At 59.1% G+C, this 112,732-nt stretch carries 111 protein-coding genes, 6 tRNA genes and 3 rRNA genes (2 of these 120 cut by a window edge); 35 read left to right on the top strand and 85 right to left on the bottom strand.

Features of this window, described 5'->3' with window-relative positions:
- Positions 1 to 1,268, bottom strand: the 5' portion of a protein-coding gene (locus AC3ISG_RS02800; RefSeq protein ID WP_489298459.1) for a glutamate-5-semialdehyde dehydrogenase. It extends 7 nt beyond the left edge of the window; the window shows 1,268 of its 1,275 coding nt (coding positions 1–1,268); its start codon is at positions 1,266 to 1,268; its stop codon lies beyond the left edge, outside the window.
- 689 nt (positions 1,269 to 1,957) lie between these two features.
- Between AC3ISG_RS02800 and AC3ISG_RS02795 the strand changes: the two genes are divergently transcribed.
- Together AC3ISG_RS02795 and AC3ISG_RS02790 are read left to right on the top strand one after the other, a co-directional pair.
- Entirely contained in the window at positions 1,958 to 2,641 is a 684-nt protein-coding gene (locus AC3ISG_RS02795) for a DNA-3-methyladenine glycosylase (RefSeq protein ID WP_489298458.1), read from the top strand.
- 4 nt (positions 2,642 to 2,645) lie between these two features.
- Complete coding sequence (locus tag AC3ISG_RS02790) at positions 2,646 to 3,962, top strand: bifunctional DedA family/phosphatase PAP2 family protein (RefSeq protein WP_122624003.1); 1,317 nt, start codon at positions 2,646 to 2,648, stop codon at positions 3,960 to 3,962.
- A 63-nt stretch (positions 3,963 to 4,025) separates the two neighbouring features.
- Here AC3ISG_RS02790 and AC3ISG_RS02785 read toward each other — a convergent pair whose 3' ends face one another.
- From AC3ISG_RS02785 to AC3ISG_RS02775, 3 genes are read right to left on the bottom strand one after another with little or no spacing between them, the layout of a single operon-like run.
- Positions 4,026 to 4,616, bottom strand: a complete 591-nt coding sequence (locus tag AC3ISG_RS02785) for an LON peptidase substrate-binding domain-containing protein (RefSeq protein ID WP_122536881.1) — start codon at positions 4,614 to 4,616, stop codon at positions 4,026 to 4,028.
- Positions 4,617 to 4,626: 10 nt separating this feature from the next.
- A complete protein-coding gene (locus AC3ISG_RS02780) occupies positions 4,627 to 5,337 on the bottom strand; it encodes an LrgB family protein (RefSeq protein WP_489299444.1) in 711 nt (236 codons plus the stop codon).
- Positions 5,338 to 5,339: 2 nt separating this feature from the next.
- Positions 5,340 to 5,702: a CidA/LrgA family protein gene (locus tag AC3ISG_RS02775; protein ID WP_108121576.1), complete on the bottom strand. Its 363-nt coding sequence runs from the start codon at positions 5,700 to 5,702 to the stop codon at positions 5,340 to 5,342.
- A gap of 196 nt (positions 5,703 to 5,898) precedes the next feature.
- Here AC3ISG_RS02775 and AC3ISG_RS02770 point away from each other — a divergent pair, with 196 nt between their 5' ends.
- The 3 genes from AC3ISG_RS02770 (at position 5,899) to AC3ISG_RS02760 (ending at position 8,986) form a co-directional block, all read left to right on the top strand.
- Positions 5,899 to 6,354 carry a MaoC family dehydratase gene (locus tag AC3ISG_RS02770; RefSeq protein WP_122536879.1) on the top strand — a complete coding sequence of 152 codons (456 nt, stop codon included), beginning with the start codon at positions 5,899 to 5,901 and terminating at the stop codon, positions 6,352 to 6,354.
- Between the two features lie 172 nt (positions 6,355 to 6,526).
- Complete coding sequence (locus AC3ISG_RS02765) at positions 6,527 to 8,221, top strand: C13 family peptidase (RefSeq protein WP_122624000.1); 1,695 nt, start codon at positions 6,527 to 6,529, stop codon at positions 8,219 to 8,221.
- A gap of 123 nt (positions 8,222 to 8,344) precedes the next feature.
- On the top strand, positions 8,345 to 8,986 hold the full coding sequence (locus AC3ISG_RS02760; protein WP_122536877.1) for an oxidoreductase: 642 nt from the start codon (positions 8,345 to 8,347) through the stop codon (positions 8,984 to 8,986).
- A 377-nt stretch (positions 8,987 to 9,363) separates the two neighbouring features.
- Here AC3ISG_RS02760 and AC3ISG_RS02755 read toward each other — a convergent pair whose 3' ends face one another.
- The 4 genes from AC3ISG_RS02755 to AC3ISG_RS02740 form a co-directional block, all read right to left on the bottom strand.
- The gene (locus AC3ISG_RS02755; RefSeq protein WP_122536988.1) at positions 9,364 to 9,651 is read right to left on the bottom strand and encodes a YceK/YidQ family lipoprotein; all 288 of its coding nucleotides are present in this window, start codon (positions 9,649 to 9,651) and stop codon (positions 9,364 to 9,366) included.
- Entirely contained in the window at positions 9,644 to 10,273 is a 630-nt protein-coding gene (ubiX, locus tag AC3ISG_RS02750) for a flavin prenyltransferase UbiX (protein ID WP_074892728.1), read from the bottom strand. Before ubiX ends, AC3ISG_RS02755 begins: the two co-directional genes overlap by 8 nt.
- Positions 10,270 to 11,619 (bottom strand): UDP-N-acetylmuramate:L-alanyl-gamma-D-glutamyl-meso-diaminopimelate ligase, encoded by a 1,350-nt coding sequence (gene mpl, locus AC3ISG_RS02745; protein WP_122536876.1) that lies wholly within the window; start codon positions 11,617 to 11,619, stop codon positions 10,270 to 10,272. The genes ubiX and mpl overlap by 4 nt, the downstream gene beginning before the upstream one ends.
- Before the next feature lie 508 nt (positions 11,620 to 12,127).
- Positions 12,128 to 14,038 (bottom strand): sigma-54-dependent Fis family transcriptional regulator, encoded by a 1,911-nt coding sequence (locus AC3ISG_RS02740; RefSeq protein ID WP_489298457.1) that lies wholly within the window; start codon positions 14,036 to 14,038, stop codon positions 12,128 to 12,130.
- A 313-nt stretch (positions 14,039 to 14,351) separates the two neighbouring features.
- Here AC3ISG_RS02740 and exaC point away from each other — a divergent pair, with 313 nt between their 5' ends.
- The 9 genes from exaC (at position 14,352) to AC3ISG_RS02695 (ending at position 22,976) form a co-directional block, all read left to right on the top strand.
- On the top strand, positions 14,352 to 15,872 hold the full coding sequence (gene exaC / locus AC3ISG_RS02735) for an acetaldehyde dehydrogenase ExaC (protein ID WP_065988391.1): 1,521 nt from the start codon (positions 14,352 to 14,354) through the stop codon (positions 15,870 to 15,872).
- 253 nt (positions 15,873 to 16,125) lie between these two features.
- Positions 16,126 to 16,773 carry a DedA family protein gene (locus AC3ISG_RS02730; RefSeq protein ID WP_489298456.1) on the top strand — a complete coding sequence of 216 codons (648 nt, stop codon included), beginning with the start codon at positions 16,126 to 16,128 and terminating at the stop codon, positions 16,771 to 16,773.
- A gap of 4 nt (positions 16,774 to 16,777) precedes the next feature.
- A complete protein-coding gene (locus tag AC3ISG_RS02725) occupies positions 16,778 to 17,596 on the top strand; it encodes a M90 family metallopeptidase (RefSeq protein ID WP_489298455.1) in 819 nt (272 codons plus the stop codon).
- Positions 17,597 to 17,702: 106 nt separating this feature from the next.
- A complete protein-coding gene (gene ppa / locus AC3ISG_RS02720) occupies positions 17,703 to 18,230 on the top strand; it encodes an inorganic diphosphatase (RefSeq protein WP_037017915.1) in 528 nt (175 codons plus the stop codon).
- Between the two features lie 442 nt (positions 18,231 to 18,672).
- Positions 18,673 to 19,404, top strand: coding sequence for a S24 family peptidase (locus tag AC3ISG_RS02715; RefSeq protein ID WP_489298454.1), 732 nt, complete (start codon positions 18,673 to 18,675; stop codon positions 19,402 to 19,404).
- Between the two features lie 360 nt (positions 19,405 to 19,764).
- Positions 19,765 to 20,274: a TIR domain-containing protein gene (locus AC3ISG_RS02710; RefSeq protein ID WP_489298453.1), complete on the top strand. Its 510-nt coding sequence runs from the start codon at positions 19,765 to 19,767 to the stop codon at positions 20,272 to 20,274.
- Positions 20,274 to 21,125, top strand: a complete 852-nt coding sequence (locus AC3ISG_RS02705; protein ID WP_489298452.1) for a macro domain-containing protein — start codon at positions 20,274 to 20,276, stop codon at positions 21,123 to 21,125. Before AC3ISG_RS02710 ends, AC3ISG_RS02705 begins: the two co-directional genes overlap by 1 nt.
- Positions 21,122 to 21,562: an HIT family protein gene (locus AC3ISG_RS02700; protein WP_489298451.1), complete on the top strand. Its 441-nt coding sequence runs from the start codon at positions 21,122 to 21,124 to the stop codon at positions 21,560 to 21,562. The genes AC3ISG_RS02705 and AC3ISG_RS02700 overlap by 4 nt, the downstream gene beginning before the upstream one ends.
- 502 nt (positions 21,563 to 22,064) lie before the next feature.
- Positions 22,065 to 22,976, top strand: coding sequence for a restriction endonuclease (locus tag AC3ISG_RS02695; RefSeq protein ID WP_489298450.1), 912 nt, complete (start codon positions 22,065 to 22,067; stop codon positions 22,974 to 22,976).
- 89 nt (positions 22,977 to 23,065) lie between these two features.
- On the opposite strand, the gene AC3ISG_RS02690 is transcribed toward AC3ISG_RS02695, so the two are convergent.
- The 7 genes from AC3ISG_RS02690 to AC3ISG_RS02660 form a co-directional block, all read right to left on the bottom strand.
- Positions 23,066 to 24,121 carry an ADP-ribosylglycohydrolase family protein gene (locus AC3ISG_RS02690; protein ID WP_489298449.1) on the bottom strand — a complete coding sequence of 352 codons (1,056 nt, stop codon included), beginning with the start codon at positions 24,119 to 24,121 and terminating at the stop codon, positions 23,066 to 23,068.
- A gap of 129 nt (positions 24,122 to 24,250) precedes the next feature.
- Positions 24,251 to 24,913 (bottom strand): DUF6933 domain-containing protein, encoded by a 663-nt coding sequence (locus AC3ISG_RS02685; protein WP_489298448.1) that lies wholly within the window; start codon positions 24,911 to 24,913, stop codon positions 24,251 to 24,253.
- Between the two features lie 193 nt (positions 24,914 to 25,106).
- The gene (locus AC3ISG_RS02680) at positions 25,107 to 25,724 is read right to left on the bottom strand and encodes a LysE family translocator (protein ID WP_489298447.1); all 618 of its coding nucleotides are present in this window, start codon (positions 25,722 to 25,724) and stop codon (positions 25,107 to 25,109) included.
- Between the two features lie 159 nt (positions 25,725 to 25,883).
- Positions 25,884 to 26,765 carry a LysR family transcriptional regulator gene (locus AC3ISG_RS02675; protein WP_489298446.1) on the bottom strand — a complete coding sequence of 294 codons (882 nt, stop codon included), beginning with the start codon at positions 26,763 to 26,765 and terminating at the stop codon, positions 25,884 to 25,886.
- Between the two features lie 58 nt (positions 26,766 to 26,823).
- Complete coding sequence (locus tag AC3ISG_RS02670; RefSeq protein WP_489298445.1) at positions 26,824 to 27,576, bottom strand: maleate cis-trans isomerase family protein; 753 nt, start codon at positions 27,574 to 27,576, stop codon at positions 26,824 to 26,826.
- A 341-nt stretch (positions 27,577 to 27,917) separates the two neighbouring features.
- On the bottom strand, positions 27,918 to 29,303 hold the full coding sequence (locus AC3ISG_RS02665; RefSeq protein ID WP_489298444.1) for an MFS transporter: 1,386 nt from the start codon (positions 29,301 to 29,303) through the stop codon (positions 27,918 to 27,920).
- A 133-nt stretch (positions 29,304 to 29,436) separates the two neighbouring features.
- Positions 29,437 to 30,378, bottom strand: coding sequence for a LysR family transcriptional regulator (locus AC3ISG_RS02660; RefSeq protein WP_122536861.1), 942 nt, complete (start codon positions 30,376 to 30,378; stop codon positions 29,437 to 29,439).
- 121 nt (positions 30,379 to 30,499) lie between these two features.
- On the opposite strand from AC3ISG_RS02660, the gene AC3ISG_RS02655 reads away from it, so the two are divergent.
- Positions 30,500 to 31,675, top strand: coding sequence for a fumarylacetoacetate hydrolase family protein (locus AC3ISG_RS02655; protein ID WP_489298443.1), 1,176 nt, complete (start codon positions 30,500 to 30,502; stop codon positions 31,673 to 31,675).
- A gap of 48 nt (positions 31,676 to 31,723) precedes the next feature.
- Positions 31,724 to 33,508 carry an IlvD/Edd family dehydratase gene (locus tag AC3ISG_RS02650; RefSeq protein ID WP_122536859.1) on the top strand — a complete coding sequence of 595 codons (1,785 nt, stop codon included), beginning with the start codon at positions 31,724 to 31,726 and terminating at the stop codon, positions 33,506 to 33,508.
- 176 nt (positions 33,509 to 33,684) lie between these two features.
- Here the strand turns inward: AC3ISG_RS02650 and AC3ISG_RS02645 are convergent, their stop codons facing one another.
- The gene (locus AC3ISG_RS02645; protein ID WP_489298442.1) at positions 33,685 to 34,590 is read right to left on the bottom strand and encodes a LysR family transcriptional regulator; all 906 of its coding nucleotides are present in this window, start codon (positions 34,588 to 34,590) and stop codon (positions 33,685 to 33,687) included.
- A gap of 115 nt (positions 34,591 to 34,705) precedes the next feature.
- On the opposite strand from AC3ISG_RS02645, the gene AC3ISG_RS02640 reads away from it, so the two are divergent.
- The 6 genes from AC3ISG_RS02640 (at position 34,706) to AC3ISG_RS02615 (ending at position 42,866) form a co-directional block, all read left to right on the top strand.
- Entirely contained in the window at positions 34,706 to 35,713 is a 1,008-nt protein-coding gene (locus AC3ISG_RS02640; protein ID WP_489298441.1) for a zinc-binding alcohol dehydrogenase family protein, read from the top strand.
- Between the two features lie 69 nt (positions 35,714 to 35,782).
- The gene (locus AC3ISG_RS02635; protein WP_489299443.1) at positions 35,783 to 36,952 is read left to right on the top strand and encodes an L-dopachrome tautomerase-related protein; all 1,170 of its coding nucleotides are present in this window, start codon (positions 35,783 to 35,785) and stop codon (positions 36,950 to 36,952) included.
- Positions 36,953 to 37,231: 279 nt separating this feature from the next.
- On the top strand, positions 37,232 to 37,474 hold the full coding sequence (locus AC3ISG_RS02630) for an exodeoxyribonuclease VII small subunit (RefSeq protein WP_062384761.1): 243 nt from the start codon (positions 37,232 to 37,234) through the stop codon (positions 37,472 to 37,474).
- Entirely contained in the window at positions 37,471 to 38,358 is an 888-nt protein-coding gene (gene ispA, locus AC3ISG_RS02625; protein ID WP_489298440.1) for a (2E,6E)-farnesyl diphosphate synthase, read from the top strand. Before AC3ISG_RS02630 ends, ispA begins: the two co-directional genes overlap by 4 nt.
- 159 nt (positions 38,359 to 38,517) lie before the next feature.
- On the top strand, positions 38,518 to 40,407 hold the full coding sequence (dxs, locus tag AC3ISG_RS02620) for a 1-deoxy-D-xylulose-5-phosphate synthase (protein WP_489298439.1): 1,890 nt from the start codon (positions 38,518 to 38,520) through the stop codon (positions 40,405 to 40,407).
- Positions 40,408 to 40,982: 575 nt separating this feature from the next.
- A complete protein-coding gene (locus AC3ISG_RS02615; RefSeq protein WP_489298438.1) occupies positions 40,983 to 42,866 on the top strand; it encodes a TonB-dependent receptor domain-containing protein in 1,884 nt (627 codons plus the stop codon).
- 17 nt (positions 42,867 to 42,883) lie between these two features.
- Here the strand turns inward: AC3ISG_RS02615 and AC3ISG_RS02610 are convergent, their stop codons facing one another.
- From AC3ISG_RS02610 to nrdR, 11 genes are all read right to left on the bottom strand, one after another.
- On the bottom strand, positions 42,884 to 43,681 hold the full coding sequence (locus AC3ISG_RS02610; protein WP_489298437.1) for a cobalamin-binding protein: 798 nt from the start codon (positions 43,679 to 43,681) through the stop codon (positions 42,884 to 42,886).
- Positions 43,682 to 43,727: 46 nt separating this feature from the next.
- The gene (ribA, locus tag AC3ISG_RS02605) at positions 43,728 to 44,345 is read right to left on the bottom strand and encodes a GTP cyclohydrolase II (protein WP_163022095.1); all 618 of its coding nucleotides are present in this window, start codon (positions 44,343 to 44,345) and stop codon (positions 43,728 to 43,730) included.
- 106 nt (positions 44,346 to 44,451) lie between these two features.
- Positions 44,452 to 45,198 (bottom strand): substrate-binding periplasmic protein, encoded by a 747-nt coding sequence (locus AC3ISG_RS02600; RefSeq protein ID WP_489298436.1) that lies wholly within the window; start codon positions 45,196 to 45,198, stop codon positions 44,452 to 44,454.
- Positions 45,199 to 45,254: 56 nt separating this feature from the next.
- Complete coding sequence (locus AC3ISG_RS02595; protein ID WP_346627625.1) at positions 45,255 to 45,764, bottom strand: phosphatidylglycerophosphatase A family protein; 510 nt, start codon at positions 45,762 to 45,764, stop codon at positions 45,255 to 45,257.
- A complete protein-coding gene (gene thiL / locus AC3ISG_RS02590) occupies positions 45,761 to 46,726 on the bottom strand; it encodes a thiamine-phosphate kinase (protein ID WP_489298435.1) in 966 nt (321 codons plus the stop codon). Before thiL ends, AC3ISG_RS02595 begins: the two co-directional genes overlap by 4 nt.
- A gap of 37 nt (positions 46,727 to 46,763) precedes the next feature.
- Positions 46,764 to 47,264 carry a transcription antitermination factor NusB gene (gene nusB / locus AC3ISG_RS02585; protein ID WP_065988429.1) on the bottom strand — a complete coding sequence of 167 codons (501 nt, stop codon included), beginning with the start codon at positions 47,262 to 47,264 and terminating at the stop codon, positions 46,764 to 46,766.
- Entirely contained in the window at positions 47,261 to 47,737 is a 477-nt protein-coding gene (ribH, locus tag AC3ISG_RS02580) for a 6,7-dimethyl-8-ribityllumazine synthase (protein WP_037017809.1), read from the bottom strand. The genes nusB and ribH overlap by 4 nt, the downstream gene beginning before the upstream one ends.
- 147 nt (positions 47,738 to 47,884) lie before the next feature.
- Positions 47,885 to 48,976 carry a bifunctional 3,4-dihydroxy-2-butanone-4-phosphate synthase/GTP cyclohydrolase II gene (ribBA, locus tag AC3ISG_RS02575; protein WP_192173801.1) on the bottom strand — a complete coding sequence of 364 codons (1,092 nt, stop codon included), beginning with the start codon at positions 48,974 to 48,976 and terminating at the stop codon, positions 47,885 to 47,887.
- A 17-nt stretch (positions 48,977 to 48,993) separates the two neighbouring features.
- Entirely contained in the window at positions 48,994 to 49,665 is a 672-nt protein-coding gene (locus AC3ISG_RS02570) for a riboflavin synthase (RefSeq protein WP_122536846.1), read from the bottom strand.
- Positions 49,666 to 49,711: 46 nt separating this feature from the next.
- The gene (ribD, locus tag AC3ISG_RS02565) at positions 49,712 to 50,851 is read right to left on the bottom strand and encodes a bifunctional diaminohydroxyphosphoribosylaminopyrimidine deaminase/5-amino-6-(5-phosphoribosylamino)uracil reductase RibD (RefSeq protein WP_489298434.1); all 1,140 of its coding nucleotides are present in this window, start codon (positions 50,849 to 50,851) and stop codon (positions 49,712 to 49,714) included.
- A 2-nt stretch (positions 50,852 to 50,853) separates the two neighbouring features.
- Positions 50,854 to 51,318 carry a transcriptional regulator NrdR gene (gene nrdR / locus AC3ISG_RS02560; protein WP_065988433.1) on the bottom strand — a complete coding sequence of 155 codons (465 nt, stop codon included), beginning with the start codon at positions 51,316 to 51,318 and terminating at the stop codon, positions 50,854 to 50,856.
- Between the two features lie 174 nt (positions 51,319 to 51,492).
- On the opposite strand from nrdR, the gene AC3ISG_RS02555 reads away from it, so the two are divergent.
- The 3 genes from AC3ISG_RS02555 to trxA all read left to right on the top strand — a co-directional run bounded on the left by AC3ISG_RS02555 (position 51,493) and on the right by trxA (position 53,574).
- Positions 51,493 to 51,945 (top strand): hypothetical protein, encoded by a 453-nt coding sequence (locus AC3ISG_RS02555; RefSeq protein ID WP_489298433.1) that lies wholly within the window; start codon positions 51,493 to 51,495, stop codon positions 51,943 to 51,945.
- Positions 51,942 to 52,598, top strand: coding sequence for a class I SAM-dependent methyltransferase (locus tag AC3ISG_RS02550; protein ID WP_205486565.1), 657 nt, complete (start codon positions 51,942 to 51,944; stop codon positions 52,596 to 52,598). The genes AC3ISG_RS02555 and AC3ISG_RS02550 overlap by 4 nt, the downstream gene beginning before the upstream one ends.
- Before the next feature lie 103 nt (positions 52,599 to 52,701).
- Entirely contained in the window at positions 52,702 to 53,574 is an 873-nt protein-coding gene (gene trxA / locus AC3ISG_RS02545; protein ID WP_122536842.1) for a thioredoxin, read from the top strand.
- Positions 53,575 to 53,623: 49 nt separating this feature from the next.
- Here the strand turns inward: trxA and AC3ISG_RS02540 are convergent, their stop codons facing one another.
- A complete protein-coding gene (locus AC3ISG_RS02540; RefSeq protein ID WP_272631541.1) occupies positions 53,624 to 53,977 on the bottom strand; it encodes a hypothetical protein in 354 nt (117 codons plus the stop codon).
- A gap of 173 nt (positions 53,978 to 54,150) precedes the next feature.
- Here AC3ISG_RS02540 and AC3ISG_RS02535 point away from each other — a divergent pair, with 173 nt between their 5' ends.
- The 5 genes from AC3ISG_RS02535 (at position 54,151) to AC3ISG_RS02515 (ending at position 58,266) form a co-directional block, all read left to right on the top strand.
- Positions 54,151 to 54,729: a DUF2796 domain-containing protein gene (locus AC3ISG_RS02535; RefSeq protein WP_272631543.1), complete on the top strand. Its 579-nt coding sequence runs from the start codon at positions 54,151 to 54,153 to the stop codon at positions 54,727 to 54,729.
- Positions 54,730 to 54,791: 62 nt separating this feature from the next.
- Positions 54,792 to 55,502 carry an ABC transporter ATP-binding protein gene (locus tag AC3ISG_RS02530; RefSeq protein ID WP_489298432.1) on the top strand — a complete coding sequence of 237 codons (711 nt, stop codon included), beginning with the start codon at positions 54,792 to 54,794 and terminating at the stop codon, positions 55,500 to 55,502.
- A gap of 1 nt (position 55,503) precedes the next feature.
- Entirely contained in the window at positions 55,504 to 56,769 is a 1,266-nt protein-coding gene (locus tag AC3ISG_RS02525) for an ABC transporter permease (RefSeq protein ID WP_108121501.1), read from the top strand.
- A gap of 25 nt (positions 56,770 to 56,794) precedes the next feature.
- Positions 56,795 to 57,304, top strand: a complete 510-nt coding sequence (locus AC3ISG_RS02520; RefSeq protein ID WP_420793037.1) for a DUF3299 domain-containing protein — start codon at positions 56,795 to 56,797, stop codon at positions 57,302 to 57,304.
- Between the two features lie 275 nt (positions 57,305 to 57,579).
- Complete coding sequence (locus AC3ISG_RS02515) at positions 57,580 to 58,266, top strand: OmpW/AlkL family protein (RefSeq protein WP_122536836.1); 687 nt, start codon at positions 57,580 to 57,582, stop codon at positions 58,264 to 58,266.
- An 82-nt stretch (positions 58,267 to 58,348) separates the two neighbouring features.
- On the opposite strand, the gene AC3ISG_RS02510 is transcribed toward AC3ISG_RS02515, so the two are convergent.
- Positions 58,349 to 59,278, bottom strand: a complete 930-nt coding sequence (locus AC3ISG_RS02510) for an NAD-dependent epimerase/dehydratase family protein (protein ID WP_489298431.1) — start codon at positions 59,276 to 59,278, stop codon at positions 58,349 to 58,351.
- Positions 59,271 to 60,155 carry a sugar nucleotide-binding protein gene (locus tag AC3ISG_RS02505; RefSeq protein ID WP_122624068.1) on the bottom strand — a complete coding sequence of 295 codons (885 nt, stop codon included), beginning with the start codon at positions 60,153 to 60,155 and terminating at the stop codon, positions 59,271 to 59,273. The genes AC3ISG_RS02510 and AC3ISG_RS02505 overlap by 8 nt, the downstream gene beginning before the upstream one ends.
- A 191-nt stretch (positions 60,156 to 60,346) precedes the next feature.
- Here AC3ISG_RS02505 and AC3ISG_RS02500 point away from each other — a divergent pair, with 191 nt between their 5' ends.
- Positions 60,347 to 64,660, top strand: a complete 4,314-nt coding sequence (locus tag AC3ISG_RS02500; protein ID WP_489298430.1) for a DEAD/DEAH box helicase — start codon at positions 60,347 to 60,349, stop codon at positions 64,658 to 64,660.
- 51 nt (positions 64,661 to 64,711) lie between these two features.
- On the opposite strand, the gene AC3ISG_RS02495 is transcribed toward AC3ISG_RS02500, so the two are convergent.
- Positions 64,712 to 66,865 carry a mechanosensitive ion channel family protein gene (locus AC3ISG_RS02495; protein ID WP_122536832.1) on the bottom strand — a complete coding sequence of 718 codons (2,154 nt, stop codon included), beginning with the start codon at positions 66,863 to 66,865 and terminating at the stop codon, positions 64,712 to 64,714.
- 217 nt (positions 66,866 to 67,082) lie between these two features.
- Here AC3ISG_RS02495 and AC3ISG_RS02490 point away from each other — a divergent pair, with 217 nt between their 5' ends.
- Genes AC3ISG_RS02490 through AC3ISG_RS02480 form a run of 3 tightly spaced genes read left to right on the top strand, consistent with a single transcriptional unit; the run spans position 67,083 to position 70,602 of the window.
- A complete protein-coding gene (locus AC3ISG_RS02490; RefSeq protein ID WP_489298429.1) occupies positions 67,083 to 69,437 on the top strand; it encodes an FdhF/YdeP family oxidoreductase in 2,355 nt (784 codons plus the stop codon).
- A gap of 57 nt (positions 69,438 to 69,494) precedes the next feature.
- Positions 69,495 to 70,073: a TetR/AcrR family transcriptional regulator gene (locus AC3ISG_RS02485; RefSeq protein WP_489298428.1), complete on the top strand. Its 579-nt coding sequence runs from the start codon at positions 69,495 to 69,497 to the stop codon at positions 70,071 to 70,073.
- Between the two features lie 49 nt (positions 70,074 to 70,122).
- Positions 70,123 to 70,602 (top strand): nuclear transport factor 2 family protein, encoded by a 480-nt coding sequence (locus AC3ISG_RS02480; RefSeq protein WP_122623964.1) that lies wholly within the window; start codon positions 70,123 to 70,125, stop codon positions 70,600 to 70,602.
- 91 nt (positions 70,603 to 70,693) lie between these two features.
- On the opposite strand, the gene AC3ISG_RS02475 is transcribed toward AC3ISG_RS02480, so the two are convergent.
- A complete protein-coding gene (locus tag AC3ISG_RS02475) occupies positions 70,694 to 71,233 on the bottom strand; it encodes a single-stranded DNA-binding protein (RefSeq protein WP_122536829.1) in 540 nt (179 codons plus the stop codon).
- Positions 71,234 to 71,242: 9 nt separating this feature from the next.
- Positions 71,243 to 72,637, bottom strand: coding sequence for an MFS transporter (locus tag AC3ISG_RS02470; protein WP_489298427.1), 1,395 nt, complete (start codon positions 72,635 to 72,637; stop codon positions 71,243 to 71,245).
- Positions 72,638 to 72,826: 189 nt separating this feature from the next.
- Here AC3ISG_RS02470 and uvrA point away from each other — a divergent pair, with 189 nt between their 5' ends.
- Positions 72,827 to 75,661, top strand: a complete 2,835-nt coding sequence (gene uvrA, locus AC3ISG_RS02465; RefSeq protein WP_489298426.1) for an excinuclease ABC subunit UvrA — start codon at positions 72,827 to 72,829, stop codon at positions 75,659 to 75,661.
- Between the two features lie 73 nt (positions 75,662 to 75,734).
- Here uvrA and bfr read toward each other — a convergent pair whose 3' ends face one another.
- The 52 genes from bfr to AC3ISG_RS02205 form a co-directional block, all read right to left on the bottom strand.
- Positions 75,735 to 76,199: a bacterioferritin gene (gene bfr, locus AC3ISG_RS02460; protein ID WP_122623962.1), complete on the bottom strand. Its 465-nt coding sequence runs from the start codon at positions 76,197 to 76,199 to the stop codon at positions 75,735 to 75,737.
- A gap of 252 nt (positions 76,200 to 76,451) precedes the next feature.
- Positions 76,452 to 76,838, bottom strand: a complete 387-nt coding sequence (gene rplQ / locus AC3ISG_RS02455; protein WP_074891753.1) for a 50S ribosomal protein L17 — start codon at positions 76,836 to 76,838, stop codon at positions 76,452 to 76,454.
- A gap of 42 nt (positions 76,839 to 76,880) precedes the next feature.
- Entirely contained in the window at positions 76,881 to 77,882 is a 1,002-nt protein-coding gene (locus AC3ISG_RS02450) for a DNA-directed RNA polymerase subunit alpha (protein ID WP_007970428.1), read from the bottom strand.
- Positions 77,883 to 77,904: 22 nt separating this feature from the next.
- The gene (gene rpsD, locus AC3ISG_RS02445; RefSeq protein WP_037017742.1) at positions 77,905 to 78,525 is read right to left on the bottom strand and encodes a 30S ribosomal protein S4; all 621 of its coding nucleotides are present in this window, start codon (positions 78,523 to 78,525) and stop codon (positions 77,905 to 77,907) included.
- A gap of 18 nt (positions 78,526 to 78,543) precedes the next feature.
- Entirely contained in the window at positions 78,544 to 78,933 is a 390-nt protein-coding gene (gene rpsK / locus AC3ISG_RS02440) for a 30S ribosomal protein S11 (RefSeq protein ID WP_002555466.1), read from the bottom strand.
- A 30-nt stretch (positions 78,934 to 78,963) separates the two neighbouring features.
- Complete coding sequence (gene rpsM, locus AC3ISG_RS02435) at positions 78,964 to 79,320, bottom strand: 30S ribosomal protein S13 (protein WP_037017739.1); 357 nt, start codon at positions 79,318 to 79,320, stop codon at positions 78,964 to 78,966.
- A gap of 131 nt (positions 79,321 to 79,451) precedes the next feature.
- A complete protein-coding gene (gene rpmJ, locus AC3ISG_RS02430; RefSeq protein ID WP_002555468.1) occupies positions 79,452 to 79,568 on the bottom strand; it encodes a 50S ribosomal protein L36 in 117 nt (38 codons plus the stop codon).
- Between the two features lie 28 nt (positions 79,569 to 79,596).
- Complete coding sequence (gene secY, locus AC3ISG_RS02425; protein ID WP_065988454.1) at positions 79,597 to 80,928, bottom strand: preprotein translocase subunit SecY; 1,332 nt, start codon at positions 80,926 to 80,928, stop codon at positions 79,597 to 79,599.
- Positions 80,929 to 81,360: a 50S ribosomal protein L15 gene (rplO, locus tag AC3ISG_RS02420; RefSeq protein ID WP_037017733.1), complete on the bottom strand. Its 432-nt coding sequence runs from the start codon at positions 81,358 to 81,360 to the stop codon at positions 80,929 to 80,931.
- A gap of 3 nt (positions 81,361 to 81,363) precedes the next feature.
- A complete protein-coding gene (rpmD, locus tag AC3ISG_RS02415; protein ID WP_028621547.1) occupies positions 81,364 to 81,540 on the bottom strand; it encodes a 50S ribosomal protein L30 in 177 nt (58 codons plus the stop codon).
- A gap of 2 nt (positions 81,541 to 81,542) precedes the next feature.
- A complete protein-coding gene (gene rpsE / locus AC3ISG_RS02410; protein WP_037017729.1) occupies positions 81,543 to 82,043 on the bottom strand; it encodes a 30S ribosomal protein S5 in 501 nt (166 codons plus the stop codon).
- 3 nt (positions 82,044 to 82,046) lie between these two features.
- The gene (rplR, locus tag AC3ISG_RS02405; RefSeq protein ID WP_037017727.1) at positions 82,047 to 82,397 is read right to left on the bottom strand and encodes a 50S ribosomal protein L18; all 351 of its coding nucleotides are present in this window, start codon (positions 82,395 to 82,397) and stop codon (positions 82,047 to 82,049) included.
- 10 nt (positions 82,398 to 82,407) lie between these two features.
- Positions 82,408 to 82,941 carry a 50S ribosomal protein L6 gene (gene rplF / locus AC3ISG_RS02400; RefSeq protein ID WP_122536825.1) on the bottom strand — a complete coding sequence of 178 codons (534 nt, stop codon included), beginning with the start codon at positions 82,939 to 82,941 and terminating at the stop codon, positions 82,408 to 82,410.
- 12 nt (positions 82,942 to 82,953) lie between these two features.
- Positions 82,954 to 83,346, bottom strand: a complete 393-nt coding sequence (gene rpsH, locus AC3ISG_RS02395; RefSeq protein WP_037017722.1) for a 30S ribosomal protein S8 — start codon at positions 83,344 to 83,346, stop codon at positions 82,954 to 82,956.
- A 214-nt stretch (positions 83,347 to 83,560) separates the two neighbouring features.
- Positions 83,561 to 83,866 carry a 30S ribosomal protein S14 gene (gene rpsN / locus AC3ISG_RS02390; RefSeq protein ID WP_003186042.1) on the bottom strand — a complete coding sequence of 102 codons (306 nt, stop codon included), beginning with the start codon at positions 83,864 to 83,866 and terminating at the stop codon, positions 83,561 to 83,563.
- 13 nt (positions 83,867 to 83,879) lie between these two features.
- Positions 83,880 to 84,419: a 50S ribosomal protein L5 gene (gene rplE, locus AC3ISG_RS02385; protein WP_037017720.1), complete on the bottom strand. Its 540-nt coding sequence runs from the start codon at positions 84,417 to 84,419 to the stop codon at positions 83,880 to 83,882.
- 20 nt (positions 84,420 to 84,439) lie between these two features.
- Positions 84,440 to 84,754, bottom strand: a complete 315-nt coding sequence (rplX, locus tag AC3ISG_RS02380; RefSeq protein WP_002555478.1) for a 50S ribosomal protein L24 — start codon at positions 84,752 to 84,754, stop codon at positions 84,440 to 84,442.
- Between the two features lie 11 nt (positions 84,755 to 84,765).
- The gene (rplN, locus tag AC3ISG_RS02375; protein WP_002555479.1) at positions 84,766 to 85,134 is read right to left on the bottom strand and encodes a 50S ribosomal protein L14; all 369 of its coding nucleotides are present in this window, start codon (positions 85,132 to 85,134) and stop codon (positions 84,766 to 84,768) included.
- Positions 85,135 to 85,157: 23 nt separating this feature from the next.
- A complete protein-coding gene (gene rpsQ, locus AC3ISG_RS02370) occupies positions 85,158 to 85,424 on the bottom strand; it encodes a 30S ribosomal protein S17 (RefSeq protein ID WP_003194644.1) in 267 nt (88 codons plus the stop codon).
- 2 nt (positions 85,425 to 85,426) lie between these two features.
- Positions 85,427 to 85,618 carry a 50S ribosomal protein L29 gene (rpmC, locus tag AC3ISG_RS02365; RefSeq protein WP_002555481.1) on the bottom strand — a complete coding sequence of 64 codons (192 nt, stop codon included), beginning with the start codon at positions 85,616 to 85,618 and terminating at the stop codon, positions 85,427 to 85,429.
- Positions 85,618 to 86,031 carry a 50S ribosomal protein L16 gene (gene rplP, locus AC3ISG_RS02360; RefSeq protein ID WP_003186052.1) on the bottom strand — a complete coding sequence of 138 codons (414 nt, stop codon included), beginning with the start codon at positions 86,029 to 86,031 and terminating at the stop codon, positions 85,618 to 85,620. Before rplP ends, rpmC begins: the two co-directional genes overlap by 1 nt.
- Before the next feature lie 12 nt (positions 86,032 to 86,043).
- A complete protein-coding gene (rpsC, locus tag AC3ISG_RS02355; protein ID WP_003176422.1) occupies positions 86,044 to 86,730 on the bottom strand; it encodes a 30S ribosomal protein S3 in 687 nt (228 codons plus the stop codon).
- A gap of 13 nt (positions 86,731 to 86,743) precedes the next feature.
- Positions 86,744 to 87,076 carry a 50S ribosomal protein L22 gene (gene rplV / locus AC3ISG_RS02350; protein ID WP_003210077.1) on the bottom strand — a complete coding sequence of 111 codons (333 nt, stop codon included), beginning with the start codon at positions 87,074 to 87,076 and terminating at the stop codon, positions 86,744 to 86,746.
- Between the two features lie 13 nt (positions 87,077 to 87,089).
- The gene (gene rpsS / locus AC3ISG_RS02345) at positions 87,090 to 87,365 is read right to left on the bottom strand and encodes a 30S ribosomal protein S19 (protein WP_002555486.1); all 276 of its coding nucleotides are present in this window, start codon (positions 87,363 to 87,365) and stop codon (positions 87,090 to 87,092) included.
- 16 nt (positions 87,366 to 87,381) lie between these two features.
- The gene (rplB, locus tag AC3ISG_RS02340) at positions 87,382 to 88,206 is read right to left on the bottom strand and encodes a 50S ribosomal protein L2 (protein WP_003176423.1); all 825 of its coding nucleotides are present in this window, start codon (positions 88,204 to 88,206) and stop codon (positions 87,382 to 87,384) included.
- 14 nt (positions 88,207 to 88,220) lie between these two features.
- Positions 88,221 to 88,520, bottom strand: a complete 300-nt coding sequence (gene rplW / locus AC3ISG_RS02335) for a 50S ribosomal protein L23 (protein ID WP_065988457.1) — start codon at positions 88,518 to 88,520, stop codon at positions 88,221 to 88,223.
- Positions 88,517 to 89,119 (bottom strand): 50S ribosomal protein L4, encoded by a 603-nt coding sequence (gene rplD, locus AC3ISG_RS02330; protein ID WP_037017717.1) that lies wholly within the window; start codon positions 89,117 to 89,119, stop codon positions 88,517 to 88,519. The genes rplW and rplD overlap by 4 nt, the downstream gene beginning before the upstream one ends.
- Positions 89,120 to 89,131: 12 nt before the next feature.
- Positions 89,132 to 89,767 carry a 50S ribosomal protein L3 gene (gene rplC, locus AC3ISG_RS02325; RefSeq protein ID WP_065988459.1) on the bottom strand — a complete coding sequence of 212 codons (636 nt, stop codon included), beginning with the start codon at positions 89,765 to 89,767 and terminating at the stop codon, positions 89,132 to 89,134.
- Positions 89,768 to 89,848: 81 nt separating this feature from the next.
- Positions 89,849 to 90,160: a 30S ribosomal protein S10 gene (gene rpsJ / locus AC3ISG_RS02320; protein ID WP_003186070.1), complete on the bottom strand. Its 312-nt coding sequence runs from the start codon at positions 90,158 to 90,160 to the stop codon at positions 89,849 to 89,851.
- Between the two features lie 140 nt (positions 90,161 to 90,300).
- Positions 90,301 to 91,494 carry an elongation factor Tu gene (gene tuf, locus AC3ISG_RS02315; protein ID WP_133775997.1) on the bottom strand — a complete coding sequence of 398 codons (1,194 nt, stop codon included), beginning with the start codon at positions 91,492 to 91,494 and terminating at the stop codon, positions 90,301 to 90,303.
- 31 nt (positions 91,495 to 91,525) lie between these two features.
- Positions 91,526 to 93,631 carry an elongation factor G gene (gene fusA / locus AC3ISG_RS02310; RefSeq protein WP_122536824.1) on the bottom strand — a complete coding sequence of 702 codons (2,106 nt, stop codon included), beginning with the start codon at positions 93,629 to 93,631 and terminating at the stop codon, positions 91,526 to 91,528.
- A 30-nt stretch (positions 93,632 to 93,661) separates the two neighbouring features.
- Complete coding sequence (gene rpsG, locus AC3ISG_RS02305) at positions 93,662 to 94,132, bottom strand: 30S ribosomal protein S7 (protein ID WP_002555493.1); 471 nt, start codon at positions 94,130 to 94,132, stop codon at positions 93,662 to 93,664.
- A 116-nt stretch (positions 94,133 to 94,248) separates the two neighbouring features.
- Positions 94,249 to 94,620 carry a 30S ribosomal protein S12 gene (gene rpsL / locus AC3ISG_RS02300; RefSeq protein ID WP_002555494.1) on the bottom strand — a complete coding sequence of 124 codons (372 nt, stop codon included), beginning with the start codon at positions 94,618 to 94,620 and terminating at the stop codon, positions 94,249 to 94,251.
- A gap of 202 nt (positions 94,621 to 94,822) precedes the next feature.
- Positions 94,823 to 99,022 (bottom strand): DNA-directed RNA polymerase subunit beta', encoded by a 4,200-nt coding sequence (gene rpoC, locus AC3ISG_RS02295; protein ID WP_108121483.1) that lies wholly within the window; start codon positions 99,020 to 99,022, stop codon positions 94,823 to 94,825.
- A gap of 63 nt (positions 99,023 to 99,085) precedes the next feature.
- Positions 99,086 to 103,159, bottom strand: a complete 4,074-nt coding sequence (gene rpoB / locus AC3ISG_RS02290) for a DNA-directed RNA polymerase subunit beta (protein ID WP_074891745.1) — start codon at positions 103,157 to 103,159, stop codon at positions 99,086 to 99,088.
- Positions 103,160 to 103,380: 221 nt separating this feature from the next.
- Positions 103,381 to 103,746, bottom strand: coding sequence for a 50S ribosomal protein L7/L12 (gene rplL, locus AC3ISG_RS02285; RefSeq protein WP_019409897.1), 366 nt, complete (start codon positions 103,744 to 103,746; stop codon positions 103,381 to 103,383).
- Between the two features lie 78 nt (positions 103,747 to 103,824).
- Positions 103,825 to 104,325: a 50S ribosomal protein L10 gene (gene rplJ, locus AC3ISG_RS02280; RefSeq protein WP_489298425.1), complete on the bottom strand. Its 501-nt coding sequence runs from the start codon at positions 104,323 to 104,325 to the stop codon at positions 103,825 to 103,827.
- Between the two features lie 197 nt (positions 104,326 to 104,522).
- A complete protein-coding gene (gene rplA, locus AC3ISG_RS02275) occupies positions 104,523 to 105,218 on the bottom strand; it encodes a 50S ribosomal protein L1 (protein ID WP_122536823.1) in 696 nt (231 codons plus the stop codon).
- Positions 105,219 to 105,650 (bottom strand): 50S ribosomal protein L11, encoded by a 432-nt coding sequence (rplK, locus tag AC3ISG_RS02270; RefSeq protein WP_037017696.1) that lies wholly within the window; start codon positions 105,648 to 105,650, stop codon positions 105,219 to 105,221.
- A 119-nt stretch (positions 105,651 to 105,769) separates the two neighbouring features.
- Entirely contained in the window at positions 105,770 to 106,303 is a 534-nt protein-coding gene (nusG, locus tag AC3ISG_RS02265; RefSeq protein WP_003317113.1) for a transcription termination/antitermination protein NusG, read from the bottom strand.
- A gap of 9 nt (positions 106,304 to 106,312) precedes the next feature.
- Positions 106,313 to 106,681, bottom strand: a complete 369-nt coding sequence (gene secE, locus AC3ISG_RS02260; RefSeq protein ID WP_122536821.1) for a preprotein translocase subunit SecE — start codon at positions 106,679 to 106,681, stop codon at positions 106,313 to 106,315.
- Between the two features lie 44 nt (positions 106,682 to 106,725).
- Positions 106,726 to 106,801 (bottom strand) — tRNA-Trp (locus AC3ISG_RS02255).
- A 175-nt stretch (positions 106,802 to 106,976) separates the two neighbouring features.
- Positions 106,977 to 107,052: transfer RNA gene (locus AC3ISG_RS02250), tRNA-Thr, on the bottom strand.
- Between the two features lie 26 nt (positions 107,053 to 107,078).
- Positions 107,079 to 107,152: transfer RNA gene (locus AC3ISG_RS02245), tRNA-Gly, on the bottom strand.
- 27 nt (positions 107,153 to 107,179) lie between these two features.
- Positions 107,180 to 107,264, bottom strand: a tRNA-Tyr gene (locus AC3ISG_RS02240).
- Between the two features lie 147 nt (positions 107,265 to 107,411).
- Positions 107,412 to 107,843 (bottom strand): hypothetical protein, encoded by a 432-nt coding sequence (locus tag AC3ISG_RS02235; protein ID WP_489299442.1) that lies wholly within the window; start codon positions 107,841 to 107,843, stop codon positions 107,412 to 107,414.
- A 60-nt stretch (positions 107,844 to 107,903) separates the two neighbouring features.
- The gene (gene birA, locus AC3ISG_RS02230) at positions 107,904 to 108,860 is read right to left on the bottom strand and encodes a bifunctional biotin--[acetyl-CoA-carboxylase] ligase/biotin operon repressor BirA (RefSeq protein WP_489298424.1); all 957 of its coding nucleotides are present in this window, start codon (positions 108,858 to 108,860) and stop codon (positions 107,904 to 107,906) included.
- A 187-nt stretch (positions 108,861 to 109,047) separates the two neighbouring features.
- Positions 109,048 to 109,163 (bottom strand): 5S ribosomal RNA (gene rrf / locus AC3ISG_RS02225).
- Positions 109,164 to 109,309: 146 nt separating this feature from the next.
- Positions 109,310 to 112,200: ribosomal RNA gene (locus AC3ISG_RS02220) — 23S ribosomal RNA — on the bottom strand.
- Positions 112,201 to 112,433: 233 nt separating this feature from the next.
- A tRNA-Ala gene (locus AC3ISG_RS02215) sits at positions 112,434 to 112,509 on the bottom strand.
- 10 nt (positions 112,510 to 112,519) lie between these two features.
- A tRNA-Ile gene (locus AC3ISG_RS02210) sits at positions 112,520 to 112,596 on the bottom strand.
- A gap of 121 nt (positions 112,597 to 112,717) precedes the next feature.
- Positions 112,718 to 112,732: ribosomal RNA gene (locus AC3ISG_RS02205) — 16S ribosomal RNA — on the bottom strand; it runs 1,522 nt beyond the window's last position.
- The 16S, 23S and 5S rRNA genes sit together here with 2 tRNA genes alongside, the layout of an rRNA operon.

The following is a 112,732-nucleotide window of genomic DNA, read 5'->3' as shown; positions in this document are numbered from 1 at the left end:
GGCCCCTGCCCGCGTAACTGTGTGCCATCGCCGACAACGATGTATTTCTCGCAGGTCAGGCCCTCAAGCCCCACGGGACCGCGCGCGTGAATCTTGTCGGTGGAAATGCCGATTTCCGCGCCCAGGCCATATTCGAAACCGTCGGCAAAGCTGGTGGGCGCGTTGACCATCACCGAACTCGAGTCGACTTCAGCCATGAAGCGGCGAGTCTGGGCTTGCGAGTCGGAGATGATGGCGTCGCTGTGATGCGAGCCGTAATGATTGATGTGTTCGATGGCCTGATCCAGACCGGTCACGATGCGGATCGAAAGGATCGGCGCAAGGTACTCGGTGTGCCAGTCTTCTTCGGTAGCCGGCAAGACGTCGATCAGGTCGCGGGTGCGCTCGCAACCGCGCAGTTCGACGCCTTTTTCGCGGAACTGGGCGGCCATGGGCGGCAGGAAATCTGCGGCAATGGTTTGGTCGACCAGCAGGGTTTCCATCGCGCCGCAGATGCCATAACGGTAGGTCTTGGCGTTGAAGCTGATGCGCTGGGCAGCGGCCAGGTCGGCGTGGGCACTGACGTAGACGTGGCAGATGCCGTCCAGGTGTTTGATGACCGGGACTCTGGCGTCGCGACTGACGCGTTCGATCAGGCCTTTGCCGCCACGGGGAACGATGACGTCCACGTACTCCGGCATGGTGATCAACGCACCCACGGCGGCGCGGTCGGTGGTTTCGACGACTTGCACGACGGCGGCAGGCAAGCCGGCTTCGTGGAGGCCGCGCTGGATGCAGGCGGCGATGGCGCGGTTGGAATGTATGGCTTCGGAGCCGCCACGCAGGATGGTGGCGTTACCGGATTTGAGGCAGAGGCTAGCGGCGTCGATGGTTACGTTGGGGCGCGACTCATAGATGATGCCGACGACCCCCAGTGGCACGCGCATTTTGCCGACCTGAATGCCGGAGGGCTGGAAGTTCATGTCGCGCAGGGTGCCGATGGGGTCAGGCAGGCTGGCGACCTGGCGCAGGCCGGCGATCATGCTGTCGATGCGGGCCGGGGTCAGGGAGAGGCGTTCGAGCAGAGCGGGTTCGAGTCCATTGGCGCGGCCGGCAGCGAGGTCTTGTTCGTTGGCGGCGGTCAGCTCGGCACGGGAAGCGTCCAGCGCGGCAGCGGTGGCTGCGAGGGCGCGGTTCTTCTGTGCGGTGCTGGCACGGCCGATCACGCGGGAGGCTTCGCGGGCGGCGCGACCCAGGCGGGTCATGTAGTCAAGAACGGACTCAGTCATGGTCTCGGATGGCTTGGCAAATGGGAAAGCGGCGGATTATAGCTGTCGGGCGTGCTGAACGACAGCGGCGACGGGCGGATGGTCGGAATAAGGGAGTTTTCTTCTTTTTAATGGTCCGCAGCGGTTGGGTGTATATCCGTTATCTCGGGTGCCGCAGATTATGGTTCCGCCCTTACGGCGGGTCACTTTTGGCAAGAGCGCCCCAAAAGTTACCAAAAACGCTTTGCTCCTGGTTGGGCCCGACTTCGTCGGGTTCCTTCACTCCGGTCTCGCTCCGTGGGCCCGCGCCGAACGGACATCCATGTCCTGACGGCGCTCTCGCCGCATCCATGCGGCTCGGCCCACTGCGCGAGACCTGCGTTCAGCCTGCACCCAAGTCGCGATTGGCGGTGTCTGGACGCTTCGTGTACGGAGATCAAAAGCACATCAAAAGCAGATCAAGGGCTTCCCGGCTGAAGCCGGTCCTACAGTCGAGGCGATTCCAGAGGGTGTACGCGGTGCTTTTAGTGGGACCGGCTTTAGCCGGGAAGGCGTCCGTGTGGGCGCTGACATTGGTAGGAGACTGATTTATGCACAACGCTTCACCGTAAATTAATCTGTCCCCGACTTCGCGGCCGCTCTCACCCATTCAGCTCCAATTAAGGCCGATGTTGATATGATCGCGGTCCATTCTCTGACTGCCGTTGTTTATGCCTGACCAATCGCCACGCGCTCTGCCGGACAGTTTTTTTAATCGCGATGCACAAACCCTCGCCCGGGATTTGCTCGGCAAGGTGATCCGTCACAAGGTCGGAGATTTGTGGTTGTCGGCGCGGATTATCGAGACGGAGGCGTATTACGTGGCTGAAAAGGGCAGTCATTCGTCCCTCGGCTATACGGAAAAACGTAAGGCTTTGTTTCTGGAAGGCGGGCACATTTATATGTATTACGCCCGCGGCGGTGATTCGCTGAACTTCAGTGCGGAGGGCCCGGGCAACGCCGTGTTGATCAAATCGGCCTATCCGTGGGTCGATGCGGTGTCCGATGAGAACGCCCTCGCCCGCATGCTGCTCAACAATCCCGACGCCAGCGGAAACGTGCGCACGCCCGAGCGACTGTGTGCCGGGCAGACGTTGCTGTGCAAAGCGCTGGGCCTGAAAGTGCCGATGTGGGATGCCAAGCGTTTTGATGAAGAACAGCTTTTTGTCGAGGACGTGGGTCAGCGGCCTCCGCGGATTATTCAAACGACGCGTCTCGGCATTCCCGCCGGACGCGACGAGCACCTGATGTACCGGTTCGTTGACGCCGCCTATGCCCGTTTCTGCACACGGAACCCGGTCAGACGCGGGCAAGTCGAAGGACGCGACTATATTTTCATCGAGCAAGGAAACTGAACCCATGGGCGCGTGGCTCGATAGCATCACCTCTTGGCTAAGCGCCAATCCCTCTTGGCTCGGTGCGGCGATTTTCATCGTCGCGTTCATCGAGTGCCTGGCCATCGCCGGCATCGTCGTCCCCGGCACCGTTGTGCTGTTCGCCATCGCCGCACTGGCTGGCAGCGGCATACTCCCGCTGAGTGAGGCGCTGCTGCTGGGGTTCCTCGGCGGGATACTGGGCGACCTGGTGTCGTACTTTCTGGGTCGACGGTTTCATCAGAGGATTCGTCAACTGCCGGGCCTGCGTAATCACCCGGAATGGATCGGCGGCGCCGAGACCTACTTCCAGCGCTACGGCATCGCCAGCCTGTTGGTCGGCCGCTTTATCGGACCGCTGCGCCCGATGCTGCCGATGGTGGCCGGGATGTGCGACATGCCGTTCGTGCGCTTTGCGGGCGTCAGCCTGATCGCCGCCGCCGGTTGGTCCGTGGCCTACATTCTGCCGGGCTGGGCGACCGGCGCTGCCATTCGGCTGCCGCTGCCGGAAAACTTCTGGCCCCAGGCTGCCGTGGTGGGCGGCGGGCTGGCGATCCTGCTGGGCATCAGCGTGCAGAGCAGCCTGCGGCAAAAGTCCTACGCGACCAAAGTTATCGCCCTGACATGCTTCGTGCTGCTGGCAAGTGTGTTTCTGGGTTGGCCATATCTGGCCGATTTCGATCAGGGCATCATGACCGTGGTCCAGGCCAGCCGAAGCGCTGCAGCGGAGAACTTCGTGGTCATGGTGACGGGCCTGGGGGATTTCCGGACTCAGTTCTGCGCGGCCGCCCTGCTGACCATCCTGCTCGTGGCCACGCGGCAATGGCGCCATGCGATCTTCGTGATAGGCACCACCCTTGGCGCGGCGCTGATCAATCAAAGCATGAAATACACCTTCGCCCGCGCACGACCGGAGGTACTGACCGAGGCCCTGGGGACTTACAGCATGCCGAGCGGGCATGCGTCTGCCTCGTTTGCGCTGTTCATGTCGCTGGCGGTGCTTGCCGGTCGGGGTCAACCCGTACGGCTGCGGCTGACGTGGCTGCTGCTGGGCGGGATTCCGGCGCTGGCGATCGCCATGTCACGGGTGTATCTGGGCGTGCATTGGCCAACGGATATCACGGCGGGAATGCTGCTGGCGTTTTTCACCTGTGCGGCGAGCCTTGCTTTCGTGCAGAACAAAAAGCCGCTGGAGGCCCTGCCGATCAAGGTGTGGTGGCTGGTGCTGCCGGCGATGGTGGCGCTGTTCGGCGGGTTCGGGCTGCACTCGTTCCCGCACGGTTTGATCCGCTATCAGTACTGAAGCAACTTAGGCGCGACCCGGTGGTTAACGATCCGGGCCGCGCCAACGCGATCAAAAACGCAATCAGGCCTGCATGTCGCCCTGCATCTCGTCGAGCAGGTCCTGAATCGCGTCGAGCCGCTGTTCAGCGTCTTCGATCTCCAGCAACTCGATCTTGTCTTCTTCAGTGAAAGGCAACAGGTAGGCCAGTTGATTGGCCAGCGAATGCTGACCGCTGGCGGTGAGCCCCATGTTCAGCGCGGCCACCATCGGGTGCTCGGCCAACGCGGCGAGTAACGCGACCAAATCGTCGTCCTCCTCCTGCAGCGGCTGTTCCTGAGGATCGTCGAGCCACTCGACATCGCCGACCAGCAGGTTATCGCGCTGGGTGCTGAAGTCCTTTACCCGAAAACGTCGGGCGCCCACCACGCGAATGCCGAGCAGGCCGTTGTCCTGCTTCTGGAAATCGGTGACCCGCGCTTCGCAGCCGATCATCGAAAAGCCATCCGGTACGTCGCCTGTCTCACTGCCTTCAGTGATGCAGACCACGCCAAAACCTTCGCCCTGCTTCATGCAGCGGCCAATCATGTCGAGGTAGCGCGCCTCGAAAATCTGCAGATCAAGCACGCAGCCCGGGAACAGCACGGCGTTCAGTGGAAACAGCGGCAACGACATAAACCCATCCTCAAGCAACCAGAGACACCGCCAACGGCAGGAACAAGGCCGTGGCGACACCCATCAAACTCATCGCCAGCGCCGCGAAGGCGCCGCATTCCTCACTTTCCTGCAGGGCAGCCGACGTACCCACCGCGTGGGCCGTCAGCCCCAGGGCCATGCCCCTGGCTTCCGGGCTATTAACCCCCGCCAGAGTCAGCAGACCGGGGCCGAATATGCCGCCGATCACCCCGGTTATCAACACAAACACCGCAGCCAGCGCCGCCACACCACCAATTTGCTCGGCCACCAGCATGGCGATCGGCGAGGTTACAGACTTGGGCGCCATGGTCATCAGGATCATGTGATCGGCGCCGAGCACCCAACCCAGCCCGACGCACAGCCCTGTCGCCAGCACGCCACCCACCACCAGCGTAGTCAATACCGGCCAGAACAGCTGCCGGATGCGCCGCAGATTCAGATAAAGCGGCACGGCCAGCGCGACCGTCGCCGGGCCCAACAGAATGCTGAGGATCTCGGTGCTTTTGCGGTACTCCACGTAGGACAGCCCGCAGCCCACCAGCACGCCAATGACCACCAGCATCGATATGAGCACCGGTTGCAAAAATACCCAGCGGGTTTTCTCGTAGCCGGCCAGCACCAGTTGATAGGCGCCCAATGTAATGGCGATGCCGAGCAAGGGATGATGAATCACCGAGAGCCAGGCGCCATGCCAGTCCAGACTCATGATGGCTCCCGGCGACTGGCCTGACGGTCGATGAGTTTCTGCATCAGCCAGCCGGCGAAGGTCAGCGAGACCATCAGGGAAATCACCAGCGAGCCGACGATCGCCCAGAAGTCCTCGGCGATCTGGTCGGCGTACACCATCACACCCACGGCGGGCGGCACCAACAGCAGCGGCAGGTATCGCAGCAGACTGCTGGCGGCCAGGCTGATGGGTTCGCTGACTTCGCCCCGGGTCATCAGGTAAATCATCAGCAGCACCAGCCCGATGATCGGGCCGGGCAGGATCGAGAGAAACAGGTGATTGAGCGCGGTTCCGATCAGTTGGAACAGCACAAGCCAGGTCAGGCCTCTTAGCAACATAGAAAACTCCAGCAGATTCGCGGCGACATTATAGGCACGCCACCCGCGCTGCCTATGGGGTGGTATTCGCCACTTGAGGGGACGTTGACCCGCGCAGGCGGGCGTGCTGATCTTCAATGCCAAGCAATAACAGCGCCGACGCCACCGCGCCGGTGAAGATCGCGCGCCAGAACAATCACCCACAAGGAGAGTAGCGATGCCCCACGTACCCGTTGCAGCACTCAAAAGCTATGAAGGCAAGGACCTGGGATGTTCCGACTGGCTGACCATCGATCAGGCGCGTATCAATCTGTTTGCTGAAGCGACCGGCGACTTTCAATTCATCCACGTCGATCCGGTCAAAGCAGCCCAAACCCCGTTCGGATCGACCATCGCCCATGGCTTTCTGTCGCTGTCGCTGATCCCCAAGCTGATGGAGTCCTTGATGGTGGTGCCCGAAGGCATGCAGATGGCGATCAACTACGGCCTGGACAGCGTGCGATTCATTCAGCCGGTAAAAGTGGATTCGCGCGTTCGTCTAAAAGTCACGCTGGCGCAGGTCACCGAAAAGAAGCCCGGCCAATGGCTGCTCAAAGCCACGGCAACGCTTGAAATCGAAGGCCAGGACAAGCCCGCGTTCGTGGCTGAACCGCTTTCGCTGTGCTTCGTATAACCCCCGCCGCCTCTTCATAAAGCTTCCGCAAACCGTCCCGAAACATGAAACAGTCGTAACAGACTGTTTCATGAGCGTTCCTCGCTGCGGCATACTCGCTGCGGCTGTGTGAGCGACTCGATACACGTACGCGATCAGATCACGCCGAAACATCTTTTTTTCGGGATTTACCATGCGCGCGTTTGCTCCTTTGGCCCTGACCTTCCTTCTTACCGCTTGCGGCGACGGCGAATCGCTGTTGCCCCCTGACGCTCGCCTGCCCGACGGCGGACGCTATCGCGGCGACGTGATCAACGGCGTGTTGCAGGGCAAAGGCCGGATCGATTACCCCAATGGCAGCTGGTACGCCGGGGAATTCAAGAGCGGGCAGTGGAACGGCCAGGGCGAGTGGCACGCCAGCAACGGTGACGTGTACCGCGGCGGTTTTCAGGACGGGCTTTTCCACGGTCAGGGCTCGCTGACGACCAGCGCTGGCAGCTACGTCGGCGGCTACAAGCTGGGGCGGCGCGACGGCGAAGGCACGCTGAAAGAGCACGGCATGAGTTATCGCGGCGAGTTCAAGGCCGATCTGTATGACGGCGCCGGTCATCTGGAACTGGACGACGGCAGCGAGTACCAGGGCCAGTTCGCCCACGGCAAACCCAATGGGGAAGGCCAGCGCAACGATTCGGCGGGCAACCAGTTCAGCGGCAAGTTTGTCGACGGCCAGCTTGAAGGCACGGGCAATTTCAACAGCGCCGATGGCGATCAGTACGTCGGCGGCTTCCATAACAACCAACTCAATGGTCGCGGTCGCTACGAAAACGCCGATGGCGATGTCTGGTCGGGGCAGTTCAAGGACGGCGCGTTCACGGGCAAGGGCGAGTTGATCGGCACCGACGGCACGCGCTATCAGGGCGAGTTCAAAAACTGGCGCTTCTCGGGCGCAGGCAGCCTAAAGCTGCCGGACGGGAGCATGTACATCGGGCAGTTCGAGAACGACAACTACCAAGGCAGCGGCGTGCTGACCACCGCGGACGGCGAAGTCCAGAGCGGCACGTGGTCCAACGGCCAGCGGGTGCGCGACGCCGCCGGCAAGCTGCTGCCGGATCCGCTGGAAATCGGCTTGCTCGCCCAGGGCGCCCTCGTCGAGAAAGCCCTCGCCGCCGTGCCCGCCTCCACGCCGGCCATCGAGCTCTACAGCCTCGTCGTCGGTGGTGATGGCAAACAGAGCGTTTTCCTGCGCGAGGCCGATTACGTCAACAAGCTGCTCGCGACGCGCTTCGGTGCGTTCGGCCAGATCACGCTGGTCAACCACCGCGACCACATGGGCGATCGCCCGCTGGCGACGCGCGAGACCATCAGCCGCGCCGTGCAAACGCTGGCCAAGCGCAGTGGCCCGGAAGATTTGATCTTCATTTACCTGACCAGCCACGGCACCCATGAACACGAGCTGGTGCTGGATCAGCCGCGTCTGGAGCTGTCCGACCTGCCCGCCAATGAAATGGCCGGCGTGCTGGCGCCGCTGAAGAATCGCGACAAGGTGGTGGTGATTTCCGCCTGCTATTCAGGCGGGTTCATTCCGGCGATCAAGGACGAGCGGACGATGGTGATCACTGCCTCACGTGAGGATAGGGTTTCCTTTGGCTGTTCCGAGGAGGCGGATTTCACCTACTTCGGCGAGGCGCTGTTCGGCAAGGCGCTGGTGGAAACCGACGATCTGGTGCAGGCGTTCAACGAAGCGCGCGACATCGTCGCCCAGCGCGAGACGGACGAAAGCTTCGAAGCCTCCGAGCCGCAGATGTGGGCGCCGAAAGGCGTGGTCGCCCATTGGCGGCAGTTGCGTAAAAGTCAGGCGGAGCGCGCGCTGAATACCGTTCGACGCTGAGGGATCAGGTGGAAACGCGGGGTCGAATGAACATTTCATGTGTTTTTGTGAAACCCTCCCGCTCCGCCCGCAGTCTGTTCCGGTACAGCGCCTATGCTTGTGGCGTATCAAGGGAGAAAGATCATGTACTTGACGCCTCAGCACATTTTGCTTGCCGGAGCTACCGGATTGACTGGCGAGCACTTGCTCGACCGCCTGCTCAACGAACCCACTGTCACCCGCGTTCTCGCCCCCAGCCGTCGTCCTCTGGCTGAACATCCGCGCCTGGAAAACCCCGTAGGCGATCTTCAAAGCTTGCTGCCCGCACTTGAAGGCCCCATCGACATCGCCTTCTGCTGCCTGGGCACCACCATTAAACAGGCTGGCTCGCAGGAGGCGTTCCGGGCCGTCGATCTGGACATGGTCGTGGCGTTCGGCAAACGTGCCCGCGAGTTGGGCGCGCGCCACCTGCTGGTGATCAGCGCCGTGAACGCCGATCCGCAATCGAGCATCTTTTACAGCCGCGTCAAAGGCGAGATGGAAGAAGCCCTGAAGCTTCAGGGCTGGCCGCAACTGACCATCGCCCAGCCGTCATTGTTGATTGGCGAGCGGCAGGATCAACGGTTCGTGGAGCAACTGGCCGCGCCGATTGCCAAGCTGATTCCCGGCAAATACGGCGGCATCGAAGCCTGCAACCTCGCCCGCGCGCTATGGCGTCTGGCGCTGGAAGAGCAGGACGGCGTGCGGGTGGTTGAGTCGGATGATTTGCGGCGGTTGGGGAAATAACGCTGATCGCGCGATCTTCCTGCATGCGCGGAATTGCTGCTGGAGAGAGCTTACTGTGGGAGTGAGATTGCTCGCGAAGAGGCCGAGACATCCGCTAAATCTTTAGCGCCTGAAACTCCGCCTTCGCGAGCAAGCTCGCTCCCACATGGAATGCGTTCAGCCCCGACACCGCATCACATTGTGGGAGTGAGCTTGCTCGCGGAGAGGCCATCACATCCGACGAATCTCCGACAGAACATAGACCGTTTTCGCGAGCAAGCTCGCTCCCACATGGATGCGTTCAGCCCCGACACCGCATCACATTGTGGGAGTGAGCTTGCTCACGAAGAGGCCATCACTGCCAATCAATCCGTCACAGCAGGTATCCGGTAGCGGAATTACATCCCGCCCGTAGCCTGAAACCCCACACCCAGCGCGGTCAAAATCGACAGCGGCAGCAGCAGCGTGTCGAGCAGCGCGCTGCCGGGCAGGTCGAGCATCGGGTATTTCGGCGCCTCGGTGCCGAAGCGATCCTTCTCGCAGCATCCGCCTTCGATGGCGTACAGATCCAGTCGCGTGCCGGCGTAAACCACCGGCGCGCCGGGCTGATTGGCATCAAGAGTACGCACGGTGGAGCAGCCCGTCGTCAGCAACAGGCCGAGGGCAATGACAACCAGCTTATTCATCAGCGCCAAAATGATGCTCGCCCCAACGCGGCAGCATGTCCTGCGGGACGTTGAGCAGATTAAGAATCCGCGCCACGACGAAATCCACCAGATCGTCGATCGTCTGCGGCTGGTGATAAAAACCAGGCGACGCCGGCAGAATCACCGCGCCCATGTTCGACAGCTTGAGCATGTTCTCCAGATGGATGCTGGAAAACGGGGCCTCGCGGGGCACCAGAATCAGCTGTCGACGCTCCTTCAACGTTACGTCTGCGGCACGCTCGATCAGGTTGTTGCAGGCGCCCGTGGCGATTGCCGACAAGGTGCCGGTCGAACACGGCACCACCACCATCGCACTCGGCGAGCCTGAACCGGACGCCACCGGCGACATCCAGTCTTCCTTGCCGTACACCCGAATCTGGCCTGCGGTCGCGCCGGTGTATTCGTTGAGAAACGCCTGCATCATCTGCGGTTTGGGCGGCAGATTGACGTCGGTTTCGGTGGCCATTACCAACTGCGCGGCTTTGGAAATGAGGAAATGCACTTCGCGGTCTTCGCGCACCAGGCAGTCCAGCAGGCGCAGGCCGTATTGCGCGCCGGACGCGCCGGTCATCGCCAGGGTGATGCGTTCCGGGCCGCTCATTGCAGCGCCTCGGCGAGTTTACCGTGCAGGCCGCCGAAGCCGCCGTTGCTCATGATCACCACGTGGGTGCCGGGCTCAGCCTGATTTTTCACAAGCTCGATGATGCCGTCGAGGCTGTCGCATACCAAAGAGGGAATGGTGCACTCCGCAGCGGTCGCCGCCAGATCCCAACCCAGGTTGGCCGGTGCATACCAGACCACCTGATCGGCCTGCACCACGCTTTCCGGCAGACCGTCGCGGTGGGCGCCGAGCTTCATGGAGTTGGAGCGGGGCTCGACGATGGCGATGATTGGCGCATCGCCGACCTTCTTGCGCAGACCGTCCAGCGTGGTGGCGATGGCGGTCGGGTGGTGGGCGAAGTCATCGTAAATGGTGATGCCGCGCACTTCGGCGACCTTTTCCATGCGCCGCTTCACGCTCTTGAACGCACTCAGCGCTTCGACGCCTTGCTGCGGCACGACGCCAACGTGGCGGGCGGCGGCGAGGGTGGCCAAGGCATTCGCCACGTTGTGCTGACCGGTCATGCCCCAGTCAACGACGCCTTGGACCGCACCTTCAAACAGCACTTCGAACCTCGAGCCGTCTTCGCTGAGCAGGTTCGCTTGCCATTGACCGCCCTCGCCCGTGGTTTGCACCGGCGTCCAGCAGCCCATTTGAATCACGCGCTCAAGCGCGGGCTCGGTGGTCGGGTGAATGACCAGGCCTTCGCTCGGGATGGTGCGCACGAGGTGGTGGAACTGACGTTCGATGGCCGGGAGATCCGGGAAGATGTCGGCGTGATCGAATTCCAGGTTATTGAGGATGGCGGTGCGCGGGCCGTAGTGGACGAACTTGGAGCGCTTGTCGAAGAAGGCGCTGTCGTATTCATCCGCCTCGACGACGAAAAACGGCGTATCGCCCAGGCGCGCCGAGACATCGAAGTTCTGCGGCACGCCACCGATCAGGAAGCCAGGGGCCATGCCAGCGTGTTCCAGCACCCAGGCGAGCATGCTGCTGGTGGTGGTTTTGCCATGGGTGCCTGCCACGGCGAGTACCCAGCGACCGCGAAGAACGTGATCGGCCAGCCATTGCGGCCCGGAAACATAGGGCAGGCCCTTGTTCAGGACATATTCGACCGCGGGATTGCCGCGCGACATGGCGTTGCCGACCACCACCAGATCCGGCGCCGGTTCGAGGTGCGAAGGGTCGTAACCCTGCATCAACTGAATGCCCTGCGCTTCGAGCTGCGTGCTCATCGGCGGGTAGACGTTGGCATCGGAGCCCGTGACTTTATGGCCCAGATCCTTGGCGAGCACCGCCAGCGAACCCATGAACGTGCCGCAGATACCCAGAATATGAATGTGCATGACCGACCTCTTAGAACATGGGCCGCAGGTTAGCGTAGAAGGCAGTGGATGCGCACGGGGGAATTGAGGGTGCTCGATCAGACTGGTTGAAGGGGACTGATTTATTTACAACGCTTCACCGTAAATTAATCTGTCCACGTTTCAGACAGTGCCCCCTGCGGTGTGACGCCTAGCGCCTTCCCGGCTAAAGCCGGTCCCACTAATTGACCGCGATCCCCCTGTAGAACCGGCTTCAGCCGGGAAGACGTCAGATCGCACACTGCAGAATTGATGGCGCGCACACCGGCCTCTTCCCGGCTGAAGCCGGTGCCACTAAGAGAACGCGTGCACACAGCAGAATTGATGGCGCGCACACTGACCTCTTCCCGGCTGAAGCCGGTTCTACAGGCTGACCGCGATCCCACTGACTCACCGCAACCCCCTGGTGGGACCGGCTTTAGCCGGGAAGGCGTCGGGCGTCACACCACAGAATTGCGAGCATTCACACCGGCTTCATCCACCCATGACCTCAGCGGTTGATCCCATGCTTGCGCAGTTTTCTGTACAGCGTATTCCGGCTCACCCCCAGCTCCCGAGCGGCGTGGGTCATGTGCCAGCGTTGGGTTTCCAGAGTAGCGATGAGCGCTTCGCGTTCGGCGTCTTCCAGCGGTGAATGGCAAACGTCGGGCTTGGTCTGCGCACTGCCCTGCCGAATCGCCACCGGCAGATCATCAAAACTAATCCGCCCTTCATCACACAGCGCCGCCAGCGTACGCAGCACGTTGCGCATCTGCCGCACGTTGCCGGGCCAGTTAAAGTCCAGCAGCGCCTGCCTGGCCTTCGCCTCAATGACAATCGAAAGCCCATCCGCCTCCTGCTCCAGCAGAAACGCCAGCAACTGAGCCTTATCACTCCGATCTCTCAATGGCGGCAAAGCGATTTCCAGGCCGTTAAGCCGATAAAACAGATCTTCGCGAAAGCTGCCGTCCTCCACCCGCTCCAGCAGATTCCGGTGGGTCGCGCTGATCAGTCGGACATCCACCGCTTGTGGCTCTCCGCCAATCGGCACTACCAACCGATCTTCCAGCACGCGCAATAACCGTGTCTGCAAGGCCACCGGCATGTCGCCGATCTCATCCAGAAACAACGTGCCGCCATCGGCCTGTTGCAACTTGCCGCGCATGCCTTCCTTGCGCGCGCCGGTAAAGCTGCCGCCGCGATAACCGAACAGCTCGCTCTCGATCAGGCTTTCCGGAATGGCCGCGCAGTTCAGCGCCACGAACGGCTTGGCGGAGCGTTGACTCGCCTGATGCACCGCCTTGGCAAACGCTTCCTTCCCAGAGCCGGTTTCGCCGTTGATCAGCAACGGCACGTCGCGCTCGAAAACCTTCAGCGCGCGACGGAAATCAGTTTGCAGCGACGCGTCGCCCAGGCAGATGTCGTTCGAAGGGAGCGGCACCGCCAACTTGCTGACCACCGGAGTAACAAGTCCCTTCAGCTCGGCACGGGATTGCCCACGCAGCACGGCGAAGAATCCACGCCCGTCACGGGTGCGCAGCGGCCAGCTGGCAGCGGCGTCCGGCGAAGCACGGCTCAGCAGTTCATCCAGCGAGCAGTCAAACAACGATTCCACGCCCTGCCCGACCAGTTCGTCACGGCTCAAGCCGAGCAGATTCAGCGCGCTCTGGTTCAGCGCACTCACGCGACCTTCGCCATCAAACGCCAGCAGCCCTTCGCTGAACAGACCAACCGCGCTGGCCTGAAGGTGAAAACGCAGCAGCCACTGGTCATTGAAATGGCGCAGGAAATAACTGCTTTCGATCATCTTCGCCGTCAGATTCACCAGCGCCATGGTGTGAAACTGGCTCTGCCGGGACACGTCGTGCCGAGCCGAAGAAACGTCCAGCACCGCAAGCAGATCGCCATGGGGATCGAACACCGGGCTCGCGGAACAGGTCAGCCCGGTGTGGCGGCCGCGAAAATGCTCGTCGCGATGGATCGTCACCGACTGACGCTCGACCAGGCAGGTGCCGATGCCGTTGGTGCCCTCTCGCGCCTCGCTCCAGTCGGCGCCCAGCCAGAGGCCCGCACGCTCGAAAATCCGCCGGTCCCCGGGCTCGGTCACGCAATTGAGGATGATCCCGCGGGCATCGGTCAGCAGCACCGCACTGCCGCCGGCAAGCTGACTGTGCAGGCTGTTCATCTCGTCGCCCGCGATGGTCAGGACCTGCTGCAACTGCTCGCGACTCTCCAGCACCCGCGCATGTTCAAGCACGGTAGGCGCCATGGCTTGCGCAGGATCGAGATGATAATCCTCCAGGCACCGCAACCATGAACGGGCAATGGAAGGGTCGGCGCCGGGGCCGTATTGATGGGGCGTTTTGCCTTGGGTAACGGTCAGCACTTGTTCGGCGTGGCGCGTCAGGTGATTGCTGTGCATTTTTATTCTTCATCCTGAGCCGGGGCTCTGCGGAGGATTTGCGACTCAGCATCCTCCTGGCCCGGATTCATTGCAATGCTGCGAAAGGCGGGGTCCGCCAAGCTGTCACGCAAAGGGTACAAAGTGTCACCCTTGCCGCCCCGCCGTTGATACACCACTCGGGCATGACCACAGGATTCATCGACAAACCCCCGATAAACCGGGGACCGGACGGCAGTGGCCCGCGCTTTGCTCTACGCTCTAGCCATGCGACCTAGTCATGCGCCGCAACGCGTTATCCCCAGACAATCACAAGAGCAAGGAGATATTCACCATGCGTTATGCCCACCCCGGTACTGAAGGCTCAATCGTTACCTTCAAGACCCAGTATGGCAACTACATCGGTGGCGAATTCGTGCCGCCGGTCAAAGGCCAATACTTCGAAAACATTTCGCCGATCACCGGCAAGCTGATCGCAGAATTCCCTCGCTCCACCGCCGAAGACATCGACAAAGCCCTCGACGCCGCCCATGCCGCGGCCGATGCGTGGGGTAAAACCTCGGTGCAGGAACGCTCGCTGACCCTGCTGAAAATCGCTGACCGCATCGAACAGAACCTGGAATTGCTGGCCGTCACCGAGACCTGGGACAACGGCAAAGCCGTGCGCGAAACCCTCAACGCGGACATCCCCCTCGCCGTCGATCACTTCCGTTATTTCGCCGGCGTGCTGCGTGCCCAGGAGGGCTCCGCTGCAGAGATCGACGGCAACACCGTGGCGTATCACATTCACGAGCCGCTGGGCGTGGTCGGGCAGATCATCCCCTGGAACTTCCCGCTGTTGATGGCCGCCTGGAAACTCGCGCCCGCCCTTGCCGCCGGTAACTGCATCGTGCTCAAGCCGGCCGAGCAAACGCCGCTGGGCATCACCGTGCTGATGGAGCTGATCGGCGATCTGCTGCCCAAAGGCGTGCTCAACGTTGTGCAGGGTTATGGCCGCGAGGCCGGTGAAGCGCTGGCCAGCAGCAAGCGTATTGCCAAGATCGCTTTCACCGGTTCGACGCCGGTGGGTTCACACATCATGAAACTGGCGGCTGACAGCATCATCCCGTCCACCGTGGAACTGGGCGGCAAGTCGCCGAACATTTTCTTCGAAGACATTATGCAGGCCGAGCCGGAGTTCATCGACAAAGCCGCTGAAGGCGTGGTGCTGGCGTTCTTCAACCAGGGCGAAGTCTGCACCTGCCCGTCCCGCTGCCTGGTTCAGGAGTCGATTTACCCGCAGTTCATGGAAGTGGTGATGAAGAAGGTGCTGAAGATCCAGCGCGGCGATCCGCTGGACACCGACACCATGGTCGGTGCGCAGGCGTCGCAGCAGCAGTTCGACAAGATTCTTTCGTACCTCGAAATTGCCCAGGGCGAAGGCGCCGAGCTGCTGACCGGCGGCAAGGTCGAGAAGCTCGAAGGCTCGCTGGCGACCGGTTATTACATCCAGCCGACGCTGCTGAAAGGCAACAACAAGATGCGCGTCTTCCAGGAAGAAATCTTCGGCCCGGTGGTCAGCGTGACCACCTTCAAGGACGAAGCGGAAGCCCTGGCCATCGCCAACGACACCGAGTTCGGCCTGGGTGCCGGCGTCTGGACCCGCGACATCAACCGCGCCTACCGCGTGGGCCGGGCGATCAAGGCCGGTCGCGTGTGGACCAACTGCTACCACCTGTACCCGGCCCATGCGGCGTTCGGCGGTTACAAGAAATCCGGCGTCGGCCGCGAAACCCACAAAGTTGCGCTCGAGCACTATCAGCAGACCAAGAACCTGCTGGTGAGCTACGACATCAATCCACTGGGCTTCTTTTGATTTAGCGTAATCGGGCGACAAGCAACGGCCTCTTCGGAGGCCGTTTTTGTGGGTAGCGATGGGCGTTCAATGGGACACGCCGCCGTCCGGACGCCGCAATGGTGAGCTAAAGACGCCACCCCTGTGGGAGTGAGCTTGCTCACGAAGACGGCATGTCGAGCGCCACATTGCGTTGCTTGCCTCTATAATGCCGCGCACATTTCCCCTCTTCGCCCCGCACGACCCGGATCGGGTCTCAAAACCAGGTGCCTACATGGATTTCAATCCGCTTGATCTGATTCTTCACCTTGACGTTTACCTCGACCTGCTTGTGACCCAATACGGCACCTGGGTTTACGCGATTCTGTTCATGGTGATCTTTTGCGAAACCGGCCTGGTGGTCATGCCTTTTCTGCCAGGCGATTCGCTGCTGTTCATCGCGGGCGCCGTGGCGGCTGGCGGCGGCATGGACCCGGTGTTGCTGGCGTGCCTGTTGATGGCAGCGGCGGTACTCGGCGACAGCACCAACTACATCGTCGGCCGCACCGCCGGCGACAAGCTGTTCAGCAACCCGAATTCGAAAATCTTCCGTCGCGATTACCTGACCAAAACCCAGGAATTCTACGGTCGCCACGGCGGCAAGACCGTCACCCTCGCGCGCTTCCTGCCAATCATCCGCACTTTCGCCCCGTTCGTGGCCGGTCTAGGCCGCATGCCTTACCTGCGCTTTCTCGGCTTCAGCGTGTTGGGCTCGGTGCTGTGGGTCGGCGGGCTAGTCACGCTGGGCTTCTTCTTCGGCAACATCCCGTTCATCAAGAAGAACCTGACGCTATTGGTGCTGGCGATCATCCTGATCTCGCTGCTGCCGATGATCATCGGCCTGATTCGCAGCCGCACAGGTCGCTCCGCCGAGGCGCGCTGAATCCATGTGGTCGTTCCGGGAATGGCGCAAACGGCGCACGCTGGCGCGCCATCCGGTCGATCCGCAGATGTGGGAACGCGTGCGCCAGCGCCTGCCGATCCTCGACGGGCTGAGCGCTGAAGAGGACCGTTACCTGCTCGAGAGCTGCGTGCTGTTCCTGCAGGCCAAACACCTGACCGCACTGGAAGGCGTCGAGCTGGATGATGAATCGCGTCTGTTTCTGGCCGCTCAGGCCCAACTGCCATTACTCGCCTTGGGCGATCTGAACTGGTATCAGGGTTTTCACGAAATCATCCTCTACGGCGACGATTTCATCAGCCCGCAACGCCATCGCGACGCCAGCGGCATCGAACACGAATGGGACGGCGAGCACAGCGGTGAGGCGTGGTCCCAGGGCCCGGTGATTCTGGCCTGGCCGGGTGTGCTGACGAGCGGAGGATGGGAAGCCTACAACCTGGTGATCCACGAACTGGCGCACAAGCTGGACATGCTTAACGGCGAGGCGAACGGTCTGCCGCCGCTGCACCCGGACATGCGCGTCAGTGACTGGGCCAGCACCATGCAGAGCGCGTACGACGATCTCAACCGGCAACTCGACGCCGACCCGGATGCCGAGACCGCCATCGACCCCTACGCTGCGGAAAACCCCGCCGAGTTCTTTGCAGTCATCAGCGAATACTTCTTCAGCGCGCCGGATTTGCTCGTCGAGGCCTATCCCGCCGTCTACGGGCAACTGAAAGCGTTCTATCGGCAGGATCCGTTGGCGCGGCTAACGGCACTTCAGCGCGACAACCCGGTCTATCAGGCTCAACACGACGCCTGAAGCCCGCCGTCACGCATGGCAACGCTTCAGGAATGTGCCTATAATCCGGCCACTTTTTGGCGTTGCATGCCAGATTCTGAATGGTCAACCAAGGGGGCAAAGCCCAATGAGCTACAGCAAGATTCCGGCCGGTAAAGACCTGCCGAATGACATCTACGTCGCAATCGAGATCCCGGCCAACCACGCGCCGATCAAGTACGAAATCGACAAAGAAAGCGACTGCCTTTTCGTTGACCGTTTCATGGCCACCCCGATGTTCTACCCGGCCAACTACGGTTTCATCCCCAACACCCTGGCTGACGACGGCGACCCCCTCGACGTGCTGGTGGTGACGCCTTATCCGGTCACCCCGGGTTCCGTGATCCGCGCCCGTCCGGTCGGCGTGCTGAACATGACCGACGACGGCGGCGGCGATGCCAAAATCATCGCTGTCCCCCACGACAAGCTGTCCCAGCTGTACGTGGACGTGAAGGAATACACCGATCTGCCGCCTCTGCTGATCCAGCAGATCGAGCACTTCTTCGCGAACTACAAAGACCTCGAAAAAGGCAAATGGGTGAAGATCGAAGGCTGGGCTGGCGCTGACGCCGCTCGCGAAGCGATCACCAAATCGGTCGCGGCCTACAAGGGCTGATCCGGTTGTGTCCCGCCGAAGCGCTCGCCGCTTCGACGGGGCCACGTTTTACCTGCATGTCCCCGCCTTCTGCGTTCTGAATACCCCTCGCCCCGTACATCCCTCCTTTTTTTTCGCCCTCTTTCATTGCACACATGTTTAAAACTCACACTGCACACACAGCGTGTTTAATCGCGTGGGTTGATTTTCTTCTTTGAACAACACCGCCCGATTCAAACTTCTCTGGCGCCCCCTTTAGTCAGGCCTCCGTGCCGTTAATTGCTCACGTGCATGAATGACATCGGTTTCAACCATTGTTGATGCATAAGAAAACAGTGAGCGAATCGGCCTACAAAAACAGCCGAACGTTGTAATCCTTACATTCACGTTCAAGCATGACGGTGTGCTCATTTGAACACTTCGTTCATTTAAACGCGCTTCAACCCGCCGTAAACTTCGGCCCATGAATACATCAGGTGATCGACTGCGCGGCCTTCTGCGAGAGTGCCATCTCTCGGCAACGGACTTTGCCGCCAACCGAAAAGTTACGCCGCAACACGTGAACAACTGGTTCAAGCGCGGCATCCCCATGGCCCGTATTGAAGAAGTCGCTGAACTGCTGAGCGTCAACGCGCGTTGGCTGCGCAGCGGCGAGGGCCCGAAGCACCCTGGACAAGACCGCTTGGCTGCCCAGACGCCAGACGCTCAACCGCGGGCCGAGCGAAGCGTGCGCGAAGAACTGGAAATGCCGGTCTACACCGAATTGCAGACGCAAAGCTCCGGCCGCACGGCGGTGGGCGAAATCCATAACCACAAAGTGCGCCTGTCCCGGCGCGTGCTCGAAACCATGGACGTGGAACTGCACAACGCCATCTGCGTGGCGATGGTCGGTAACAGCATGGCGGACAAAATCCAGGACGGTTCGCTGATCGGCATCGATCGCGGGCGCGTGCAGATCATCGATGGTGAAATGTACGCCCTCGAACACGACGGCATGCTGCGGGTGAAATACCTGTATCGCCTGCCGGGCGGCGGCTTGCGCTTGCGCAGCCACAATTGCGCCGAATACCCGGACGAGATCTTCAGCGCCGAACAGGTGCAGGCCCAGCACATTCATATTCTGGGGTGGATCTTCTGGTGGTCGACGCTCAACAACCGCCGCCATCCGGCAACGATACGGCGAGGCACGGAATGAGCGTGTTTCAGAACTGGGCAGACGCAAACAACATGGGTATCCTGCACGCCTTCGTTTCAGCACCCGTCGGCCACACGCGGATGGGTGATCGACCTGGCACCGTCTCTCTGACCTGCCCGGTCTACCTGACAAGCGCCTCCTCGCAGCGCGCACTTTTGCGGACGGGTGCGGTTAGCCAAAAACTAACCAAACCCGTCACCGAGAAGCCGGCCACAAGCCGGCTTTTTAACTTCCCATGAATACCTCGCACCGCTAACCCACGCGGCGCCTCTGCGCGCGCGTCAATCGGCAATCAATGGACTGAGCGCCTTAACCGATGAAGCAAACAACCCTCTTCGTTTTCACTACAGGAAGTTCATCATGAGTTACCGCAACAAAACCTACATCGCGTTCGCCAGTGAAGACATCAAGCATTATTGGCTGATGAAAGCCTGGAAGCAGAACGAGAAAATCGACTTCGACTTTTTCAATGCCCATGACCTGTTCGAGGCGCGGGACAGCAGTTCGCCAGAAACTATCAAACGCCGCCTGCGCGAACGCCTCAACAACACCAAGCAAGTTATCTTACTGGGCAGCGAAGATGGCCGTCGCAAAGGCGGCGACGGGGATTCCTTTCTTGCTTATGAAATCGAGGTGATTCTCGAACTGGATCTTCCCATCGTCATCGCGAATCTCTGCCAGAGCAGAAACATCGTCATGGACAACATTCCTCAGCCGCTCATTGATCAAAAACACTTCAGCGTCTCGGTTTCTTTCCAGCCGAAAATCATTCAGTACGCGCTGGACAACTACGTCGACGGCTACGCGAAGAGCGAGATGCAGGGTCCCCATCGGTATCTAGGCAGAATCTACGACGAGTTGGGCATGTGATGACCATTCTTCAGGACATGCAAACGTGGCGCTTCTGGCGCCACTTCCTGGTGGCATTGTTCGCCTGTGTCGGCGGGCTGTCGACGATCATGCAGACCTTCAACGTCATTTACCCCGGCAGCCATGCGATGGAAGGTGTCGGCATCCTGATAGCAATCATCGTGGTGTCAGTTTCCGCCGCGCAGTTCAAAGCCTGGCCGCGCCCGATTGCCGAGGAGTACAACGCGCCGAAAACACGGATCACCATCGTGCCCGGCGACCTTCTCAAGGAAGACGGCCATCTGGTGATCGGTACCAACGACACCTTCGACACGGAAACGCCGAACATCATTGCCACCTCCAGCCTGCAGGGACAGGCCTTACAGGTCCTTTACGGCGGCGACCTGAAAGAACTTGATCGTCATCTGGACGACGCGCTGGTCAACACGCCCTGCGTCGGTACGCTCAACAAACCGGGCAAACAAGTGCAATACGGCGTCGGCGCCATCGCCACGCTCAAGCATGCGCACCGGCTGATCTTCTTCCTGGCCTACTGCGAAATGGACGCCCAGAACGTCGCGCGCTCGACCCCGGACAAGGTGTGGAAAGGGTTGCTTGCGCTCTGGGCCGAAGTGTCCCGGCGCGGCAACGGCGGCACCATCTCGATCCCGGTCATCGGCGGCGGGCAGGCGCGACTGTCCAGCGTGCTGCCCGCCCAGGACGCCATCCGCTTCACCCTGCTCTCGTTCATGTTCGCTTCACGCAACGCGAAGGTCTGCGACGAACTGCGCATCGTCGTCCGCCCCGACGACTACCGAAAACTCGATCGACTGGAACTGCAGTCGTTCCTTTCGTCATTGAGGTCATCATGACCCCGGAAACCAGCCTCGACCTCCCGGACAATCCCGATTGCGCTTTCTGCGCATACCTCAGGGGCGAAAGGCCCTACACCATTCTCTCCTGCACCCCACAAACCGCGACCTTCGTGACCCGAGAACAACGGGGTCACCCGCACTTGCTGGTGCTGCCGCTGAGGCACGTGCCTTCGCTGTTGGAGATGACCGATGAGGAAGTGGCGGCGGTGGCGGTTGAAGTGCGCAATGCGGCGAGGCTGATTGAAAAGGCGTACGCGAAAACGGGGATTGCGGTTTGGCAGAACAACGGCGTGCCGGCGGGGCAGGCGATCGGGCACGTGCACTTTCATGTGGCGGGGACGTTGCCGGGCGGGGGGACGGAGTTTGGGGAAGTGCAGGAGATATCGGTGATGGAGACGGATGAGATTGCGCGGCGGTTGGTTGGGGGGAGGTAGATTAGGCGAACGCGGACTAGAGCCGACGCCCCAGGGCAGCGTGCCAACATCAGCTTACAATGCTGTCTCGCAAGCGTTCCCGTCGGCTTGAGGATTAACTGCGTAGCGTCCCCTGCTTGGTCCGGCGGACATGTATTTGCGCAGCATCCGTACCGTCGGAGCAACCAGCCGCTAAGGATTTCTTAGTAGTTCGCGGGAAGGAGCAAGTCAGATGAGGCGCATCGAGTACACAGCCCAGTTGCCATCATTTGATAGGTATCACGCCTCCTCAGTGCTAGGGCTGAGGACATTTGTCAGCCGGAATCCCGCCATGAGTTAAAACCTCAAGGCCACAGATATTAGCTGTGGCCGTAGTCATTTTAGCCCGAGGCTTCCATGGCTAAGTTCTACAAAGCCGGCCATCATGTTGCAGCAACGTGTAAGGGGTAAACGCGCTACCTCGTTACGAACAACTGCGCTGCAATGCACAGCTCAGGCTAGCCAACTGAAAAGGAAGTCATCGATGCCCATCCCGGATTTTCAAAGTGTCATGCGCCCGATACTAGCGGCCGTTGCGGATGGTGTCCCGCTAGCGTTGGGCGAACTGCGCGAGCGCATCGCTGGTGATTTCCAACTCACTGAAGACGAGCGCAGCGAACGCTTGCCTTCGGGCAAGCAAACGGTGATGAACAACCGGGTCGGCTGGGGACGGACTTATTTGAACAAAGCCGGTCTTTTGAGCATTCCTACCAAAGGCATGGTGCAGATCACGGAACGCGGTCGAGAGACGCTGCGCAACGGGCCGGCACGCATTACCGTGAGTTGGCTCAAACAATTTCCCGAATTTGCAGCGTTTCATACCTCGAGTCCCGCCGACAGTACCCGGCCAATCTTGCAGGGTGATCCGGTCGAACAAGCCACCCCTGATGAGCAACTGGCCGCAGCACATCAGGCTTTAACGCAATCACTGGCCGATGATCTGCTGGCCCAAGTACGGGCAGCGTCGCCGACCTTTTTCGAGCAACTGGTGGTCGACCTCATGATTGCAATGGGATATGGCGGCTCACGCAAGGAAGCGGGTCAAGCAACGCAGCAAACTAACGATGACGGCATTGACGGCATCATCAAGGAGGACAAGCTAGGGCTGGACGTCATTTACCTGCAAGCCAAGCGCTGGACCAACACCGTACACCGCCCGGAGATCGACAAGTTCATTGGCGCCCTCACCCGCCAGCGCGCTCGCAAAGGTGTGTTCATCACCACGTCGGACTTTTCGGACGGTGCTCGTAACGCGGCAATGAGCCTGGATATAAAGGTAGTGCTGATCGACGGCCCGGAGCTCGCCAGACTGATGGTCGAAAACAATCTCGGCTGTAGCGTGAGACAGGTTTACGAAGTGAGGCAGCTGGATAGCGACTATTTCGTAGAATACTGAGATGCAACGGCAAGTTCCCAGCATCAAGCAAAAAGCTCGCTGCTGGAGCGATGACTCGACAACCCTCGATGCATAAGGCATCTAAAGGATTAGCCCCCCGGATACCGCTCCCAAATCTCATCATCAAACTCCCCGCCATACCCCGTAAACACCCTCGGTACCCGCTCGATATCCTCCGCCACCGCTTCAATCACTTCCCGCAATTCAAGCGGCGCAAGCCAGCGATCCGGGATCGCCTCCACGCCGTGCTGAATACCCAGCAAATGCCCGGCAATCAGCCCGGTGCTGTCACTGTCTCCGCTGTGGTTCACGGCGTTGATCACGCCGTCTTCGAACGATGTCGCAGTGAGTGCGCACCAGATGCCAATCGCCAAGGCTTCTTCCGCGATCCATCCGCCGCCCAATTCCTCGATCCGCTCGGGGGTTGGGCGGTGGCCTTCGTAGCTGAAGAAGAGCGCGCGTTCGACCAGCGCACGTGTTTCTTCCATGCCGGGTTTCTGGCCGTGCTCTGACAGGCTGTTGGCGATGGCGTCTTCGAGGCTGTCCTGACGGTCGACGATGCGCTGGAGGATGTCAGCGAAAAGACCGCCTGCCATGTAGCCCGTTGGGTGACCGTGGGTCAGACGGCCGGAGTCAGCGGCGTTGTCGAAAGCGCTAGGGAAGAAAGCGCACGGCGCGACGCGCATGACGGCGCCGCAGCCTTTGCTGTCGTTTTGGGCGAAAGCGCCAAATTCGGTGCTGGCCTTCAATGCGCTTAGACAGGTGAGGCCGGGCGCGCGACGGGACCACAACTCGCGCTCCTTCACCAGCCAGCCATCCAGGCTGACGCTTGTGATGGCAGGCGAGTAATCCTGGGTCATCAACCAACGCAGCAACGCATGGTGAATGACGCCGGGTATGTGGCAAATACCGCGGGAGATGCCGCGTACATGAGCGCGCAGCAGGCCTTCAGCGGTGAATAGCATCATTTGCGTGTCGTCGGTGATGGCGCCCACGCGGCCGTAAGCCGGGGCGAAATCGACGATGCCACGCGCACCGAATGTCGCGTGGATGGCGTTCCATTTGAGAAATTCGACCGGCGCACCCAGTGCATCGCCCACCGCGCCGCCGAGCAGGCAGCCTCTGATCCGTTCAAGTCTGTTCATCTGTGCTTCCTTACACTGGCTGCATCATGGTCTGAAGCTGTTTCTGATGTTTGTTTGGTTGCGCGAAATGCGCAGTCTCCGCGCAGCGCCTGATTTTCGAGCCATCGATCCTCAGACTCAGATTTCCGCTCACCTCGATGCATTCCAGTTCTTGTACGCCTCCGCCATCTCCACTTCCGTCATCACCATCCCCAAACTTGGATAAACCTGCTTCAGCTCAAGCTCAGCCGGGATGATGTAATCCGATCCTCTGATCGATCGGTAGAATCGGTTGGCCACACCGTCGAAATCGATGAGGTCTTGCTCCCCAATTGGCAGCCCTGGGCCGACGTATTCGCGTCGAGCCGCCATGTCGAGCACTGAATTGATATGGGCTTGAACACTCCGATCGCTACGCTTGAAGAAATGCACGGGCTGGAAGCTTTCTTCCCACACGTCTACATGACGCTGGAGCTCAGCCTGAGGCGGAATTTCCCCGAGAACGTTTCCCGCCAGTACGAGCAATTCAACAAGATACCGAGCGGTGAACTGCGCCAGAAAACCCTGCACGTCGTTGCGTTTCAGGCCGACGAACATCATCGCGTAGCGCGTGTCGACTTTCATGGCGACAAGGACGTGGATCCTGCCAAATTTGGTGACGTGCAGCTGCCAGCGATCCACTCGCTCGTGGGCTGTGCTGTCCGCTTCTAGCAATTGGGCAGCGGCGGCGGGCTGCACGGCGCTGATGATTTTGCCCTTCACTTTCTTCGAGAAAAAATCAGCGGCGTCTTGGGTGCAATCAAAGATCAGCATGGGTATGGGTGGTCCATTCGGCGATGGTTGAGGATACCGACGCTGGGCTCGACGCGCCAACAGGCGGAAAAGACGAATCGGCTGTCGGTAGCTTTTTGGTGTCCGGACGGGCCACTTCCCGGCTAAAGCCGGTCCTACTGACAGCGTGCATTCAGTGGGACTGGCATTAGCCGGGAAAGCCGAAAGCGCATCTTCATCGAATCATCTGCCTAACTCCAAGCATCACAATCACCGCCCCACACACCCGATCAATCGCCTTCTTCTTGCTGGCATACGCACCGGCAATCCGCGGCCGTGAAAGCGCGGTCGCGATCAGTGCATACCAGGCAGACGACACGAGGCCGACCATCGCCAGCATCGCCGCGAAGGTTTCAAACTCGACATGGCTCGGCGCGGCAGCGGAGAAGATTGCGGCGTAAAACGCGACTGACTTGGGGTTCGCAATGTTGGTCGCGACGCCCTGTTTAAATGCGCTTCGCAGGCTGGGCATCTGGCCGGCCCGGGGGTTGAGGGTGGGAGGTTTGCCGGAGGCGAAAATCAGGCGCATCCCGAACCAGACGAGGTAGCCCGCGCCGAGGCATTTGACGACGAACGCCAGCCACGGCAACAGCGAAAACACTGCGCCAATGCCCAGGATGGCGCAGGTCGCCCAGAACAGATTCACCACCACGATGCCCGCCACCAGCATCAGTGCGTGCGCCGTTGCCGCAGAAACCGCTTTGTGCGCGACCGCCACGAAGTTGGGGCCGGGGATGATCACGCCGGCACAGTAGACCGAGAAGACAGCTGTTACGGCAGGCCAATTAACCATGTAAACGTTCCTTGTTGTCGGGTATCCAGCTGCTGGCGGATGAGATCAGTGTCAGGCAGCCCCTCACCAGCCTGCGTGACGCATCAAGGGGACAGAGCCAGGCGGTTCACCGCACCTGTAGATCCCTTCGGCGATGCTTGAATATACCGGCGATAATCCTCATCCCGCCAACACATGCCGCAAAAACAACGCCCCCGCCACCGACAACCCGTCCCTCGACCTCACGCAAATGTTGAGTTCGCGACTGGCCCATTCCTCTTCCAGCTGAACCACTTTCGCACCGTCCATTCGGTAAATCCCTGCGCTGCCCTCGGGCATGATGCCAATGCCGACGCCTGCCTGAACCATCAGGCTCAAAGCATCGTAGCTGGCGACTTCCATGCGGATTCTGAGGGAGCGGCCGAGGTCGTTGGCGGCTTTGATCAGTTGGAAATTCAAGTGGGTACCGCTGCGCAGGGCGACGTATTCATGGTCGAGGGTGTCGCTGAAGCGTACGGACTCGCGGCCTGCCAGCGGGTGGTCGTTGGGCACGATCAATACGAGGCGGTCGGTGCGAAACGGAAAGACTTCGATGTCCGCGCCGTGGGGCAGGCGCGTGAAGATGCCGATCTCGGCGCGGTTTTCGGCGACGGCTTTGGTGATCGCCAGGCTTTGGTGTTCTTCGAGGACGATGTTGATCAGCGGGTAAAGCGCCATGAACGACTTGATCAAGCCGGGCATGAATTGGGTGATGGCAGATATGTTCGCCAGCACGTGCACCGAGCCGCGCGTGCCGTTGGAATAGTCGCGCATCTGCAGGACGATGTCGTTGAGATTGTTCAGCGCGCTGCGGGCCATGAACAACAGCGACAGCCCCGCGTCGGTGGGCGTGATGCCTTTGTTGGTGCGGGTGAGCAGCCGGGAATCGAGCAGCTCTTCCAGTTCGCTGAGCCGCTTGCTGACGGCCGCCGCCGCGATGTGTTCGCGCTTGGCAGCGGCAGCGATAGTGCCTTCTTCGACGACGCTGACGAAGAGGCGCAGCGAGACAGGGTCGAGTTTCATGTGGGGTACCGGGCGTGCTGGCCTGAGTGGCCGCCATAGTACCCCGTCAGACATCGCCTCAGAACGCGCCCGACAACAGATGGCCGGCGTTCGGAACCTGCGCTTTTAGGCCGAGGGTTTTGAGCATCTGGTAGACAGTCGCCACGGAGGCGGACAGCACCGGCTTATCGAGACGATCCTGTACGACCTGGATGGCGGGCAACGATGGCATCTGCACGCAGCACGACAGCACCACTCCATCAGCTTGCCCGATGTTGAGCCGGTTGGCGTGGGAAACCAGATCCATTGGGTCGAGGCGCCCGACTTGCAGGTTGTCGGAGACTTCCAGGCTGATGGCATCCACCACTTCGATGCCGGCCGCTTCGATGTAGTCGATGACCTGTTGGGTGAGTGGCTTTATGTAGGGCGTGATGATGGATATTTTCTTGTAGTCGAGCATAAGCAGGCTGTCGATCAACGCCCCGGCCGAGCTGAGCACGGGTGCGTCGGACGCATTGCTGGCAACGGTTTTACTCAGACGATCCTGCGACACTTTGTGGTAACCGGCGCCCTGGCACATGATTGCCACCAGGCAGGCGTACGCCATGACATCGACCCGGGCATCGCTCAATTCCAGCGCGCAACGGTCGCTGTCGACGTCCATCTTTTTCAGCTCTTCGGGGCTGACTTTCATCATGCGCATGCGGGAGGAATGGAAGGTGAAGCGCTCGTCTGGGAACAGGGAGTACCGCGACGTCAGCATCGCCGGAATCTCGGTTTCCATGGTGGTGTTGGAGCTGGGGACGATCTGGCCAATCCGGAAATTTCTCACAGGGTCTTCTCCATTTCGCCGACGGCGAGGTCATGTGCGACCGATGCTAGGAGGGACCGTGAGCGGCGTATATCAGGCAATGACGAGCCTGCCATCGCGGCTGGCGATGGCAGGCAACAAAGATATGGGTGACCGGGGCGCGGTATTAGTGCTGGCACCCGTTCATGTGGGAGCGAGCTTGCTCGCGAAGAGGCAGGAACATCCGCTGAATATTCGGCGGCTGGAATACCGTCTTCGCGAGCAAGCTCGACTCCCACAGGTACCGCGTTTACTGCGCGAAACCTTGGCGTCTGGACCAGAGGAATATCCCACAGGGAAAAGCGCCGTTCGCTTAACCTCATTTAAGCGTGAGAAAGCACCTCGCCTCGCGCAGGCGATTCGGCCTTGTGATTGCCCAACATCGCCCGCGGGATGGACAGAATCAGTCCGGCGCTGATGAACAAACAGGCGCCCAGCACGTAGGTGCCGTTGTTGATGTTGCCGGTGAGGTTCTCGGCCACGGCGGTGATCATCGAACCGGTGAAGCCTGACAGGTTGCCGATGGCGTTGATCATGCCGATCCCCGCAGCGGCCGCGACGCCAGACAGCACGGTGCCCGGCAGGGTCCAGTAGATCGGCATCAGGCTCAGCACGCCGGAGGCGGACACGCTGAGGAAGATGATCGACAGCACCACGTTGCTGGCGAAGTAGGCGCTGAGGATCAGGCCGATGCCGCCGATGATCGCCGGAATCGCTGCGTGCCAGCGGCGCTCGCCGGTCTTGTTGGAGTGCCGCGCGTTGAGGGTCATGGCGATCACGGCGATGCCGTAGGGGATGGCCGTCAGCAGACCGATGTCCATCGGGTTGGAGACGCCGGCGCTTTTGATAATCGATGGCATCCAGAACGCGAGCCCGTAGAACCCGGTGTTGAAGGTCAGCAGGATCAGCACCAGCAGCCACACGCGTCCGTTGAAAAACACCTCGCGCAGACTCGTCGCCTTGCCTTTGCTGTCGGTCTCCAGATTGGCCTTGAGCATGGCCTTTTCCTGGGGCGACAGCCATTTGGCCGCGTCGATGTTATTGGCCATGAACGCCAGCACCACAAAGGCCATGACCACCGAAGGCAGCCCTTCGATGATCAGCAGCCACTGCCAGCCGGCCATGCCGTTGACGCCCTGCATTCGGGTCATTAACCAGCCGGAAATCACACCGCCCAGCGTCAGACTGATGGGCATTGCCATGAGGAAACCTGCCATCACCCGGCTTTGCCGACGGGTAGGAAACCAGTAGTTGAGGTAAAGGATAACGCCGGGAAAGAAGCCTGCCTCACAGATGCCGAGCAAGAAGCGCAGCACGTAGAACATGGTTTCCGACTCGATATGGAAAAACTTCGCCAGCGGCACAGTAAACGCGACGGCCATGGACACGATGGCCCAGGTGAGCATGATCCGGGCGATCCAGAACCGCGCGCCGAAGCGATGCAGCAGCAAGTTGCTGGGTACTTCAAAGATAAAATAGCCCCAGAAGAACATGCTCGCGCCGAGGGCATAGATGGTATTGCTGAATTGCAGATCGTTGAGCATGTCCAGCTTGGCGAAGCCGATGTTCACGCGGTCCAGATAGGCCGCCATGTAACACAGGAGCAGGACGGGAAGGATGCGCAGGATGACTTTGCGGTAGGTGCGGTCTTCAAAGCTGGCGTGCCCGGGACCCGAGGACTCGGGCAGGCGCTGGAAAACGGTTTCCATGGTGGGACCTCCAGGCACTCGGACGCGCCTGTATTGTTGTTATGGAGGGTCGAAACACGGGCCGATGTTACTGACAAGGGTATTGATTAGGATAATGACTTGTTTCCATTGATTGATAACGCCGGGTTATCGCTTATTGATGCGCCAGCCGTGCATTCGCCAGCAGGATTTCGGCGAACTCCGACGCCGCCCCCAGCAACGGCTCGCCGCGGCGAGTAAGAATTCCGTAGTCCTGAGGCGCCAGTTTCAGCGGCGTGTTCAGCACTTTCAGCAGGCCCGAATCCAGGTGCGGCTGCGCCATGGACGCGGGCAACATCGCGATCATCGGCCCTGCCTGCAGGACTTGCAGGAAGGTCTGCATCGAGATGGTGTCGATGGTGTTCTTCGGGGTGGGGATGCCGGCCTTGGCGAAGGCCTGCTCCATCCGTGCGCGAATCGGAGTGCCCAGTGGATACAGAATCCATGGCCAGTTTCCAAGTGCTTGCAGCGGCGTCTGCGCCAGTTCGGTCAGCGGATGTCGACTGTTAACGACCATGCAGAATGGCTCCGGCGCCAGAGCCTGAAAGTCGTACACCTGCTGCTGGTTTTCGTTGGTGTAGCGCGCCACTGCGAGATCAAGCTTCTTGTCGTCGAGCATTTCCATCAGGTGATCGCTGGTCTGCTCCACCACTTCGATCGACAGCAGCGGCCAGCGAGCTTTCAATTGCACGATGGCTTCCGGCAGCACCACCGCAGTCGCCGCGAAAATCGCTCCTACTTTGAGAAAACCATGCCCGCCTTCCCGCAGGCTGCTGATCTGATCAACGAACTTGCTCGCGTCGTTCAGGGCGATCTGCGCATAGCGCACCACGTGCTCACCGAGGGCGGTCGGCGGCATGTTGCGCGGCAGACGCTCAAACACATCGAAGCCCAAGAGGCGCTCGATCTCACGCAGCATTTTGCTCACCGCCGGCTGGCTGAGGTTCATGTGTTGCGCCGCCGCGTGCATGTTGCGGGTCCGCGCAAGGGTTTCGATAAGCACCAGATGCTTGAACTTGAGCCAGTTGCAGACTGTTGAGAAGGAAATATCCGACATGGGCGCGGCCTCAAGGAGCGATAACCCAGTGTTATCGATTATTAAGCAGATGTCATTGGAGTTTATCGCCGGTGCTGATTAGGGTCGCTGATAAACCATAAAAAGCGTTGAGGACTTCACCATGCCGATTCAGCTCACTCCCGAAAACACCCTCCCCGCCGACGGCCTGAATGGCACGCTGATCGGCCGCGCCTGGGTGCCCGGTAAAGTCGGCGGCCCGTCGCCCGTGGTGTTGCGCAGTGATGGAGTGTTCGATCTTTCGTCGAGCTTCGCCACGTTGAGCAACTTGCTGGAGCTGGAATCGCCGGTGGCTGCGGCACGCGAAGCCCAGGGCACGCGCGTCGCCAGCCTCGAAGAATTGCTGGCGAATTCGACCGCGACGCCTGATCCCAACAAACCGTACCTGCTGGCGCCAGCGGACTTGCAAGTGATCAAGGCCGCAGGGGTGACCTTCGCCGCAAGCATGATCGAGCGGGTGATCGAGGAGCAGGCGGCAGGCGATCCGGCCAAGGCGGAAAGCGTACGCGCCATCGTGCAGAACGCGATCGGCGACAACCTGCGCAACATCAAACCGGGCTCCGAACAAGCCAGCACACTCAAGGCGCTGCTGATCGAGCAAGGCATGTGGTCGCAATACCTTGAGGTCGGCATCGGGCCGGACGCCGAGATTTTCACCAAAGCGCCGGTGCTGGCAGCGGTGGGCAGTGGCAGCCAGGTGGGCATTCATCCGAAATCAGAGTGGAACAACCCCGAGCCGGAAGTGGTGCTGGCAGTAAACAGCCGCGGGCAGATCCACGGCGCGACACTGGGCAACGACGTCAACCTGCGGGACTTCGAAGGCCGCAGCGCGCTGCTGCTGAGCAAGGCCAAGGACAACAACGCCTCGTGCTCGATCGGCCCGTTCATTCGGCTGTTCGACGAGACCTTCTCCCTGGATGACGTGCGCAACTGCGTGGTCGATCTGCAGGTAAAAGGCAATGACGGTTATGTCATGAAAGGCTCAAGCTCCATGTCGCAGATCAGCCGTGATCCGGCCGACATCGCTGGCCAGGCGCTCAATGCCAACCACCAATACCCGGATGGTTTCCTGCTGTTTCTCGGCACCCTCTTCGCCCCGACCGCCGACCGCGACCATGCTGGCGGAGGTTTTACCCACAAGTTGGGCGATCAGGTCAGTATCAGCAGTAGCCTGTTCGGCGGCCTGCACAATGAGGTGACCCACAGCAGCGACGCGGCGCCGTGGACGTTCGGCGTCGGCGCGCTGCTGCGCAACCTCGCCGTGCGCGGTTTGTTGTAACGCTGAACACCTTACGCAGCACACCTAATTCCAAGAGAGACCCGAACCATGTCCGACACGCCGAAACGCCCCCTTCGCAGCCAGCAATGGTTCGATGATCCGGAACACGCTGACATGACGGCGCTGTACGTCGAGCGCTACATGAACTACGGCCTGACCCGCGAAGAGCTGCAATCGGGCCGACCGATCATCGGCATCGCCCAGACGGGTTCTGATCTGGCGCCCTGCAACCGTCATCACCTGGAGCTCGCCCAGCGGGTCAAAGCCGGCATTCGCGATGCGGGCGGTATTCCGATGGAATTTCCGGTGCATCCGATGGCTGAGCAGACGCGCCGCCCGACCGCTGCCCTGGACCGCAATCTGGCGTACCTCGGGCTGGTGGAAATTCTTCACGGCTACCCGCTGGACGGCGTTGTCCTGACCACCGGCTGCGACAAAACCACGCCAGCTTGCCTGATGGCGGCGGCGACCACCGACCTGCCGGCCATCGTGTTGTCCGGCGGGCCGATGCTCGACGGTCGTCACAAGGGCGAATTGATCGGTTCCGGCACGGTGCTGTGGCACGCGCGGAATTTAATGGCGGCCGGCGAGATTAATTACGAAGGCTTCATGGAAATGACCACGGCGGCGTCACCCTCGGTGGGCCACTGCAACACCATGGGCACCGCGCTTTCGATGAACGCGCTGGCGGAGGCACTGGGCATGTCGCTGCCCGGCTGCGCGAGTATTCCGGCGGCGTACCGCGAGCGCGGGCAGATGGCCTACATGACCGGTAAGCGCATCTGCGATCTGGTCCGCCAAGACGTGCGTCCTTCGCAAATCATGACCCGCGAAGCCTTTGAAAACGCGATCGCGGTGGCCTCGGCCCTGGGTGCTTCGAGCAACTGCCCGCCGCACCTGATCGCCATCGCCCGGCACATGGGCGTCGAGTTGAGCCTCGACGACTGGCAGCGCATCGGCGAAGACGTGCCGTTGCTGGTCAACTGCATGCCCGCCGGGAAGTACCTGGGCGAAGGCTTCCACCGCGCAGGCGGCGTGCCAGCGGTGATGCACGAGTTGCAGAAGGCCGGCAAGCTGCACGAAGACTGCGGCACGGTCTCCGGCAAAACCATTGGTGACATCGTGCGCAACGCCGTCGCCCACGACGCCGACGTGATCCGTCCGTACGAAGACCCGCTCAAGCACCGCGCCGGCTTCATCGTGCTGAGCGGCAACTTTTTCGACAGCGCGATCATGAAGATGTCGGTGGTCGGCGAGGCCTTCCGCAAGACCTATCTGTCCGAGCCGGGCGCGGAGAACAGCTTCGAGGCGCGCGCCATTGTGTTCGAGGGCCCGGAGGATTATCACGCGCGGATCAACGACCCTTCGCTGGAAATCGACGAGCGCTGCATTCTGGTGATCCGTGGCGCCGGTACGGTCGGTTATCCCGGCAGCGCCGAAGTGGTGAACATGGCGCCGCCGTCTGCGCTGATCAAACAGGGCATCGACTCGTTGCCGTGCCTGGGCGATGGCCGGCAGAGCGGCACGTCGGCCAGCCCTTCGATCCTCAATATGTCGCCGGAAGCGGCGGTGGGCGGCGGGCTGGCCCTGTTGAAAACCAACGACCGGCTACGCGTGGATCTGAACAACCGCAGCGTCAACGTGCTGGTCAGCGACGAGGAAATGGCCGCGCGCCGCGCGCTGTTCGAACCGAAAATGCCCGCCTCGCAAACCCCGTGGCAGGAGCTGTATCGGCAGTTGGTGGGGCAACTGTCTACTGGCGGATGCCTGGAGCCGGCGACGTTGCATTTGCGGGTGATTGCACGAAGTGGCGAGCCGCGGCATTCCCATTGACACCGCAGATGTGTCGCCCGGCATATGACTTGTGGGAGTGAGCTTGCTCGCGAAGAGGCCAGTAAATCCGCCAATTCTTCAGCGGTTGAAATGCCGTCTTCGTGAGCAAGCTCACTCCCACAATGATTGCGCTTGATCGTTCCCACGCTCTGCGTGGGAACGATCACAATTCATCCTCACAACAACGCCGGCAACCCCTTCTCCATTCCGGCGAAGCGGTTATTCAACAGTGAATGCAACTGCTGCACCGCCGGGGAAAACTGTTTGCGGTGCGGGCAGATCAGGTTGAGTGGAGTCGGCTCGCCCGGGTAATCCGGCAGCAACAGCTCCAGCCGCCCGGCGTGCACGTCCTCGCAGACATCCAGCCACGACTTGTACGCCACACCCTGCCCCGCCACCGCCCAACGCCTTACCAGATCCGCGTCATCGGTAAGCAACGGGCCTGACACCGAGAACACCCGACCACCGAGCCGCCACTTGTCGTACACCCGCCCCGCCAGGGTGAACAGCAAACACTCGTGCCGCAGCAAGTCGTCCGAGACCATGGGCCGGCCCTTGCGCGCCAGATACTCCGGCGACGCCACCAACACCCGGCGATTCCACGGCGCCAGGGCCAACGCGATGTAGTTGGCGTCTTCGATAACGCCGTATCGGATGGCGACGTCCACCGGATCGCGAAACAGATCGGCCACTTGATCGGAGATGAACAGACGCAGATTCAGCGCCGGGTGTTGACTGCGGAAATCCGTCAGCCAGGGCAGCAGCATGTTTCGCCCCAGATCCGAAGGCGCCGCCACCTGCAGCGTGCCTTGCAGCTCGGCACTTTCCCGCCGCAGCTTTTCCCGGCCATCCCGTAACGCATCGAGCACCGTCTGGGCGGTCGGCAGGTACTGCTCGCCTTCGGCGGTGAGGCGCAGGCTGCGCGTGGAACGGGCAAACAGCCGAATATCCAATTCCCGTTCGAGGCGCTTGATGGCCGCCGCAACTTGCCCCGGCAACAGATCCACCTCCCGCGCAGCATTGGAGAAACTGCCGAGCGCAGCAGTGCGGACGAAGAGGGTCAGGTCGTCGATACGGATCATTTTCACTCCAGCCGTGAAAGTGTTGCCGGATTCTGCTGGTTTTTCAGCATGACGAACAAGAACAAGATGGGTCCAACGTTTAAGCCACCTTCTGTTCATTGATTAGAGAGAAGCCATGAAAGCCGTCGCCTTCACCCAACACGGTCTGCCCATCGAAGACCCCAACGCGCTGCTCGACATGGAACTGCCCAAACCAACGCCCGGCCCTCGCGATTTGCTGGTGGACGTCAAAGCGATTTCGGTGAACCCGGTCGACACCAAAATCCGCGCCGGCTCTGCTGCCACCGAACCCAAAGTGGTCGGCTGGGACGCCGTCGGGGTTGTGCGTGAAACGGGCAGCGACGTCACGCTGTTCAAAGCAGGGGACGAAGTGTTCTATGCCGGCTCCATCGCCCGTCCTGGCAGCTACAGCGAATTCCACCTCGTCGACGAGCGCATCGTCGGGCACAAGCCCAAGAGCCTCGACAACGCCCACGCCGCCGCGCTGCCGCTGACCTCGATCACCGCTTGGGAGTTGCTGTTTGACCGTTTGGGCGTTGAGGAAGGCGGCGGCGAAGGTGACAGCCTGTTGATCATCGGTGCCGGTGGCGGCGTCGGGTCGATTCTGGTGCAACTGGCCCGCCAACTGACCAAACTGACCGTCATCGGTACAGCGTCGCGTCTGGAAACCCGCGAATGGGTCGAAAGCCTGGGCGCTCATCACGTCATCGATCACAGCCAGCCGCTGGTCGAGCAACTGAATCAGATCGGCGTCGGCCAGGTGAGTCATGTCGCCAGCCTGACCCACACCGATTCGTACTTCACGCAGCTGATCGAAGCCCTGAAGCCACAAGGCCAGCTGGCGCTGATCGATGACCCGAAATCCCTGGACGTCGTGCCGATGAAACGCAAGGCGCTGTCGCTGCACTGGGAACTGATGTTCACCCGCTCGCTCTACGAAACCCCGGACATGATCGCCCAGCATGAGCTGCTCAATCGCGTCGCAGACCTGATTGACCAGGGCGTGCTGAAGACCACCCTCGGTGAGCACTTCGGCGCGATCAACGCCGAGAACCTGCGCCGCGCCCACGCCGTGATCGAGAGCGGCAAGGCCAAGGGCAAGATCGTTCTCGAAGGTTTCTAACCCTGTCCATTTTTTGAAGGGCCTGCTGCGGCAGGCCGGGAGCCGTTTGTGTCCATGAAACAGAACATGATGTTGTCAGCGCTGGCCCTGTCAGTCGCTTTGATCAGCCAGACCGGCATCGCAGCCACGACCGCCACCGCACTACCCGCCAATGCACCGGCGGAGAAAACCATCGGTCAGCTTGAGCAGGTGTTCACCTTCCACGACGCCATGCCCACCGGGGTGACCGTGACGGAAACCGGGCGCATCTTCGTCAACTATCCGCACTGGGGCGACGACGTGCCGTTTACCGTGGGCGAAATTCGCGACGGCAAGGTTGTCGCCTATCCCGATGCAGCCATCAACAAAGAAGACCCCAAAGACCCGGCCAAAGGGCTGATCAGCGTGCAGAGCGTGGTCGCCGACGGTCAGGGCCGCGTCTGGCTGCTGGACACCGCTGCGCCGAATTTCGCCGCACCAAAAGCCGGCGGCGCCAAGCTGGTGGCGGTTGATCTGGCCAGTAACAAAGTGGTCAAGACGCTGGTCTTCCCGGCCAACGTCATCCTGCCGAGCACCTACGTCAACGACATGCGCTTTGATTTTCGCAGCGGCAAGGAAGGCACGGTCTATGTCACGGATTCATCGGTCTCCGGGCCCGGCGCGATCATCGTCATGGACATCGCCAGCGGCAAGGCGACCCGTCGCTTGAGCGGCGCGAAATCGACTTCGGTCGACCCTGAGTTCAAGCCGGTGGTCGAAGGCCAGGCCGCGCTGGTCAGCAAAGGCCCGGACGGCAAGCCGAAAACCATGGGTGTTGCGTCTGATGGCATCGCGCTCTCCGCTGACGGCAAGACGCTGTACTTCAGCGCGCTTTCCAGCCGCCACCTGTTTGCCGTACCCACCGAGATGCTGCGCGATGCCAGCGTGAGCGAGGCGCAACTGAACGCTGCGGTTAAAGACCTCGGCGAAAAAGGTGCCTCGGACGGTCTGGAATCAGACGCCGATGGCGCGGTCTACGCCGGCGACTACGAGCACAACGGCATCCGCAAACGCCTGGCCGACGGCAACTGGCAGACCATCGTTCACGACCCTCGCGTGCTATGGCCGGACACCCTGTCGGTCGGGCCGGATGGCTACCTGTATTTCATCGCCAACCAGTTGCAGCGCCAGGCCGGTTTCCACAACGGCAAGGATCTGCGCGAAAAGCCCTACAGCCTGCTGCGGGTAAAGATCGATGCCGCGCCTGCGCCGACTCGTTGATCAAGCAGGCTTAGTCAGTCGCGCGAAAGCGCAGTAGGAGTGAGCGTGCTCGCGTAGACGGTATTACAGCCGCTGAAGATTTAGCGGATGTTCGGCCTCCTTCGCGAGCAAGCTCGACTCCCACATGTCCATCATCTGTGGCCAACCACCGCGAGGCAGATGCAATTCCTGTGGGAGTGATGCACGGCAAGCCGTCACCTGTGTCCCCCCTTCTCATTTGCCCCGATGCCTGCGCTCTGCTAGTGTCGCGCCGGTTTAACGTCTACCGGGATAGCCGCCATGGCCCGCAAGAAAGCTGCACTGGATTTCGAACAGTCCCTCACGGATTTGCAAACGCTCGTCGAGCGTCTGGAGAACGGTGAGCTGTCGCTGGAAGACTCACTGACCGCCTTCGAACAAGGCATCCGCCTGACCCGCGAGTGCCAGAGCGCGCTGGCCCAGGCCGAGCAGAAAGTGCAGGTCTTGCTGGAGCGCGACGGCGAGCTCGCCGAAGAGCCGTTCGACGCGGAACAGCCGGAATGATCGCGGCGTATCAGGCACTCAGCCAGGCTCGCGTCAATGCGGCGCTGGAGACTCTGTTCGATGCGCCCGCCCCTGAATTAACCCGCCTTTACGCCGCTATGCGCTACAGCGTCACCAATGGCGGCAAGCGCGTGCGCCCGCTGCTGGTTTACGCCGCCTGCGAAGCCTTGGGCGGCAACGCCGAGCACGCCAGCGGCGCAGCCTGCGCGGTGGAGCTGATTCACGCGTATTCGCTGGTGCACGACGACCTGCCGGCCATGGACGACGACGATTTGCGTCGTGGCCTGCCCACGACCCACAAAGCCTTTGACGAGGCCTGCGCGATCCTCGCTGGCGACGGCCTGCAGACCCTGGCGTTCAGCGTGCTGAGCGACAACGCACTGACCCCGCAAAACGCCGACACCCGGCTGAAAATGGTCGCCACCCTCGCCCGTGCATCCGGCCCTGCCGGCATGGTCGGCGGGCAGGCTATTGATCTCGGCTCGGTCGGACTCAAGCTCGACCAGAAGGCGCTTGAATTCATGCACCGGCACAAGACCGGCGCACTGATCGAAGCCAGCGTCAGGCTCGGCGCCCTGGCCAGCGGCAATGCAACCCAGGTCCAGCTTGATTCGCTGCAGATCTACGCCCGCGCCATCGGCCTGGCGTTTCAGGTGCAGGACGACATTCTCGATGTCGAGAGCGATACCGCCACGCTGGGCAAACGTCAGGGCGCCGACATCGCTCGTGACAAGCCGACCTACCCCGCGCTGCTCGGCCTGGAAGAAGCCAAACATTACGCACTTGAGTTGCGCGACCAGGCCCTCGTGGCGCTGCGACCGTTCGACGCGGCCGCCGAACCCTTGCGGGCCCTGGCGCGTTATATCGTCGAACGCCGCAACTAAGCGCAGGTCATAGCAATTATCGGGTGCAGGCGGCCCTTGCTGCCGCTGCCCGATTTCGCCGGTAAACGTTACCCCTGAACATCGCATTGCTGCACATCGTGCGCAGCCGGCAATGCATCAGGTAAACTGCCGCCTCTTTTACTTATAACGATTCGCCTGATGCCCACGACGTTCAAAGAGATTCCCCGCGAGCGCCCGTCCACGCCCCTGCTCGACAAGGCAGTGACGCCGGACGGCCTGCGCCGCTTAGGTGAAGCAGAGCTTGAAGCCCTGGCGGACGAACTGCGCCTGGAGCTGCTCTACACCGTTGGCCAGACCGGCGGCCACTTTGGCGCCGGCCTCGGCGTCATCGAACTGACCGTGGCCTTGCACTACGTCTTCGATACCCCCGACGACCGGCTGGTCTGGGACGTCGGTCATCAGGCGTACCCGCACAAGATCCTCACCGGTCGTCGCGAGCAGATGTCGACCTTGCGCCAGAAAGGCGGTGTGGCGGCATTTCCGCGTCGCGGCGAGAGCGAATACGACACCTTCGGCGTCGGTCACTCCAGCACCTCCATCAGCGCCGCGCTGGGCATGGCGATCGCCTCCCGGCTGCAAGGCAGTGAGCGTAAATCCATTGCCGTGATCGGCGACGGCGCACTGACCGCCGGCATGGCCTTCGAGGCGCTGAACCACGCGCCCGAAGTGAACGCCGACATGCTGGTGATCCTCAACGACAACGACATGTCGATCTCGCGCAACGTTGGCGGGCTGTCGAATTATCTGGCGAAAATCCTCTCAAGCCGCACGTACGCGAGCATGCGCGAGGGCAGCAAGAAAGTGCTGTCGCGGTTGCCCGGCGCGTGGGAAATCGCCCGTCGTACCGAGGAATACGCCAAAGGCATGCTGGTGCCCGGCACGCTGTTCGAAGAACTCGGCTGGAACTACATCGGCCCGATCGACGGCCACGACCTGCCTATCCTGATCGCCACCCTGCGCAACATGCGTGACCTCAAGGGTCCGCAGTTCCTGCACGTGGTAACCAAGAAAGGCAAAGGTTTTGCACCGGCTGAAGTCGACCCGATCGGCTATCACGCAATCACCAAGCTCGATCCGCTGAACGCACCGGTCGTGCCCAAGAAAGCCGACGGTCCCAAGTATTCCGGCGTATTCGGCCAGTGGCTGTGCGACATGGCTGAAGCGGACGAGCGTCTGGTCGGCATCACGCCCGCCATGAAAGAAGGCTCGGATCTGGTGGCATTCAGCGAACGTTACCCGGAGCGCTATTTCGACGTTGCCATCGCCGAGCAGCACGCGGTGACGCTGGCAGCGGGCATGGCCTGCGAAGGCGCCAAGCCAGTCGTGGCGATCTATTCGACGTTCCTGCAACGCGGTTACGACCAGCTGATTCATGACGTCGCCGTGCAGAATCTGGACGTGCTGTTCGCCATCGACCGCGCGGGTCTGGTGGGCGAGGACGGCCCGACCCACGCCGGCAGTTTCGATCTGTCGTACCTGCGTTGCATCCCCGGCATGCTGATCATGACGCCGAGCGATGAAAACGAGTTGCGCAAGATGCTGACCACCGGTCACCTGTTCAAAGGCCCCGCTGCCGTGCGTTACCCACGCGGCAACGGCCCCGATGCGGTGATCGAGAGCAGTCTCGAACCGCTGGAAATCGGCAAGGGCGTGGTTCGTCGTCAAGGCAGCAAAGTTGCCATGCTGGTGTTCGGCGTGCAGTTGACCGAAGCGCTGATCGTGGCGGAGAAGCTCGACGCGACCGTGGTCGACATGCGCTTCGTCAAACCGCTGGATGAGGCACTGGTGCGCAAAATGGCCAGCAGCCACGACTTGCTCGTGACGATCGAAGAAAACGCCATCATGGGTGGCGCAGGCGCGGCGGTCAGCGAGTTCCTGGCGCGGGAGAACATTCTCAAGTCAGTGCTGCACCTGGGCCTGCCGGATGTGTACGTCGAGCACGCAAAACCGGCGCAGATGCTGGCAGAGTGCGGGCTGGATGCCGCCGGGATCGAAGCGTCGATCAACCAGCGCCTGCTGAAGATGTAGGCACTTGCAGGCTCGACCGGAGTGGCGCCGAATCGCTGTGCCACTCCTCGAACTTGTGGGAATGAGCTTGCTCATGAAGACATTCGTGCCTTCGATACATCTTCATCGCCTGACCCTCAGCATTCGCGAGCAAGCTCGCTCCCACAGTTAATTTTTCAGCAGGCCCATCTCTGGCATTGTCCGGTTCATGGGAGGCGTGAGACTGTCCTGTTGTGGTTGTACACTGCAATCGGCTGACAAACGCGAATCCTGTGGGAGTGCGCTTGCTCACGAAGACGTCTGCCCGTTCAACGTATCCTCATCGCCTGTAACCCAGCATTCGCGAGCAAGCCCGCTCCCACAGTTAATTTGTCAGCAGGCCCATCTCTGGCATTGTCCGGTTGATGGGAGGCGTGAGACTGTCCTGTTGTGGTTGTACACCGCAATCGGCTAACAAACGCGAATCCTGTGGGAGTGAGCTTGCTCACGAAGACGTCTGCCCGTTCAACGTATCCTCATCGCCTGTAACCCAGCATTCGCGAGCAAGCTCGCTCCCACTGGGGCCATGTGTGTCAGACAGCCTGGTTGTACAAAAAATGACCCTTTCCCGCCTCGCCCTCGCCTTCTCCCTCATCCCCGCCACGCAGGCCTTTGCCGATCAGCCTGATCGCGAAAGCGCCTTGAAGCTGGACAACGTGCTGATCAGCGCCAATCGCCAGGTTGAGCAACGTGACGCCAGTAGCGCGGCGAACACTGTGTTCACCCGCGCCGACATCGAGCGGCTGCAACCGAGTAGCGTCACCGACCTGTTGAGTCGCGTGCCCGGCGTGCAAGTCGCGCCCAGCGGCGGTCGCGGGAGTCTGCCGGGAATTTTCATTCGCGGGACCAAGGCCGCGCAGAGTCTGGTGCTGGTCGATGGCCAGCGTATTGCCAATGCCACGTCGGCGGACAGTAACCTGCAATACCTCGACGTCGAGCAGATCGAGCGCGTGGAAGTGCTGCGCGGGTCACGTTCGGTCATCTACGGCGCTGACGCCATTGGCGGCGTGATCCAGATCTTCACCCGACGGGGCGCCGAGCAAGGCCTTCAGGCACGCCTGCATACGGGTTTCGGCAATCGAGGTACGCAGCAGCAGAGCCTCGGCCTGTCGGGCGGCGATCAGCAGACGCACTTCAACCTCAGCACCAGCCTGGATCAAACGGCAGGCATCGACCGCACTGGCCCGTCCTTCGCCAGCGATGACGACCACGACGCCTACCGCAATAAATCCCTGAGCCTCAACCTCAGCCACTGGCTCAGCGACGACGTGGAGGTCGGCTTCAACGCTCTGGATAATCGGGGCAAGACCGAGTTCGACAATCCGTTCGGCCTGTTCGAACCGGTCACGTTCGATACCGTGGGGCAGCAGCAGTACAGCAAGTTTGACCTGAGCAGCCTCGGCACCTACGTCGATGCCCGCATCAACCAGACCTGGAAAACCCGCCTGGAGCTCGGCCATAGCGAAAACCGCGAGAAGACGCTGGATAAGTTGAGCGACGATCACTACGTGTTCAACACCTACCGCGACTCGGTCAATTGGCAGAACGATCTGACCCTGGACGAGCGCAACAGCCTAATGCTGGGCGGCGACTGGTACGAAGACCGCGTCAACAGCAGCACGGCGTTCGACGAGGACAGCCGCTGGAACCGCGCGGCGTTCATTCAGCATCGTTTCAAAGGTGAGCACTTTTCGACCGAGCTGGGCATGCGCCACGATCAGAATGAGCAGTTCGGCAGTCAGAACACCTGGAGCGGCACGCTCACCGTGCCGCTCAATGACGCCAACGATGTGCTGCTGTCCTACAGCGAGGGCTTCCGCGCGCCGACATTCAATGACCTGTATTACCCGGACTTCAGCAACCCGAATCTCAAACCAGAGCATTCGAAAACCTACGAGTTGCAATGGCGCAGTCGCCTGAGCGAAACCTCTCGCCTTGAGGCCTCGCTCTATCGCACGGACCTGCAGGACGCGATTGCTCTCGACAGCGACTTTCGCCCTGAAAATATCGGCTCGGCACGGATCAATGGTTTCGAAGCATCCCTTGAGCAGCAGTTGTTCGGCTGGACCGGCAAGCTCGGCGCGTCGGTCATCGACCCACGTGACCGAGACACCGGCCATACGCTCAACCGTCGCGCTCGCCGCACTTTGAATCTCGATCTTGATCGGCAGTTTGATCGCCTAGGCGTCGGTGCCAGCTGGCAGGCCGTCAGTGACAGCTACAACGACGAGGCCAACACCCAGCATATCGGCGGCTACTCGCTGTTCGGTTTGCGCAGCAGCTGGAAAGCCAGCGACGAAGTGAAGCTGGAGTTCAAGCTGGATAACGCTCTGGACAAACGCTACAGCCGCACGCTGTACAGCTTCGATGGCAGCAATTACGGCTATCGCGAAGAGGGTCGGACGTGGATGTTTGGCGTGACCTGGACGCCGGAGCTGTAGATTTGCATCCGCCTGATCTAGCGATCTGGCGCCATCACGCGGCACAACTTTGCCACCGCGCCCACCATCTGTCCGCTTGCCCGTTCTAAGCCTTTATCGGGCACGGCAAACAGGCGACCGGCTTTCACGGCCATCAACTGCGACCAGGTTTTCCATGCCGGCAACAACGCAGCGTCGCTGGCCAAAATCACATCCGGGTCACGCTGCAGCACTGATTCGATACTCACCTGCGGCGCTGGCAGCGTCAGGTCTTCAAACACGTTGTGTGCGCCGCAGACGGTCAGTGCATCGCTGATGATCTGCCCGCCGCCTACGGTGTAAAGCGGCTGATCCCACACTTGGTAAAAGACTTTCAGCGGGACATCGCGGCGATAACGCTCACGCAATCCGGCCAATCGCTGACGGAAATCGTTCGCTGCCTGTCGTCCACGGTCAGCGCGGCCAAGGCGCTCGCCCATCTGCTCGATCTGATCAGCCAGTTCTTTCAGCGTGTGAGGCTCGGCGGTGTAGGTGGGAATGTTCAGGCGCTTGAGTTGATCGCGCTGGGCCGCGCTGACGCTGCCGGGCCACAGCAGCAGAAGATCAGGCTGCAAACTGAGCAGGCGCTCGATGTCGAGCTGCCCGTATCGACCCACCGAAGGCAGGCCGGTGACCCTCACCGGACGCGGGCCGCCATCGAGGATGCCGACCAGCAAATCGGCGGCATCCAGTTCGATAACGATTTCGGTAAGAGAGGGTGCGAGGCTGACCACCCGCTGGGCAGCGCTGGCCTGAAAGGCGATCAGCAACAGCAGGCAGCCAATCAGTGGGCGCATCAAGCGTCTCCAGGTCATGTCGGGCAATAGCAGAGACTGCCGAGTGTCACGCCGGATCGACTTCGCTCTGATGCTCGTTGCCCATCATGTGACCCAGCTTGCCGGCCTTGGTCGCCAGATAGAGCTTGTTGTGCGGATTGTGGCCGGTGTGCAGCGGCACGCGCTCGGCGACGGTGATGCCCATGTCGGTGAGCGCTTTGACCTTGCGCGGATTATTGGTCATCAGCCGCAGGGACTTGATGCCCAGATGTTCCAGCATCGGCAGGCAAATGGCGTAATCACGCTGGTCAGCGGCAAAGCCCAGACGCTCGTTGGCTTCAACGGTATCGGCACCGCCGTCTTGCAATTCATAGGCGCGAATCTTGTTCATCAGCCCAATGCCGCGACCTTCCTGGCGCAGGTACAACAGCACGCCACGGCCTTCAGCGGCGATGGCGCGCAACGCCGCTTCAAGTTGGGAACCGCAATCACAGCGCTGACTAAACAGCGCATCACCGGTCAGGCATTCGGAATGCACACGACCGAGCACCGGGGCGCCATCCGACACATCGCCGAGGGTCAGCACGACATGCTCGCGACCGTTTTCCTGCTCGAGAAAGCCGTTCATCTTGAAAGTGGCAAAGGGGGTAGGCAGCTTGGAAGCCGCGACAAATACGACGGGCACCGGGTGCTCCTGATCAGTATGAGGGCTGGAAATTCGCAACATTGTAACAGCAGGTTCCGGCAGACGCTTAGGCTGAATTGTTGGCCAATCAGATCAACACGTTTGATCAGTGGCTGACGCCAGCGCGGGGCTGAGCATCGTCTGAATCGAACGGATATGGATGCTTCCAGCGCGCAAAGATTGGCCGAAGCCTGCCGCTGGGCAACAGTTTGCTCATGCGCGCATCAAATAGATCGCGCAGCGCGCGCCCTCGTGGGTTGTCTGCGAAGCTGAGATACAAAGGAATGGAGGTGAGATAGGTCAGTCGATAACGCTGAGGATCGTTGCTCTGGGCAAGCACGAAGTCCATTTCCGGTTTGGCATCGATATACAGATCCGCGCGCCCGTATTCGAGCATCGGCAGAATGTGATCGCGCCGGGCGACCTCGTTGAAGTGCGTCACGTTGGGCAGATAGTGCTGATACTCGTAGCCACGCACCCAGGCCAAACGGTATTTGCCCACCGTCTGCAGAGAAGGAAGCGGCTTGGAGGCCAGACCCAGCGTGTAAATCTCGTCGGTGTCGTAGTTCCACTTCGAGTAGAGCGTGCCCTCGACCTCATCCTTGTAGGCGGCAATCCACGCATCGGCCTCGCCGCGCTGCACCAGCCCGACCGCGCGGGTATAAGGCTCGATGCGTTGCTCCACCTTCACGCCGGCCGGCTCGAAGATCTCACGCATCAGATCCCAACCCAGACCGGTGCCATCGGTTTCGGTGTACCCAATCCAGTGCTCGCTCACCAGCAGGATGTCGGAGGGCTTGTCGGGCATCAGTGCGGGGGTTTCCGCATCGGCAGTCGCCCAGACGCTTGTCATCAGCAACCAAACAGCGAGCAGCCATCCCCCACCTGAACGCCTCATGAGCGTAGCCCCTACATCACGGCCCACAGCCAGACCAGCCCTTGCATCGCCAGCCATGCGAACACACCGGCCAGGACATCATCGAGCATGATGCCGACGCCGCCGTGTACATGCTTGTCGATCCAATGAATGGGCCAGGGCTTGAGAATGTCGAAAAAGCGGAACACCAGAAAGCCCACCAGCAGCCAGCCCCAGCCTTCGGGTACCAGCCACAAAGTAATCCACATCCCGACCATTTCGTCCCAGACGATGCCTTCATGGTCGTGAACGCGCAGGTCGTCCGCCACCTTGCCGCACAGCCAGAAGCCGAACAGGATGGTCAGGCCAAGGACCAGCCAATAGCCCCAGTCCGGCAGCATTTGCCACAGCGGGATAAACGGCACGGCGACCATTGAGCCCCAGGTGCCGGGCGCTTTGGGCAATGTGCCGGAGCCGAAACCGAAGGCCAGGAAATGCCACGGATTGGTCCATACCGACGGAGGAACGTTTTCCGCCGGGACCTGATTAGGATGATCTGTCACCGTGTCTCCTGAAAGTGTTGATAGCCCCGAGTCGACGGGGTGACGTCCTGCCCAAGTGCGTCGATCAGCGCCACGCCGTGGCCTTCGACCACCCGACCCAGAGCGAAAACAGGCAAGCCAGCAGCCTGAAGTTCAGCCAGCCATGATGGCGGCAACGTGAAGGCCAGTCTGTAGTCATCGCCCCCACTGAGCGCGGCATTCAACGCCGCATCAGGCCCGAGAAACCTCAGCAGCGCGTCAGACATTGGCACTTGGTCGCGCTCAACGAGCAAGCGTACGCCCGATGACGTGGCGATGTGTCCGCAATCGGCGAGCAGTCCGTCGGAGATGTCCAGCGCCGCGCTGGCCTTGCCGCGCAACGCGATGCCCAGTTCGAACTGCGGCTGCGGCGACCAGTAACGCGCCAGCAAGGCCTGAGTGGTAGACGCCTCGGTGCTGCGCTGGTTCAACACCAACGGCAGCGCCCCGGCCGCGTCGCCCAAGGGACCCCCTACGCACAGCAAATCGCCAGGCCGCGCGCCGCTTCGAGTCAGGGCCTGTCCGGTCGGGACGGTGCCAAAGACGGTGAGGGTCAGGCTCAGAGGCCCGCGTGTCGTGTCACCGCCAATCAGGCGCAGGCCATAGCCCTGGGCCATGGTGTTCAAACCGCGGGCGAACGCTTCCACCCACTCGGCGGAAACCTGCGGCAGGGTCAGGGCAAGGGTAAATGCGAGGGGGCTGGCGCCCATGGCGGCCAGGTCGCTGGCCGACACGCCGAGAGCGCGCTGACCGAGCAGGAAAGGATCGCAGACGTCGGGGAAGTGCACCCCGGCGACCAGCGTGTCAGTGGAAATGGCGAGTTGCTCGCCAGCGGCCACCGACAACAGAGCGCAGTCGTCGCCGATCCCCAAGGCAACGCCCTCGCCGGGCTGCGCGCAGGGCGCAGCGGCAAAGTAATTGCGGATCAGCTCGAACTCGCCCATGGCGGAAACGCTCAGGTTCTGGAGAAACCCAGAAGCCTCAGCGCTTGTGCGCCTTCACTTCGACTTCGCGCAAACGCGGAGCCAGCTTGTCGAGCACGCCGTTGACGAACTTGTGGCCGTCGGTCGAACCGTAGACTTTCGCCAGCTCGATGCCTTCGTTGATGACCACGCGGTACGGCACGTCGATGCGCTCCAGCAGTTCCCAGGTCGACAGGCGCAATACCGCCAGCTCAACCGGGTCCAGCTCTTCGATGGTCAGGTCCAGACAAGGGGCCAGCGCCGCGTCGATCTTGTCCTGATTGGCCGGGACACCGTGGAGGATGTCGTGGAAATAGCTCGCATCAACGGAGGTGAAATCGTTGTCGACGCGAAACTGTGCTTCGATCTCGTTCAGCGACTGGCCAGCCATATGGCGCTGGTACAGGGCCTGCATGGCCATCTGGCGAGCCGCACGGCGCTTCTCGCTTTTCGATGGTTTGCCAGCATCGGCCGCACGTGGATCACGCGGGTTGAACTGATCGCTTTCGTCGTTAATCACTTGGCCTCCAACTGCGCCAACAGGCTGACCATCTCGATGGCGGACAGGGCAGCTTCAGCGCCTTTGTTGCCGGCCTTGGTGCCGGAACGCTCGATCGCCTGCTCGATGGAATCGACGGTCAGGACGCCAAATGCGACCGGCACACCGAACTCCATGGACACCTGGGACAGGCCCTTGGTGCATTCGCCAGCGACGTATTCGAAGTGCGGGGTGCCGCCACGGATGACGGCGCCGAGCGCGATGATGGCGGCGAATTCGCTGCGTTGAGCGACCTTCTGCACAACCAGCGGGATTTCGAACGCGCCCGGTGCGCGGATGATGGTGATGTCGCTTTCGCTCACGCCATGGCGAACCAGGGCATCAACGGCGCCGCTGACAAGGCTTTCGACGACGAAGCTGTTGAAGCGGCCAACCACCAGGGCATAGCGACCTTGGGGGGCGATGAAGGTACCTTCGATGGTCTTCAGGGTCATTCGGCTGAGTCTCGTGTTCTCGTATTAAAGAGCATGAAAGCGCGCATCGGGCGCGCGCTTTCAGGGATTTTAGGCCACGAATCGGGCGACTGCAGGGACAAAACCACCAACGGCTAAGCGCTGTCGGGACCTGTCACCTGCCGGTCTTTATTCGGAGGGCACGTATTCTACAACTTCCAGATCGAAACCGGATATCGCATTGAACTTCATTGGCGAACTCATCAGGCGCATTTTGCGCACGCCGAGGTCACGAAGGATCTGCGAACCGGCACCGACGGTGCTGTAAGTGGTTGGGGTCTTGATCGGTGTGCCGCCGGCGGTTTCACGCACATGGGCCAGAACCGTGTCGCCGTCGAGCGGGTGACCGAGCAGCAGCACGACACCGCTGCCGGCCTCGGCCACGGTCTTCATGGCAGCGCGCAGGCTCCAGCGGCCGGGCTGTTTGACCATCAGCAAGTCGCGCAGCGGGTCCATGTTGTGCACGCGAACCAGCGTGGCTTCTTCCGCGCAGATCTTGCCCAGCGTCAGCGCCAGGTGCACGTCACCCTCGACGGAATCGCGATAGGTCACCAGATTGAAATGGCCCAGTTCGCTGTCGAGAGGCTGCTCGGCAATCCGCTGAACGGTACGTTCGTGGATCATCCGGTAATGGATCAGGTCGGCGATGGTGCCGATCTTGATGTTGTGCTCGGCCGCGAAAGCTTCCAGCTCAGTACGACGGGACATGGTGCCGTCGTCGTTCATGACTTCGCAGATCACGCCGGTCGGTTCGAAACCGGCCATGCGCGCCAGATCGCACGCCGCTTCCGTATGGCCTGCGCGGGACAGCGTGCCGCCGGCCTGGGCCATCAGCGGGAAGATGTGGCCCGGGCTGACGATGTCTTCGGCTTTCGCGTCCTTGGCCGCAGCCGCCTGAACGGTGCGCGCGCGGTCGGCGGCGGAAATCCCGGTGGTCACGCCTTCGGCGGCTTCGATGGACACGGTGAACTTGGTGCCGAAGCCCGAGCCATTGCGCGGCGCCATCAGCGGCAGTTTCAGGGTTTCGCAGCGCTCGCGGGTCATCGGCATGCAGATCAGGCCGCGGGCGTAACGGGCCATGAAGTTGATGTGCTCGGCCTTGACGCACTCGGAGGCCATGATCAGATCGCCTTCGTTCTCGCGGTCTTCGTCATCCATGAGGATGACCATCTTGCCTTGGCGAATGTCTTCAACCAGTTCTTCGATGCTGTTGAGCGCCACGCGGCACCCCCTTCAATTCAGGATTTGAGGTAGCCGTTGGCGGCCAGAAAGCTTTCGCTGATGTTGCCGCCCTGGGCCGGCGTCGGATCGGCCGCTTTGTCACCGAGCAGCAAACGCTCGAGGTAACGCGCCAGCAGGTCGACTTCCAGGTTGATCTTACGGCCCGGGCGGTAGTCGCCCATGATGGTTTCGGCGAGCGTGTGCGGCACGATGGTCAGCTCGAACTCGGCACCGTTGACCGCATTCACGGTCAGGCTGGTGCCGTCGATGGTGATTGAGCCTTTGTGGGAGATGTACTTGGCCAGCTCGCGGGGGGCGCGCAGGCGGAACTGGATCGCACGGGCGTTTTCCTCGCGGGACACTACTTCGCCGACTCCGTCGACGTGGCCGCTGACCAGATGGCCGCCCAGGCGGGTGGTCGGGGTCAGGGCTTTTTCCAGATTGACCCGGCTGCCGGTCTTCAGATCGACGAACGCGGTGACGTTCAGGGTCTCGCGGCTGACGTCAGCCCAGAAGCCGTCGCCCGGCAGTTCAACGGCGGTCAGGCAGACGCCGTTGACCGCGATGCTGTCGCCCAGTTTGACGTCGGAAAGGTCGAGCTTGCCGGTCTCTACGTAAACGCGGACGTCGCCGCCTTTCGGAGTGATGGCGCGGATGCTGCCGATGGATTCGATGATGCCGGTAAACATGGGTGCTCCTGGAAAACAGGGCCAGCGCTGAGCGCGGAAGCCGGAATTATACGCCGGGGTGCGACGCGGGTATCGCAATGACTCGCCAGTCATTGCCGACCGCGCGCATTTCGACAATCTTGAGTTCGAGCGCTTCGCTCATTTGCGCCAGCGGCAGGTCCAGCAACGGTCGCGCCGACGAGCCCATGAACTTGCCCGCCACGAAGATCTGGTATTCATCCACCAGGCCCAACCGGGTAAACGCGCCGGCGAGTTTAGGGCCGGCCTCGACCAGCACGTCGTTGACGCCGCGGGCGGCCAGTTCTATCAGCAGTTTGCGCAGGTCGACGTGTCCGCCACTGCTCGGCAGCGCCAGCATTTCGTGGCCTTCGTCGTGGTAGCGCTCGCGGGCTGAGGCTGCCGCGCAAGTCACTACCAGCGCATTGCCCGCTTTAAAGAAAGGCGCATCAAGGGGCACCCGCAAACGCCCGTCGATCAACACGCGCAACGGCGGTCGGGTCGCGGACAATGCGGTGAGTTCGGCGTTCAGGCCCAATTCGTCAGGCCGAACGGTGAGTCGCGCGTTGTCGGCCAGCACGGTATCGGCGCCGGTCAGCACCACACTCGACTGGGCTCGCAGGCGCTGCACAGCCGAGCGCGCTTCGGGGCCGGTGATCCACTGGCTTTCCCCGCTGGCCATGGCCGTGCGCCCGTCGAGGCTCATCGCCAGCTTCACCCGCACGTAGGGCAGGCCGTGTTCCATGCGTTTGAGAAAACCTTTGTTCAGCGCCCGCGCTTCGCTTTCGAGCACGCCGCTCTGTACCGCAATTCCCGCGCCCATGAGGCGCAACAGGCCACGGCCGGCGACGTCGGGATTGGGGTCTTGCATCGCGGCCACCACACGCGCCACACCGGCGTTGACCAGCGCGTCGGCGCACGGCGGGGTGCGGCCATGATGACTGCAGGGCTCGAGGGTGACGTAAGCGGTCGCGTCCTTGGCCTTGTCGCCCGCCTGGCGCAGGGCATGCACCTCGGCGTGGGGTTCACCGGCGCGCACGTGCCAGCCTTCGCCGACGATGGCGCCATCACGCACGATCACGCAGCCGACACGCGGGTTGGGGTGCGTCGAGTAGACGCCCTTGCGCGCCAGTTCCAGCGCCCGCGCCATATAGGCTGCGTCGAGCACGCTTTGCTCTGTGGAGGTCATGCTCACTCTTTGACCGGCTCGCGGGCCAGCCGGTCGATTTCTTCGCGGAATTCGTTGAGGTCCTGAAACCGCCGATAAACAGAGGCAAAGCGGATGTAAGCCACTTCATCGAGTTTTTGCAGTTCGCCCATCACCAACTCACCGACGATCAGCGATTTGACCTCGCGCTCGCCGGTCGCGCGCAGCTTGCTTTTGATATGGGCCAGGGCCGCTTCCAGCCGCTCGACGCTGACCGGGCGCTTTTCCAGCGCACGCTGCATGCCGGCACGCAGCTTCTCTTCGTCGAAGGGCTGACGACTGCCGTCCTGCTTGATCAGCCGGGGCAGAACCAGTTCAGCGGTTTCGAATGTCGTGAAGCGTTCTTCGCAGGCGACACATTCGCGGCGGCGGCGAACCTGATCGCCTTCAGCAACGAGGCGCGAGTCAATGACTTTGGTGTCGTTGGCACCGCAAAAGGGACAGTGCATGGTGGCAGGCAACAAAAAAAGGGAGGGCCATGGTAGCGCATCTCGCTGGCAAGACAAGTCCGGGGCTTTAAGGTATATAGACGCGCATTCAGTGCGGTGAAACCCGCTGCACTCAGCGATACTGCGCCATCCCGCACCTATCTCGCCCGCCTTCTGCTTTTTCTGGAGCTGTTCATGACGCTACGTACGCTTGCTGTAATCAGCCTTGTGGCCTTGCTCGCTGCCTGCAGCACGGCCGAGGCGCCGAAACCTGCCGCGCCCGCCAAGCCTGCCCCTAACGCCATCACGCTGCCGGAAGGGCCAGGTCCGTTGCAGCCATTCCAGCGCGAACTGAGCGGCCAGTTGCTGGGCGTGCCGGCCGGCGCAGAAGTCGAGCTGGCGCTGCTGGTGATCGACGATCGCAATCGCCCGCAGAAGCTGCTGACCAGCACCAAACTGATGGGCAACAACCAGTCGCTGCCGTTCCAGCTGCGCTTCAATCCGGAAGCTTTCCCGGTCGGCGCGCGTGTCGAATTGCGCGGTCGTGCCAGCAAGTCGGGTCAGTTGATTCTGCATCTGCCGTCCGTGCTGATCACTCAACCCACCACTCAGGCGCTGGGTCAGCTGCAATTCGCTCCCGCGCCGTGATCGCTCCGCTTCACCTGCAAGCCGCACTGAGCGAGCTGCTGGGCGATGCGCAACTGGTCGCCGAAGCGCTGCCGGGGACGGACCTGAAGTTGTGGCTGATCGACGCGAACAATATGGATCGCGCGTTCAGCCCTGAGGAAACCCGGCGCATTCTTGAAGACCCGCCTTACTGGAGTTTCTGCTGGGCCAGTGGCCTGGCGCTGGCGCGCTTTCTCGCCGAGCAGCCGCACTGGGTCGCGGGCAAGCGGGTGCTGGATTTTGGCGCAGGCTCGGGTGTCGCAGGTATTGCGGCGATGAAAGCCGGCGCCTTTGAAGTAGTTGCCTGCGATCTCGATCCGCTGGCGATCGAGGCCTGCCGGGCCAACGCCGAGTTGAATGGCGTGACACTTGAATATTCGGGCGACTTCTTTGCCGAGGAAGATCGTTTCGACCTGATCCTGGTGGCGGACGTGCTGTACGACCGCGCCAACCTTCCGCTGCTGGATCAGTTTCTCAGTCGTGGGAAACAGGCGTTGGTGGCTGATTCCCGGGTGCGGGATTTTCAGCACCCACTTTATACGCGGTTGGGAATTCTGGAGGCGCTGACGCTGCCGGATCTGGCCGAGCCGTGGGAGTTTCGCAGGGTGAGTCTTTATCATGCGACCCGGTCATGACTTGCTTCGCGCCTGCAATTTAGCGACAGGCATCAACCCCGCTTCCGACAATCCCCCCAGCCCTTTATAGTTCGCGCCATCAAGCCTTTTTTCGAGACCCGCGATGAGCCAGGACACGCCGTATATCTTCGATGCGACCACCGCCACTTTCGATCAGATGGTCATCGAAAATTCCTTTCACAAACCCGTGCTGGTGGATTTCTGGGCTGAGTGGTGTGCGCCGTGCAAGGTGCTGATGCCGCTGCTGCAACAGATTGCCGAGAGTTATCAGGGCGAATTGCTGCTGGCCAAGGTCGACTGCGACGCTGAACAGGACATCGTGGCGCGCTTCGGTATTCGCAGCCTGCCCACCGTGGTGCTGTTCAAGGACGGCCAGCCGGTCGATGGCTTCTCCGGCGCCCAGCCTGAATCGCAAATCCGCGCGCTGCTTGAGCCCCATGTGCAGATGCCGCCGCCAGCCGCCGCCGACCCGCTGAAAACCGCGCAGGCGATGTTCGCCGAGAGCCATTTTGCCGAAGCCGAAGCGGTCCTGCAGACCATCCTCGCCGAGGACAACACCAACGCCGCCGCGCTGATTCTGTATGCGCGCTGCCTGGCCGAACGCGGCGAGCTGACAGAAGCGCGCACGGTGCTGGACGCGGTGAAGAGCGATGAGCACAAAGCCGCGCTGGCCGGGGCAAAGGCGCAATTGACGTTTTTGGCTGAAGCCGCCGCGTTGCCTGACGTCGCTGACTTGAAGTCGCGCCTGGCGCAGAACCCGCAGGACGATGAAGCTGCGCACCAGTTGGCGATCCAGCAATTGTCCCGCCAGCAATACGAAGCCGCGCTGGAAGGACTGCTCAAGCTGTTCATCCGCAACCGCAGCTATAACGAAGGCCAACCGCACAAGACGCTGCTGCAGGTGTTTGACCTGCTGGGGAATGATCACCCGTTGGTCACGACCTATCGTCGTCGGTTGTTTGCGGCGCTTTACTAGCCTTCCCGGCTAAAGCCCGTCCTGCACGGGTCCAAAACGCCCGTGTGTATCACTCAATCCAGTGGTACACCGGCGTGTCGCCCTGGCTTTCCACTTTCACGTTGGCGCTGTGACGCATGCGCACCATGAGGCGTTTGCCCGCAGCGGTGCTGCCCGACAGACCTTCCAGCTGACCGAGCAGATCCGGCCCGGTCAGATGACCTGCCTTGCGCAGCAGTGCTTGAGCGATATCCCAGACAGCATCGTTGCGACTGGCCGCAGGCTTGACGGGCGTACCAGCGGGCGCAGACGTTTCCTGCACCTGCGCGCCCAGCTGGATGCCCAGCCGGGCCCAGTCGGCGTCGTCCATTTCCACAGTCAGATCCACCGGCAGATCGCCGACGGTTCCACGGATTCGCAGCATGGGGTGTGTCCTTTATTGGGCGGACCGGCATGGTCCCACAGGAATTGGCGACCTGCACGCGATCCCTGACAGCCCACGCACCTACAAAGCTGATTGAAAAAGTTAAGAAACGACGCAACACATTGTTATAAGATCACATAACAACTTTCATCCTTGCCCTCGGAGCTCCCCCCATGCGTCGTTTGCTGCTCGCCCTGCCCTTCGCCTTGATGCCCCTCGCCGCTGCTCAAGCGGCCGATGAACATGACCACGATCATGAGCACGGCAGTCTCGGCGCGCATGTGCACGGTGTCGCGCGGCTGGATATGGCGCTGGACGGTCGCACGCTGGAACTGGAACTCGACACCCCTGCAATGAACATCGTCGGCTTCGAGCACCCGGCAACCACTGACGCAGACAAGATGACGCTTGCTCTGGCCAAGGAAACCCTGCTCAAGCCCCACGCGCTGTTCAGTCTTCCGGAAGCGGCCGGGTGCACCGCCACCAAGCAGCGGGTTGAAAGCACGCTGTTCGGCGACAAGGATGACGACGATCACGACCACGCCGATGGCGACGCCGCTGAACACGAGCACAGCGAAATCCACGGCCACTATCAATTCACCTGCAGCGCGCCGAACGTGCTCAACAAGCTTGATCTGACCCAACTGTTCAAAAGCTTCCCGGCCACCCAGACCATTCAGGTGCAACTGGTGACACCGAAACGCCAGATGGGCGCTGAAGTGCGTCCGAGCAATCCGGTGGTCAAGTTTTAACCAGCACCGTTTCTTCAACGGCCGGGCCTCCCGGTCGATCACTTTCAGACGCACGTGTGGTCATGACTCAAGCGCTCATTGAACTGTCCGAACTCGGCTTCAGCTGGCCGGGGCATCCGCAGCTGCTGGACATTCCGGCGTTTCGCCTCGATGCTGGCGAGACACTGTTCCTCAAAGGCCCCAGTGGCAGCGGCAAAACCACGCTACTGGGTCTGCTGGGCGGCGTGCAGCGCCCCAGTCGCGGCAGCGTTCGCCTGCTCGGTCAGGAGCTGACGCAGCTCTCGGCCGGGGCGCGGGACCGCTTTCGTGTCGATCACACGGGCTACATCTTTCAGCAGTTCAACCTGCTGCCGTTTTTGTCGGTGCGCGAGAACGTCGAGCTGCCGTGCCGTTTTTCCAAATTACGCACGCAGCGGGCAACCCAACGCCACGGCAGCGTCGACAAAGCGGCTGAAACGCTGCTCGCTCACCTGGGCTTGAAAGACCCTGAAATGCTCAGCCGCCGCGCCGACTCGCTGTCCATCGGTCAGCAGCAACGGGTTGCTGCCGCTCGCGCCCTGATCGGCCAGCCGGAACTGGTCATCGCCGACGAACCCACGTCGGCGCTGGATGCCGACGCCCGCGAAGCGTTCATCCAGTTGCTGTTCACCGAATGCCGCGAGGCCGGCGCGAGCCTGTTGTTCGTCAGTCATGATCAGAGCCTGGCGCCGCTGTTCGATCGCAACCTGTCGCTGGCCGAACTCAATCGCGCCGCCGCCGCTGCAGAGGTTTGAGATGTATCTTCTTCGTCTGGCGCTGGCCAGCCTCGCCAACCGCCGCTTTACTGCCTTCCTCACCGCATTCGCCATTGCCCTTTCCGTTTGCCTGCTGCTGGCAGTAGAGCGGGTGCGCACCGAAGCACGCGCCAGTTTCGCCAGCACCATCAGCGGGACGGACCTGATCGTCGGCGCGCGCTCGGGCTCGGTCAACCTGCTGCTCTACTCGGTGTTCCGCATCGGCAACGCCACCAACAACATTCGCTGGGACAGTTTCGAGCACTTCGCCAACAGCAAGCAGGTGAAGTGGGCGATCCCGATTTCCCTCGGGGACAGCCATCGCGGCTATCGCGTGATGGGCACCAACGAATCGTATTTCGAGCATTACCAGTACGGTCGTCAGCAACACCTGGAGCTGGCCGACGGCCGACCGTTCGCCACCGACCCGTTCGAAGTGGTGCTCGGCGCGGAAGTGGCCGACGCGCTGCATTACAAGCTGGGCGACAAACTGGTGCTGGCCCATGGCGTGGCGACGGTGAGTCTGGTCAAGCATGACGACAAACCGTTCACCGTCGTCGGCATTCTCAAACGCACGGGCACGCCGGTGGACCGCACGCTGCACATTAGCCTCGGCGGTATGGAAGCGATTCACATCGACTGGCACAACGGCGTGCCCGCCCAAGGCGCCGGGCGTATCAGCGCCGACCAGGCCCGTAACATGGACCTCACGCCCACCGCCATCACCGCGTTCATGCTTGGGCTGAACAGCAAGATTGCGACCTTCGCCGTGCAGCGCGACATCAACGAGTTCCGCGGCGAGCCGATGCTGGCGATCCTCCCCGGGGTGGCGCTGCAGGAGCTGTGGAGCCTCATGGGCACGGCTGAAAAAGCGCTGTTCGTGATTTCGCTGTTTGTCGTACTGACCGGGCTGATCGGCATGTTGACGGCGATTCTCACCAGCCTCAACGAGCGGCGTCGGGAGATGGCGATCCTGCGCTCGGTGGGCGCACGGCCTTGGCACATCGCCAGTCTGCTGGTGCTGGAAGCCTTCGCCCTGGCGCTAGGAGGTTCAGTTTGCGGGCTGGCGCTGCTTTACATCGGCATCGCCTCCGCGCAGGGTTACGTGCAGGCCAATTACGGTTTGTACCTGCCGCTGTCCCTGCCCAGCACGTACGAGTGGACGCTACTGGCAGGCATTCTCGGCGCTGCCGTATTGATGGGCACCGTGCCCGCATGGCGAGCCTATCGTCAGTCGCTGGCAGACGGGTTGTCGATTCGATTATGAGGTCGTTGTGATGCGGACGGGTTGGATGCTGTTGATGATGCTCGTCGCGACGCCGTTGTGGGCGCAGGACCTGCGAGTGCTGACGTGGCAGGAGATGATCCCGCCCGACGCGCCGCCGGTGAAGCTGATCACCACGCCGATGCACAATCTGTCGAGCATGGCGGATACGCTGTCAGTCGAGTCCGCGCCCGCCGCTCATCAATTGGCGCCCCATGCGCCGGTGGTCAAGTCGCTGGACGGCCAGCAAGTGCGGCTGCCGGGTTACATCGTGCCGTTGGAAGTCAGCGAGGAAGGCCGGGTGACGGAGTTTCTGTTGGTCCCGTATTTCGGCGCCTGCATTCATGTGCCTCCACCGCCGCCGAATCAGATCGTCCACGTGACCAGCGAACTGGGCGTCAAGGTGGATGAGCTGTACCAACCCTACTGGATCGAAGGCCCGATGCAGGTGAAACCGTCGACCAGCGAGTTGGCCGATGCCGGTTACCAGATGGAAGCAAACAAGATTCTGGTCTACGAAATGCCGGATGAGCAGTAAGGGTCGTTAGCAGAAGGCGCATTGACGGACACGCGCAGTCCTCGTGGGAGCGCGCTTGCTCGCGAAGGGGACAAGAGAATCGCTGCACTTCTAGCGCCTGGACCGCCGTCTTCGTGAGCAAGCTCACTCCCACAGGCTGTGTTTACGCCGACACGGGCGTCGACCCTATGATCTTGAGCCGCCTTAATTAACGTTTTCATTGAGCCAGGTCAAAAACCGCGGACTAGACGCTTCGTAACATAGGCCATAACTTTTTATGCCCTTACGGAGCCCCTATGCACAAGTCCCTGCTCAGCGTGCCCCTGCTCGCGCTTGCACTCGGTGTCCCCCTCGCTGCTCACGCCCACCAGGCCGGTGATTTTATTATTCGCGCCGGTGCCGCCACCACGGCGCCCAACGAAGAAAGCGGGAACCTGAAGCTGGACGGCACCAAAGTCCCGGGCACCAAAGCGACGCTGGACAGCGACACTCAACTGGGGCTGGCCTTCGCCTACATGCTCACCGATCACGTGGGCCTTGAGCTGCTGGCGGCAACGCCCTTTCAGCACACCGTTGCGGTCAAAGGTCTTGGGCCGGGTCTGGATGGCAAGCTGGCGGACGTGAAACAGCTGCCGCCTACCCTGTCGCTGCAGTACTACCCGATGGACGCGACCTCGAAATTCCAGCCCTATGCCGGTGTCGGCGTGAACTACACCTGGTTCTACGACGAAAACCTGAGCAGCGAACGCAAAGGCCAGGGCATGAACAACCTGCACATCAAGAACTCCTGGGGCTGGGCCGGACAGATCGGCGCGGACTACATGCTGACGGACAAGATTATGGTCAACGCCGCCGTCTGGTACGTGGACATCGACACCCAAGCCACGCTGGACGGCCCGTCTGCATTGGGTGTCGGCCGGACCAAAGTGAACGTGGACGTCGATCCGTGGGTGTACATGGTCGGGGTGGGTTACAAGTTCTAAGCGCTAGAAGTTCGAAGCGCTTGCGCCCGGACGAGCAAGCACAAAAAAGGCACCTCATCGGTGCCTTTTTGCTGCGCGGGATTCAACGCCCCAGCAGTCGCGCCAGCCCGACCTTCAGCGGCGTCGGCTCAGGCACTTTAAAGCGTTCAAGCAAACGCTGATTGCTCGCCCGGGAATGCTTGATGTCCCCTGATCGTGCCGGCAGGTAACTCACTGGCGGCAGATCGCCGACCACCTCGGCAAGGGCTCCCAGCAATTCATTCAGCGAGATGGTGGCGTTCAGGCCGACATTGACCGCGCCCTCTGCCACCGTCGGCATCTCGATCCCCTGCACGACCAGGTCAACCAGGTCCTCGACGTAGAAGAAGTCGCGGGTCTGCTCGCCATCACCGAACACGGCAATCGGCAGGCCGTTTACCGCACGCTCCGCGAAGATGCTGATCACGCCGGAGTATGGCGATGAAGGATCCTGGCGCGGGCCGAAGATGTTGAAGAAGCGGAATACGACAGGCTCGAAGCCGTGCTGGCGGCGATAGAAATCGAAGTAATGCTCACCGGCCAGTTTGTCTGACGCGTAGGGGGTCAGCGGTGCTTTGGGGGTGTCTTCGGTGATGGGCTCGCCTTCCCCGTTGTTGCCGTACACCGCAGCGCTTGAAGCAAACACCACGCGTTTGATACCGGCCTGGCGCATGGCTTCGCAGACATTCAGCGTGCCGATGAAATTGCTCTGGTGAGTCTTCACCGGATCATCCACCGAGGCCTGCACCGACGCGACGGCAGCCAGATGCGCAACAGCCTGACAACCCACCGCCGCCCGGGCCACCAGCGCGGCGTCTGCCACATCACCTTCGATCAACTCAACGCGCGGATTATCCAGCGGCAGGTTGCTGCGCTTGCCGGTGGAAAGGTCGTCGAGAATGCGCACCGCGTAGCCTTTGGCGAGCAGCGCGTCGGTGAGGTGCGAACCGATGAAACCGGCGCCGCCGGTGATGAGGACAGGAGCATCAGACATGGCGGTAATAGCGGTCCAGTAGGTTGGGCAAGCCAGCACGCCAGGCGCGTGGCTTGATACCGAAAGTGTGGAGGATTTTCTTGCAGGCGAGCACGGCATTCTGCGGCTCTTCGCTGGCATCCGGACGCGCGGCGTGGGCTTGCGCAGTCGGCGTTTCGATCGCCAGCGGGCGCAGCAGACGGGCTTCGGTCAACACGGCCTGACCAAACGCCAGTGGCGTGGTCGCTTCGTGGCCGGCGTAGTGGTAAGTGCCCCACAGCGGCGCGGCGCAATCGAGCTGTTTGAGCACCGAAATGATCACCCTCGCGGCATCGTCGACCGGGGTCGGATTGCCACGGCGGTCGTCTGCCAGCAGCAGTTCACCGGGGGATTCGGCGCGGCTGAGAAAACGCCCGAGCACGCCTTCGGCGCTGTCGTCGAGCAACCAGCCGAAACGCAGCAGCACATGCTGCGGGCAGGTGGCGCGCACGCTTTGCTCGATACGCCACAAGGCCTGACCACGGGAACCCAGCGGCACGGGCTCGTCTTTTTCGCTGTACGCCGTCGCTCGCGAACCGTCAAACACGCGGTAGCTGGACGGTTGAACGAGGACAATATTGTGGTGCTGGCACAGTTCAGCGAGACGCTCGATGGAGCGTTCCTGATTATCCAGCCTGTCCGCGCTTACCCGCTCCGCCTGAAACCAGTCGAAGTAGTAAGCGAGATTGATCAAGGCATCCGGGCGGGTGTCATCGAGCAGTTGCGTCAGGCTTGCCGCATCCCAACCGTCTTGCGGTGGACGCGGCGCGAGGAATCCAATGTTCTCCTCGGCACCCAGACGAATCAACGCCTGCCCGAGGGCATTCCCGCCGCCCAATAGCATAAGGCGCATTCGCATAGAGTCAGCAGGCTCAGTCTTCAGGTCGATTAAAAATAGGTGAAAAACGTCCGCAAACATAACACGTCGACGGGCAAGTCCCAACAGCCTCGGGCGCGCTGGACTGCGTGAAGCTTTCAAGGCGCGCCGCCGATCACTCGGCCCGGTATCTGCCTCTTGCATCTCCCTGCCTGCGGCCGCATTAATTAGCGATGAACCTTCTCCAGCCCCCCGACCCGGTGCTCGACGCCTTTCATCCGGCGGTCAGCGCATGGTTTTGCTCCACGTTCCCCGCCATTACCGCGGCCCAAGCACAGGCGTGGCCGCTGATCAAACGCCGCGAGTCCACGTTGATCGCCGCGCCCACCGGCTCCGGTAAAACCCTGACCGCCTTTCTGGCGGTCATCGATGATCTGGTCCATCAAGGGCTGGAGCGGGGCGGCGAGCTGCCGGACGAGACCTTCGTGGTGTACGTCTCGCCCCTGAAAGCGCTGTCCAACGACATCCAGATCAATCTGCAAAACCCGCTGGCGGGCATCACCGATCAATTGATTCAGCAAGGTCTGCCCGGGCTGCGTATCACCACCGCTGTGCGCACCGGTGACACGCCGCAGAAAGAACGCACGGCCATGCGCAAAACCGCGCCGAACATTTTGGTCACGACGCCGGAATCGCTTTACGTGCTGCTGGGGTCCGACTCGGGCCGACGCATGCTTGCGAGCACCCAGACCGTCATCGTCGACGAAATTCACGCGATTGCGGCCGGCAAGCGCGGCAGTCATCTCGCCCTGACGCTGGAGCGTTTACAGGCGCTGTGCGCAAAACCGCTGCTGCGCATCGGGCTGTCGGCGACGCAAAAACCCATCGAGCGCGTATCACGTTTTCTGGTTGGCAGCGATCCGGTCAGTCGTCCGTGCGCCATCGTCGACATCGGCCACGCGCGACCTCGCGATCTGGCCATCGAAGTGCCGCCGGTGGCCCTGAGCGCCGTGATGTCCAGTGACGTCTGGCAACTGGTCTACGACCGGCTCGCGGTGCTGGCGCGCGAACACCGCACCACTCTCATCTTCGTCAACACCCGGCGCCTGGCCGAGCGCATGGCGCGGCATCTGAGCGAGCGACTGGGCAAAGAGGCGGTAGCGGCGCATCACGGCAGCATGGCAAAAGAGCAACGGCTCGACGCCGAGCAGCGCCTCAAGCGCGGTGATCTGCAGGTGTTGATCGCCACGGCCTCGCTGGAGCTGGGGATTGATATCGGTGACGTCGATCTGGTCTGCCAGATCAGCTCGCCCCGCTCCATCGCGTCTTTTTTGCAGCGGGTCGGCCGTTCCGGTCACCACGTCGGCGGCACGCCCAAGGGACGGCTGTTTGCTGTGTCCCGGGACGATCTGATCGAGTGCGCGGCGCTGCTGGATTGCGTGCGGCGCGGCGAGCTCGACACGCTGGTCATTCCCAAGGCGCCGCTGGATGTGCTGGCGCAGCAGATCATCGCCGAGGTTAGCTGTCAGGAGTGGCAGGAGCAGGACCTGCTCGCGCTGTTCCGCAAGGCTTCGCCCTACGCCGAGGTCGACGAAGCCCATTATCAGGCGCTGTTGAGCATGCTCGCCGAAGGTTACAGCGGGCGGCAGGGCGTGCGCGCGGCGTACCTGCATCGCGACGCGGTGACCCGCACGTTGCGTGGCCGGCGCGGCAGCAAACTCACAGCGGTCACCAGCGGCGGCACGATTCCGGACAATGCCGATTACAGCGTGGTCCTCGAACCTCAGGCGCTGAACATCGGCACCGTCAACGAAGACTTCGCTGTGGAAAGCGTGGCGGGGGACATCTTCCAGCTGGGCAACACGTCCTACCGGATTCTGCGGATTGAGTCCGGCCGCGTGCGGGTCGAGGACGCCCACGGAATGCCGCCGAACATTCCGTTCTGGATGGGTGAGGCGCCGGGGCGCAGCGATGAATTGTCTTTCGCCGTCGCACGCCTGCAGGCCGACATCGACCAGCAGCTCAGCGCCCACCCCGGCAATCTTCAGGCCTGCACGGACTGGCTGATGAAAAGCCTGGGGCTGGATCTGGCCAGCGCCGAACAGATCATTGAATACCTCGCCCGCGCGCACTCGGCCCTGGGCGCGCTGCCGTCACAGGACACGCTGGTCATCGAGCGCTTTTTCGATCAGTCCGGCGGCACGCAACTGGTGATTCATTCCCCGTTTGGCAGCCGGGTCAATCGCGCGTGGGGCTTGGCGCTGCGCAAGCGCTTCTGCCGCACCTTCAATTTCGAATTACAGGCCGCCGCCAGCGAGGACGCCATCGTGCTGTCGCTGTCCACGACGCATAGTTTTGCGCTTGATGAAGTCTGGCGTTATCTCAACGCCGCCACTGCCGAACATTTACTGATTCAAGCAGTGCTGGATGCGCCGTTGTTCGGCGTGCGCTGGCGCTGGAACGCCGGTGTCGCATTGGCCCTGCCGCGTTACACCGGCGGGCGAAAAGTGGCGCCGCAGCTGCAGCGGATCAAGAGCGATGACCTGATCGCCACGGTGTTTCCGGACCAGATCGCCTGCCTGGAAAATCTGGTGGGCGAGCGAGAGGTGCCGGAGCATCCGCTGATCGAGCAGACCCTGGACGACTGCCTGCACGAAGCCATGGACGCCGAGAGCTGGCTGAAACTGCTGCGGCGCATGGAGAACGGCGAGGTGCGTCTGGTCAGTCGCGATCTGCCCGCGCCCTCGCCGCTGGCGGCGGAAATCCTCAACGCCAAGCCGTATGCGTTTCTCGACAACGCGCCGCTGGAAGAACGTCGCACCCAGGCGGTGCTCAATCGGCGCTGGAGCGACCCGGAATCCACCGACGATCTCGGCGCGCTGGATGTCGAGGCGATCAAAGCGGTGGCAGATGAAGCCTGGCCGCAGCCGCAAAACGTGGATGAGATGCACGAGGCGCTCATGAGCCTGGGCTGCATCACCGGCGTGGAGGCCCGCGAGCACGGCGACTGGATGAAATGGCTGGAAAGCCTAGCCCGCTCGGGTCGTGGCACGCGCTTGCAGGTCACCCCGGAACAGGCGTTGTGGATTCCGCTGGAGCGGCTGACCTGTTTGCAGGCGCTCTACCCCGCTGCGGAAATGCACCCGCCGTTGGCCGCCTTGGCCGGGTTCGACGAAGCGTGGAACGAGGACGAAGCGCGCGTTGAAATCGTGCGTGCGCGGCTGAGCGGTTTCGGCCCGCTCACCGTCCCGGCCATTGCCGAGCCGTTGGCGCTGACACAGAGCGAGGTCGCTCAGGCGCTGGCGCAGCTGGAGAACGAAGGTTACGTGTTGCGCGGCCAGTTCAACCCTGACGCCCGCGAGGAAGAATGGTGCGAGCGGCATCTGCTGTCGCGCATCCACCGTTACACGGTCAAGCGCCTGCGCCGGGAAATCGAGCCTGTGTCGCTGCAAGACTTCACTCGATTCCTGTTCGACTGGCAGCATCTGTCTGCCACGACCCAAAGCCAGGGCAAAGCCGCGCTGCCGGAAGTCGTCGCGCAGTTGGAGGGTTTCTCGTCGGCGGCAGGCGCCTGGGACAGTGATCTGCTGCCGGCACGTTTGAAGGATTATTCATCGATCTGGCTGGATGATCTGTGTCGCTCCGGCAAGCTGGTGTGGATGCGTCTGACCAGTCGCAGCAAGGTTGGCAGCGCCGCATTGCGCAGTACGCCGATTGTGCTGCTGCCCCGACCTCAGGTTCGCCTGTGGACCGGGCTGACCGAGCAGCCGGCGCCGACCGAGTTATCACTGCGCGCGCAGAAGGTTCATGAAGTGTTGTCGAGCCAGGGCGCGATGTTTTTCGATGAGCTGACCTCCGAAGCTCACTTGCTGCGGGCTGAACTGGAAACGGCGCTGCAGGAATTGGTCGGCGCAGGGCTGGTCAATGCCGACAGCTTCGCCGGGCTGCGCGCGCTGATCACCCCGGCGAGCAAACGCAGCAGCCACACCAGTCGACGCAACCGTGGAGCCTTCATTGGCGGCATGGACGATGCCGGGCGCTGGGCGTTGTTGCGTCGCGCGCCGGCGAAGGAAGAAGGCGCGTCGCAACGGATCGACAGCGACACACTGGAGCACGTAGCCATGACCTTGCTACGCCGATACGGCGTGGTGTTCTGGCGCCTGCTGGAGCGCGAGGCGGACTGGCTGCCGACCTGGCGCGAGTTGCTGCGCACGTTCCATCGGCTTGAAGCTCGCGGAGAAATTCGCGGCGGGCGCTTCGTTGCCGGCCTGGCCGGTGAGCAATTCGCGCTGCCCGAAGCCATCCCGTTGTTACGCGAAGTCCGCAACCGCCCGCTGGACGGCAGCTTGATTGCCGTCAGCGGGGTCGACCCGCTCAACCTCGCCGGGACGCTGCTGCCCGGTGCGAAAGTCCCGGCGATTGTCGGCAACAGACTGGTCTACCGCGACGGCATCCCCATCGCCGCCATTATCGCCGGTAAGCCGCAGTACTGGGGCGAGGTGGATGAGTCGTTAATGTTGCAGGTACGCGATCGGCTGTTCAGATAAGCGCAGCCGAGTCGGGCGTGTTACGACGCTCGACTCGGCCGTGGCCCGGTCTCAGACAGGGCTTTCTGACCCGTCCTTGTTCACCACCGATGTCTTGCCGGGCAGCGCTTGTTGCTCGGCGCCCTCTTCCCCTTCAGGTGCCTGACGATTGTGCGGGCTCATCACCAGTTGTGGATAAGTTTGGGCGAAGCGCACCTCCGCCGACTTATCCACAAGTCGCTTGAGTCGATCGTTGAACGCACGACTGACCGCGTATTGCCCACCCGATGACGTACGGAACTGCGCCGTGATGACGATGCCGTTCATGTCCATGCGGTCCAGCCCGAACACCTCCAGTGGCCCCTGCAGTTTGCTCGCCAGAAGCAAGTCGTCGCTGATCGACTGGCCCGCTTCACGAATCAGCGAGGTCGCCGCGTCAACGTCCGTGTCATAGGTGAACTGGAACGAGAAGAACGCGTAGGCGAATTGTCGGGACTGGTTGGTGACGGCCTTGATCTGCCCGAACGGCACCGAATGCACGAAGCCCTTGCCGTCGCGCAGACGCAGGGTGCGGATGGTCAGGCTCTCGACCGTACCGGCATGGCCTGAATCCAGCACCACCCAGTCGCCAATGGAGATGGTGTCCTCGATGATGATGAACAGCCCGGTAATGACGTCCTGCACCAACTGCTGGGAACCGAAGCCGATCGCCAGACCGACCACCCCGGCACCGGCCAGCAGCGGCGCGACGTTGATGCCCAGGTTGGCCATGGTCGTGATGGTGCAGATCACCACCAGGATGATCTTCATCGCGTTGCGCAGCAGCGGCAGAATGGTCTTTACCCGCGTGCTCGGCTGACGCCCGGAACGTCCATTGGCCGGCGGCTTCAGTGCCTCCTGAATCGCCGTGTCCATCACCACCCACAGCAGCCAGGTCACCAGCAAAATCAAACCGATGCTGCTCAGCGAATCGCTGATCACTTTGCCCAGCGCATTGCGTTGGGCGAATTCGAGCAGCGAAAACCCCCAGATCCGCCCCAGCAGCTCGATGAAGCCGATCGCCAGCGCAATACGCATGACCGCGTGCAACAGGCTCAGCAAACGCTCCTTGTAAACACTATTGGTCCGCACCTCGGTGGGCTTGAACATGTGCTGAAACAAGGTGCTGAGAAACACCGCACCAATTAACAATACCGTCGTCAGCAACGCGCAACGCAGGGCTTCCTGACTGCCTTCGCCGGCGCCGATGAGATTCACGGCCGAGACCAGAATCATCAGCAGAATCGGCAAATGCCACAGGCTGGAGAAGATCTTCAGCGTCTGTTGCACCGCTGGCCGGGCCAGCCGGGCGCCGAGGGAACGGTTGCGGATCAGATGCGCGATCGGCCGGCGCATGCGGATGACAACCATGCCGAAGATGACTGACGCCATCAGCCCGGTGAACGCGGCGATGGTGGTGGTCACGTTGCCGCCGAACAGCCGGGCAATCTGCGGACTGGTCAGCGCGTCGCTCAACGCCGCGAGAAAGCCGATGATGAACAACGGGTGCGGCGCGTAATGACGAATGATGCGCACCGCTGGCCGTTTATGGCCCGAGTTGAACAGCACAATCAGCGACAACAACACCGAGGTGGAGAAAATCCCGCTGCTGGTCGAGTACGCCAGACACAGCGCCAGCGCGCGCCCCACCGAGGTCGGCAGGAAGTGACTGACGTACAGCGTCAGCGGCAGACAGATGAGCGCGGGCACCATGTACGGCAGCACGTAGCCGAGCACCCCGCCCACGCGTTCGCGCCGGATCAACAGCCGATGCCGTGATAACCGGGTCACGAGAAACGCCCCGATGCGGTTGAGCAGCAGGAACGCACCCGCCCACACCAGGGACAGCATCACGAAGTCGCCGGCGATCCGCCACGCTGAGCGCGATTGCGGTTTATTGACCAACGCGTCGATCTCGTCGGCGGCGCGGTCTGCGCGCAGACGCCATGAATCGAGCAGGTGGCCATCCACGTCGAGTTTGTCCTGCACGCTGTCGATGCTGGTGCTGATGGCACCCAGTAAGCCGCCTTTGACCAGAATTTCCGCTTTGGCGGGATCCTCCGGTGCCGGGTCGGCGGGTTCGGAAGCGGTAGCAGTCGTCGCGGCGGGGGCGTCGGCGGCTTGAATATTGACGCTGCAGATGCTCAACAGCAGGCAAAGCAACAGAAAGGGTTTGAAATTCGGCAAAACGCGAGTCACTCCTTCGGTCAGGGAACCGTGGAAAAAACGGCCCTCAGGAACTGATCGGATTTCACCCGGCAAGTTCGTTCCGACACGCAATCGTCATGTCGGCCGTTGGCGGTCCGCCTGCCGGCAAATGTAACGAACCTTTGCCGAGCTGCTTCGTCGTAGCCTTAACGAGGGCGACTGTCTCCAGTGCCCCGCTCCGCCGAGGCCCCCCTTCATGACGCTCATCCACCCAAAAGCCCACTTCCGCCCATACACCTCGGCCGCCGGCGGTTGGGGCTCGGCTAAGTCGGTGATGGAGATCCTCTGGCGCGAGCAGGCGCCGATTCGTGCTGGTCTTCCGCTGATCAAGCAAAACAAGCCGGGCGGGTTTGCCTGTGTCAGCTGTGCATGGGCCAAGCCCGGCAAACCCCACAGCCTCGAGTTCTGTGAAAACGGCGCGAAGGCCACGGCTTGGGAGCTGACGTCGCGGAAAACCGATCCGGCCTTTTTCGCCCGTCACACGCTCGCCGAATTGCGCCAGTGGCCCGATTACGACCTTGAGCAACAGGGTCGCCTCACGCACCCCATGCGGTACAACGCCGCGAGCGATCGTTATCAGGAAACTACGTGGGAAGAAGCCTACCGTGACATTGGCGCGCAGCTGAAAAGCATGACGCCGGAGAGCGTGGTCTTTTATGCGTCGGGCCGGGCCTCCCTGGAAACGTCGTTCATGTACCAGCTCATCGCCCGTGCCTACGGCAACAACAATTTGCCCGACAGCTCGAACATGTGCCACGAGAGCACGTCGGTGGGTTTGCAGGAAAGCATCGGCGTACCGGTAGGCACCGTGACGCTGGATGACTTCGAGCACACCGATTGCATCCTGTTTTTCGGCCAGAACGTGGGCAGCAACAGCCCGAGGATGCTGCATCAGTTGCGTGAAGCCCGGCAGCGCGATGTACCGATCATCACGTTCAACCCGATCCGCGAGCGCGGCCTCGAACGCTTCGTCAATCCGCAGTCCCCCGTGGAAATGCTCGGGCCGAAGTCGACGGTCATCAGCACCCAATACCATCAGTTGGCAATCGGCGGCGACACGGCGGTGGTGCTGGGCATTGCCAAATCGCTGTTTGAGATGGACGAGGCGGCGCTGGCAAAGGGTCAGCCCGGGATCATCGATCAGGCGTTTATCGCGCAGCACACTGAAGGGTTTGCCGAGTTCTGCAACTGCGTGCTTGAAACACCGTGGGAAACCATCGAGCGTCAGGCAGGACTCAGCCGTAGCGCGCTGGAGGCAGTGGCGACGGTGTACGCCCGACACGAGCGCGTAATGCTGGTTTACGGCATGGGCATCACCCAACACCGGCGCGGCGTGACCAACGTGCAGATGCTGGTGAACCTGCTCCTGCTACGCGGCAACATTGGCAAGCGCGGTGCCGGGATCTGCCCGGTGCGCGGTCACTCCAACGTGCAGGGGCAGCGCACGGTCGGCATTACCGAAGACCCGAAAAAAATTCCTGTGGATAAGATTGAGGCACTGTATGGCTTCTCGATCCCGTCGAAAAAAGGCCTGAACACCGTCGAGACCTGCGAAGGACTTCTGGACGGGAGCGTGCGCGGATTCATCGGGCTCGGCGGGAATTTTCTGCGCGCGATCCCCGACACGTCCCGCATGGAGCCGGCCTGGAATACATTGGACCTGAACGTTCAGATCGCCACGAAGCTGAACCGCACGCATCTGGTTCCGGGGAAACACGCGTGGATACTGCCCTGCCTCGGGCGCATCGAAAAGGATGTGCAAGACGGCGTCGAGCAGGTTTACACCACTGAAGACAGTACCGGCTGCGTGCGGGCCTGGCAGGGTAATAGCGAACCGGCCAGCGCCCATCTCCGCGCCGAAATCGCCATCCTCGCGGGCATCGCCAAGGCAACGTTACCCGGTACCACCCAAATCGATTGGGACGCCTGGCGTCGCGATTACGCACTGATTCGTCAGGGCATCGCTCAGGTCTACCCTGAAATTTTCCACGACATGGAAACCCGCATGTGGGAAACCGGTGGCTTTCATCGCCCCATTGCCGCAGCGAAGCGTGAATGGAAAACCGAGAGCGGCCGCGCAATGTTCATCACGCCCGAGCTGCTGGAAGAAGACGATGATGTGTACCCGAACCACACGCGTCGCGACGTGCTGCAGCTGATGACGCTGCGCAGCAACGACCAGTTCAACACCACGATCTACGGCTACGAAGATCGCTTCCGGGGCGTTAGCGGCACCCGCGCGATCATCTTCATGAACCGCAACGACGTCCTCCGAATGGGCTTCAAAGCGGGAGACTGGGTTAACGTGACCACGGCGATTGAGCCGCAGGTCACGCGTTCGGTAGGGCCTCTGCAGATCATCGCTTACGACATCCCCGAAAACTGCTGCGCAGCGTACTACCCCGAGTGCAACCCACTCGTTCCGTTGTGGCACCACGCTGAACGCAGCAAGGTGCCTGCGGCCAAATCCATCCCCGTTACGCTGGCCAAGGCCTCACCCAGCGCAGAGGATTTGAAACGTGCGCTGCCGGAGTCCGATCAGGTGCGTTGAGCCTGTTTTTGAATGAGTGGCTTGACGCAGGAGAACGGACGTTCTACCTTTTGCGTCATGAATACATCAATGAACCCCACCCGCGAGAAAATCCTCGCGACTGCCGAGCAGCTCATTTACCAAAACGGCATCCAGGCCACCGGCATGGACCTTCTGGTAAAGACGTCGGGCGTCGCGAGGAAAAGCATCTATCGCTATTTCGCCACCAAAGACGATGTGGCCGCCGCTGCACTCAACGCCCGTGACGTGCGCTGGATGGACTGGTTCCGGACTGAGTCCGACAAGGCTGACACCCCTGAAGCGCGCATCCTGAATATGTTTGATGTGCTCAAAGGCTGGTTCGAGTCCGAAGGCTTTCGCGGCTGCGCGTTTATCAACACGGCAGGTGAAGTGGGCGACCCGCAAGACCCCATCCGTCTGATTGCCAAACTGCATAAACAAAAGCTGCTGGACTACACACTGGAGCTCTGCGAACAGCTTGGGATTGCCGATCCGCACGCCTTGGCCAAGCAGTTACTCATCCTCATGGACGGCGCGATCACCGTCGCCCGCGTCATGGGTGACCACAGTGCTGCTGAAAACGCCAAGGCGGTTGCGCAACTGATGCTGGAGCAGCGTTTGCGTTCCAGTTCCTAGCCTTAAACGTCCTACCCACCACCGAATCATCACCGCCTGGAGGTCCACCATGTCGTCCAATGCCCAGACTCGCCCGCCACTTCCCCCTTTCACCCGCGAATCCGCCATCGAGAAGGTTCGCCTGGCTGAGGATGGCTGGAACAGCCGGGACGCTGAAAAGGTGTCGCTGGCCTACACACTCGACACCCAATGGCGCAACCGCGCCGATTTCGCCAGGAACCGTGAAGAGGCTAAGCAGTTTCTGATCCGCAAGTGGAATAAAGAGCTCGACTACCGCCTGATCAAAGAGCTGTGGGCATTCACCGACAACCGCATCGCGGTGCGTTACGCGTACGAATGGCACGATGACTCCGGCAACTGGTTCCGCTCGTATGGCAATGAAAACTGGGAATTCAATGAAGACGGCCTAATGGCGCGACGCTTCGCTTGCATCAATGACATGCCCATCAAAGAGGCGGATCGCAAGTTTCACTGGCCGCTGGGCCGCCGCCCTGATGACCATCCCGGGTTGTCGGATCTGGGTCTGTAGTCCCCGAACGATACCCAAAACAAAGCCCCCGACAGCTGAGCTGTACGGGGGCTTTTGTTTGCAGCGTTATCGCGATTGGGTCATGCGCAGCTTAGAACGGAATGTCATCATCGAAGCTGTCGAAATCAGGCGCTGGCTGCGGCGCTTGTTGAGGCGCAGGACGCGATTCACGCTGTGGCTGAGGAGCGGACTGCTGCGGGCGGGCCTGCTGCTGCGGACGCGGCGCGGAGTTCTGGTTGTTCTGATAACCGCCACCACCCTGGCCCTGAGGAGCGCCATCGCCTTGAGGACGGCCACCGAGCAACTGCATGGTGCCTTGCATGTCGACGACGATTTCAGTCGTGTAACGCTTGATGCCGTCTTTTTCCCACTCGCGGGTCTGCAGCTTGCCTTCGATGTAGACCTGCGAACCCTTGCGCAGGTACTCGCCGGCGATCTCGGCAACCTTGCCGAACATCGAAACACGGTGCCATTCGGTCTTCTCGACCTTCTGACCGGTTTGCTTGTCGGTCCACTGCTCGCTCGTCGCCAGACTCAGGTTGGTCACGGCATTACCGTTAGGCATGTAGCGGACTTCGGGATCCTGGCCGCATGTGCCGACCAATATGACTTTGTTAACCCCACGGGCCATAACGTTCTCCTAGGCTTCACACGTTTCCGACGCTGGATTGACCACTTCGTCGAAAGACGCCCGATCCAACAGTTCTTTGTCAAATTTGATATAGATGGCAGCCTCGTCAGCAACCACTACTGCATCTGTTACTCCGCGTACGGCCAACACGCGATCAGCAAGGCCTGTGTCGCGTTGAGCCTCGGGCGACAACGGCAAGCGAAGGCTGGTTACGTAGGGAGGTTCGCGCATGGTAACAGCAAACGCGAGCCAGATGGCGGCCAGCCCGGCGCCTCCCAGGAACACCACGTTCAGTCCGCCGTGCTGGAAAAGCCATCCTCCCAAGATGCCCCCGGCAGCAGAACCCAGGAACTGACTGGTGGAATAAATCCCCATCGCCGTGCCCTTCCCGCCCGCCGGTGAAACTTTGCTGATGAGCGACGGCAACGACGCTTCGAGCAAATTGAATGCGGTAAAGAAGACCACCGTGCCGATGACCAGCGCTCTCAGCGTGTCGCCGAACTCCCAGAAGAATAGCTCAGTGAGCATCAGCACCAGCACGGCGCCGAGCAAAACCCGCTTCATCTGACGCTTCTTTTCGCCGTAGATGATGAAAGGGATCATCGCGAAGAAAGAAATCAGCAGCGCAGTCAAATAGACCCACCAGTGCTGCTCTTTGGGCAGGCCTGCTTTTTCGACCAGCGCCAATGGCAACGCCACGAAACTGGACATCAGCATGGCGTGCAACGCGAAGATACCCAGATCCAGACGCAACAGGTCAGGATGACGAAGCGTCGCCCCCAACGCCTGTCGCGCCAGACCGGACTCGCGGTGCTGCAGGGTAACCGTGGACTTGGGCACGAAGAAGGCAACGATCGCCACGCCGACCAGCGCCATCGCGCCCGTCGCCAGAAACAGGCCTGACAAGCCGAACGCACTGGTCAGAATGGGGCCGACCACCATCGCAACGGCGAAGGACACGCCAATCGTCATGCCAATCATGGCCATGGCTTTGGTGCGGTGCTGCTCGCGGGTCAAATCGGACAGCAACGCCATGACCGCAGCGGAAATAGCACCCGCGCCTTGCAAGACGCGACCGGCGATGACGCCCCAGATGGAGGTGGACTGGGCCGCCAGCACGCTGCCGAGCGCAAACACGATCAGGCCCAGATAAATGACGGGGCGACGGCCGATGCGATCAGAGATGATGCCAAACGGAATCTGCAACACCGCTTGTGTCAGGCCGTACGCGCCGATGGCCAGACCGATGAGTGCCGGACTTGCGCCAGCCAGGTCCATTCCGTAAGTGGCGAGTACGGGCAGCACCATGAACATGCCAAGCATACGGAAGGCGAACACCAACGCCAGACCGCCCGCGGCGCGGGTTTCGCTGCCGCTCATGCGCTCGCTGTGAGAATCGTGCATGAAGGAACCTCGTATGAACCGGCGGCGATTCTACCAGTCCCATCGTTGAGAGCACATACGACGGTTTGCCGCGCATCGCAGGAAGTTTCTTTTTTCCGGGTGAGGCAGCCCCAGCTTCAATAGTGTGTATCCATCCAGTATTTGCCCGTATACTTCCACGTTTTACACGCCCGCCGTGCGAGGCCAGCTTTGGACAAGATCTTGATTCGTGGGGCTCGAACCCACAACCTGAAGAACATCGACCTGACCCTTCCACGCGACAAGCTGATCGTTATCACCGGATTGTCCGGCTCAGGAAAATCGTCCCTCGCGTTCGATACGCTCTATGCCGAGGGCCAGCGTCGCTACGTCGAATCGCTGTCCGCCTACGCGCGTCAGTTCCTGTCGATGATGGAGAAGCCGGACGTCGATACGATCGAAGGTCTGTCGCCCGCCATTTCCATCGAGCAGAAGTCCACGTCCCACAACCCACGCTCGACCGTGGGCACCATCACCGAGATTTACGACTACCTGCGTCTGCTGTATGCGCGTGTCGGTCAGCCGCGTTGCCCGGATCACGACATTCCTCTGGAGGCGCAAACTGTCAGCCAGATGGTCGACCTGGTCCTGGCGCAGCCCGAAGGCGCCAAGCTGATGCTGCTTGCCCCCGTGGTACGGGAGCGTAAAGGCGAGCACCTGGCAGTCTTCGAAGAGCTTCGCGCTCAGGGTTTCGTGCGCGCTCGGGTGAATGGTCGGCTGTGCGAGCTGGACGAACTGCCAAAACTTGATAAACAGAAGAAGCACTCGATTGATGTCGTGGTTGACCGCTTCAAGGTGCGCTCGGACCTGCAACAGCGTCTGGCCGAATCCTTCGAAACCGCGCTAAAGCTGGCAGACGGCATTGCGCTGGTCGCGCCGATGGACGATGAGCCAGGCGAAGAGATCATTTTCTCCGCCCGCTTCGCTTGCCCGATCTGCGGACACGCGATCAGCGAGCTGGAGCCAAAGCTGTTCTCGTTCAACAATCCGGCCGGCGCATGCCCGACCTGCGACGGCCTGGGCGTGAAGCAATTCTTCGACACCAAGCGTCTGGTCAATGGCGAACTGACGCTGGCAGAAGGCGCGATTCGTGGCTGGGACAGGCGAAACGTTTATTACTTCCAGATGCTCGGCTCGTTGGCGAAGCATTACGCCTTCAGCCTCGAGGTGCCGTTCAAGGAACTGCCTGCCGATTTGCAGAAGGTCCTGCTGGGCGGCAGCGGCAAGGACAGTGTCGACTTCCGTTACTTGAACGACCGTGGCGACATCGTCAAACGTGCCCACCCGTTCGAAGGCATCGTTCCCAACCTGGAGCGCCGCTATCGCGAAACCGAATCGACTACGGTTCGAGAGGAATTGGCGAAGTTTCTCAGTACGCAGCCTTGTCCCGAATGCCGTGGCACGCGGTTGCGCCGTGAAGCTCGTCACGTCTGGGTCGGCGAGAAGACACTGCCCGCCGTTACCAATATGCCGATCGGCGACGCTACGCATTATTTTGGTGAGCTTAAGCTCACGGGTCGCCGTGGTGAAATCGCTGACAAGATTCTCAAGGAGATTCGCGAGCGCCTCCAGTTCCTCGTCAACGTCGGGCTGGACTACCTGACACTGGACCGCAGCGCCGACACGCTCTCTGGCGGTGAGGCGCAACGGATTCGTCTGGCCAGCCAGATCGGTGCCGGCCTCGTCGGCGTGATGTACATCCTCGATGAGCCCTCAATTGGCCTGCATCAGCGCGATAACGATCGGCTGCTCGACACGTTGCGGCACCTGCGAGACATCGGCAATACGGTGATCGTGGTTGAGCACGACGAGGACGCTATTCGACTGGCCGACTATGTGGTCGACATCGGTCCGGGTGCAGGCGTGCATGGCGGCCAGATAGTTGCGGAGGGCACGCCACAGGAGGTGATGGATCATCCGGATTCGCTCACGGGCAAATACCTGTCGGGCCGGGTGAAGATCGCCGTGCCTGCCAAGCGAACGCCTCGTAACAAGAAACTGTCGCTCAAACTCAAAGGCGCGCGCGGCAACAACCTGCGCAATGTCGATCTGGAAATACCGATTGGCTTGCTGACCTGCGTGACAGGCGTGTCGGGCTCCGGGAAGTCGACGCTGATCAACAACACCCTGTTCCCGCTCAGTGCCACTGCACTCAATGGAGCAACAACGCTAGAGGCGTCGGCACACGACAGCATTGACGGCCTGCAGCACCTGGACAAAGTCGTTGATATTGACCAGAGCCCTATTGGACGTACGCCGCGATCCAACCCTGCGACGTACACCGGGCTGTTTACGCCGATCCGTGAGTTGTTCGCTGGCGTGCCTGAATCAAGATCCCGAGGTTACGGACCTGGCCGATTCTCCTTCAACGTCAAGGGCGGTCGTTGTGAGGCGTGCCAGGGTGACGGCCTGATCAAGGTCGAGATGCATTTCCTGCCTGATATCTATGTGCCTTGCGATGTGTGCAAGAGCAAGCGATACAACCGTGAGACGCTCGAGGTTAGGTACAAGGGCAAAAGCGTCCACGAGGTCCTGGAGATGACGATTGAGGAAGCGAGGGCATTTTTCGACGCCGTGCCTGCCCTCGCCCGGAAATTGCAGACGCTAATGGATGTGGGTCTGTCCTATATCAAGCTGGGCCAGTCAGCGACTACGCTTTCGGGTGGTGAAGCGCAGCGGGTGAAGCTGTCGCGCGAGCTGTCCAAGCGAGACACCGGCAAAACCCTGTACATCCTCGATGAGCCCACCACCGGCCTGCACTTCGCGGATATTCAGCAACTGCTGGACGTCTTGCATCGACTTCGCGACCACGGCAACACGGTTGTTGTTATCGAGCACAACCTGGATGTGATCAAGACAGCCGACTGGCTGGTCGACCTAGGCCCCGAAGGGGGTTCGAAAGGCGGACAGATCATCGCGACCGGTACGCCAGAGCAGGTGGCGGACATGAAACAGTCCTACACCGGGCACTATCTGAAGCCGCTTCTTGAGCGCGATCGCGCTTGATTGCCTCGTCCTAATAAAAAGCCCCTGTCGCGATCTGCGGCAGGGGCTTTTTTTACAGCGGCGGTTTCAGTTCTCAGAACTGCGACTGGAGATAATTCTCGAGGCCGATGGATTTGATCAGCCCCAGCTGTTTTTCAAGCCAATAGGTGTGATCTTCTTCCGTGTCGGCGAGTTGAATGCGGAGGATGTCACGGCTTACGTAATCCCTGTGCTGCTCACAGAGCGCGATGCCTTTGCACAGCGCGGCTCGCACCTTGTATTCCAGACGAAGGTCGCTGGCGAGCATCTCGGGGACCGTGGTGCCTACATCCAAGTCGTCAGGACGCATGCGTGGGGTGCCTTCGAGCATCAGAATCCGGCGCATCAACGCGTCAGCGTGTTGAGCCTCTTCTTCCATCTCGTGGTTGATACGTTCGTACAGCTTGCTGAAACCCCAATCTTCGTACATCCGCGAGTGGACAAAATACTGGTCGCGGGCAGCGAGCTCGCCTGTCAGCAGCGTGTTGAGGTAATCAATTACATCCGGGTGGCCTTGCATCGCCGTCCATCTCTTGGTGAAAGGCGTTAGTTTGAACCAACCAGCCTGGTTGGTCACCCCAAGAGATAGCAAATAAACGTGGAAACCCCGCGAAATTCGGACATTTGGTAGCGAAAACGCCGGTAAATGAGGAGGCTTCCGTTTATCACTTAGAATCACCGCTGATTGAGCGAAGTCCTGCCATCCGAGGGGCTTTGTCGCAGACAACAAAAAACCGGGCACTAGGCCCGGTTTTTTGTAATGACTGATGTCTTATTCAGCGGCTTCTACAGAGCCACCGACAGGACGATCAACCAGTTCGACGTACGCCATTGGCGCGTTGTCGCCAGCGCGGAAGCCACACTTGAGGATGCGCAGGTAGCCACCCTCACGAGTTGCGTAACGCTTGCCCAGATCGTTGAACAGTTTGCCGACCATTTCTTTCGAACGGGTACGGTCAAATGCCAGACGACGGTTAGCAACACTGTCAATCTTGGCCAAAGTGATCAGCGGCTCAGCAACGCGACGCAGTTCTTTGGCTTTCGGCAGGGTAGTTTTGATCAGCTCGTGCTCGAACAGCGACACCGCCATGTTTTGGAACATGGCCTTACGGTGAGAGCTGGTACGGCTCAGGTGACGTCCACTTTTACGATGACGCATGGTTCATTCCTTACCAAACACTACGTTCGGTGATTACGACGATCAGGCAGTCGCCTTGTCGTCCTTCTTAAGACTTGCAGGCGGCCAGTTGTCGAGGCGCATGCCGAGGGAGAGACCACGAGAAGCCAGAACGTCCTTGATCTCGGTCAAGGATTTCTTGCCCAGGTTCGGAGTCTTCAACAGTTCTACTTCGGTGCGCTGAATCAGGTCGCCGATGTAGTAAATGTTCTCCGCCTTAAGGCAGTTGGCCGAACGTACGGTCAGTTCCAAATCGTCAACCGGACGAAGCAGGATCGGATCGATCTCGTCTTCCTGTTCGACTACAACGGGTTCGCTGTCACCTTTGAGGTCGACGAACGCAGCCAACTGCTGTTGCAGGATGGTTGCTGCACGACGGATAGCCTCTTCAGGATCCAGAGTACCGTTGGTTTCCAGATCGATAACCAGCTTGTCCAGGTTGGTACGTTGCTCGACACGGGCGTTTTCAACCACGTATGCAATGCGACGAACCGGGCTGAACGAAGAATCGAGCTGCAAGCGACCAATGCTGCGGCTTTCGTCTTCATCGCTCTGACGCGAGTCTGCTGGTTCATAACCGCGACCACGAGCTACAACGAGCTTCATGTTCAGGGCGCCGTTAGACGCCAGGTTAGCGATTACGTGATCGGGGTTAACGATCTCGACATCATGATCCAGCTGAATATCGGCAGCGGTAACCACCCCCGAACCCTTCTTCGACAAGGTCAGCGTAACTTCGTCTCGACCGTGCAGCTTGATAGCCAGACCTTTAAGGTTCAACAGGATTTCAATGACATCTTCCTGTACGCCTTCGATGGCGCTGTACTCATGGAGTACACCGTCAATCTCGGCCTCGACTACTGCACAGCCGGGCATGGAGGACAACAGGATGCGGCGCAGCGCGTTGCCCAGGGTATGGCCGAAACCACGCTCGAGAGGCTCGAGAGTGATTTTGGCGCGGGTCGGACTGACAACCTGCACATCAATGTGGCGGGGTGTCAGGAACTCATTTACCGAAATCTGCATGGATGCACCTATTTTCTAGCCCTTACTTGGAGTAGAGCTCGACAATCAGGCTTTCGTTGATGTCGGCGGACAGATCACTGCGGGCTGGGACGCTTTTGAAGACGCCAGATTTTTTCTCAGTGTCTACTTCTACCCATTCTACGCGGCCACGTTGGGCACACAGATCGAGAGCCTGGACAATACGCAGTTGGTTCTTCGCTTTTTCGCGAATTGCCACTACGTCACCAGCACGGACCTGGTAGGACGGAACGTTCACGGTTTTGCCGTTTACGCTTACCGACTTGTGCGATACCAGCTGACGCGATTCGGCACGAGTCGAACCGAAGCCCATGCGGTATACAACGTTGTCCAGACGGCATTCGAGCAGTTGCAGCAGGTTCTCACCAGTTGCGCCTTTCTTGCCGGCAGCTTCTTTGTAGTAACCGCTGAACTGACGCTCGAGAACGCCATAAATACGACGGACTTTCTGCTTTTCACGCAGTTGGGTGCCGTAGTCGGACTGGCGACCGCGGCGCTGGCCGTGGATACCAGGTGCTGCTTCGATGTTGCACTTCGATTCGATCGCGCGCACGCCGCTCTTCAGAAAGAGATCGGTGCCTTCACGACGAGCGAGTTTGCATTTTGGACCAATGTAACGAGCCATTCTTTACAATCTCCTGGATTACACGCGGCGCTTCTTCGGCGGACGGCACCCGTTATGCGGGATTGGCGTCACGTCGGTGATGCTGGCGATCTTGTAGCCGCAGCCGTTCAAAGCACGGACAGCAGATTCACGACCTGGACCTGGACCTTTGACGTTGACGTCGAGGTTTTTCAGGCCGTATTCCAGCGCAGCTTGACCAGCACGTTCAGCAGCTACTTGAGCAGCAAACGGCGTGGACTTGCGAGAACCGCGGAAACCCGAACCACCGGAGGTTGCCCAGGAAAGAGCGTTACCTTGACGGTCGGTGATGGTCACGATTGTGTTGTTAAAAGATGCATGGATGTGGGCGATGCCATCAACCACTGTCTTTTTAACTTTTTTACGAGGACGAGCAGCAGGTTTTGCCATGATTTAATTCCTGTCGATTCGCTGGGGCGATTACTTGCGGATCGGCTTACGCGGACCTTTACGGGTACGCGCGTTAGTCTTGGTACGCTGACCGCGCACTGGAAGACCACGACGATGACGCAGACCGCGATAGCAACCGAGGTCCATCAAGCGCTTGATTTTCATGTTGATTTCGCGACGCAGATCACCTTCAGTGGTGAACTTCGCGACTTCGCCACGCAGCTGTTCAATCTGCTCGTCGCTCAGATCTTTGATCTTTACCGCCGGGTTAACCCCGGTAGTAGCACAGATTTTGTGTGCAGTTGTGCGACCAACACCATAGATGTAGGTCAGCGAGATAACAGTATGCTTGTTATCTGGAATGTTAACGCCTGCAATACGGGCCATTCAGTGGGACTCCAATTGACAGCTACCTACGCCCCGGAAGCCAAGAAATAGGGCGCGAGATAATATCGCTGTAATAACAAATAATCAACCCAGCAGCGCACTAGCTGCTGGGCTTTTAGCACAGATCACATTTAGCCTTGGCGCTGCTTGTGACGTGGTTCCGCGCTGCAAATTACTCGAACAACACCTTCGCGGCGAATAATCTTGCAGTTGCGGCACAGCTTTTTCACCGATGCACGAACTTTCATCACCAACTCCTCGAACCTTATGGGTGCTTCAGCGCAGCATGCCGCTGCCGTAGCCCTTCAGGTTGGCTTTCTTCATCAGGGATTCATACTGGTGCGAAACGAGGTGCGATTGCACTTGAGACATAAAGTCCATCACAACCACGACCACGATCAGCAACGAGGTCCCGCCAAGGTAAAACGGCACGTTTGCAGCAACCACGAGAAACTGAGGAAGCAGGCACACGGCCATCATATAGAGAGCACCGAACATGGTCAGACGAGTCAGAACGCCATCAATATAGCGTGCAGACTGCTCACCAGGACGAATGCCCGGAATAAAGGCACCGGACTTTTTCAGGTTTTCCGCTACGTCTTTCGGATTGAACATCAACGCCGTATAGAAGAAGCAGAAGAAAATAATCCCTGCACTAAACAGCAGAATATTCAACGGCTGACCAGGTGCGATCGACTGCGAGATGTCCTGCAACCAGCCCATACCCTCAGACTGACCGAACCAGGCACCCAGCGAAGCCGGAAACAGCAAGATGCTGCTCGCGAAGATGGCAGGAATTACGCCCGCCATGTTCACTTTCAAAGGCAAGTGGCTCGTCTGCGCTGCGAAGACCTTGCGGCCCTGCTGACGCTTGGCGTAGTGAACAGCAATACGACGCTGACCACGCTCGATGAACACCACGAAACCAATGATCGCTACTGCCAGCAAACCGATGGCGACCAAAGCGAAGATATTGATATCACCTTGACGTGCAGACTCGAAAGACTGCCCGATCGCCCTCGGAAGACCGGCGACGATACCCGAAAAAATCAACATCGAGATACCGTTGCCAACACCGCGCTCAGTGATCTGCTCGCCCAGCCACATCATGAACAGTGCACCAGCAACAAACGTGGTAACTGCAACGAAGTGGAAGCCGATATCTGCTGAGAACGCAACGCCCTGACCGGCCAAACCAATGGACATGCCAATGGCTTGAACCAGGGCCAGGACGACGGTGCCATAGCGGGTGTACTGGCTGATCTTACGACGACCAGCCTCACCTTCCTTCTTCAACTGCTCCAGCTGTGGGCTGACTGCGGTCATGAGCTGCATGATGATCGATGCCGAGATATACGGCATGATCCCCAGTGCAAAAATGCTCATGCGCTCCAGCGCACCGCCGGAAAACATGTTGAACAAGCTAAGAATGGTCCCCTCATTCTGTCGAAACAGGTCCGCCAGTCGGTCAGGGTTGATACCCGGAACTGGGATATGCGCACCGATCCGATAGACGATAATCGCCAGGAACAAGAAACGCAGACGAGCCCAAAGTTCGGACAACCCGCCGCTTTTGCCTAGCGCTGAGAGAGCACCTTGCTTAGCCATTTATTCCTCGAACTTGCCGCCAGCTGCTTCGATAGCCGCACGCGCACCTTTGGTGGCTGCGATACCTTTGAGGGTGACTGCGCGAGTAACCTCACCGGACAGCATGATTTTCACACGCTGTACGTTTTGGTTGATCACGTTGGCATCCTTCAGGGACTGCACAGTGACGACGCCTTCAACTTTAGCCAGCTCGGAGGTGCGAACTTCAGCACGATCCATAGCTTTCAAAGAGACGAAGCCGAACTTAGGCAGACGACGATGCAACGGCTGTTGGCCGCCTTCGAAGCCCGGAGCGATGGTGCCACCAGAGCGGGAGGTCTGACCTTTGTGGCCACGGCCACCGGTCTTACCCAAACCGCTACCGATACCACGGCCCGGACGATGCTTTTCGCGACGGGAACCCGGCGCTGGACTCAGATCATTGAGTTTCATCGATTAACCCTCGACGCGCAGCATGTAGTAAGCCTTGTTGATCATCCCACGGTTTTCCGGGGTATCAACGACTTCTACAGTGTGACCGATGCGACGCAGACCCAAACCCTTAACGCACAATTTGTGGTTAGGGATGCGGCCGGTCATGCTTTTGATCAGCGTTACTTTAACGGTAGCCATGATCAGAAGATCTCCTGAACGTTCAGGCCGCGTTTAGCAGCGATGGACTCAGGGGACTGCATGGTTTTCAAACCCTTGAACGTTGCGTGAACAACGTTGACCGGGTTAGTCGAACCGTAGCACTTGGCCAGAACGTTGTGGACGCCAGCAACTTCGAGGACGGCGCGCATTGCACCGCCAGCGATGATGCCAGTACCTTCCGACGCAGGCTGCATGTAAACCTTCGAAGCCCCATGAGCGGACTTGATAGCGTACTGCAGCGTAGTGCCGTTCAGATCAACCTGGATCATGTTGCGGCGAGCAGCTTCCATTGCCTTCTGGATCGCGGCAGGCACTTCACGTGACTTGCCACGGCCGAAGCCAACGCGCCCTTTACCATCACCAACCACGGTCAACGCGGTGAAGGTGAAGATACGGCCGCCTTTTACGGTTTTTGCTACGCGATTAACTTGTACCAGCTTCTCGATGTAGCCTTCGTCGCGTTTTTGGTCGTTATTTGACATAACTTAGAACTCCAGCCCGCCTTCACGAGCAGCATCAGCCAGCGCCTTAACGCGACCGTGGTACTTGAAGCCAGAACGATCAAAAGCCACTTGCGATACACCGGCGGCTTTCGCACGCTCAGCGATCAGCTGGCCAACTTTAGTGGCCGCGTCGATGTTGCCAGTGGCGCCATCACGCAGTTCTTTGTCCAAAGTCGAGGCGTTTGCCAGGACTTTGCTGCCGTCGGCCGAGATGACCTGGGCATAAATGTGCTGCGAAGAGCGGTACACGCAGAGACGCACGACTTCGAGTTCGTGCATTTTCAGGCGTGCTTTGCGAGCGCGACGCAGTCGGGTAACTTTTTTGACGGTCATTTGCTATGCCCTACTTCTTCTTGGCTTCTTTACGACGGACGACTTCGTCCGCGTAACGCACGCCTTTGCCTTTGTACGGCTCTGGACGGCGGAAGTCGCGGATCTCAGCGGCCACTTGACCAACCAACTGCTTGTCGATACCGCGGATGACGATATCGGTTTGGTTGGGAGTCTCAGCGGTGATGCCTTCCGGCAATTCGTAGTCCACTGGGTGCGAGAAGCCAAGGGCCAGGTTCAGCACCGTGCCTTTTGCTTGCGCTTTGTAACCAACACCGACCAGCTGGAGCTTGCGCTCGAAGCCTTGGCTTACGCCCTGGACCATGTTGTTTACCAACGCACGAGTGGTACCAGCCATTGCGCGAGTTTGTTGATCGCCATTGCGAGCAGCGAAACGCAGCTCACCAGCCTCTTCAACAATTTCAACGGCCGAATGAATGTTCAGGTCTAGAGTACCCTTGGCACCCTTCACCGAAAGCTGCTGGCCGACGAGTTTAACTTCGACGCCTGCTGGCAACTTAACGGGGTTCTTAGCTACGCGTGACATGCTTATCCCCCCTTAGAACACAGTGCAAAGCACTTCGCCGCCGACACCGGCAGCGCGCGCAGCACGATCCGTCATCACACCTTTGTTGGTGGAGACGATAGACACACCGAGGCCGCCACGAACTTTTGGCAACTCATCGACGGACTTGTACTGACGCAGGCCTGGACGGCTAACGCGCTTCACTTCTTCGATGACCGGACGGCCTTCAAAGTACTTCAGCTCGATGGATAGCAACGGCTTGGTTTCGCTGCTGATCTGATAACCCGCAATGTAACCTTCGTCCTTCAGGACTTTGGCTACAGCCACCTTCAACGTGGAGGATGGCATGCTTACGACGGGCTTTTCAGCCATCTGGGCATTACGGATACGAGTTAGCATGTCCGCTAACGGGTCCTGCATACTCATGGGCTAGACGCTCCTGATACAAAAAAAATGAGCCTTACGGCTACAACCTATCGCCTCAAAATTTCGGGCACGTGCAAGCACGGGCTCTGGCGAGCCGGCAATTCTAGGCGCACCCCAGAAATGAATCAAGCCCCAAAAGGGGCTTGATTCAAATTCAGGCTCTGCGCCCATGGATTCAAGGTGAACCCAACGGACGCAGTGCGTGAATAACAGCTTACCAGCTGGCTTTAACCAGACCTGGTACGTCGCCACGCATTGCTGCTTGACGCAGCATGTTACGGCCGAGGCCGAACTTGCGGTACACGCCGTGCGGACGACCTGTCAGGCGGCAACGGTTACGCATGCGCGAGGCACTTGCGTCACGTGGTTGCTTCTGCAGGGCGACCGTAGCTTCCCAGCGTGCTTCTGGACTTGCGTTCAGATCCACGATGATCGCTTTCAGCGCAGCACGCTTGGTAGCGTACTTGGCAACGGTGAGCTGACGCTTCAGCTCACGGTTTTTCATGCTCTTCTTGGCCATGGTCCTACTCCAATCAGTTGCGGAACGGGAACTTGAAAGCACGCAGCAATGCGCGACCTTCTTCGTCCGTACGAGCAGTGGTGGTCAGGGTAATGTCCAGACCGCGCAGGGCATCGATCTTGTCGTAATCGATTTCCGGGAAAATGATCTGCTCTTTAACGCCCATGCTGTAGTTACCACGACCATCGAAGGACTTGGCATTCAGGCCGCGGAAGTCGCGAACCCGAGGCAGGGAGATCGACAGCAGACGATCCAGGAATTCATACATACGCTCACGGCGAAGAGTCACTTTGACACCGATCGGCCAACCTTCACGGACTTTAAAGCCTGCGATAGATTTGCGAGCGTACGTCACAACGACTTTTTGGCCGGTGATTTTTTCCAGGTCTGCAACTGCGTGCTCGATGACTTTCTTGTCACCGATCGCTTCGCCCAGACCCATGTTCAGGGTGATCTTGGTAACGCGTGGAACTTCCATCACGTTCGAAAGCTTAAGTTCTTCCTTAAGCTTCGGTGCGATTTCTTTCCAGTAAATCTCTTTTAGTCGTGCCATGGTCTTCTACCTAGCAGTGTTCAAGCATCAACCGCTTTTTGGGTCGACTTGAAGACACGAATTTTCTTGCCGTCTTCAACTTTGAAACCAACGCGGTCAGCTTTGTTGGTTGCGCCGTTGAAAATGGCGACGTTAGAAGCGTGCAGTGGCGCTTCTTTCTCGACGATACCGCCCTGTACGCCCGACATCGGGTTTGGCTTGGTATGACGCTTCACCAGGTTGATCCCACCAACGACCAGACGGTCGTCAGCGAGAACCTTGAGCACCTTACCGCGCTTACCTTTGTCTTTGCCGGCGATCACGATGATCTCGTCGTCACGACGAATCTTTTGCATGTCGGATCTCCTTACAGCACTTCTGGGGCGAGCGAGACGATCTTCATGAACTTCTCAGTACGAAGCTCACGGGTCACTGGCCCAAAGATACGGGTGCCGATCGGCTCTTGCTTGTTGTTCAACAGAACAGCAGCGTTGCCGTCAAAGCGGATGATGGAGCCGTCTGCGCGACGAACACCGTGGCGAGTGCGGACTACTACTGCAGTCATCACTTGGCCTTTTTTCACCTTACCGCGCGGAATTGCTTCCTTGACGGTCACTTTGATGATGTCACCGATACCAGCGTAACGACGATGAGAGCCACCAAGCACCTTGATGCACATAACGCGGCGTGCGCCGCTGTTATCGGCCACATCGAGCATGGATTGAGTCTGAATCATATAATTTCTCCGACCCCTAGCCCTTAGACTTCCACAGCGCGTTCGAGAACATCAACCAGCGCCCAAGATTTGGTCTTGGCCATCGGACGAGTTTCACGAATAGTGACTTTGTCGCCGATGTGGCACTGATTGGTTTCGTCGTGCGCGTGCAGCTTAGTCGAACGCTTAACGTATTTACCGTAGATTGGGTGCTTGACGCGACGCTCGATCAGTACGGTGATGGTCTTGTCCATCTTGTCGCTGACGACACGGCCAGTCAGCGTACGGACGGTTTTTTCGGCTTCAGCCATGATTACTTACCTGCCTGCTGGTTGAGCACAGTCTTCACGCGAGCGATGTCACGCTTAACTTGCGAGAGCAGGTGAGACTGCCCCAACTGGCCAGTTGCTTTCTGCATGCGCAGATTGAACTGGTCGCGCAGCAAGCCGAGCAGTTGCTCGTTCAGTTGCTGTGCTGATTTTTCACGAAGTTCATTCGCTTTCATCACATCACCGTCCGCTTAACAAAGGAGGTGGCGAGCGGCAGCTTTGCAGCAGCCAGGGCGAAAGCCTCACGCGCCAACTCTTCGGAAACACCCTCGATTTCATACAGGACTTTGCCTGGCTGAATCTGGGCAACCCAGTACTCCACGTTACCCTTACCTTTACCCATCCGAACTTCGAGAGGCTTTTTGGTGACAGGCTTGTCCGGGAATACACGGATCCAGATCTTGCCGCCACGTTTAACGTGACGGGTCAGTGCACGACGCGCTGACTCGATCTGACGAGCGGTGAGACGACCACGAGCGACAGACTTCAGCGCGAACTCGCCGAAGCTGACTTTGCTACCGCGCAATGCCAGACCACGGTTGTGGCCGGTCATCTGCTTGCGGAACTTCGTACGCTTAGGTTGCAACATTTGGCGTACCCCTTACTTAGCAGCTTTTTTACGAGGCGCTGGTGCTTGCGGTTTCAGCTCTTCTTGGCGACCACCAATTACTTCGCCTTTGAAGATCCAAACCTTTACACCGATCACACCGTAAGTGGTGTGAGCTTCGTAGTTGGCATAGTCGATGTCGGCACGCAGGGTGTGCAAAGGCACACGACCTTCGCGATACCATTCAGTACGTGCAATTTCAGCACCGCCGAGACGACCGCTCACTTGGATTTTGATGCCTTTGGCACCAATGCGCATGGCGTTCTGCACTGCGCGCTTCATAGCGCGACGGAACATTACGCGACGCTCCAGCTGCTGAGCTACGCTCTGCGCAACCAGCATACCGTCGAGCTCCGGCTTACGGATCTCTTCGATATTGATGTGCACAGGCACACCCATTTGCTTGGTCAGGTCCTGACGCAGCTTCTCAACATCTTCACCTTTCTTCCCGATAACGATACCTGGACGAGCGGTGTGGATGGTGATGCGTGCAGTCTGCGCCGGACGATGGATATCGATACGGCTTACGGACGCGCTTTTTAGTTTGTCTTGGAGATACTCTCGCACCTTCAGATCAGCGAACAAATAGTCCGCATAAGTCCGACCGTCTGCGTACCAGACGGAGGTGTGCTCCTTGACGATTCCCAGGCGAATGCCAATGGGATGTACTTTCTGACCCATCTCTTCGACTCCGTTACTTGTCAGCAACCTTGACAGTGATATGGCAAGACCGCTTGACGATGCGATCAGCACGGCCTTTGGCACGTGGCATGATGCGCTTCAGCGAACGCCCTTCGTTGACGAAAACTGTGGAGACCTTGAGGTCATCAACGTCTGCGCCTTCGTTATGCTCGGCGTTGGCTACGGCCGACTCCAGCACTTTCTTGATGATCTCGGCGGCTTTCTTACTGCTGAAAGCCAACAGGTTGAGCGCCTCGCCCACCTTCTTCCCGCGGATCTGGTCGGCGACCAAGCGGGCTTTCTGGGCGGAGATTCGAGCGCCCGACAACTTAGCGGCTACTTCCATCGTTCCTTACCCCTTAACGCTTGGCTTTCTTGTCTGCCACGTGCCCACGATAAGTGCGGGTACCGGCAAACTCGCCTAGTTTGTGGCCGACCATGTCTTCGTTCACGAGAACAGGAACATGCTGACGACCGTTATGCACAGCAATGGTCAAACCGACCATTTGTGGCAGGATCATAGAACGGCGCGACCAGGTCTTAACTGGTTTGCGATCGTTCTTTTCCGCCGCCACTTCGATCTTCTTCAGTAGGTGAAGATCAATAAAAGGACCTTTTTTCAGAGAACGTGGCACTGTCGTATCCCTCTATTTACTTGCGACGACGGACGATCATTTTGTCGGTACGCTTATTACCACGAGTCTTCGCGCCCTTAGTCGGGAAGCCCCACGGCGATACCGGATGACGACCACCAGAGGTACGACCTTCACCACCACCATGTGGGTGGTCAACCGGGTTCATGGCAACACCACGAACGGTTGGGCGAACGCCACGCCAGCGTTTGGCACCAGCTTTACCCAGCGAACGCAGGCTGTGCTCGGAGTTCGAGACCTCACCCAGAGTCGCACGGCATTCAGCCAGAACTTTACGCATCTCACCGGAGCGAAGACGCAGAGTCACGTAGACACCTTCACGAGCGATCAGCTGTGCAGACGCACCAGCAGAACGAGCGATCTGAGCACCTTTACCCGGCTTCAGTTCGATGCCGTGAACGGTGGAACCCACTGGGATGTTACGCAACTGCAGAGCGTTGCCTGGCTTGATTGGAGCCAAAGCGCCCGCGATCAGCTGGTCGCCAGCACTCACGCCTTTAGGCGCGATGATGTAACGACGCTCGCCGTCTGCGTACAGCAGCAGTGCGATGTGAGCAGTACGGTTTGGATCGTATTCAATGCGCTCGACGGTGGCAGAGATGCCATCCTTGTCGTTGCGACGGAAATCGACCAGACGATAATGCTGCTTATGACCACCACCGATGTGACGAGTAGTGATGCGGCCATTGTTGTTACGACCACCAGTCTTCGATTTTTTCTCGAGCAGCGGTGCGTGAGGAGCGCCTTTATGCAGCTCCTGGTTGACCACCTTGACCACAAAACGGCGGCCAGGGGAAGTCGGTTTGCATTTAACGATTGCCATGATGCACCCCTTCCTTACTCAGCACTGCTGCTGAAATCGAGATCTTGGCCTGGCTGAAGGGAGATAACCGCCTTCTTCCAGTCATTACGCTTGCCCAGACCGCGAGCAGTGCGCTTGGTCTTACCCATGACATTCAGGGTAGTGACACGCTCTACTTTCACGCTGAACAGGCTTTCGACGGCCTTCTTGATTTCCAGCTTGGTTGCATCAGTAGCAACCTTGAAAACGAACTGACCTTTTTTGTCTGCCAGAACCGTAGCCTTCTCGGAAACGTGCGGGCCAAGCAGAACTTTAAATACGCGTTCCTGGTTCATCCCAGCAGCTCCTCGAATTTCTTCACGGCCGACACAGTGATCAACACTTTGTCGTATGCGATCAGACTAACTGGATCGGAACCTTGAACATCACGCACGTCAACGTGCGGCAGGTTACGAGCAGCCAGGTACAGGTTCTGATCAACAGCGTCCGACACGATCAAAACGTCGGTCAGGCTCATGTCGTTCAGCTTGCCCAGCAGATCTTTGGTTTTCGGCGATTCAACAGCGAAATCCTGAACCACGACCAGACGATCAGTACGAACCAGTTCAGCAAGGATGGAGCGCAGTGCAGCGCGGTACATCTTCTTGTTGAGCTTCTGAGAGTGATCCTGAGGGCGTGCTGCGAAAGTGGTACCGCCGCCGCGCCAGATCGGGCTACGGATAGTACCGGCACGAGCACGACCAGTACCCTTTTGACGCCAAGGGCGCTTACCGCCACCGGATACGTCAGAACGGGTCTTTTGCTGCTTGCTGCCCTGACGACCGCCAGCCATGTAGGCCACGACTGCCTGGTGAACCAGCGTCTCGTTGAATTCGCCGCCAAATGTCAGTTCGGAAACTTCGATCGCTTGAGCGTCATTTACATTTAATTGCATGTCAGCTTCCCCTTAACCGCGAGCCTTGGCTGCTGGACGTACAACCACATTGCCGCCAGTAGCGCCAGGAACAGCACCCTTGACCAACAACAGATTGCGTTCAGCGTCCACGCGCACTACTTCCAGGGACTGCACGGTCACGCGCTCAGCGCCCATATGACCGGACATTTTTTTGCCCTTGAATACACGACCAGGAGTCTGGCACTGGCCGATAGAGCCCGGGACGCGGTGGGACACGGAGTTACCGTGAGTATTATCTTGACCACGGAAATTGTGGCGCTTGATAGTACCTTGGAAGCCTTTACCCTTGGACTGACCGGTAACATCTACCATCTGGCCAGCAGCAAAGATTTCTGCATTGATCAGGTCGCCAGCCTTGTATTCGCCTTCTTCAAGACGGAATTCCAAGACGGTACGACCAGCGGCAACGTTCGCTTTAGCGAAGTGACCTGCCTGAGCAGCAGTCACACGGGAAGCACGACGCACGCCGACAGTGACTTGCACCGCACGATAGCCATCGACTTCTTCGGTTTTGAACTGGGTGACGCGATTCGGCTCGATCTCAATGACCGTGACCGGAATGGAGACACCTTCTTCGGTGAAAATACGGGTCATACCGCATTTACGACCGACTACACCAATAGTCATGTTGTAAACCTCATGAGTGTACGGGGCTTTCACCCGCTATGGCCGCCCATTTCAGAGCGTTACACGACTAAGACCCGAGTCTTAGCCGAGGCTGATCTGTACTTCCACACCTGCCGCAAGATCAAGCTTCATCAGCGCATCAACGGTTTTATCCGTTGGCTGGACGATGTCCAGAACACGCTTATGAGTACGGATCTCGTACTGGTCGCGCGCGTCTTTGTTGACGTGCGGAGAAACCAGAACAGTGAACCGCTCTTTACGGGTAGGGAGTGGAATCGGACCACGCACTTGAGCACCAGTACGTTTCGCGGTTTCCACGATTTCCTGGGTGGATTGGTCTATCAGGCGATGGTCAAAAGCCTTCAACCTGATACGGATTTGCTGATTTTGCATTGGATTTCAGACTCCAGGCTACTTCCCACCGAGCGCAATACGCCCGTTTAAAGGAGGCGCAATTCTATAGACGAGCTAACAGAGTGTCAACCCAATAAAAAAAAGCCCCCGCAAGCGGGGGCTCTTTTGAAGATCATCGCTTACGCGATGATTTTGGCTACGACGCCAGCGCCGACGGTACGACCGCCTTCACGGATAGCGAAACGCAGACCGTCTTCCATTGCGATTGGCTTGATCAGGGTAACGGAAACTTTAACGTTATCACCCGGCATAACCATCTCAACGCCTTCCGGCAGTTCGCAGCTACCAGTTACGTCGGTAGTACGGAAATAGAACTGCGGACGGTAGCCTTTGAAGAAAGGAGTGTGACGACCGCCTTCTTCTTTGCTCAGAACGTAGATTTCAGCTTCGAACTGAGTGTGCGGCTTGACGGTACCTGGCTTGACCAGAACCTGGCCACGCTCAACGTCGTCACGCTTGGTGCCGCGCAACAGAACGCCACAGTTCTCGCCAGCACGACCTTCGTCGAGCAGCTTACGGAACATTTCAACACCGGTGCAGGTGGTGACGGTAGTGTCACGCAGACCAACGATTTCCAGTGGATCTTGAACCTTGACGATACCGCGTTCAACACGACCAGTCACAACAGTACCGCGACCGGAGATCGAGAATACGTCTTCGATTGGCATCAGGAACGGCTTGTCGACAGCACGCTCTGGCTGAGGAATGTAGCTGTCCAGAGTTTCAACCAACTTCTTGACGGCAGTGGTGCCCATCTCGTTGTCGTCTTTGCCTTCCAACGCCATACGGGCGGAGCCGATGATGATTGGAGTGTCGTCGCCCGGGAAGTCGTAAGTGCTCAGCAGATCGCGCACTTCCATCTCAACCAGTTCCAGCAGCTCAGCGTCGTCTACCAGGTCAGCCTTGTTCAGGAAGACCACGATGTACGGAACGCCAACCTGACGGGACAGCAGGATGTGCTCACGAGTTTGTGGCATCGGACCATCAGCAGCCGAACAAACCAGGATAGCGCCGTCCATTTGGGCAGCACCGGTGATCATGTTCTTCACGTAGTCGGCGTGACCTGGGCAGTCAACGTGTGCGTAGTGACGCACGGCCGAGTTGTACTCAACGTGAGCAGTGTTGATGGTGATACCGCGAGCCTTCTCTTCTGGTGCGCTGTCGATCTTGTCGAAGTCAACACGAGCCGAACCGAAAACTTCGGAGCAGACGCGAGTCAGAGCAGCGGTCAGCGTGGTTTTACCGTGGTCAACGTGACCGATGGTGCCAACGTTGACGTGCGGAAGGGAACGATCAAATTTTTCTTTAGCCACGACAAATAACTCCTAGCCTAAAGGCGCTGAATCAGCCTTGTTTTTTGGTTACAGTTTCGACGATGTGCGACGGAGCTGTATTGTATTTTTTGAATTCCATAGAGTAGCTTGCGCGACCCTGAGACATGGAGCGAACGTCGGTCGCATAACCGAACATCTCACCCAACGGAACCTCGGCACGAATTACTTTACCGGAGACCGTATCCTCCATACCCAGAATCATGCCGCGACGACGGTTAAGGTCGCCCATGACATCACCCATATAGTCTTCAGGCGTAACAACCTCTACAGCCATGATCGGCTCAAGCAACTCACCGCCGCCCTTTTGGGCCAGTTGCTTGGTCGCCATGGATGCAGCCACCTTAAACGCCATCTCGTTCGAGTCGACGTCGTGGTAAGAACCATCAAACACGGTAGCCTTCAGGCCGATCAGCGGATAGCCGGCAACAACGCCGTTCTTCATCTGCTCTTCAATGCCCTTCTGGATAGCCGGGATGTATTCCTTAGGAACCACACCACCCACTACTTCGTTCACGAATTGCAGACCTTCCTGACCTTCGTCAGCAGGTGCAAAACGGATCCAGCAGTGGCCGAACTGACCACGACCGCCGGACTGGCGAACGAACTTGCCTTCGATTTCACAGTTCTTCGTGATGCGCTCACGATACGAAACCTGAGGCTTACCGATGTTGGCTTCGACGTTGAACTCACGGCGCATCCGGTCAACCAGGATGTCCAGGTGCAGCTCGCCCATGCCAGAGATGATCGTTTGACCAGTCTCTTCATCAGTTTTGACGCGGAAAGACGGGTCTTCCTGAGCAAGCTTGCCCAGTGCGATACCCATTTTTTCCTGGTCATCCTTGGTTTTAGGCTCAACGGCAACCGAGATAACCGGCTCCGGGAAGTCCATCCGAACCAGGATGATTGGCTTGTCAGCGTTGCACAAGGTTTCACCGGTGGTGACGTCCTTCATGCCGATCAGGGCCGCGATGTCGCCAGCGCGCACTTCCTTGATCTCTTCGCGAGCGTTTGCGTGCATTTGCACCATACGACCCACGCGCTCTTTCTTGCCCTTGACCGAGTTGATCACGCCGTCGCCGGATGCCAACACGCCCGAGTAAACCCGGACGAACGTCAAGGTACCCACGAATGGGTCAGTAGCGATCTTGAACGCCAGAGCCGAGAAAGGCTCATTGTCGTCCGCATGACGCTCCATTTCTTCTTCCTCGTTATCAGGATTGGAACCCTTGATAGCAGGAATGTCGACTGGAGCCGGCAGGTAGTCGATCACAGCGTCGAGAACCAGGGGAACACCCTTGTTCTTGAAGGAAGAACCGCAAACAGCAAGGACGATCTCACCAGCAATAGTACGCTGACGCAGAGCAGCCTTGATTTCCTCGTTGGTGAGTTCTTCACCCTCAAGGTACTTGTTCATCAGTTCTTCGTTGGCTTCGGCAGCAGCCTCGACCATGTTGCTGCGCCATTCGTTAGCCAGTTCCTGCAACTCGGCAGGGATAGGCTTGCGAACTGGGACCATGCCCTTGTCAGCATCGTTCCAGTAGACCGCTTCCATGGACATCAGATCGATCTGACCCTGGAAGTTGTCTTCAGCACCGATAGCCAACTGAATCGGCACCGGGGTGTGACCCAGACGCTGCTTGATCTGAGCAATTACGCGCAGAAAGTTTGCGCCGGCACGGTCCATTTTGTTCACGTAAACGATACGTGGAACACCGTACTTGTTGGCCTGACGCCATACGGTTTCGGACTGAGGTTCTACGCCCGAGGTACCACAGAAAACCACGACCGCACCGTCGAGTACACGCAGGGAACGTTCAACTTCAATGGTGAAGTCTACGTGGCCCGGAGTGTCAATCACGTTGAAGCGATACTGGTCTTTGTGCTGCTTCTCGGAACCCTGCCAAAAGGCAGTAATAGCAGCAGAAGTAATGGTAATACCACGCTCCTGCTCCTGAACCATCCAGTCAGTGGTCGCGGCGCCATCATGCACCTCGCCCATCTTGTGGCTTTTACCGGTGTAAAAAAGGACGCGCTCGGTGGTGGTGGTTTTACCAGCATCCACGTGAGCAACGATACCAATGTTACGGTAACGGTTGATCGGTGTAGTACGAGCCATAAAGCCCTCGCAAAATTAGTGACGCTGAAATTAGAAGCGGTAGTGCGAGAAAGCTTTGTTGGCTTCAGCCATACGGTGCACGTCTTCACGCTTCTTGACCGCAGCACCTTTACCTTCGGCGGCGTCCAACAGTTCGCCAGCCAAACGCAGAGCCATAGACTTCTCACCGCGCTTGCGCGCGAAGTCTACCAGCCAACGCATTGCCAGAGCATTACGACGGGACGGGCGAACTTCGACCGGAACCTGGTAAGTAGCACCGCCTACACGGCGCGACTTCACTTCGACCAGCGGAGCGATGGCGTCGAGAGCTTTCTCGAAGATTTCCAGGGGATCGGAGTTCTTGCGTTCTTTAACCTTTTCCAGCGCGCCATAAACGATACGCTCGGCAACGGCTTTCTTGCCGCTTTCCATAACGTGGTTCATGAACTTGGCCAGAATCTGGCTGCCGTATTTTGGATCGTCAAGCACTTCGCGCTTGGCTGCTACGCGTCTTCTTGGCATGGATAAGCCCTCAAACGGTCTTCAGGTTCGCTCGGAATCAGCACCTACTGGCGCCTCCGACCTTACTCTTATCGACTCAGAAAATAAGATGATTCAGTTTTTACAAAAAGCCGCTACTACTTAGGCTTCTTGGTACCGTACTTCGAACGACCCTGGTTACGACCTTTGACACCGGAGGTATCCAGCGAACCGCGAACGGTGTGGTAACGAACACCTGGCAAGTCTTTTACACGGCCGCCGCGAATCAGTACGACGCTGTGCTCTTGCAGGTTGTGGCCTTCACCGCCGATGTACGAGGAAACCTCGAAACCGTTGGTCAGACGCACACGGCAGACTTTACGCAATGCCGAGTTAGGTTTTTTCGGCGTAGTTGTGTACACGCGAGTGCACACACCACGACGCTGCGGGCAGTTCTGCAGCGCAGGCACGTCGGATTTCTCGACGATACGCTTACGCGGCTGACGTACCAGCTGGTTGATAGTTGCCATCTACTAGCTCCACTGTTGTCTTGCGACGCTATTGTCTTACAAGAAAAGCAAAATGGCAGGACATACGTCCCGCCAGATTTAGGGGTACAAGAGTCTAAAGAGGATCCTGCCCCCAGTCAAGGCAAAGCCCCGATGTCCACAGCCACTGCCAACCCATCAAAACCGGGTGTGACCAATGACAATGAAAACCGGGGCCTTACTCTCAATTACTGCTTGAGTTCAACGCTTCGGTCAGCGCGGCTTCAACTTCGCTCGCACTTACACGCATTGGCTTGTCGGCTTCACGACGACGCTTGCGCTCGCTGTGATATGCCAGACCGGTACCTGCTGGGATCAGACGACCGACGACCACGTTTTCTTTCAGGCCGCGCAGATAATCGCGCTTGCCGGTAACCGCCGCCTCGGTTAGTACGCGAGTGGTCTCCTGGAAGGAGGCCGCCGAGATGAACGATTCGGTGGACAGGGAGGCCTTGGTGATACCAAGCAACACACGAGTAAATTTCGAAACAAATTTCTCGTCGGCCGCCAGGCGCTCGTTTTCAACCAGTACGTGCGTCAACTCCATCTGGTCACCCTTGATGAAGCTCGAGTCGCCCGACTCAGCAATCTCGACTTTACGCAGCATTTGACGAAGGATCGTCTCGATGTGCTTGTCGTTGATCTTCACGCCTTGCAGACGGTAAACGTCTTGAATCTCGTTGACGATGTATTTCGCCAGAGCGCTGACACCCAGCAGACGCAGGATATCGTGCGGATCGCTAGGACCGTCGGAGATAACCTCACCACGGCTTACCTGCTCACCTTCGAAGACGTTGAGGTGACGCCACTTTGGAATCAGCTCTTCGTACGGATCGGTACCATCGTTTGGCGTGATAACCAGACGGCGCTTTCCTTTGGTCTCTTTACCGAACGCGATCGTACCGCTGACCTCAGCCAGGATCGATGCTTCCTTAGGGCGACGCGCTTCGAACAAGTCGGCAACACGCGGCAGACCACCGGTGATGTCACGGGTCTTGGACGTCTCTTGCGGGATACGGGCGATAACATCACCGACACCCACTTGCACACCATCCGCAACACCGACGAGGGCGTTAGCGGGCAGGAAGTATTGAGCAGGTACGTCAGTACCTGGCAGCAACAGATCCTTGCCATCCACACCAACCATCTTGACCGCAGGACGAATGTCTTTGCCTGCTGCAGGACGATCCTTGGCATCCAGTACTTCGATGTTGGTCAGACCGGTCAATTCATCGGTCTGGCGCTTGATCGTAATACCTTCCTCCATGCCCACGTAGGTCACGGTACCTTTCATCTCGGTGACGATTGGGTGAGTGTGCGGATCCCACTTGGCCACGATGGACCCTGCGTCGACCTTGTCACCTTCCTTCACCAGAATCACGGCACCATACGGCAGCTTGTAACGCTCGCGCTCACGCCCGAATTCGTCGGCAATTGCCAGCTCACCGGAACGCGAAACCGCGACCAGGTGGCCATCAAGACGCTCAACGTGCTTCAGGTTGTGCAGACGAACGATACCGCCGTTCTTCACCTGAACACTGTCCGCAGCAGAAGTACGGCTTGCCGCACCACCGATGTGGAATGTACGCATGGTCAGCTGGGTACCCGGCTCACCGATCGACTGTGCAGCGATAACACCGACAGCTTCACCGATGTTCACCTGGTGACCGCGTGCCAGATCTCGGCCATAACACTTGGCGCAGATACCGAAACGGGTTTCGCAGCTGATTGGGGAGCGCACGATGACTTCGTCGATGCTGTTCAGCTCGATGAATTCAACCCACTTCTCGTCAACCAGCGTGCCGCCTGGAACGATAACGTCTTCAGTGCCAGGCTTGAATACGTCACGGGCGATCACTCGACCCAATACGCGCTCGCCCAACGGCTCGACGACATCACCGCCTTCAATGTGCGGTGTCATGACCAGACCGTGCTCGGTACCGCAGTCAACCTCGGTAACGACCAGATCTTGTGCAACGTCTACCAGACGACGAGTCAGGTAACCGGAGTTCGCAGTTTTCAACGCGGTATCCGCAAGACCCTTACGAGCACCGTGAGTCGAGATGAAGTACTGAAGTACGCTCAGACCTTCACGGAAGTTCGCAGTGATCGGCGTCTCGATGATCGAGCCATCCGGCTTGGCCATCAGACCACGCATACCTGCCAGCTGACGAATCTGTGCAGCGGAACCCCGCGCACCAGAGTCGGCCATCATGTACATCGAGTTGAAGGATTCCTGGTCAACGGTCTCACCGTGACGGTCGACAACCTTCTCTTTCGAGAGGTTCGACATCATCGCTTTCGAGACTTCGTCGTTGGCCTTGGACCAGAGGTCGATCACCTTGTTGTACTTCTCGCCCTGGGTAACCAGGCCTGAGGCGTACTGACTTTCGATCTCTTTCACTTCATCGGTTGCTGCGTCGATGATGCGAGCTTTTTCATCAGGGATAACGAAGTCGTTAACGCCGATGGAAACACCCGAGATCGTCGAATAAGCAAAACCGGTGTACATCAGCTGGTCAGCGAAGATAACGGTCTCTTTCAGGCCAACCACGCGATAGCACTGGTTGATCAGCTTGGAGATCGCCTTTTTCTTCATCGGCTGGTTGACGACGTCGTATGACAGGCCGGCCGGAACCACCTGGAACAGCAACGCACGGCCAACGGTCGTGTCGACGATACGAGTATTCTTGACGCTGCCACCGTCACGATCATTGACCGTTTCGTTGATGCGCACTTTTACTTTCGCATGCAGTGCGGCTTCGCCGGCACGGAACACACGGTCAACTTCCTGCAGATCCGCGAACACACGACCTTCGCCTTTGGCGTTGATCGCTTCACGAGTCATGTAGTACAGACCCAATACAACGTCCTGCGAAGGAACGATGATTGGTTCACCGTTAGCCGGGGACAGAATGTTGTTTGTCGACATCATCAGCGCACGGGCTTCGAGCTGAGCTTCCAGCGTCAGCGGCACGTGAACGGCCATCTGGTCACCGTCGAAGTCGGCGTTGTATGCCGCACAGACCAGCGGGTGCAGCTGGATCGCTTTACCTTCAATGAGAACCGGCTCAAACGCCTGAATGCCCAGACGGTGAAGCGTCGGCGCACGGTTCAGAAGCACTGGGTGTTCGCGAATCACTTCGGCGAGAACGTCCCAGACTTCTGGCAGCTCGCGCTCAACCATTTTCTTGGCAGCTTTGATGGTGGTTGCGAGACCACGCATTTCGAGCTTGCCGAAAATGAACGGCTTGAACAGCTCCAGTGCCATCTTCTTCGGCAGACCGCATTGGTGCAGACGCAGGGTCGGACCTACGGTAATTACCGAACGGCCCGAGTAGTCAACACGCTTACCGAGCAAGTTCTGACGGAAACGACCCTGCTTACCCTTGATCATGTCAGCCAGGGACTTCAGAGGACGCTTGTTCGAACCCGTGATGGCACGACCGCGACGACCGTTATCGAGCAGCGCATCGACAGCTTCCTGCAGCATGCGCTTTTCGTTACGCACGATGATGTCAGGAGCAGACAGATCAAGGAGGCGCTTCAAACGGTTGTTACGGTTGATCACCCGACGATAGAGATCGTTGAGGTCAGAGGTCGCAAAACGACCACCGTCCAGTGGAACGAGTGGACGCAGGTCTGGCGGCAGAACCGGCAGAACGGTCAACACCATCCACTCTGGAAGGTTGCCGGAACCCTGGAAGGCTTCCATCAGCTTCAGGCGCTTGGACAGCTTCTTGATTTTGGTTTCGGAGTTGGTTTGCGGAATCTCTTCGCGCAGACGGCCAATCTCGTGTTCCAGATCAATAGCGTGCAGCAGCTCACGGACAGCCTCGGCACCCATACGGGCGTCGAAGTCATCACCGAACTCTTCGAGGGCTTCGAAGTACTGCTCGTCGTTCAGCAGTTGGCCTTTTTCGAGCGTGGTCATGCCCGGATCGATAACGACATAGCTCTCGAAGTAGAGAACGCGTTCGATATCACGCAGGGTCATGTCCATCAGCAAGCCGATACGGGACGGCAGCGACTTCAGGAACCAGATGTGAGCGACCGGCGATGCCAGTTCAATGTGAGCCATGCGCTCACGACGGACTTTGGCCAGTGCGACTTCAACGCCACACTTCTCGCAGATGACGCCACGATGCTTCAAGCGCTTGTACTTACCGCACAGGCACTCGTAATCCTTGACCGGGCCAAAGATTTTGGCGCAGAACAGGCCATCACGCTCGGGTTTGAACGTACGGTAGTTGATGGTTTCCGGTTTTTTAACTTCACCGAACGACCACGAACGGATCATCTCAGGCGATGCCAATCCGATACGGATGGCGTCGAACTCTTCGACTTGACCCTGGTTTTTCAGCAAATTCAGTAGGTCTTTCAAGGCCTTTCCTCCTGGCGGAGCAGAGGGCAGTCATACCGACCCACCCTCGATTCGCGTCACGTGTTATTCGGTTTCCAGATCGATATCGATACCGAGCGAACGGATTTCTTTGATCAACACGTTGAAGGACTCGGGCATGCCCGGCTCCATACGGTGATCGCCGTCCACGATGTTCTTGTACATCTTGGTACGGCCGTTCACGTCGTCCGACTTCACTGTGAGCATTTCTTGCAGAGTGTACGCCGCGCCATATGCTTCCAGCGCCCAGACTTCCATCTCCCCGAAACGCTGACCACCGAACTGAGCCTTACCACCCAGCGGCTGCTGGGTAACCAGGCTGTACGAACCAGTGGAACGCGCGTGCATCTTGTCGTCCACCAAGTGGTTCAGCTTCAGCATGTACATGTAGCCAACGGTGACCGGACGCTCAAACTTGTTACCGGTACGGCCGTCAAACAGCTGCATCTGGCCACTGTCCGGCATGTCCGCCAGGCGGAGCATTGCCTTGATTTCGGATTCCTTGGCCCCGTCGAATACCGGGGTAGCCATCGGAACGCCGCCACGCAGGTTCTTCGCCAGATCCAGAATTTCCTGATCAGACAGGTCATCAAGATTTTCCTGACGGCCGCCAATCTCGTTGTAGATCTCGTTCAGGAACTTGCGCAGCTCAACAACTTTACGCTGCTCTTCAAGCATGCGGTTGATCTTCTCGCCCAACCCTTTAGCCGCGAGGCCCAGGTGGGTTTCGAGAATCTGACCAACGTTCATACGCGAAGGTACACCCAACGGGTTGAGGACGATATCTACCGGCGTACCGTTGGCATCGTGCGGCATGTCTTCAACCGGCATGATCACGGAGACCACACCTTTGTTACCGTGACGACCGGCCATCTTGTCGCCCGGCTGGATGCGGCGGCGGATCGCAAGGTAGACCTTGACGATCTTCAGCACGCCTGGAGCAAGGTCATCGCCCTGCTGCAGCTTGCGCTTCTTGTCTTCGAACTTGTCGTCCAGCAGACGGCGGCGATCAACAATGTACGCCTGAGCTTTCTCGAGCTGCTCGTTCAGCGCATCTTCGACCATGCGCAGCTTGAACCACTGACCGTGTTCCAGACCGTCCAGAACTTCGTTGGTGATTTCCTGCCCTTTTTTCAGGCCGGCACCACCTTCAGCGGTACGACCTACCAGCGCAGAACGTAGACGCTCGAAGGTTGCGCCTTCAACAATGCGGAACTCTTCGTTCAGATCCTTGCGGATCTCGTCGAGCTGGCTCTTCTCGATGGACAGCGCACGAGCATCACGCTCAACGCCATCACGAGTGAAGACCTGAACGTCAATGACGGTGCCTTTGGTACCAGTAGGTACGCGCAAGGAGGTGTCTTTAACGTCGCTGGCTTTCTCACCGAAGATTGCGCGCAGCAGCTTCTCTTCCGGAGTCAGCTGGGTCTCGCCCTTAGGAGTGACCTTACCTACCAGAATGTCGCCAGCGCCTACTTCCGCACCAACATAAACGATACCGGCTTCGTCCAGCTTGTTCAGTGCCGCTTCACCCACGTTAGGGATGTCAGCAGTGATCTCTTCAGGCCCGAGCTTGGTATCACGCGCCACACAGGTCAGTTCCTGAATGTGGATCGTGGTGAAGCGGTCTTCCTGGACAACACGCTCGGAAAGGCAGATGGAGTCTTCGAAGTTGAAGCCGTTCCACGCCATGAACGCGATGCGCATGTTCTGGCCCAACGCCAGCTCACCCATATCGGTGGACGGGCCGTCAGCCATGATGTCACTGCGCTGAACGCGATCACCCTTGCTCACCAGCGGACGCTGGTTGATGCAGGTGTTCTGGTTCGAACGCGTGTATTTGGTCAGGTTGTAGATGTCGACACCGGCTTCGCCTGTCTCGACTTCGTCATCTGCGACACGAACCACGATACGGCTGGCATCTACCGAGTCGATCACGCCGCCACGACGAGCCACGACGCAAACGCCGGAGTCACGTGCGACGTTGCGCTCCATGCCGGTACCAACAAGCGGCTTGTCAGCGCGCAGTGTTGGAACAGCTTGACGCTGCATGTTCGAACCCATCAACGCACGGTTGGCGTCGTCGTGCTCAAGGAACGGGATCAGCGATGCTGCGACCGATACAACCTGCTTCGGCGAAACATCCATCAGGGTGACGTCTTCCGGCGCCTTGACGGTGAACTCGTTCAAGTGACGAACGGCAACCAGCTCGTCGATCAGGATCTTCTTGTCGTTCATCGCGGCAGAAGCCTGGGCAATGACGTGATCCGCCTCCTCAATCGCTGAGAGGAAAACGATTTCGTCTGTTACCAGAGCGTCTTTAACCACGCGGTACGGGCTTTCGAGGAAGCCGTACTGGTTGGTGCGCGCGTATGCCGCCAAGGAGTTGATCAGACCAATGTTCGGACCTTCCGGCGTTTCAATCGGGCATACACGACCGTAGTGAGTCGGGTGTACGTCACGAACTTCAAAGCCAGCACGCTCACGCGTCAGACCACCAGGGCCGAGTGCAGAGACGCGACGCTTGTGAGTGATCTCGGACAGCGGGTTGTTCTGGTCCATGAACTGGGAAAGCTGGCTGGAGCCGAAGAACTCTTTCACCGCTGCCGCAACCGGCTTGGCGTTGATCAGGTCCTGAGGCATCAGGCCTTCGCTTTCCGCCATCGACAGACGCTCTTTAACCGCACGCTCAACACGCACCAGACCTACACGGAACTGGTTCTCGGCCATCTCGCCTACGCAACGAACGCGACGGTTACCGAGGTGATCGATGTCATCGACGATGCCTTTACCATTACGGATGTCGACCAGGGTCTTCAGCACTGCAACGATGTCGTCTTTGTGCAGGACGCCCGAACCTTCGATCTCGGTACGACCGATACGACGGTTGAACTTCATCCGACCTACAGCCGACAGATCGTAGCGCTCTGGGCTGAAGAATAGGTTGTTGAACAAGGTCTCGGCGGCATCCTTGGTAGGTGGCTCGCCAGGACGCATCATCCGATAGATTTCGACCAGGGCTTCAAGCTGATTGCCGGTCGAGTCGATCTTCAGGGTGTCGGAGATGAAAGGACCGCAGTCGATGTCGTTCGTGTACAGCGTCTCGATACGGACAACCTGAGCCTTGGCAATTTTTGCCAGGATCTCGGTGTTCAGCTCGGTATTGCACTCGGCAATGATTTCACCGGTCGCAGGATGCACAATCGCCTTGGCGCTGGTGCGACCGATGACGTAGTCGAGCGGAACTTCAAGGGTCTTGATGTTCGCTTTTTCGAGCTGGTTGATGTGGCGAGCCGTGATACGACGGCCTTGCTCAACAATCACCTTGCCCTTGTCGTCCAGAATGTCCAGAACGGCAATTTCGCCACGCAGGCGCTGAGGCACCAACTCCAGATTCAGGTTCTCGCCCTGAACGTGGAATACGTTGGTGGTGTAGAAGGCATCCAGCACTTCTTCTGTGGTGTAACCCAGCGCACGGAGCAGAACCGATGCAGGGAGTTTGCGGCGACGGTCGATACGTACGAAGACACAATCCTTCGGATCGAATTCGAAGTCCAGCCACGAACCACGGTAAGGAATGATGCGAGCCGAGTACAACAGTTTGCCAGAACTGTGCGTCTTGCCGCGGTCGTGGTCAAAGAACACGCCCGGAGAACGGTGCAGCTGGGAAACGATCACTCGTTCGGTACCGTTGATAACGAAGGTACCGTTCTCAGTCATCAGGGGGATTTCACCCATGTAGACTTCTTGCTCTTTGATGTCCTTGATCGCTTTATTCGACGATTCTTTGTCGAAAATGATCAGGCGTACTTTTACCCGCAAAGGTACGGCGTACGTCACACCGCGGAGCACGCATTCCTTGACATCAAAAGCCGGTTCGCCCAGACGATAACCCACATACTCCAAAGCAGCATTGCCGGAGTAGCTGATGATCGGGAAAACAGATTTGAAGGCCGCATGCAGGCCCACGTCGCGGAACTGATCTTTAGTCGCTCCCGCTTGCAAGAATTCACGATACGAATCCAGCTGGATGGCCAGGAGGTAAGGCACATCCATGACGTCCGGCAACTTGCTAAAGTCCTTGCGGATACGTTTTTTCTCAGTATATGAGTAAGCCATCAGCGTTCCCCAGCTTGGTCACCTGCTTGTTTGGCTCCTCCCGACGGGAGCAGCCAGAAAAATCTTGCGAACCCCATGGTTCGCGCCACCGTTCAAGGTGGGTAGATCACGTAATCAGCGCTAACCAAATCAGCTGCCAACAACGGAAAAAGGCCGGTGGCAGAAGCCACCAGCCATCAGCCTTTCGCTTAACGCTTGGGCTGGAAACGCAAAGTCGATGCTTACTTCAGCTCGACTTTAGCGCCTGCTTCTTCCAGGGTAGCCTTGGCTTTGTCAGCAGCGTCTTTAGCCACTGCTTCCAGGACCATTGCTGGAGCGCCGTCAACGACTGCCTTGGCTTCTTTCAGGCCCAGACCGGTCAGTTCACGAACTGCTTTAATGACGTTAACTTTCTTCTCGCCAGCTTCCAGCAGCATGACGTTGAATTCGGTTTGCTCTTCAACAACGGCAGCAGCAGCAGCTGGGCCAGCGGAAGCAGCAGCAGCGCTAACACCGAATTTTTCTTCGAATGCTTTGATCAGCTCTACAACCTGCAGAACGGACATTTCAGCTACGGCGTTGAGGATATCGTCTTGAGAGATAGACATGACTCTAATTCCTGAATTGGGGGACGGCCTACGCGACCATCGAAATAAACAAAAATGCGCGAGAGGAAGTGCCTGCCCTTAGGCTGCAGCGGCTTCTTTCTGTTCGCGGACGGCCGCCAGAGTACGAGCGAGCTTGCTGGTAGCGCCTTGAATAACGCTCATCAGCTGCGAAATCGCTTCGTTGCGGGTCGGCAATGTTGCCAGTACGTCGATCTGATTAGGTGCGAGGAACTTGCCCTCGAACGCAGCTGCCTTGATCTCGAACTTATCCTGACCTTTAGCGAACTCTTTGAACAAACGGGCAGCAGCGCCTGGGTGTTCATTGGAGAACGCGATCAAGGTCGGGCCGGTGAACACGTCGTTGAGGACACTGTACTCAGTGTCAGCAACGGCGCGCTTAAGCAGGGTGTTACGTACGACACGCACGTATACGCCAGCTTCACGAGCCTCTTTACGGAGTCCGGTCATCGCGCCTACTGTCACACCGCGGGCATCAGCCACAACAGCAGACAGAGCGTTTTTGGCAGCCTCGTTGACTTCAGCGACGATGGCCTTCTTGTCTTCGAGTTTAATTGCCACGGGTTTAACTCCTGCTTGTTACCGTTTCATCTGACCTGAGTCGGATGTCGTTTTGGTGTCTGATTCGGTAAGGAACCGGGAGCACCATCTGCGTAGGCTTGAGGTTTAAGGCTTTCGCCGCCTACGGTCTTGGATAGCCCCCGCCAGGCAGGGACCCCAATTTTCGCAATGGTACGGTTACCCGCGCCATGCCAGTCTTACGCGTCCAACGAACCCTGGTCGATGACCAAGCCTGGGCCCATAGTGGTGCTCAGTGTTACGCGCTTAACGTAGATACCTTTCGAGGAAGCAGGCTTGATACGCTTCAGATCGGCGATCAGCGCTTCAACGTTCTCACGCAGCTTGTCTGCATCAAAGCCGACCTTGCCAACGGAGGTGTGGATAATGCCGTTTTTGTCGGTGCGATAACGAACCTGACCAGCCTTGGCGTTTTTCACGGCAGTGGCTACGTCTGGAGTAACGGTACCGACTTTAGGGTTAGGCATCAGGCCGCGCGGGCCGAGGATCTGACCCAACTGACCAACAACACGCATGGCATCCGGGGATGCAATAACGACGTCATAGTTCAGATCGCCGCCCTTCATTTCAGCAGCCAAGTCGTCCATACCAACGCGATCAGCGCCGGCAGCCAGAGCAGCTTCAGCAGCTGGACCCTGAGTAAATACTGCGACACGAACGGTCTTGCCAGTCCCGTGCGGCAGCACGGTAGCGCTACGTACGACCTGGTCGGATTTACGAGGATCAACACCGAGGTTCACAGCAACGTCCACAGACTCACTGAACTTTACAGTCGACAACTCAGCCAGCAGAGCAGCGGCTTCGTTGAAGTTATAAGATTTGCCAGCTTCGACTTTCGAAGCGATGGCTTTTTGGCGCTTAGTCAGCTTAGCCATTTACACACCCTCCACGTTAAGGCCCATGCTACGAGCAGAACCGGCGATGGTGCGCACGGCGGCGTCCATATCAGCAGCGGTCAAGTCGGCATTTTTTGCCTTGGCGATTTCTTCCAGCTGGGCACGGGTTACAGTGCCAACTTTTACGGTGTTCGGACGAGCCGAGCCGCTGGTCAAGCCAGCTGCTTTTTTCAGCAGTACCGAAGCCGGGGTGCTTTTGGTTTCAAAGGTGAAGCTGCGGTCACTGTAAACGGTGATGATCACAGGAGTCGGCAGACCTGGCTCAATACCCTGAGTACGGGCGTTGAACGCTTTGCAGAATTCCATGATATTCACGCCGTGCTGACCCAGTGCAGGACCAACAGGCGGGCTTGGGTTAGCCTGAGCGGCTTTCACTTGAAGCTTGATGTAAGCGGTAATCTTCTTGGCCATGAGGCACTCCAATTACGGGTTCTAGCGCCTCGAAAGGCTCCCCGGTTACTTGCGCGTTTATCCCGGTGACGAAAAAACCCCACAGCCCAGGGCTGCGGGGTATGGGATTCTGAGCTCAGTTACGCCTTTTCGACCTGACTGAACTCCAGCTCCACCGGAGTGGAGCGTCCGAAAATGAGCACCGCCACTTGGATCCGGCTCTTCTCGTAATTGACCTCTTCGACGGTACCGTTGAAATCAGCAAACGGACCATCTGTAACACGGACGACTTCGCCCGGCTCGAACAGAGTCTTTGGCTTCGGCTTGTCGCTGCCATCGGCAACGCGACGCAGAATTGCCTCAGCTTCTTTATCGGTAATAGGGGCCGGCTTGTCTGCCGTACCACCAATGAAACCCATGACACGAGGAGTGTCCTTGACCAAGTGCCAGGTACCCTCGTTCATGTCCATCTGGACAAGCACATAGCCAGGGAAGAATTTGCGTTCGCTTTTGCGTTTCTGGCCGTTACGCATTTCCACTACTTCTTCAGTAGGGACCAGAATTTCGCCGAAGCCATCTTCCATGCCTGCAAGCTTTACACGCTCAACCAGTGAGCGCATGACATGCTTCTCGTAACCCGAGTAGGCATGCACTACGTACCAACGCTTAGCCACGGGACACCCTTAGCCGACAATCAAGGAAACAAGCCAGCCGAGCAGGGAATCTAAACCCCACAACAGCAGCGCCATAACGAGAACCACTGCAACCACGATCAAAGTGGTCTGGGTAGTCTCTTGACGCGTAGGCCACACGACTTTACGAATCTCAGCGCGAGCTTCCTTGGCCAAAACAAAGAAAGCCTTGCCCCGCCCAGTCTGCAAAGCCACATAGGCTGCCACGGCGGCGATCACAAGCAGGGCAAGAACGCGATACAGGATTGGTTGCGCGGAGTAGTATTGATTTCCAACGACACCCACGACCACCAGAAGCACTACGACAAGCCACTTCACGAGATCAAAACGGGAGTCTTGGGCTTCAGCCTTTGGATTCATCTACTAAAATCCTGTGAAAAGAAAGCCAGATACTTTGGAGAATCTGGCAGGTCAGGAGGGAATCGAACCCCCAACCTACGGTTTTGGAGACCGTCGCTCTGCCAATTGAGCTACTGACCTAAAAGCAAAATCAGGCCGACCATTATGCGGACCTGACAGGAAGATTTCAACAGCAACTCGACAACTACTATCGTGCAGGCCGATTCACTGCAGCACTACCTCACCAAGAGCTTGAAAACCATGGCATTCGTAGCACCTAAAACAAAGGCAGATACTCACATATCTGCCTTAGTAATGGAGCTCTTGAGCGGATTTGAACCGCTGACCTCACCCTTACCAAGGGTGTGCTCTACCAACTGAGCTACAAGAGCAAAACACATTGCACAACCAGAAAACTTGGAGCGGGTAGCGGGAATCGAACCCGCATCATCAGCTTGGAAGGCTGAGGTTCTACCACTAAACTATACCCGCTGAGCCTTGCTGCTTACGCTCAAAATATGGTGGAGGGGGAAGGATTCGAACCTTCGAAGTCGTAGACGTCAGATTTACAGTCTGATCCCTTTGGCCGCTCGGGAACCCCTCCTAAGCGAGGCAGCATTCTATATCATGCCACCCTTCTGTCAATCTTTTTCTCAATAAAAACTTGAGGTTACGAGCATTGACCGTCGCCGCATCAGCACCTATCAGTTGATCTGCACTGCGAAGCGGGCGCCATTCTATTCAAACTATTCTATGGTTGCAATGCCTCACATGACATTATTTCATTTTTTAGCGTGGGAAAATCCCTGCGGAGCTCGGCGACTAGCACATCGCTCACCAGCCGCCTACTCGCAGGCACAATCTTCAGCCAATACCCGCCGCCTTGATGATCCAGGCGCTCACCCAAGTGAGTGTCAATATCCAATGCAACAAGGCGCTGCTCGAGAAGCGTAATTTCAGCCTGCTTGGGGGTGCCGCCTAGGTATAGGCATTTCTCTTGGTCTGCGGCGATGCGCGCGTTAGCACAATTTAATGCCGACTCGCTAAGCAGCCGAATATCCTGGCCGTATGCTCGATGAGTGAGCAGCGGCTCGACTTCTTTGGGGCGCAGCGGCGCATCCTGCTGATGCCAGACAAAATAAAGCCCGTTCAACATGAGCAACAACAAAAATGCCCAAGGCATACCCACCTCATAATCGATATGCATTCGGATGCATGCCTACCTATTAACCCTGATTTCTACCTAATTCTGCTGAAGCCTCAGACTTACCTCCCCCCCGCTGAAGTGCTCCTCCCGGCCACCTACCTTCAGCCTTAGCGCCCCGTCGTCACCAACTCCCAGGACAACACCCTGAGTGATCGTCGCGCCCGCAGTAAGAGCGACCACAAGCCCTTGCCACAAGTGCTTCTCCTCCCAATCTCTCCGGTAGGCCGCGAAGCCCTTTTCCTGATGACCAGCGAGATATGCTCTGAGATTCCGACTTAGCGCGCAAGCAACCTTGTTCCGGTCCTGGACAAGCCCGAGCTCCAGAGCCAATGAAGTCCAAGCCTGGTCTACATTAATGGATTCACGCATATTGACGTTGATGCCAACACCAATTACCACATGACACACATTGGCAGGATCGCCGGTTAGCTCAAGCAGCACTCCAGCAAGTTTCTTACCGCCGACCAGAATGTCATTGGGCCATTTCAGCCCCGCAGTATCAATACCGAGCTCTCTCAGCGTATCTACCACAGCAAGTCCTACTAGAAGACTCAGACCATCCAGGCGACGCGTCCCGCCATCCATACGCAAGGCGAGGCTGTAATAGAGATTTTCAGCGAAAGGACTTACCCAATGACGGCCACGCCTGCCACGGCCAGCTGTCTGCTGCTCTGCGAGAACCAAGCAAGGAAGTTCAGCGTCTGAATTGGCCACTCGCATGGCTTCAGCATTAGTTGAGTCGATCGTTTCGTGAATCCTGCACGCCCAGCCCAACCCCATATGCTCACGACGCAAAGCCTCATCATCCAACAATGACAGCGGCGAGGCCAACCGGTAGCCACGACCGCGCACCTTGTAAATTTCTATCCCGAGGTCAGCCTGGACCTGCTGCAACTTCTTCCAGACCGCACTCCGGCTGACCCCCAGCGCAAGCCCCAGATCCTCACCGGAGTGAAATGCCCCGTCTCCAAGTAGCTTTAGCAATGTATGCATGAGTGGGAGCGCCTGGCAGTAAGACGCGCATGATAGCCATACAGGCGACTCACGCAAGCGTAAGTTTCAAGGCCCAAGCCGTCAGCAACGCAGCTAGAGGACTGATTAATTGTGAGAAGTGATCGATAGTTTTCCGCGCACAAAACAAAACCCCATCTGCTTTCGCAAATGGGGTTTCGGAATTTAATCTTGACGATGACCTACTCTCACATGGGGAAACCCCACACTACCATCGGCGATGCATCGTTTCACTGCTGAGTTCGGGATGGGATCAGGTGGTTCCAACGCTCTATGGTCGTCAAGAAATTCGGGTACTGACTCGTCCTCTCGAACGCTTCAGCAAATCGGGTATGTGATCAAGGTACAGCTTGTGTGTTCGCAAACTTTCGTCTTCATGCGTCTTCACACACCGCAACCTGCTGTCTTTCTGCAGATTGCTTGGGTGTTATATGGTCAAGCCTCACGGGCAATTAGTATTGGTTAGCTCAACGCCTCACAGCGCTTACACACCCAACCTATCAACGTCGTAGTCTTCGACGGCCCTTCAGGGAACTCAAGGTTCCAGTGAGATCTCATCTTGAGGCAAGTTTCCCGCTTAGATGCTTTCAGCGGTTATCTTTTCCGAACATAGCTACCCGGCAATGCCACTGGCGTGACAACCGGAACACCAGAGGTTCGTCCACTCCGGTCCTCTCGTACTAGGAGCAGCCCCTCTCAAATCTCAAACGTCCACGGCAGATAGGGACCGAACTGTCTCACGACGTTCTAAACCCAGCTCGCGTACCACTTTAAATGGCGAACAGCCATACCCTTGGGACCGGCTTCAGCCCCAGGATGTGATGAGCCGACATCGAGGTGCCAAACACCGCCGTCGATATGAACTCTTGGGCGGTATCAGCCTGTTATCCCCGGAGTACCTTTTATCCGTTGAGCGATGGCCCTTCCATACAGAACCACCGGATCACTAAGACCTACTTTCGTACCTGCTCGACGTGTCTGTCTCGCAGTCAAGCGCGCTTTTGCCTTTATACTCTACGACCGATTTCCGACCGGTCTGAGCGCACCTTCGTACTCCTCCGTTACTCTTTAGGAGGAGACCGCCCCAGTCAAACTACCCACCATACACTGTCCTCGATCCGGATAACGGACCTGAGTTAGAACCTCAAAGTTGCCAGGGTGGTATTTCAAGGTTGGCTCCACGCAGACTGGCGTCCACGCTTCAAAGCCTCCCACCTATCCTACACAAGCAAATTCAAAGTCCAGTGCAAAGCTATAGTAAAGGTTCACGGGGTCTTTCCGTCTAGCCGCGGATACACTGCATCTTCACAGCGATTTCAATTTCACTGAGTCTCGGGTGGAGACAGCGCCGCCATCGTTACGCCATTCGTGCAGGTCGGAACTTACCCGACAAGGAATTTCGCTACCTTAGGACCGTTATAGTTACGGCCGCCGTTTACCGGGGCTTCGATCAAGAGCTTCGCGTTAGCTAACCCCATCAATTAACCTTCCGGCACCGGGCAGGCGTCACACCCTATACGTCCACTTTCGTGTTTGCAGAGTGCTGTGTTTTTAATAAACAGTCGCAGCGGCCTGGTATCTTCGACCGGCATGAGCTTACGGAGCAAGTCCTTCACCCTCACCGGCGCACCTTCTCCCGAAGTTACGGTGCCATTTTGCCTAGTTCCTTCACCCGAGTTCTCTCAAGCGCCTTGGTATTCTCTACCCAACCACCTGTGTCGGTTTGGGGTACGGTTCCTGGTTACCTGAAGCTTAGAAGCTTTTCTTGGAAGCATGGCATCAACCACTTCGTGTTCTAAAGAACACTCGTCATCAGCTCTCGGCCTTGAAACCCCGGATTTACCTAAGATTTCAGCCTACCACCTTAAACCTGGACAACCAACGCCAGGCTGGCCTAGCCTTCTCCGTCCCTCCATCGCAATAACCAGAAGTACAGGAATATTAACCTGTTTTCCATCGACTACGCTTTTCAGCCTCGCCTTAGGGACCGACTAACCCTGCGTCGATTAACGTTGCGCAGGAAACCTTGGTCTTTCGGCGTGGGTGTTTTTCACACCCATTGTCGTTACTCATGTCAGCATTCGCACTTCTGATACCTCCAGCAAGCTTCTCAACTCACCTTCACAGGCTTACAGAACGCTCCTCTACCGCATCACTTGCGTGATACCCGTAGCTTCGGTGCATGGTTTGAGCCCCGTTACATCTTCCGCGCAGGCCGACTCGACTAGTGAGCTATTACGCTTTCTTTAAAGGGTGGCTGCTTCTAAGCCAACCTCCTAGCTGTCTAAGCCTTCCCACATCGTTTCCCACTTAACCATGACTTTGGGACCTTAGCTGACGGTCTGGGTTGTTTCCCTTTTCACGACGGACGTTAGCACCCGCCGTGTGTCTCCCATGCTCGGCACTTGTAGGTATTCGGAGTTTGCATCGGTTTGGTAAGTCGGGATGACCCCCTAGCCGAAACAGTGCTCTACCCCCTACAGTGATACATGAGGCGCTACCTAAATAGCTTTCGAGGAGAACCAGCTATCTCCGAGCTTGATTAGCCTTTCACTCCGATCCACAGGTCATCCGCTAACTTTTCAACGGTAGTCGGTTCGGTCCTCCAGTTAGTGTTACCCAACCTTCAACCTGCCCATGGATAGATCGCCCGGTTTCGGGTCTATTCCCAGCGACTAGACGCCCTATTAAGACTCGCTTTCGCTACGCCTCCCCTATTCGGTTAAGCTCGCCACTGAAAATAAGTCGCTGACCCATTATACAAAAGGTACGCAGTCACCCAACAAAGTGGGCTCCCACTGCTTGTACGCATACGGTTTCAGGATCTATTTCACTCCGCTCTCCGCGGTTCTTTTCGCCTTTCCCTCACGGTACTGGTTCACTATCGGTCAGTCAGTAGTATTTAGCCTTGGAGGATGGTCCCCCCATGTTCAGACAAGGTTTCTCGTGCCCCGTCCTACTCGATTTCATTGACAAGAGATTTTCGCGTACAGGGCTATCACCCACTATGGCCGCACTTTCCAGAGCGTTCCGCTAATCTCAAATCAACTTAAGGGCTGGTCCCCGTTCGCTCGCCACTACTAAGGGAATCTCGGTTGATTTCTTTTCCTCAGGGTACTTAGATGTTTCAGTTCCCCTGGTTCGCTCCATACACCTATGTATTCAGTGTAAGGTAACTGTCTTATGACAGCTGGGTTCCCCCATTCAGACATCTCCGGATCACAGTCTGTTTGCCGACTCCCCGAAGCTTTTCGCAGGCTACCACGTCTTTCATCGCCTCTGACTGCCAAGGCATCCACCGTATGCGCTTCTTCACTTGACCATATAACCCCAAGCAATCTGGTTATACTGTGAAGACGACATTCGCCGAAAGTTTGCATTTCACAAACTTTACCTTAGCCTGGACACGCACCAGTGAAAGAGGTGCCCAGTCTATATTTCAATCACATACCCAAATTTTTAAAGAACGATCCAGTCAAAAGACCAGAAATCAACACTCATCATCCCAGTGGATGGAGCGCTCATTTCTAAGCTTTCACAATTCAGAAGCAGTTATGGTGGAGCCAAACGGGATCGAACCGTTGACCTCCTGCGTGCAAGGCAGGCGCTCTCCCAGCTGAGCTATGGCCCCATAACAAAATTGGTGGGTCTGGGCAGATTCGAACTGCCGACCTCACCCTTATCAGGGGTGCGCTCTAACCAACTGAGCTACAGACCCAATTTCGAGCTTGTAACTGTTAGCGTGAGCTATCAGCTTGGAGCTTAAAGCTGCTTCTATCGTCTTCTTCAATGAATCAAGCAATTCGTGTGGGAACTTGCGAAGAAGCTGAGTCTTCGATTAAGGAGGTGATCCA

This window comes from Pseudomonas sp. GL_135 (genome assembly GCF_057834665.1).
The sequence above is the reverse complement of the archived record's forward strand: the minus strand, read 5'-3'. Positions and strand labels throughout refer to the sequence as shown.

Bases quoted from the DNA above. Each gene is read 5' to 3' on its own strand.
- AC3ISG_RS02795 (WP_489298458.1), top strand. From the start codon at position 1,958: ATGCCTGACCAATCGCCACGCGCTCTGCCGGACAGTTTTTTTAATCGC.
- AC3ISG_RS02790 (WP_122624003.1), top strand. From the start codon at position 2,646: ATGGGCGCGTGGCTCGATAGCATCACCTCTTGGCTAAGCGCCAATCCC.
- AC3ISG_RS02785 (WP_122536881.1), bottom strand. From the start codon at position 4,616: ATGTCGTTGCCGCTGTTTCCACTGAACGCCGTGCTGTTCCCGGGCTGC.
- AC3ISG_RS02775 (WP_108121576.1), bottom strand. From the start codon at position 5,702: ATGTTGCTAAGAGGCCTGACCTGGCTTGTGCTGTTCCAACTGATCGGA.
- AC3ISG_RS02770 (WP_122536879.1), top strand. From the start codon at position 5,899: ATGCCCCACGTACCCGTTGCAGCACTCAAAAGCTATGAAGGCAAGGAC.
- AC3ISG_RS02765 (WP_122624000.1), top strand. From the start codon at position 6,527: ATGCGCGCGTTTGCTCCTTTGGCCCTGACCTTCCTTCTTACCGCTTGC.
- AC3ISG_RS02760 (WP_122536877.1), top strand. From the start codon at position 8,345: ATGTACTTGACGCCTCAGCACATTTTGCTTGCCGGAGCTACCGGATTG.
- AC3ISG_RS02755 (WP_122536988.1), bottom strand. From the start codon at position 9,651: ATGAATAAGCTGGTTGTCATTGCCCTCGGCCTGTTGCTGACGACGGGC.
- ubiX (WP_074892728.1), bottom strand. From the start codon at position 10,273: ATGAGCGGCCCGGAACGCATCACCCTGGCGATGACCGGCGCGTCCGGC.
- mpl (WP_122536876.1), bottom strand. From the start codon at position 11,619: ATGCACATTCATATTCTGGGTATCTGCGGCACGTTCATGGGTTCGCTG.
- AC3ISG_RS02740 (WP_489298457.1), bottom strand. From the start codon at position 14,038: ATGCACAGCAATCACCTGACGCGCCACGCCGAACAAGTGCTGACCGTT.
- exaC (WP_065988391.1), top strand. From the start codon at position 14,352: ATGCGTTATGCCCACCCCGGTACTGAAGGCTCAATCGTTACCTTCAAG.
- AC3ISG_RS02730 (WP_489298456.1), top strand. From the start codon at position 16,126: ATGGATTTCAATCCGCTTGATCTGATTCTTCACCTTGACGTTTACCTC.
- AC3ISG_RS02725 (WP_489298455.1), top strand. From the start codon at position 16,778: ATGTGGTCGTTCCGGGAATGGCGCAAACGGCGCACGCTGGCGCGCCAT.
- ppa (WP_037017915.1), top strand. From the start codon at position 17,703: ATGAGCTACAGCAAGATTCCGGCCGGTAAAGACCTGCCGAATGACATC.
- AC3ISG_RS02715 (WP_489298454.1), top strand. From the start codon at position 18,673: ATGAATACATCAGGTGATCGACTGCGCGGCCTTCTGCGAGAGTGCCAT.
- AC3ISG_RS02710 (WP_489298453.1), top strand. From the start codon at position 19,765: ATGAGTTACCGCAACAAAACCTACATCGCGTTCGCCAGTGAAGACATC.
- AC3ISG_RS02705 (WP_489298452.1), top strand. From the start codon at position 20,274: ATGACCATTCTTCAGGACATGCAAACGTGGCGCTTCTGGCGCCACTTC.
- AC3ISG_RS02700 (WP_489298451.1), top strand. From the start codon at position 21,122: ATGACCCCGGAAACCAGCCTCGACCTCCCGGACAATCCCGATTGCGCT.
- AC3ISG_RS02695 (WP_489298450.1), top strand. From the start codon at position 22,065: ATGCCCATCCCGGATTTTCAAAGTGTCATGCGCCCGATACTAGCGGCC.
- AC3ISG_RS02690 (WP_489298449.1), bottom strand. From the start codon at position 24,121: ATGAACAGACTTGAACGGATCAGAGGCTGCCTGCTCGGCGGCGCGGTG.
- AC3ISG_RS02685 (WP_489298448.1), bottom strand. From the start codon at position 24,913: ATGCTGATCTTTGATTGCACCCAAGACGCCGCTGATTTTTTCTCGAAG.
- AC3ISG_RS02680 (WP_489298447.1), bottom strand. From the start codon at position 25,724: ATGGTTAATTGGCCTGCCGTAACAGCTGTCTTCTCGGTCTACTGTGCC.
- AC3ISG_RS02675 (WP_489298446.1), bottom strand. From the start codon at position 26,765: ATGAAACTCGACCCTGTCTCGCTGCGCCTCTTCGTCAGCGTCGTCGAA.
- AC3ISG_RS02665 (WP_489298444.1), bottom strand. From the start codon at position 29,303: ATGGAAACCGTTTTCCAGCGCCTGCCCGAGTCCTCGGGTCCCGGGCAC.
- AC3ISG_RS02660 (WP_122536861.1), bottom strand. From the start codon at position 30,378: ATGTCGGATATTTCCTTCTCAACAGTCTGCAACTGGCTCAAGTTCAAG.
- AC3ISG_RS02655 (WP_489298443.1), top strand. From the start codon at position 30,500: ATGCCGATTCAGCTCACTCCCGAAAACACCCTCCCCGCCGACGGCCTG.
- AC3ISG_RS02650 (WP_122536859.1), top strand. From the start codon at position 31,724: ATGTCCGACACGCCGAAACGCCCCCTTCGCAGCCAGCAATGGTTCGAT.
- AC3ISG_RS02645 (WP_489298442.1), bottom strand. From the start codon at position 34,590: ATGATCCGTATCGACGACCTGACCCTCTTCGTCCGCACTGCTGCGCTC.
- AC3ISG_RS02640 (WP_489298441.1), top strand. From the start codon at position 34,706: ATGAAAGCCGTCGCCTTCACCCAACACGGTCTGCCCATCGAAGACCCC.
- AC3ISG_RS02635 (WP_489299443.1), top strand. From the start codon at position 35,783: ATGTTGTCAGCGCTGGCCCTGTCAGTCGCTTTGATCAGCCAGACCGGC.
- AC3ISG_RS02630 (WP_062384761.1), top strand. From the start codon at position 37,232: ATGGCCCGCAAGAAAGCTGCACTGGATTTCGAACAGTCCCTCACGGAT.
- ispA (WP_489298440.1), top strand. From the start codon at position 37,471: ATGATCGCGGCGTATCAGGCACTCAGCCAGGCTCGCGTCAATGCGGCG.
- dxs (WP_489298439.1), top strand. From the start codon at position 38,518: ATGCCCACGACGTTCAAAGAGATTCCCCGCGAGCGCCCGTCCACGCCC.
- AC3ISG_RS02615 (WP_489298438.1), top strand. From the start codon at position 40,983: ATGACCCTTTCCCGCCTCGCCCTCGCCTTCTCCCTCATCCCCGCCACG.
- AC3ISG_RS02610 (WP_489298437.1), bottom strand. From the start codon at position 43,681: ATGCGCCCACTGATTGGCTGCCTGCTGTTGCTGATCGCCTTTCAGGCC.
- AC3ISG_RS02600 (WP_489298436.1), bottom strand. From the start codon at position 45,198: ATGACAAGCGTCTGGGCGACTGCCGATGCGGAAACCCCCGCACTGATG.
- thiL (WP_489298435.1), bottom strand. From the start codon at position 46,726: ATGGGCGAGTTCGAGCTGATCCGCAATTACTTTGCCGCTGCGCCCTGC.
- ribH (WP_037017809.1), bottom strand. From the start codon at position 47,737: ATGACCCTGAAGACCATCGAAGGTACCTTCATCGCCCCCCAAGGTCGC.
- AC3ISG_RS02570 (WP_122536846.1), bottom strand. From the start codon at position 49,665: ATGTTTACCGGCATCATCGAATCCATCGGCAGCATCCGCGCCATCACT.
- ribD (WP_489298434.1), bottom strand. From the start codon at position 50,851: ATGACCTCCACAGAGCAAAGCGTGCTCGACGCAGCCTATATGGCGCGG.
- nrdR (WP_065988433.1), bottom strand. From the start codon at position 51,318: ATGCACTGTCCCTTTTGCGGTGCCAACGACACCAAAGTCATTGACTCG.
- AC3ISG_RS02555 (WP_489298433.1), top strand. From the start codon at position 51,493: ATGACGCTACGTACGCTTGCTGTAATCAGCCTTGTGGCCTTGCTCGCT.
- trxA (WP_122536842.1), top strand. From the start codon at position 52,702: ATGAGCCAGGACACGCCGTATATCTTCGATGCGACCACCGCCACTTTC.
- AC3ISG_RS02540 (WP_272631541.1), bottom strand. From the start codon at position 53,977: ATGCTGCGAATCCGTGGAACCGTCGGCGATCTGCCGGTGGATCTGACT.
- AC3ISG_RS02535 (WP_272631543.1), top strand. From the start codon at position 54,151: ATGCGTCGTTTGCTGCTCGCCCTGCCCTTCGCCTTGATGCCCCTCGCC.
- AC3ISG_RS02530 (WP_489298432.1), top strand. From the start codon at position 54,792: ATGACTCAAGCGCTCATTGAACTGTCCGAACTCGGCTTCAGCTGGCCG.
- AC3ISG_RS02525 (WP_108121501.1), top strand. From the start codon at position 55,504: ATGTATCTTCTTCGTCTGGCGCTGGCCAGCCTCGCCAACCGCCGCTTT.
- AC3ISG_RS02520 (WP_420793037.1), top strand. From the start codon at position 56,795: ATGCTGTTGATGATGCTCGTCGCGACGCCGTTGTGGGCGCAGGACCTG.
- AC3ISG_RS02515 (WP_122536836.1), top strand. From the start codon at position 57,580: ATGCACAAGTCCCTGCTCAGCGTGCCCCTGCTCGCGCTTGCACTCGGT.
- AC3ISG_RS02510 (WP_489298431.1), bottom strand. From the start codon at position 59,278: ATGTCTGATGCTCCTGTCCTCATCACCGGCGGCGCCGGTTTCATCGGT.
- AC3ISG_RS02505 (WP_122624068.1), bottom strand. From the start codon at position 60,155: ATGCGAATGCGCCTTATGCTATTGGGCGGCGGGAATGCCCTCGGGCAG.
- AC3ISG_RS02500 (WP_489298430.1), top strand. From the start codon at position 60,347: ATGAACCTTCTCCAGCCCCCCGACCCGGTGCTCGACGCCTTTCATCCG.
- AC3ISG_RS02490 (WP_489298429.1), top strand. From the start codon at position 67,083: ATGACGCTCATCCACCCAAAAGCCCACTTCCGCCCATACACCTCGGCC.
- AC3ISG_RS02485 (WP_489298428.1), top strand. From the start codon at position 69,495: ATGAATACATCAATGAACCCCACCCGCGAGAAAATCCTCGCGACTGCC.
- AC3ISG_RS02480 (WP_122623964.1), top strand. From the start codon at position 70,123: ATGTCGTCCAATGCCCAGACTCGCCCGCCACTTCCCCCTTTCACCCGC.
- AC3ISG_RS02475 (WP_122536829.1), bottom strand. From the start codon at position 71,233: ATGGCCCGTGGGGTTAACAAAGTCATATTGGTCGGCACATGCGGCCAG.
- AC3ISG_RS02470 (WP_489298427.1), bottom strand. From the start codon at position 72,637: ATGCACGATTCTCACAGCGAGCGCATGAGCGGCAGCGAAACCCGCGCC.
- bfr (WP_122623962.1), bottom strand. From the start codon at position 76,199: ATGCAAGGCCACCCGGATGTAATTGATTACCTCAACACGCTGCTGACA.
- rplQ (WP_074891753.1), bottom strand. From the start codon at position 76,838: ATGCGTCATCGTAAAAGTGGACGTCACCTGAGCCGTACCAGCTCTCAC.
- AC3ISG_RS02450 (WP_007970428.1), bottom strand. From the start codon at position 77,882: ATGCAGATTTCGGTAAATGAGTTCCTGACACCCCGCCACATTGATGTG.
- rpsD (WP_037017742.1), bottom strand. From the start codon at position 78,525: ATGGCTCGTTACATTGGTCCAAAATGCAAACTCGCTCGTCGTGAAGGC.
- rpsK (WP_002555466.1), bottom strand. From the start codon at position 78,933: ATGGCAAAACCTGCTGCTCGTCCTCGTAAAAAAGTTAAAAAGACAGTG.
- rpsM (WP_037017739.1), bottom strand. From the start codon at position 79,320: ATGGCCCGTATTGCAGGCGTTAACATTCCAGATAACAAGCATACTGTT.
- rpmJ (WP_002555468.1), bottom strand. From the start codon at position 79,568: ATGAAAGTTCGTGCATCGGTGAAAAAGCTGTGCCGCAACTGCAAGATT.
- secY (WP_065988454.1), bottom strand. From the start codon at position 80,928: ATGGCTAAGCAAGGTGCTCTCTCAGCGCTAGGCAAAAGCGGCGGGTTG.
- rplO (WP_037017733.1), bottom strand. From the start codon at position 81,360: ATGAAACTCAATGATCTGAGTCCAGCGCCGGGTTCCCGTCGCGAAAAG.
- rpmD (WP_028621547.1), bottom strand. From the start codon at position 81,540: ATGGCTACCGTTAAAGTAACGCTGATCAAAAGCATGACCGGCCGCATC.
- rpsE (WP_037017729.1), bottom strand. From the start codon at position 82,043: ATGTCAAATAACGACCAAAAACGCGACGAAGGCTACATCGAGAAGCTG.
- rplR (WP_037017727.1), bottom strand. From the start codon at position 82,397: ATGACCGTCAAAAAAGTTACCCGACTGCGTCGCGCTCGCAAAGCACGC.
- rplF (WP_122536825.1), bottom strand. From the start codon at position 82,941: ATGTCACGCGTAGCTAAGAACCCCGTTAAGTTGCCAGCAGGCGTCGAA.
- rpsH (WP_037017722.1), bottom strand. From the start codon at position 83,346: ATGAGTATGCAGGACCCGTTAGCGGACATGCTAACTCGTATCCGTAAT.
- rpsN (WP_003186042.1), bottom strand. From the start codon at position 83,866: ATGGCCAAGAAGAGCATGAAAAACCGTGAGCTGAAGCGTCAGCTCACC.
- rplE (WP_037017720.1), bottom strand. From the start codon at position 84,419: ATGGCACGACTAAAAGAGATTTACTGGAAAGAAATCGCACCGAAGCTT.
- rplX (WP_002555478.1), bottom strand. From the start codon at position 84,754: ATGCAAAAGATTCGTCGTGACGACGAGATCATCGTGATCGCCGGCAAA.
- rplN (WP_002555479.1), bottom strand. From the start codon at position 85,134: ATGATTCAGACTCAATCCATGCTCGATGTGGCCGATAACAGCGGCGCA.
- rpsQ (WP_003194644.1), bottom strand. From the start codon at position 85,424: ATGGCTGAAGCCGAAAAAACCGTCCGTACGCTGACTGGCCGTGTCGTC.
- rpmC (WP_002555481.1), bottom strand. From the start codon at position 85,618: ATGAAAGCGAATGAACTTCGTGAAAAATCAGCACAGCAACTGAACGAG.
- rplP (WP_003186052.1), bottom strand. From the start codon at position 86,031: ATGTTGCAACCTAAGCGTACGAAGTTCCGCAAGCAGATGACCGGCCAC.
- rpsC (WP_003176422.1), bottom strand. From the start codon at position 86,730: ATGGGTCAGAAAGTACATCCCATTGGCATTCGCCTGGGAATCGTCAAG.
- rplV (WP_003210077.1), bottom strand. From the start codon at position 87,076: ATGGAAGTAGCCGCTAAGTTGTCGGGCGCTCGAATCTCCGCCCAGAAA.
- rplB (WP_003176423.1), bottom strand. From the start codon at position 88,206: ATGGCAATCGTTAAATGCAAACCGACTTCCCCTGGCCGCCGTTTTGTG.
- rplW (WP_065988457.1), bottom strand. From the start codon at position 88,520: ATGAACCAGGAACGCGTATTTAAAGTTCTGCTTGGCCCGCACGTTTCC.
- rplD (WP_037017717.1), bottom strand. From the start codon at position 89,119: ATGCAATTAAATGTAAATGACGCTCAAGCGATCGAAGTTTCCGAACTG.
- rplC (WP_065988459.1), bottom strand. From the start codon at position 89,767: ATGACTATTGGTGTAGTCGGTCGTAAATGCGGTATGACCCGTATTTTC.
- rpsJ (WP_003186070.1), bottom strand. From the start codon at position 90,160: ATGCAAAATCAGCAAATCCGTATCAGGTTGAAGGCTTTTGACCATCGC.
- fusA (WP_122536824.1), bottom strand. From the start codon at position 93,631: ATGGCTCGTACTACACCGATCAACCGTTACCGTAACATTGGTATCGTT.
- rpsG (WP_002555493.1), bottom strand. From the start codon at position 94,132: ATGCCAAGAAGACGCGTAGCAGCCAAGCGCGAAGTGCTTGACGATCCA.
- rpsL (WP_002555494.1), bottom strand. From the start codon at position 94,620: ATGGCAACTATCAACCAGCTGGTACGTCAGCCGCGTAAGCGTATCGTC.
- rpoB (WP_074891745.1), bottom strand. From the start codon at position 103,159: ATGGCTTACTCATATACTGAGAAAAAACGTATCCGCAAGGACTTTAGC.
- rplL (WP_019409897.1), bottom strand. From the start codon at position 103,746: ATGTCTATCTCTCAAGACGATATCCTCAACGCCGTAGCTGAAATGTCC.
- rplA (WP_122536823.1), bottom strand. From the start codon at position 105,218: ATGGCTAAGCTGACTAAGCGCCAAAAAGCCATCGCTTCGAAAGTCGAA.
- rplK (WP_037017696.1), bottom strand. From the start codon at position 105,650: ATGGCCAAGAAGATTACCGCTTACATCAAGCTTCAAGTGAAAGCCGCT.
- secE (WP_122536821.1), bottom strand. From the start codon at position 106,681: ATGAATCCAAAGGCTGAAGCCCAAGACTCCCGTTTTGATCTCGTGAAG.
- AC3ISG_RS02235 (WP_489299442.1), bottom strand. From the start codon at position 107,843: ATGCCTTGGGCATTTTTGTTGTTGCTCATGTTGAACGGGCTTTATTTT.
- birA (WP_489298424.1), bottom strand. From the start codon at position 108,860: ATGCATACATTGCTAAAGCTACTTGGAGACGGGGCATTTCACTCCGGT.